At 35.2% G+C, this 115,343-nt stretch carries 118 protein-coding genes, 2 pseudogenes and 1 riboswitch; of the genes and pseudogenes, 30 read left to right on the top strand and 90 right to left on the bottom strand.

Annotation, left to right across the window (positions count from 1 at the left end):
- Positions 1 to 229 precede the first annotated feature (229 nt).
- Positions 230 to 898 (top strand): hypothetical protein, encoded by a 669-nt coding sequence (locus OCL94_RS00600; protein ID WP_262993508.1) that lies wholly within the window; start codon positions 230 to 232, stop codon positions 896 to 898.
- The gene (locus tag OCL94_RS00595; RefSeq protein WP_262993506.1) at positions 885 to 1,346 is read left to right on the top strand and encodes a YaiI/YqxD family protein; all 462 of its coding nucleotides are present in this window, start codon (positions 885 to 887) and stop codon (positions 1,344 to 1,346) included. The genes OCL94_RS00600 and OCL94_RS00595 overlap by 14 nt, the downstream gene beginning before the upstream one ends.
- On the opposite strand, the gene OCL94_RS00590 is transcribed toward OCL94_RS00595, so the two are convergent.
- A complete protein-coding gene (locus OCL94_RS00590; RefSeq protein ID WP_262993504.1) occupies positions 1,343 to 1,810 on the bottom strand; it encodes a GNAT family N-acetyltransferase in 468 nt (155 codons plus the stop codon). The genes OCL94_RS00595 and OCL94_RS00590 overlap by 4 nt on opposite strands.
- A gap of 56 nt (positions 1,811 to 1,866) precedes the next feature.
- Here OCL94_RS00590 and OCL94_RS00585 point away from each other — a divergent pair, with 56 nt between their 5' ends.
- Positions 1,867 to 2,439: an LOG family protein gene (locus OCL94_RS00585; RefSeq protein ID WP_262993502.1), complete on the top strand. Its 573-nt coding sequence runs from the start codon at positions 1,867 to 1,869 to the stop codon at positions 2,437 to 2,439.
- Here the strand turns inward: OCL94_RS00585 and OCL94_RS00580 are convergent.
- The 7 genes from OCL94_RS00580 to OCL94_RS00550 all read right to left on the bottom strand — a co-directional run bounded on the left by OCL94_RS00580 (position 2,424) and on the right by OCL94_RS00550 (position 10,770).
- Positions 2,424 to 2,876 (bottom strand): 2-thiouracil desulfurase family protein, encoded by a 453-nt coding sequence (locus OCL94_RS00580; RefSeq protein ID WP_262993500.1) that lies wholly within the window; start codon positions 2,874 to 2,876, stop codon positions 2,424 to 2,426. The two genes, OCL94_RS00585 and OCL94_RS00580, sit on opposite strands and share 16 nt — an antisense overlap.
- Positions 2,863 to 3,429 (bottom strand): GNAT family N-acetyltransferase, encoded by a 567-nt coding sequence (locus OCL94_RS00575; RefSeq protein ID WP_411268456.1) that lies wholly within the window; start codon positions 3,427 to 3,429, stop codon positions 2,863 to 2,865. The genes OCL94_RS00580 and OCL94_RS00575 overlap by 14 nt, the downstream gene beginning before the upstream one ends.
- Before the next feature lie 176 nt (positions 3,430 to 3,605).
- Positions 3,606 to 5,984 (bottom strand): immune inhibitor A, encoded by a 2,379-nt coding sequence (locus OCL94_RS00570; RefSeq protein WP_262993497.1) that lies wholly within the window; start codon positions 5,982 to 5,984, stop codon positions 3,606 to 3,608.
- A gap of 222 nt (positions 5,985 to 6,206) precedes the next feature.
- Complete coding sequence (locus OCL94_RS00565) at positions 6,207 to 7,910, bottom strand: immune inhibitor A (RefSeq protein ID WP_262993495.1); 1,704 nt, start codon at positions 7,908 to 7,910, stop codon at positions 6,207 to 6,209.
- 5 nt (positions 7,911 to 7,915) lie between these two features.
- Complete coding sequence (locus OCL94_RS00560) at positions 7,916 to 9,466, bottom strand: DNA-binding protein (protein ID WP_262993493.1); 1,551 nt, start codon at positions 9,464 to 9,466, stop codon at positions 7,916 to 7,918.
- A 68-nt stretch (positions 9,467 to 9,534) separates the two neighbouring features.
- Positions 9,535 to 9,828: a hypothetical protein gene (locus OCL94_RS00555; protein ID WP_262993491.1), complete on the bottom strand. Its 294-nt coding sequence runs from the start codon at positions 9,826 to 9,828 to the stop codon at positions 9,535 to 9,537.
- Between the two features lie 57 nt (positions 9,829 to 9,885).
- Positions 9,886 to 10,770, bottom strand: coding sequence for a DUF5068 domain-containing protein (locus OCL94_RS00550; RefSeq protein WP_262993489.1), 885 nt, complete (start codon positions 10,768 to 10,770; stop codon positions 9,886 to 9,888).
- A 164-nt stretch (positions 10,771 to 10,934) separates the two neighbouring features.
- On the opposite strand from OCL94_RS00550, the gene OCL94_RS00545 reads away from it, so the two are divergent.
- On the top strand, positions 10,935 to 11,441 hold the full coding sequence (locus OCL94_RS00545; RefSeq protein WP_262993488.1) for a cupin domain-containing protein: 507 nt from the start codon (positions 10,935 to 10,937) through the stop codon (positions 11,439 to 11,441).
- A gap of 54 nt (positions 11,442 to 11,495) precedes the next feature.
- Here OCL94_RS00545 and corA read toward each other — a convergent pair whose 3' ends face one another.
- Positions 11,496 to 12,443 (bottom strand): magnesium/cobalt transporter CorA, encoded by a 948-nt coding sequence (gene corA, locus OCL94_RS00540; RefSeq protein ID WP_262993486.1) that lies wholly within the window; start codon positions 12,441 to 12,443, stop codon positions 11,496 to 11,498.
- A 1-nt stretch (position 12,444) separates the two neighbouring features.
- Positions 12,445 to 12,885 (bottom strand): GNAT family N-acetyltransferase, encoded by a 441-nt coding sequence (locus OCL94_RS00535; protein ID WP_262993484.1) that lies wholly within the window; start codon positions 12,883 to 12,885, stop codon positions 12,445 to 12,447.
- A gap of 263 nt (positions 12,886 to 13,148) precedes the next feature.
- On the opposite strand from OCL94_RS00535, the gene pflB reads away from it, so the two are divergent.
- Complete coding sequence (pflB, locus tag OCL94_RS00530) at positions 13,149 to 15,398, top strand: formate C-acetyltransferase (protein ID WP_262993482.1); 2,250 nt, start codon at positions 13,149 to 13,151, stop codon at positions 15,396 to 15,398.
- Positions 15,399 to 15,420: 22 nt separating this feature from the next.
- A complete protein-coding gene (gene pflA / locus OCL94_RS00525) occupies positions 15,421 to 16,173 on the top strand; it encodes a pyruvate formate-lyase-activating protein (RefSeq protein WP_262993480.1) in 753 nt (250 codons plus the stop codon).
- A gap of 43 nt (positions 16,174 to 16,216) precedes the next feature.
- Here pflA and OCL94_RS00520 read toward each other — a convergent pair whose 3' ends face one another.
- Positions 16,217 to 18,259, bottom strand: a complete 2,043-nt coding sequence (locus tag OCL94_RS00520) for a cation:proton antiporter (protein ID WP_262993478.1) — start codon at positions 18,257 to 18,259, stop codon at positions 16,217 to 16,219.
- A 124-nt stretch (positions 18,260 to 18,383) separates the two neighbouring features.
- On the bottom strand, positions 18,384 to 18,857 hold the full coding sequence (locus OCL94_RS00515; RefSeq protein ID WP_262993476.1) for a DinB family protein: 474 nt from the start codon (positions 18,855 to 18,857) through the stop codon (positions 18,384 to 18,386).
- Positions 18,858 to 19,180: 323 nt separating this feature from the next.
- On the opposite strand from OCL94_RS00515, the gene rsgA reads away from it, so the two are divergent.
- From rsgA to OCL94_RS00495, 4 genes are all read left to right on the top strand, one after another.
- Complete coding sequence (gene rsgA, locus OCL94_RS00510) at positions 19,181 to 20,272, top strand: ribosome small subunit-dependent GTPase A (protein ID WP_262993474.1); 1,092 nt, start codon at positions 19,181 to 19,183, stop codon at positions 20,270 to 20,272.
- A gap of 186 nt (positions 20,273 to 20,458) precedes the next feature.
- Positions 20,459 to 20,794 carry a PadR family transcriptional regulator gene (locus OCL94_RS00505; RefSeq protein ID WP_262993472.1) on the top strand — a complete coding sequence of 112 codons (336 nt, stop codon included), beginning with the start codon at positions 20,459 to 20,461 and terminating at the stop codon, positions 20,792 to 20,794.
- Positions 20,787 to 21,452: a DUF1129 domain-containing protein gene (locus OCL94_RS00500; RefSeq protein ID WP_262993470.1), complete on the top strand. Its 666-nt coding sequence runs from the start codon at positions 20,787 to 20,789 to the stop codon at positions 21,450 to 21,452. Before OCL94_RS00505 ends, OCL94_RS00500 begins: the two co-directional genes overlap by 8 nt.
- 16 nt (positions 21,453 to 21,468) lie before the next feature.
- Complete coding sequence (locus tag OCL94_RS00495) at positions 21,469 to 22,179, top strand: DUF1129 domain-containing protein (protein WP_262993468.1); 711 nt, start codon at positions 21,469 to 21,471, stop codon at positions 22,177 to 22,179.
- A gap of 39 nt (positions 22,180 to 22,218) precedes the next feature.
- Here the strand turns inward: OCL94_RS00495 and OCL94_RS00490 are convergent, their stop codons facing one another.
- From OCL94_RS00490 to OCL94_RS00445, 10 genes are all read right to left on the bottom strand, one after another.
- Positions 22,219 to 22,701 (bottom strand): DUF456 domain-containing protein, encoded by a 483-nt coding sequence (locus OCL94_RS00490; protein ID WP_262993466.1) that lies wholly within the window; start codon positions 22,699 to 22,701, stop codon positions 22,219 to 22,221.
- Complete coding sequence (locus OCL94_RS00485) at positions 22,698 to 23,900, bottom strand: sugar efflux transporter (RefSeq protein ID WP_262993464.1); 1,203 nt, start codon at positions 23,898 to 23,900, stop codon at positions 22,698 to 22,700. The genes OCL94_RS00490 and OCL94_RS00485 overlap by 4 nt, the downstream gene beginning before the upstream one ends.
- A gap of 74 nt (positions 23,901 to 23,974) precedes the next feature.
- Complete coding sequence (locus OCL94_RS00480; protein ID WP_262993462.1) at positions 23,975 to 24,790, bottom strand: hypothetical protein; 816 nt, start codon at positions 24,788 to 24,790, stop codon at positions 23,975 to 23,977.
- Positions 24,791 to 24,798: 8 nt separating this feature from the next.
- Entirely contained in the window at positions 24,799 to 25,455 is a 657-nt protein-coding gene (locus OCL94_RS00475; protein ID WP_262993460.1) for a GTP pyrophosphokinase, read from the bottom strand.
- Between the two features lie 73 nt (positions 25,456 to 25,528).
- A complete protein-coding gene (locus OCL94_RS00470) occupies positions 25,529 to 26,419 on the bottom strand; it encodes a LysR family transcriptional regulator (RefSeq protein ID WP_262993458.1) in 891 nt (296 codons plus the stop codon).
- Between the two features lie 16 nt (positions 26,420 to 26,435).
- Positions 26,436 to 27,179, bottom strand: coding sequence for a TatD family hydrolase (locus tag OCL94_RS00465; protein ID WP_262993456.1), 744 nt, complete (start codon positions 27,177 to 27,179; stop codon positions 26,436 to 26,438).
- A 111-nt stretch (positions 27,180 to 27,290) separates the two neighbouring features.
- Entirely contained in the window at positions 27,291 to 28,289 is a 999-nt protein-coding gene (gene trpS / locus OCL94_RS00460; protein WP_262993454.1) for a tryptophan--tRNA ligase, read from the bottom strand.
- A gap of 453 nt (positions 28,290 to 28,742) precedes the next feature.
- The gene (locus OCL94_RS00455) at positions 28,743 to 29,273 is read right to left on the bottom strand and encodes a ribonuclease FAU-1 family protein (RefSeq protein WP_262993452.1); all 531 of its coding nucleotides are present in this window, start codon (positions 29,271 to 29,273) and stop codon (positions 28,743 to 28,745) included.
- Positions 29,274 to 29,357: 84 nt separating this feature from the next.
- Complete coding sequence (locus tag OCL94_RS00450) at positions 29,358 to 31,154, bottom strand: DHA2 family efflux MFS transporter permease subunit (RefSeq protein WP_262993450.1); 1,797 nt, start codon at positions 31,152 to 31,154, stop codon at positions 29,358 to 29,360.
- Positions 31,155 to 31,166: 12 nt separating this feature from the next.
- Positions 31,167 to 31,817, bottom strand: coding sequence for an HlyD family efflux transporter periplasmic adaptor subunit (locus OCL94_RS00445; RefSeq protein WP_262993448.1), 651 nt, complete (start codon positions 31,815 to 31,817; stop codon positions 31,167 to 31,169).
- Positions 31,818 to 31,969: 152 nt separating this feature from the next.
- Between OCL94_RS00445 and OCL94_RS00440 the strand changes: the two genes are divergently transcribed.
- Together OCL94_RS00440 and OCL94_RS00435 are read left to right on the top strand one after the other, a co-directional pair.
- Entirely contained in the window at positions 31,970 to 32,524 is a 555-nt protein-coding gene (locus OCL94_RS00440) for a TetR/AcrR family transcriptional regulator (protein WP_262993446.1), read from the top strand.
- 69 nt (positions 32,525 to 32,593) lie between these two features.
- Entirely contained in the window at positions 32,594 to 33,913 is a 1,320-nt protein-coding gene (locus OCL94_RS00435) for an N-acetylglucosaminidase (protein WP_262993444.1), read from the top strand.
- A gap of 263 nt (positions 33,914 to 34,176) precedes the next feature.
- Here the strand turns inward: OCL94_RS00435 and OCL94_RS00430 are convergent, their stop codons facing one another.
- From OCL94_RS00430 to OCL94_RS00395, 8 genes are all read right to left on the bottom strand, one after another.
- Complete coding sequence (locus OCL94_RS00430) at positions 34,177 to 35,019, bottom strand: MetQ/NlpA family ABC transporter substrate-binding protein (protein WP_262993442.1); 843 nt, start codon at positions 35,017 to 35,019, stop codon at positions 34,177 to 34,179.
- A gap of 15 nt (positions 35,020 to 35,034) precedes the next feature.
- A complete protein-coding gene (locus OCL94_RS00425; protein ID WP_411268459.1) occupies positions 35,035 to 35,637 on the bottom strand; it encodes a methionine ABC transporter permease in 603 nt (200 codons plus the stop codon).
- A 52-nt stretch (positions 35,638 to 35,689) separates the two neighbouring features.
- Positions 35,690 to 36,706: a methionine ABC transporter ATP-binding protein gene (locus OCL94_RS00420; RefSeq protein WP_411268458.1), complete on the bottom strand. Its 1,017-nt coding sequence runs from the start codon at positions 36,704 to 36,706 to the stop codon at positions 35,690 to 35,692.
- 71 nt (positions 36,707 to 36,777) lie between these two features.
- Positions 36,778 to 36,883, bottom strand: a riboswitch (SAM riboswitch).
- Between the two features lie 77 nt (positions 36,884 to 36,960).
- A complete protein-coding gene (locus OCL94_RS00415) occupies positions 36,961 to 38,451 on the bottom strand; it encodes a phospholipase D family protein (RefSeq protein WP_262993435.1) in 1,491 nt (496 codons plus the stop codon).
- A 54-nt stretch (positions 38,452 to 38,505) separates the two neighbouring features.
- Positions 38,506 to 40,398, bottom strand: coding sequence for a hypothetical protein (locus OCL94_RS00410; RefSeq protein WP_262993433.1), 1,893 nt, complete (start codon positions 40,396 to 40,398; stop codon positions 38,506 to 38,508).
- Entirely contained in the window at positions 40,370 to 41,272 is a 903-nt protein-coding gene (locus tag OCL94_RS00405; RefSeq protein ID WP_262993430.1) for an ABC transporter ATP-binding protein, read from the bottom strand. Before OCL94_RS00405 ends, OCL94_RS00410 begins: the two co-directional genes overlap by 29 nt.
- Entirely contained in the window at positions 41,259 to 41,639 is a 381-nt protein-coding gene (locus OCL94_RS00400; RefSeq protein ID WP_262993428.1) for a GntR family transcriptional regulator, read from the bottom strand. The genes OCL94_RS00405 and OCL94_RS00400 overlap by 14 nt, the downstream gene beginning before the upstream one ends.
- Before the next feature lie 130 nt (positions 41,640 to 41,769).
- Positions 41,770 to 42,549 (bottom strand): SDR family NAD(P)-dependent oxidoreductase, encoded by a 780-nt coding sequence (locus OCL94_RS00395; RefSeq protein WP_262993426.1) that lies wholly within the window; start codon positions 42,547 to 42,549, stop codon positions 41,770 to 41,772.
- A gap of 70 nt (positions 42,550 to 42,619) precedes the next feature.
- On the opposite strand from OCL94_RS00395, the gene OCL94_RS00390 reads away from it, so the two are divergent.
- Positions 42,620 to 43,135, top strand: a complete 516-nt coding sequence (locus tag OCL94_RS00390; protein ID WP_262993424.1) for a DUF1697 domain-containing protein — start codon at positions 42,620 to 42,622, stop codon at positions 43,133 to 43,135.
- A gap of 32 nt (positions 43,136 to 43,167) precedes the next feature.
- Here the strand turns inward: OCL94_RS00390 and OCL94_RS00385 are convergent, their stop codons facing one another.
- The 13 genes from OCL94_RS00385 to OCL94_RS00325 all read right to left on the bottom strand — a co-directional run bounded on the left by OCL94_RS00385 (position 43,168) and on the right by OCL94_RS00325 (position 56,240).
- Positions 43,168 to 43,545 carry a GNAT family N-acetyltransferase gene (locus OCL94_RS00385; protein WP_262993422.1) on the bottom strand — a complete coding sequence of 126 codons (378 nt, stop codon included), beginning with the start codon at positions 43,543 to 43,545 and terminating at the stop codon, positions 43,168 to 43,170.
- A gap of 50 nt (positions 43,546 to 43,595) precedes the next feature.
- A complete protein-coding gene (locus OCL94_RS00380) occupies positions 43,596 to 44,309 on the bottom strand; it encodes a YebC/PmpR family DNA-binding transcriptional regulator (RefSeq protein ID WP_262993420.1) in 714 nt (237 codons plus the stop codon).
- 113 nt (positions 44,310 to 44,422) lie between these two features.
- Positions 44,423 to 45,061: a Bax inhibitor-1/YccA family protein gene (locus tag OCL94_RS00375; RefSeq protein ID WP_262993417.1), complete on the bottom strand. Its 639-nt coding sequence runs from the start codon at positions 45,059 to 45,061 to the stop codon at positions 44,423 to 44,425.
- Between the two features lie 215 nt (positions 45,062 to 45,276).
- The gene (locus OCL94_RS00370; protein ID WP_262993415.1) at positions 45,277 to 46,644 is read right to left on the bottom strand and encodes a gluconate:H+ symporter; all 1,368 of its coding nucleotides are present in this window, start codon (positions 46,642 to 46,644) and stop codon (positions 45,277 to 45,279) included.
- The gene (gene gntK / locus OCL94_RS00365) at positions 46,645 to 48,189 is read right to left on the bottom strand and encodes a gluconokinase (protein ID WP_262993412.1); all 1,545 of its coding nucleotides are present in this window, start codon (positions 48,187 to 48,189) and stop codon (positions 46,645 to 46,647) included.
- Between the two features lie 3 nt (positions 48,190 to 48,192).
- Complete coding sequence (locus OCL94_RS00360) at positions 48,193 to 48,882, bottom strand: GntR family transcriptional regulator (protein WP_262993410.1); 690 nt, start codon at positions 48,880 to 48,882, stop codon at positions 48,193 to 48,195.
- A gap of 146 nt (positions 48,883 to 49,028) precedes the next feature.
- A complete protein-coding gene (locus tag OCL94_RS00355; protein WP_262993408.1) occupies positions 49,029 to 50,030 on the bottom strand; it encodes an inorganic phosphate transporter in 1,002 nt (333 codons plus the stop codon).
- 11 nt (positions 50,031 to 50,041) lie between these two features.
- The gene (locus OCL94_RS00350) at positions 50,042 to 50,659 is read right to left on the bottom strand and encodes a DUF47 domain-containing protein (RefSeq protein WP_262993406.1); all 618 of its coding nucleotides are present in this window, start codon (positions 50,657 to 50,659) and stop codon (positions 50,042 to 50,044) included.
- Between the two features lie 304 nt (positions 50,660 to 50,963).
- Positions 50,964 to 51,881, bottom strand: coding sequence for an NAD-dependent epimerase/dehydratase family protein (locus OCL94_RS00345; protein WP_262993403.1), 918 nt, complete (start codon positions 51,879 to 51,881; stop codon positions 50,964 to 50,966).
- Positions 51,882 to 51,966: 85 nt separating this feature from the next.
- Positions 51,967 to 52,941 (bottom strand): alpha/beta hydrolase, encoded by a 975-nt coding sequence (locus tag OCL94_RS00340; protein WP_411268457.1) that lies wholly within the window; start codon positions 52,939 to 52,941, stop codon positions 51,967 to 51,969.
- A gap of 133 nt (positions 52,942 to 53,074) precedes the next feature.
- Positions 53,075 to 54,175, bottom strand: a complete 1,101-nt coding sequence (locus OCL94_RS00335; protein ID WP_262993398.1) for a YkvI family membrane protein — start codon at positions 54,173 to 54,175, stop codon at positions 53,075 to 53,077.
- A gap of 83 nt (positions 54,176 to 54,258) precedes the next feature.
- Positions 54,259 to 55,698 (bottom strand): DHA2 family efflux MFS transporter permease subunit, encoded by a 1,440-nt coding sequence (locus OCL94_RS00330; protein WP_262993395.1) that lies wholly within the window; start codon positions 55,696 to 55,698, stop codon positions 54,259 to 54,261.
- A 44-nt stretch (positions 55,699 to 55,742) separates the two neighbouring features.
- Positions 55,743 to 56,240 carry an SRPBCC family protein gene (locus OCL94_RS00325; RefSeq protein ID WP_262993393.1) on the bottom strand — a complete coding sequence of 166 codons (498 nt, stop codon included), beginning with the start codon at positions 56,238 to 56,240 and terminating at the stop codon, positions 55,743 to 55,745.
- 200 nt (positions 56,241 to 56,440) lie between these two features.
- Between OCL94_RS00325 and OCL94_RS00320 the strand changes: the two genes are divergently transcribed.
- Entirely contained in the window at positions 56,441 to 56,818 is a 378-nt protein-coding gene (locus OCL94_RS00320; protein WP_262993391.1) for a hypothetical protein, read from the top strand.
- 420 nt (positions 56,819 to 57,238) lie between these two features.
- Here the strand turns inward: OCL94_RS00320 and OCL94_RS00315 are convergent, their stop codons facing one another.
- From OCL94_RS00315 to OCL94_RS00270, 10 genes are all read right to left on the bottom strand, one after another.
- Positions 57,239 to 57,742 (bottom strand): hypothetical protein, encoded by a 504-nt coding sequence (locus OCL94_RS00315; protein WP_262993388.1) that lies wholly within the window; start codon positions 57,740 to 57,742, stop codon positions 57,239 to 57,241.
- A gap of 89 nt (positions 57,743 to 57,831) precedes the next feature.
- A complete protein-coding gene (locus OCL94_RS00310) occupies positions 57,832 to 58,890 on the bottom strand; it encodes a DUF418 domain-containing protein (protein ID WP_262993385.1) in 1,059 nt (352 codons plus the stop codon).
- Positions 58,891 to 58,966: 76 nt separating this feature from the next.
- A complete protein-coding gene (locus tag OCL94_RS00305) occupies positions 58,967 to 59,308 on the bottom strand; it encodes a zinc ribbon domain-containing protein YjdM (RefSeq protein WP_262993382.1) in 342 nt (113 codons plus the stop codon).
- Between the two features lie 17 nt (positions 59,309 to 59,325).
- Positions 59,326 to 59,841, bottom strand: coding sequence for a methylated-DNA--[protein]-cysteine S-methyltransferase (locus OCL94_RS00300; RefSeq protein WP_262993378.1), 516 nt, complete (start codon positions 59,839 to 59,841; stop codon positions 59,326 to 59,328).
- Positions 59,842 to 59,844: 3 nt separating this feature from the next.
- A complete protein-coding gene (locus OCL94_RS00295) occupies positions 59,845 to 60,306 on the bottom strand; it encodes a GNAT family N-acetyltransferase (RefSeq protein WP_262993376.1) in 462 nt (153 codons plus the stop codon).
- 102 nt (positions 60,307 to 60,408) lie between these two features.
- Positions 60,409 to 60,828 (bottom strand): hypothetical protein, encoded by a 420-nt coding sequence (locus tag OCL94_RS00290; protein ID WP_262993373.1) that lies wholly within the window; start codon positions 60,826 to 60,828, stop codon positions 60,409 to 60,411.
- Between the two features lie 15 nt (positions 60,829 to 60,843).
- Complete coding sequence (locus tag OCL94_RS00285) at positions 60,844 to 61,272, bottom strand: hypothetical protein (protein ID WP_262993370.1); 429 nt, start codon at positions 61,270 to 61,272, stop codon at positions 60,844 to 60,846.
- A 1-nt stretch (position 61,273) separates the two neighbouring features.
- Positions 61,274 to 61,483, bottom strand: a complete 210-nt coding sequence (locus tag OCL94_RS00280) for a helix-turn-helix transcriptional regulator (RefSeq protein ID WP_411268455.1) — start codon at positions 61,481 to 61,483, stop codon at positions 61,274 to 61,276.
- 142 nt (positions 61,484 to 61,625) lie between these two features.
- Positions 61,626 to 62,252, bottom strand: a complete 627-nt coding sequence (locus tag OCL94_RS00275; protein ID WP_262993369.1) for a C40 family peptidase — start codon at positions 62,250 to 62,252, stop codon at positions 61,626 to 61,628.
- A gap of 394 nt (positions 62,253 to 62,646) precedes the next feature.
- Positions 62,647 to 63,204 carry a C40 family peptidase gene (locus tag OCL94_RS00270; RefSeq protein ID WP_262993367.1) on the bottom strand — a complete coding sequence of 186 codons (558 nt, stop codon included), beginning with the start codon at positions 63,202 to 63,204 and terminating at the stop codon, positions 62,647 to 62,649.
- Between the two features lie 271 nt (positions 63,205 to 63,475).
- Here OCL94_RS00270 and OCL94_RS00265 point away from each other — a divergent pair, with 271 nt between their 5' ends.
- The gene (locus tag OCL94_RS00265) at positions 63,476 to 64,951 is read left to right on the top strand and encodes an aldehyde dehydrogenase family protein (RefSeq protein WP_411268454.1); all 1,476 of its coding nucleotides are present in this window, start codon (positions 63,476 to 63,478) and stop codon (positions 64,949 to 64,951) included.
- A 375-nt stretch (positions 64,952 to 65,326) separates the two neighbouring features.
- Here OCL94_RS00265 and OCL94_RS00260 read toward each other — a convergent pair whose 3' ends face one another.
- Entirely contained in the window at positions 65,327 to 66,226 is a 900-nt protein-coding gene (locus OCL94_RS00260; protein WP_262993365.1) for a nuclease-related domain-containing protein, read from the bottom strand.
- Positions 66,227 to 66,501: 275 nt separating this feature from the next.
- On the opposite strand from OCL94_RS00260, the gene OCL94_RS00255 reads away from it, so the two are divergent.
- From OCL94_RS00255 to OCL94_RS00245, 3 genes are all read left to right on the top strand, one after another.
- Complete coding sequence (locus tag OCL94_RS00255) at positions 66,502 to 66,957, top strand: GNAT family N-acetyltransferase (RefSeq protein ID WP_262993363.1); 456 nt, start codon at positions 66,502 to 66,504, stop codon at positions 66,955 to 66,957.
- Positions 66,958 to 67,048: 91 nt separating this feature from the next.
- Positions 67,049 to 67,315, top strand: a complete 267-nt coding sequence (locus OCL94_RS00250; RefSeq protein WP_262993361.1) for a hypothetical protein — start codon at positions 67,049 to 67,051, stop codon at positions 67,313 to 67,315.
- Between the two features lie 11 nt (positions 67,316 to 67,326).
- The gene (locus tag OCL94_RS00245) at positions 67,327 to 67,515 is read left to right on the top strand and encodes a hypothetical protein (RefSeq protein WP_262993359.1); all 189 of its coding nucleotides are present in this window, start codon (positions 67,327 to 67,329) and stop codon (positions 67,513 to 67,515) included.
- 34 nt (positions 67,516 to 67,549) lie between these two features.
- Here the strand turns inward: OCL94_RS00245 and mqo are convergent, their stop codons facing one another.
- The gene (mqo, locus tag OCL94_RS00240; RefSeq protein WP_262993357.1) at positions 67,550 to 69,040 is read right to left on the bottom strand and encodes a malate dehydrogenase (quinone); all 1,491 of its coding nucleotides are present in this window, start codon (positions 69,038 to 69,040) and stop codon (positions 67,550 to 67,552) included.
- A gap of 132 nt (positions 69,041 to 69,172) precedes the next feature.
- Positions 69,173 to 70,564: an MFS transporter gene (locus OCL94_RS00235; RefSeq protein WP_262993355.1), complete on the bottom strand. Its 1,392-nt coding sequence runs from the start codon at positions 70,562 to 70,564 to the stop codon at positions 69,173 to 69,175.
- Positions 70,565 to 70,679: 115 nt separating this feature from the next.
- Between OCL94_RS00235 and OCL94_RS00230 the strand changes: the two genes are divergently transcribed.
- Entirely contained in the window at positions 70,680 to 71,102 is a 423-nt protein-coding gene (locus OCL94_RS00230; protein WP_262993353.1) for a 6-pyruvoyl trahydropterin synthase family protein, read from the top strand.
- Between the two features lie 39 nt (positions 71,103 to 71,141).
- Here the strand turns inward: OCL94_RS00230 and OCL94_RS00225 are convergent, their stop codons facing one another.
- Positions 71,142 to 72,578: a 6-phospho-beta-glucosidase gene (locus OCL94_RS00225; protein ID WP_262993351.1), complete on the bottom strand. Its 1,437-nt coding sequence runs from the start codon at positions 72,576 to 72,578 to the stop codon at positions 71,142 to 71,144.
- 160 nt (positions 72,579 to 72,738) lie between these two features.
- Between OCL94_RS00225 and OCL94_RS00220 the strand changes: the two genes are divergently transcribed.
- The 3 genes from OCL94_RS00220 to OCL94_RS00210 are packed head-to-tail and all read left to right on the top strand — an operon-like array spanning position 72,739 to position 73,861.
- A complete protein-coding gene (locus OCL94_RS00220; RefSeq protein WP_262993349.1) occupies positions 72,739 to 73,443 on the top strand; it encodes a GntR family transcriptional regulator in 705 nt (234 codons plus the stop codon).
- A 47-nt stretch (positions 73,444 to 73,490) separates the two neighbouring features.
- Positions 73,491 to 73,670 carry a hypothetical protein gene (locus OCL94_RS00215; protein ID WP_262993346.1) on the top strand — a complete coding sequence of 60 codons (180 nt, stop codon included), beginning with the start codon at positions 73,491 to 73,493 and terminating at the stop codon, positions 73,668 to 73,670.
- Positions 73,661 to 73,861 carry a hypothetical protein gene (locus OCL94_RS00210; RefSeq protein WP_262993343.1) on the top strand — a complete coding sequence of 67 codons (201 nt, stop codon included), beginning with the start codon at positions 73,661 to 73,663 and terminating at the stop codon, positions 73,859 to 73,861. The genes OCL94_RS00215 and OCL94_RS00210 overlap by 10 nt, the downstream gene beginning before the upstream one ends.
- Before the next feature lie 52 nt (positions 73,862 to 73,913).
- On the opposite strand, the gene OCL94_RS00205 is transcribed toward OCL94_RS00210, so the two are convergent.
- The 3 genes from OCL94_RS00205 to OCL94_RS00195 all read right to left on the bottom strand — a co-directional run bounded on the left by OCL94_RS00205 (position 73,914) and on the right by OCL94_RS00195 (position 75,683).
- On the bottom strand, positions 73,914 to 74,699 hold the full coding sequence (locus tag OCL94_RS00205) for a GNAT family N-acetyltransferase (RefSeq protein WP_262993340.1): 786 nt from the start codon (positions 74,697 to 74,699) through the stop codon (positions 73,914 to 73,916).
- Between the two features lie 50 nt (positions 74,700 to 74,749).
- Positions 74,750 to 75,427, bottom strand: coding sequence for a DUF805 domain-containing protein (locus tag OCL94_RS00200; RefSeq protein ID WP_262993337.1), 678 nt, complete (start codon positions 75,425 to 75,427; stop codon positions 74,750 to 74,752).
- A gap of 106 nt (positions 75,428 to 75,533) precedes the next feature.
- The gene (locus tag OCL94_RS00195) at positions 75,534 to 75,683 is read right to left on the bottom strand and encodes a hypothetical protein (protein ID WP_262993335.1); all 150 of its coding nucleotides are present in this window, start codon (positions 75,681 to 75,683) and stop codon (positions 75,534 to 75,536) included.
- A 158-nt stretch (positions 75,684 to 75,841) separates the two neighbouring features.
- Here OCL94_RS00195 and OCL94_RS00190 point away from each other — a divergent pair, with 158 nt between their 5' ends.
- Both OCL94_RS00190 and OCL94_RS00185 read left to right on the top strand, forming a co-directional pair.
- Positions 75,842 to 77,911 (top strand): RecQ family ATP-dependent DNA helicase, encoded by a 2,070-nt coding sequence (locus OCL94_RS00190; protein WP_262993333.1) that lies wholly within the window; start codon positions 75,842 to 75,844, stop codon positions 77,909 to 77,911.
- Positions 77,912 to 78,056: 145 nt separating this feature from the next.
- Entirely contained in the window at positions 78,057 to 78,485 is a 429-nt protein-coding gene (locus OCL94_RS00185) for a hypothetical protein (protein ID WP_262993331.1), read from the top strand.
- 79 nt (positions 78,486 to 78,564) lie between these two features.
- Here the strand turns inward: OCL94_RS00185 and OCL94_RS00180 are convergent, their stop codons facing one another.
- The 10 genes from OCL94_RS00180 to OCL94_RS00135 form a co-directional block, all read right to left on the bottom strand.
- Complete coding sequence (locus OCL94_RS00180) at positions 78,565 to 79,887, bottom strand: Nramp family divalent metal transporter (RefSeq protein ID WP_262993328.1); 1,323 nt, start codon at positions 79,885 to 79,887, stop codon at positions 78,565 to 78,567.
- A 314-nt stretch (positions 79,888 to 80,201) separates the two neighbouring features.
- Complete coding sequence (locus OCL94_RS00175; protein WP_262993325.1) at positions 80,202 to 81,806, bottom strand: ankyrin repeat domain-containing protein; 1,605 nt, start codon at positions 81,804 to 81,806, stop codon at positions 80,202 to 80,204.
- Positions 81,796 to 83,157 (bottom strand): polymorphic toxin-type HINT domain-containing protein, encoded by a 1,362-nt coding sequence (locus OCL94_RS00170; RefSeq protein WP_262993323.1) that lies wholly within the window; start codon positions 83,155 to 83,157, stop codon positions 81,796 to 81,798. Before OCL94_RS00170 ends, OCL94_RS00175 begins: the two co-directional genes overlap by 11 nt.
- A 379-nt stretch (positions 83,158 to 83,536) precedes the next feature.
- A complete protein-coding gene (locus OCL94_RS00165; protein WP_262993321.1) occupies positions 83,537 to 83,881 on the bottom strand; it encodes a hypothetical protein in 345 nt (114 codons plus the stop codon).
- On the bottom strand, positions 83,874 to 84,398 hold the full coding sequence (locus OCL94_RS00160) for an SMI1/KNR4 family protein (RefSeq protein WP_262993319.1): 525 nt from the start codon (positions 84,396 to 84,398) through the stop codon (positions 83,874 to 83,876). Before OCL94_RS00160 ends, OCL94_RS00165 begins: the two co-directional genes overlap by 8 nt.
- On the bottom strand, positions 84,382 to 84,540 hold the full coding sequence (locus tag OCL94_RS00155) for a hypothetical protein (RefSeq protein WP_262993318.1): 159 nt from the start codon (positions 84,538 to 84,540) through the stop codon (positions 84,382 to 84,384). Before OCL94_RS00155 ends, OCL94_RS00160 begins: the two co-directional genes overlap by 17 nt.
- Positions 84,541 to 84,629: 89 nt before the next feature.
- Entirely contained in the window at positions 84,630 to 86,237 is a 1,608-nt protein-coding gene (locus OCL94_RS00150) for a right-handed parallel beta-helix repeat-containing protein (RefSeq protein ID WP_262993315.1), read from the bottom strand.
- A 4-nt stretch (positions 86,238 to 86,241) separates the two neighbouring features.
- Positions 86,242 to 88,569, bottom strand: coding sequence for a polymorphic toxin-type HINT domain-containing protein (locus OCL94_RS00145; RefSeq protein WP_262993312.1), 2,328 nt, complete (start codon positions 88,567 to 88,569; stop codon positions 86,242 to 86,244).
- A 252-nt stretch (positions 88,570 to 88,821) separates the two neighbouring features.
- Entirely contained in the window at positions 88,822 to 89,376 is a 555-nt protein-coding gene (locus OCL94_RS00140) for a hypothetical protein (protein WP_262993311.1), read from the bottom strand.
- 89 nt (positions 89,377 to 89,465) lie between these two features.
- Complete coding sequence (locus OCL94_RS00135; RefSeq protein ID WP_262993308.1) at positions 89,466 to 89,990, bottom strand: ImmA/IrrE family metallo-endopeptidase; 525 nt, start codon at positions 89,988 to 89,990, stop codon at positions 89,466 to 89,468.
- 232 nt (positions 89,991 to 90,222) lie between these two features.
- Between OCL94_RS00135 and OCL94_RS00130 the strand changes: the two genes are divergently transcribed.
- Together OCL94_RS00130 and OCL94_RS00125 are read left to right on the top strand one after the other, a co-directional pair.
- On the top strand, positions 90,223 to 91,053 hold the full coding sequence (locus OCL94_RS00130) for a zinc ribbon domain-containing protein (protein WP_262993307.1): 831 nt from the start codon (positions 90,223 to 90,225) through the stop codon (positions 91,051 to 91,053).
- A 51-nt stretch (positions 91,054 to 91,104) separates the two neighbouring features.
- Positions 91,105 to 92,670 carry a TcaA second domain-containing protein gene (locus OCL94_RS00125; RefSeq protein ID WP_262993306.1) on the top strand — a complete coding sequence of 522 codons (1,566 nt, stop codon included), beginning with the start codon at positions 91,105 to 91,107 and terminating at the stop codon, positions 92,668 to 92,670.
- 202 nt (positions 92,671 to 92,872) lie between these two features.
- On the opposite strand, the gene OCL94_RS00120 is transcribed toward OCL94_RS00125, so the two are convergent.
- The 14 genes from OCL94_RS00120 to OCL94_RS00055 form a co-directional block, all read right to left on the bottom strand.
- Complete coding sequence (locus tag OCL94_RS00120) at positions 92,873 to 93,706, bottom strand: PhnE/PtxC family ABC transporter permease (RefSeq protein WP_262993304.1); 834 nt, start codon at positions 93,704 to 93,706, stop codon at positions 92,873 to 92,875.
- Positions 93,706 to 94,512: a PhnE/PtxC family ABC transporter permease gene (locus OCL94_RS00115; RefSeq protein ID WP_262993303.1), complete on the bottom strand. Its 807-nt coding sequence runs from the start codon at positions 94,510 to 94,512 to the stop codon at positions 93,706 to 93,708. Before OCL94_RS00115 ends, OCL94_RS00120 begins: the two co-directional genes overlap by 1 nt.
- Positions 94,513 to 94,520: 8 nt before the next feature.
- Complete coding sequence (gene phnC, locus OCL94_RS00110; RefSeq protein ID WP_262993300.1) at positions 94,521 to 95,399, bottom strand: phosphonate ABC transporter ATP-binding protein; 879 nt, start codon at positions 95,397 to 95,399, stop codon at positions 94,521 to 94,523.
- A 68-nt stretch (positions 95,400 to 95,467) separates the two neighbouring features.
- Positions 95,468 to 96,514, bottom strand: a complete 1,047-nt coding sequence (locus OCL94_RS00105) for a phosphate/phosphite/phosphonate ABC transporter substrate-binding protein (RefSeq protein WP_262993297.1) — start codon at positions 96,512 to 96,514, stop codon at positions 95,468 to 95,470.
- Positions 96,515 to 96,620: 106 nt separating this feature from the next.
- Positions 96,621 to 97,430, bottom strand: coding sequence for a PHP domain-containing protein (locus OCL94_RS00100; RefSeq protein ID WP_262993295.1), 810 nt, complete (start codon positions 97,428 to 97,430; stop codon positions 96,621 to 96,623).
- On the bottom strand, positions 97,423 to 98,121 hold the full coding sequence (locus OCL94_RS00095) for a phosphonate C-P lyase system protein PhnL (RefSeq protein ID WP_262993293.1): 699 nt from the start codon (positions 98,119 to 98,121) through the stop codon (positions 97,423 to 97,425). Before OCL94_RS00095 ends, OCL94_RS00100 begins: the two co-directional genes overlap by 8 nt.
- Positions 98,108 to 99,304, bottom strand: a complete 1,197-nt coding sequence (gene phnM / locus OCL94_RS00090) for a phosphonate metabolism protein PhnM (protein ID WP_262993291.1) — start codon at positions 99,302 to 99,304, stop codon at positions 98,108 to 98,110. The genes OCL94_RS00095 and phnM overlap by 14 nt, the downstream gene beginning before the upstream one ends.
- A 10-nt stretch (positions 99,305 to 99,314) precedes the next feature.
- On the bottom strand, positions 99,315 to 100,142 hold the full coding sequence (locus OCL94_RS00085; RefSeq protein ID WP_262993289.1) for an ATP-binding cassette domain-containing protein: 828 nt from the start codon (positions 100,140 to 100,142) through the stop codon (positions 99,315 to 99,317).
- Positions 100,135 to 100,986: an alpha-D-ribose 1-methylphosphonate 5-phosphate C-P-lyase PhnJ gene (locus tag OCL94_RS00080; RefSeq protein WP_262993287.1), complete on the bottom strand. Its 852-nt coding sequence runs from the start codon at positions 100,984 to 100,986 to the stop codon at positions 100,135 to 100,137. Before OCL94_RS00080 ends, OCL94_RS00085 begins: the two co-directional genes overlap by 8 nt.
- On the bottom strand, positions 100,976 to 102,070 hold the full coding sequence (locus OCL94_RS00075; RefSeq protein ID WP_262993286.1) for a carbon-phosphorus lyase complex subunit PhnI: 1,095 nt from the start codon (positions 102,068 to 102,070) through the stop codon (positions 100,976 to 100,978). Before OCL94_RS00075 ends, OCL94_RS00080 begins: the two co-directional genes overlap by 11 nt.
- A gap of 1 nt (position 102,071) precedes the next feature.
- Positions 102,072 to 102,635 (bottom strand): phosphonate C-P lyase system protein PhnH, encoded by a 564-nt coding sequence (gene phnH, locus OCL94_RS00070; protein WP_262993284.1) that lies wholly within the window; start codon positions 102,633 to 102,635, stop codon positions 102,072 to 102,074.
- Between the two features lie 3 nt (positions 102,636 to 102,638).
- Positions 102,639 to 103,058 carry a phosphonate C-P lyase system protein PhnG gene (gene phnG / locus OCL94_RS00065; RefSeq protein ID WP_262993282.1) on the bottom strand — a complete coding sequence of 140 codons (420 nt, stop codon included), beginning with the start codon at positions 103,056 to 103,058 and terminating at the stop codon, positions 102,639 to 102,641.
- 154 nt (positions 103,059 to 103,212) lie between these two features.
- Positions 103,213 to 103,902 (bottom strand): GntR family transcriptional regulator, encoded by a 690-nt coding sequence (locus OCL94_RS00060; protein ID WP_262993280.1) that lies wholly within the window; start codon positions 103,900 to 103,902, stop codon positions 103,213 to 103,215.
- A 19-nt stretch (positions 103,903 to 103,921) separates the two neighbouring features.
- The gene (locus tag OCL94_RS00055) at positions 103,922 to 104,245 is read right to left on the bottom strand and encodes a putative quinol monooxygenase (protein ID WP_262993279.1); all 324 of its coding nucleotides are present in this window, start codon (positions 104,243 to 104,245) and stop codon (positions 103,922 to 103,924) included.
- 148 nt (positions 104,246 to 104,393) lie between these two features.
- On the opposite strand from OCL94_RS00055, the pseudogene OCL94_RS00050 reads away from it, so the two are divergent.
- Positions 104,394 to 104,804: pseudogene (locus OCL94_RS00050) on the top strand (DUF2188 domain-containing protein).
- A 709-nt stretch (positions 104,805 to 105,513) separates the two neighbouring features.
- Here OCL94_RS00050 and OCL94_RS00045 read toward each other — a convergent pair.
- The 6 genes and pseudogenes from OCL94_RS00045 to OCL94_RS00020 all read right to left on the bottom strand — a co-directional run bounded on the left by OCL94_RS00045 (position 105,514) and on the right by OCL94_RS00020 (position 111,391).
- On the bottom strand, positions 105,514 to 106,662 hold the full coding sequence (locus tag OCL94_RS00045; protein ID WP_262993277.1) for a M20 metallopeptidase family protein: 1,149 nt from the start codon (positions 106,660 to 106,662) through the stop codon (positions 105,514 to 105,516).
- A 1-nt stretch (position 106,663) separates the two neighbouring features.
- A pseudogene (locus tag OCL94_RS00040) lies at positions 106,664 to 108,196 on the bottom strand (AbgT family transporter).
- 177 nt (positions 108,197 to 108,373) lie between these two features.
- Positions 108,374 to 108,640, bottom strand: a complete 267-nt coding sequence (locus OCL94_RS00035; protein WP_262993276.1) for a hypothetical protein — start codon at positions 108,638 to 108,640, stop codon at positions 108,374 to 108,376.
- Between the two features lie 36 nt (positions 108,641 to 108,676).
- A complete protein-coding gene (locus OCL94_RS00030; RefSeq protein WP_262993274.1) occupies positions 108,677 to 108,910 on the bottom strand; it encodes a hypothetical protein in 234 nt (77 codons plus the stop codon).
- A 286-nt stretch (positions 108,911 to 109,196) separates the two neighbouring features.
- A complete protein-coding gene (locus tag OCL94_RS00025; protein ID WP_262993272.1) occupies positions 109,197 to 110,354 on the bottom strand; it encodes an ROK family transcriptional regulator in 1,158 nt (385 codons plus the stop codon).
- 11 nt (positions 110,355 to 110,365) lie between these two features.
- A complete protein-coding gene (locus OCL94_RS00020; RefSeq protein ID WP_262993270.1) occupies positions 110,366 to 111,391 on the bottom strand; it encodes an aldose epimerase family protein in 1,026 nt (341 codons plus the stop codon).
- A gap of 279 nt (positions 111,392 to 111,670) precedes the next feature.
- On the opposite strand from OCL94_RS00020, the gene OCL94_RS00015 reads away from it, so the two are divergent.
- From OCL94_RS00015 to OCL94_RS00005, 3 genes are read left to right on the top strand one after another with little or no spacing between them, the layout of a single operon-like run.
- Entirely contained in the window at positions 111,671 to 112,858 is a 1,188-nt protein-coding gene (locus tag OCL94_RS00015; protein ID WP_262993268.1) for a galactokinase, read from the top strand.
- 1 nt (position 112,859) lies between these two features.
- A complete protein-coding gene (galE, locus tag OCL94_RS00010; protein WP_262993266.1) occupies positions 112,860 to 113,852 on the top strand; it encodes a UDP-glucose 4-epimerase GalE in 993 nt (330 codons plus the stop codon).
- Positions 113,852 to 115,312 carry a UDP-glucose--hexose-1-phosphate uridylyltransferase gene (locus OCL94_RS00005; RefSeq protein WP_262993264.1) on the top strand — a complete coding sequence of 487 codons (1,461 nt, stop codon included), beginning with the start codon at positions 113,852 to 113,854 and terminating at the stop codon, positions 115,310 to 115,312. Before galE ends, OCL94_RS00005 begins: the two co-directional genes overlap by 1 nt.
- The last annotated feature ends 31 nt before the right edge of the window (positions 115,313 to 115,343 follow it).

Genomic DNA, 115,343 nt, shown 5'->3' with positions numbered 1-115,343 from the left:
GAGGTGAGGCTATCGAATTTGCGGTTAGCCCTAAGTAAAAACAAAACTCAACCTAAATCAAAGAGCGATTTATGGTTGAGTTTTGTTTTTTTCGAAAGGGCTGCAAGAGATGGCCGTTTAGTCTGTCAATCGTAAGATGACAATATTTATCATATGCTTCGTTATTTTTTTATATAACCGGGTAAATAATATATAATAGTGACAATTAAGCATAAAAGGAGCGTTACTCATGAAAAAAGAAACGATTAAATCAGCTATCAATGTAGCTGCAGTCATTATCGTACCATTAATCAACGAACGCCATCGCATAAAAGAACACCCAGAAGTACAACGTGCAACAGATTTGTCAGTGAAAGCATATGATCAGACGAAGCACGTCGCGTTAAAAACAAAAGATAAAGCAGTCCATACGACGCAAAGTGCAATTTCTACTGCACATACTATTAAACAGACAACGGTTGGTACGGCTCAATTTGTATCTCAAAGTGTTAAATCTACTCAAAAGAAACGCAATTATGAACAACAAATGAAACAACATATTAAACAAGATAAACGCGCACAAAAACAAGCGAAATATTTACAAAAAGAAATTGATCAGCTTAATACTTTATTGACTAAGCAAATTGAACAACGTGAAAGTGAAGAAGTAGCTGCGAGACAAGCACAACAAAAAGCAATGATTAAAGAAATGAAACGTTATAAAAACTATAAATTCAAACAAAAACAAACGAAACGTAGCATTCTCCCTTTCAGTAAAAACAATAAAGTAACACAAGATGATGAAGTGCAACAAGTAACGATAAAAACACCATCATTAAAATATGAAGAACATTTCGACAATGCGAAGACTTTCGAACAACATCGTCAAATGATGGCCGAGCATATTGCCAATCGTTAATCGTATTATTGTTGATGCCGATAGTTCGCCAGTCATTCATGAGGTCATTGCTGTGGCGCAACAATACAACTTAAACGTATTACTCGTCAAAGATTTCTCTCATTATACGTTACAGGATTATCCTGCTTTTGTTGCAACACATTATGTAGATACCGGTAATGATAGTGCAGATTACGCTATAAAAAAGCACGCTACACCGAATGACATCATTATTACGGGGGATTATGGTTTAGCCAGTTTATTATTAGACCGTAGCATGGTCTTGCATCATAATGGTGAGCAATACACACAGGAAACGATTGAACTATTATTGATGACACGCTATCACAACCAAATGGAACGACAAGCGAAACGCCGAATTAAAGGCCCCCCGAAATTTACGCAGCAAGATCGGATTAAGTTTGTTCAAAGTTTAACAGCATGTATAGAAAAAAACTTAGCACACTAAATGCTAAGTTTTTTTGATAGTACTTTTAATTGTGATAAACCTTGGCGTATCGTACGCTTTTCATCTTTAAATCCGGATTTAATAAATGCATAATACGCATCATTCTTAACATTAACGCATAAGTAAAGCATCGTTACAGCAGGATAATGCGTTGCTAAATACTGTTCAACAGCAGAAAGTGTCGCTTTGAAATAACCTTTATTCTGTTCCGTATAATTAATAGATAAACCGCGTAAATAAATCGCATTGTGTGACGCACCAATTCTATTTAAGATGTCACCTTGCTCAAGTGCAAATACGCCAATTAACATATTGTTGTCTTCGATAATAAATGGTGTGTAGTGGGGTTTCTTTCGTGATAGTATAAATCTTGGGTGACCTGCATACACCATTTGCTTCGCCGGCAGTTCATAATGACTTAAATCAATGTCATTCACTGTGTCTACTGGTTTGATATTTATCAAGCTATTCACTCCATTCATTACTATTAATCATAACATAAAAGAAAGGATTTTTTTATATGAAAAATATTGCAGTTTATTGTGGTTCTAATAAAGGATCAAATCCAGCCTATACAACAGGGGCGACAGCATTAGGACAATCACTTGTCAAACATGACATCGCATTAATCTTCGGAGGCGGAAAAGCTGGATTAATGGGTGTCATCGCTGATAGTGTCATTCAAAATGGCGGTAGAACAATCGGGGTTATTACCCACTTCTTACATGAGAAAGAAATAGCGCATCCCAATCTTACCGAACTTTATACTGTTGATACGATGCATCAACGTAAAGATATGATGTCTTCACTTTGTGACGGCTATATTATGATGCCTGGTGGCGCAGGTACACTTGAAGAGTTCTTTGAAATATTTACGTGGGCTCAACTCGGACTTCATGAAAAGCCGATTGGAATATTAAATATTGATGGCTTTTATAACCCATTAATAGAAATGTTGAACAAAATGATCGCACAAGGATTTATTGGTGAACATTACCGTCATCTCGCGATTGTAGAAGAAAATCCAGATACGCTAATCGATAAAATGAAAAACGCTCAACCGGTTAAAGTTAAGCGTTATGATTCAGTATAATCTAATTCACTCAACACTTTAATATCATTTCGGATTAACAAGGCACTCGTTACCCCAACGCCTTGTTTTTTTGTGCCGGAAAATGTTCCGTCATATATGAATGCATTGCCACAACTCGGACTGTTGGCTTTCAAGATGACGGTATCAATTTGAGCATCCTGTAATATGTTTAATGTACGATATGCCCCTTTAATAAAAGCATCAGTTACATCTGCCCCTTGTGCAGTCTTTACTTTCGCACGACCATCCAGTACATCAAACCCATCTCCATCTACAATTTCAGCAGGATCTCTCGGTATCGGTAATCCACCAAGCACTTCCGGACAAGCATGTATCGCTTTACCTTCTTCAATAAGCTGTATCAATGAAGATTTGCCTTGCGTACCACCATCGTATCTAACATGTTCTCCAATTAAACAACTGCTAATGAGTATCATTTGACTGCCCTTTCACATTGAGTGCTTTATAGTAAAGGACGTGTTCTTTAAGTGGATGGTAATCTTTAATGAGTGGATGATGAAACGTCTTTACAAATTGCATATCCAGCTTTTCCATCACATGTATACTCGGTCGATTAAGCATGCTTGTAAAGCTATAAACTGACTGAATACCTTGTTGCTGTGCATATTGCAGTACTGCATTGGCACCTTCAGTCGCGTAGCCTTGATGCCAATATGCTTTTCGAAGCCGCCAGCCGATTTCATAACATGGCATAAAAGGTAAATCAAACTGTTGCGTCGGTATTAAATACTGCATACCGATAAACCCGATGAATTCTCCTGTGGATTTCAATGCCACTGCAAATAATCCTAATCCATGTTGCGTCATTTCACGCTGCATCATATAGAAAGCAAGTTCACTACGTGCACTGCTCATTACATCCGGAAAATAACGACGTACGTCGAAATCGCGATTCATTTCCTGAAACAATGGTAAGTCGCTTTCATGCCAATCTCTAAATATTAATCGCTCTGTTTCAAAATATATCATCATAGCCTCCTATTAATATAAATATATCAAATGAAGCGATGAAATGAAAAGCTGGATTGACTACGTGATAATCATTTACAACATAATAAACCTCACAATGACAAAAGAGCATCTTTGTGAGGTTTATTCGCATTATTAAAATAATTTATGAACTGTTATAAATGATGAATTGTTTACTATTTATACACAATCACTTTCGCTGCTGATTTATCTTTCGCTTCACCAACTACTTTAACTTTTAGACCATGTTTCGGTAAGATTTTACCGGCATGTGGTTGTGCTTTATTTGTATAATCTTTGCTGTCATCAAACAATGGATTTGCAACGATTGATTTATCAACGAGTGATGTGTTATCATCTAACGCAATCTTTAACGGCGCTTCGTTTGTTAAGCTAAATGCTGCATCATGCATTTGCCACTGTGTTGATGCAACACCTGCACCTTCTCCTTCCCATACAAGTGCATTCTGGTCAGCATCGACAACACCGACAAACCCTTCCCCAGGATGTTTACCGACGTGGTTGTCTGTGAATGATTCATCTACATATTCTACTACAAGTCCTGGATTAAAGTTTAAGAAACCATCTCCACGTTTAATATGTGCTAATCCACCGTCAATTTTATTATGACTTCTCCACTGTAATAAGTAATAATTTTTACTATATTTCTTACCATCTGATACTTTAAAGCCATTTAATTCAACTTTCGGTGTATCTTCTGCACCATCACTCAATACTTCTTTACCATCTGCAGTAACTTTTAAGTTATCTAAATATAATCCTGGAGCAATATAGCCACCATCTGTTTTATATAACACTCGCAAGTTAACTTTCTTACCGGCAAACTGATCAAGATTAAACTTCGCAGCAACGAAACCATTACTTTGACCATCAATACCATTGCCAATATTGGCACCACTATTTTCCGGATCATCATTATTCGTAATATTGCCTTCTAAATTTGTCCATTTTTCCCCATCAGTAGAAGCTTGAACATAGGCATAGTCAAACCCTTTTTCAATGTCGTACCATGCATCAAATGTTAATTCACCAGATTTAGCGTTTGTTAAGTCTACTGATGTTGATAAAGTATTTTCTAAATCGTTATCTGAACCACTATGATATAACTTACTACCTGATTTCGGTGTAACAACATTCGTCACTTTATCAGGTAATGATACTTTCACTGCATCATTATTCGTACCTTTTGAAGAAGCTTCATCTAACAAGAATTCTTGTGGTGTACTTGAAATATCTTTAATATCTACTTCACTACCTGTCTGCCAGTTACCACCATGGAAATCTTGAAGCATTTCTTTCATATATGGATCAAATCCTGAAGGTTCTGTTCCAGGAATTTTTCCGGCCCAGCTACCACTCGACATAATTGACCAGAATGACACAGGCTCACCTTTACCCGAATAAATTGTATCGTATTCATCTGGTAATCCTAAATCATGACCAAATTCATGTGAGAATACCCCTGCTGCACCATCTTCTGGCTGAATCGTATAATCAATAACTGCGAGTTTCCCGCCAAATTTATCTAAACCTGATTTCGTTCCTGGAATTGTGTACGGCTCACCCTTTTCATCGAAATCTAAACTCCAGCGGTGACTCCAAATTGCGTCGCTTCCTAAACGACCACCACCAGCATCTTCACCTGGAGATGCATGAATTATCATAACGTGGTCGACGATACCATCTTTCTCGTTATAAATACCGTCACCATCTAAATCATAACGATCCCATTGATCATACTCATCTAAGTTAACATTCGGATCTTTCGCTGCTGCTTCTAATGCTTCTTTCACTAATTCTTTCGGACGATGATCACTACCATCTGCGTCAGGGTAGTTACCACCATAATACGCCGCTTCATGTTTCGCTGTATACCAGCCATGTACTTTACCATCTAATCCGTAACTGCCACCTGACTGATTATTGTAGTATTGTTGCATACTAACTAAATTCTCACCATTTGGGCCTTCATATCCATTCGGATTAAATACCATGTCCTGATAATGACTCATTGGATAGTCCTCATAGAACATGTCTGACTCTTCTTTCGTAATTGTTGAATGTTTGTAATCCGGGAAATCAATCGCTAGCAATAATACTTTATCTGTACGTTTTTCACCAGTGAAAGACTCAGGCACAACAGGTTTAACATTTTTTGCGTGTCCTAGTTTTTTACCTTTCCCTTTTGTGTATTTATTTAACGCATTCTTTTTCTTTTTATCAGTGACTTTGTTGTATTTCTTATCGAATGCACCTTTGTTTTTTACTACTTTATTGGTCTGTTCATGTTTTTGTTTCAATAATTGTTGAACTGCTTTTTCAGCTTCTGCGCGTGTCGCAGTTTTAGAAAGTTTACCTTCTTTTTGTAACATTTTAATTAAGCGCTCTTCGTTCGCAACACCTGCATCGAAACCTGAACCTGAAGGAGAATGTACTTTGTGCACATCTGCATATGCTGCACCACTCGTTAAGCCAAGACTTGAAATACCTAGAGATAATGCTAATAGTGAAGAAAATAACTGTTTTTTTCTCATCGATTAACCTCCAAAAATTATATTTTTAATTCTTAAAATCATTATCTTCTAAATATTCAGAATTGTAAATAATATTTTGTTTGTTGAAATATTACATTTTCGTAACAAAGCGGAGGTGATAGAGATAAAATAGTTTTTTACACAATAAAAAAGCAAAATCTCTGTGTGTAACAGAAATTTTGCTTTTTAGATTACGTATAGCTAAACACGACGCATATAAACTTATTTATATATGCTTATTTTACCAACTGTTCCGTCTTTATTCTGGCCTTCAACTTTAATCTTAATCCCTAACTGCGGTAATATACGACTGCTATCCGGCACTTGTAATTTATTAAACGCTGCAACACTATAGTTAGCATCCGAGAATAATGGTACAGGCCTTGTCGATGGTTTCTTAAAGAAATAATTGCTGGCACGATTGTATTGCCCATAACTTACAGTATTAAATGCTGCATCATACATTTGTGTATCTGACATTGGAATTAAACCCGTCGATGTTGTAATATTCGCAGGATTCGCATCCACTACACCAACTAAACTCTTACCATAATGTTTCGCTAAGTTCGCATTATCGGCAAATGATTCATTAACATACCAAATAATTAATCCTTTACCGTACTGATTCATACCGAATGGATCTTTAATATGGCTTAGTCCTTTATCCACCCCATTATGAGAACGCCATTCTAATAAATAATATTGATGATAACTTCTAATTTTTCCACTTTTATTTTTTTGTCTTATCGGTGGTAAATTAATCTTCACAACATCATTGTTAACACCTTTTATACTTGCCTGATCCAGTAAATAATATTTCTTTTTAGATGAAATATCTTTATAATTCAATGCGCTACCAATCATCCAGTTACCGCCATATATTTGCTGTAAATCCGATTTCGCAAACGGGCTTAATCCAACGGGTTCCATCCCTGGAATCACCCCTGCATCCGCACCGTAGCTCATCAATGACCAGTAGCGAATCGGCTCACCAGAATGGTTCGCGGCACTTGGCGCTGTATCATATTCATCAATTAAACCTAGCATATGTCCAAACTCATGAGCAAATGTACCTACTGTACTGTCTTCAGCCAGCACACCATACTCAGCCACACCTAATCGTTTCTTGTAAAATTTAGACTGCTTACTAAATGTACCTGGTACTGTCTTTGGATTACCGTTCCTATCAAATGGCACTTCAGATACGTGTTCCCAAATTGAATTCTTTAAGAATTTGCCGCCGCCTTCACTTTCTCCAATACCACTAAACACCACGACAAGTTTATCGACAATACCATCAGGCTCATGAATGTTACCATCCTGATCTAAATCATAATAGTCATACTGATCAAATTTATTCATGTTAATATTTTTATCTTTCGCTGCATTTGCTGCCGCTTCCATGATCAATTCAGACACTTTTTCATCTTCATTATGTCCATAATAATTTAATGGATGTTTCGCACGATACCAACCCGATACTTTCCCTTGTAATAATAAACTATTCCCAGATACGTTTTGGTAATATTTTTTGATCGACATATAGTCTTTTTGATCTGGGCCTTTAAATGTATCACCAAAAAATAGTTTTTCGTAATATGCTTTATCGTATACTTTTCGATAATTTGCGGTTTCTGACTTTTTAATTGTAGATGCCGGACTATTACTAAAGTCCATCATGACGACTAATACATTCTCTTTCATCGGTTGGCCACGATAAACACGTGGTTTAAAGGCAGGCACTGTATTTGTCTTTGTCGTTTTAGATTGTAATACAGTTGCTTTTGTTTTTAATTTATCCGTATTATCAAGTTTCACCTGACTTGAAGTTTGCGTCGGTGGTCGCGTTGTCGCATTACCGATATTTGTCGGTAACAACAAAGCTGTCATTGTCATTAAAGACAATGTTTTGCATAATTTATTCATTATTACTACCTCACTTTCATGACTTGCTCATCAATCAATGCATTATTCGAATATATTTTTAAAGTGATTTCGTCAGTTGCTTCCCTCGCTATTTTACCATGAAAATAAACATGGTAACGACTTTCAAATTTTTTCGCATCATACGCACGTGATTTACCTGGTCGATTACCATCAAATAACCCGACTTTTTCCCCATCTGCATCAATTAATTCAATTGCAATATTGTCTAATTGATCTTGTGTATATATATCGATATTAAAGCGTTGTCCGACTGATACGGTTTTCGGATACTGTACTTCAATATTACTATGTTGTTCTGATGAAGATGGTGTATTCTTTTCATTGGACTGCTTACTTTCATGTGTTGAATTAGATGCACTCGTTGAAGACTGTGTCTTGCTACTTATCGTCGTATCATCTTTTCCGAAACTTCCTGCTGCAAATGTAGAAGGATCATACCACTTATAATGGTGACCAGGCGTGCCCCATGGCTCTGCTTTCGGTTCTGTAGATTGCGCTGGTTGTTCAAAGTCTAATACTTTCGTAGGTTCATCAAGTTTGAATTTCCCTTCAAACGAAGCATAATCTTCCTGTTGCATCATCCACTTTACGAGATTATCCATTAAACGCATATGATCCATTTCATGGATACCATCATACGTGCTCTTCTTTTGACCATTATCTTCACGCACATATTTCGGCGTACTATCTTCTACAATAGAAGAATCACCGATAAATACAGCTTTCCCTTTTCCTAATTTACTGATGGCGACAAATGCACCTTCGTCTTTATAACCCGCAGTATATACCCCTTGATCAACGGCATGGGGCCATTTATCTTTTTCTGATAATTGCTCAGGATAAAGCACTCCTTTCGCTTGCTTCGGATTCGTAATGAGTAGCGTACTGCCAGCATGCATATTTACTTTCTTGACGCCATCCAGCAATCCAAACACATTGTCTTCGTCCTTTGCTGATAACACAACATTATTTAGTGCATTATAACGAAAGCGCACACCAAATGTGTCACTTAAAAAGTCACTTGATTTCACATCTTTCATTCGATCCGATTGTATTTCATCTTGATGCATCCCTTTCGTAATTTCCTGAAATGCGCCTCGACGATAACCGTTAAAAATTTCAGAAGCATCAAATCGGTTCAAGTTTCGATCAGCATTATAGTGATCAGCTATCATCATTACACTTCCGCCACCTTCAACGTATGCTTTAATTGCTTGCTGTTCGCTCGTCTTAAGCGGAATATTGGGTTCCGGCATAATAAACGCTTTGTAGCGCTTTAATACATCGAGCGTAATCGTATCATGATAACCTGTTGAGGTCGTCGTTACACCTTGTTTATTAATCTCATCATTAAATGTTGAGAAGCCACCATTGATGACCCAATCTGCTTCCCCTGCTGTTACACCGTGCGCAGCGTCAAATAAGACATCTGCTTTACTGTTAGTTGATAACTGTTGCTTATTATTACTTTGTTGTGAAGCACCACATGCTGAGAGTAATAAACTTGTCGTGATTAATGTAATTATTTTTTTCATAAGCATCTCCAATAAAAAAGTGTATTAATATATATTAACTTACATATACATTAACACACTTTTAAACTTTATTTTGTTTTATATGATATTAATCTTACTTTCATTTGATCTGATTTAAAATTAATCGCCTCATCTTTCGGCGTTGTTACTATAACGTCCGTAAGGTCATTCGATTCATTATATTCATATGTTATTAAATACGATTCAAAGTCCTGGTCGAAATTTGGTTTTTGTGCAACGATGCGATTAACATCACCATAAGAGTCTTTAACAGTATAGCCTGTAATCGCTTCTAATTCACGCGCTATTTCAGCGAGCGTCAACGATTTGCCTTCTAACAATACAAACTTTTCTTCATGCATAATTACGCCTCCGTAGTCTTTTCAATCCTATTCCCGAATATTAATGTTTCAAACATATTACTGGATTAAATAGCCTGTCGAATTAACGTTTGTTTTATTTTCCATCGTCTTAGAAGCTGATACGCCGCCTTTGATCATTAACTTCGCTTTTCCGCTTGCTATCGCTTTATAATCTTCTTTACTAATGGCCATTGATTTATAACTCGTTGTCGACTCTTTCGGTGCGTATTCATTATAGTTGACTTTGCTCTTTTTCATCCCAGTCTCCTGGAAATCAGGTGGAATAAACGAAGCATATTCAGAGAATATTTTCTTCTGACCTAGATCCAGCATACCAACATTATTATAGTACAATGGTGCATTCGTTGTATTCTCCGTCGTTACCTCATACATTAAGACGTATCCTTCAGTATCACCATTAAATAATACAACTTGATCTTTAGGCATTTGCGTCACCTTAAAAATTTGAATACGGTGAATCGTCGTATCCATCCCCGCATCTTTTAAGTTAATATTGGCATCTTTTATCGACTTCACCACTTCTAACTTACCATTCGTACTCGCTTCGATTGTATTTGGCATGATTTCTTTCGTTCTTGCTGCTTTCATTTTATTTTCATTTTTCTGCTGTTCTTTTTTAGCTTGCTCGGCTTGTGCTTTTTCTTTCGCAGCCTGTTTCTTTTTCTCTTCTTCTTCACGTTTTAACTGTTCTTTTATTGCTTTCTCTTTTTCTGCCTTCATTTTATCGATGTCATCTTGCTTTTCTTTAATCGATTCATCAATTGATTTATTCTTTTCTTTTAAAGATTTATATTCTTTTTCAATTTTATCTTTTTGTTGTTTTAACTGTTCTACTTCTTTTTTGAGTTTATCAGTATTATCATTACTACAACCCGTTAAAAATAGAGCACCTGAAATTGCAATCATCGCAAATTTTTTCAAGTTAATCCCACCTTCATCATTCTAAATTCTATTTTATCATATTATCATGCAATCATATGTGAATTACATTTCAAAATACTTATTTATTGCAATATACGATGTTTTGATAAAAAATAATATCAACATCTAAAATATTTTTTATTTATATGAAAGGAGCGATGAATGTGCGCTATCAAATATTGCATAGTCCTGTGTCCCCAAGCACCCCGAATCATATGATATTGCCGGTAATCATCTATAAAGCCGTTGAAGAAGATTTTAAATCTTTATTCCAGCACAATCATTGGCATGGTTTATGGACAGGCAGTGTATTTAATGAGCAACACTTCCATCCTGATACGCATGAAGTATTAGGTGTCGTCTCTGGTCAAGCGACGCTAATGATTGGCGGAGAAAACGGCTCGACAATTGAAGTCGTTGCAGGTGATGCATTATTATTACCTGCGGGTTACGGCCACAAATGTATTACCGCAAGTAAAGACTTTACTGTCGTTGGTGCTTACCCTACAGACCAGCCATTTGAAACATGCACACAATATGATCAACTTCAATCAATTAATCAAACGATTAATAGTGTAATGTTGCCTGAATACGATCCAATAGAAGGTAACTCAGGTCTAATGTTTAAAGAATGGCATAACATTTATCACTGTGGCACTTATATAAAATAATAATAACCGGTCGTCCACTTAAGTGATTGACCGGTTATTATTTTATTAATTAAATTAAAACCACTTCTTCACTCTGAAATAGCCAATCATCCCTAATGAAATGGCAATCATGACGATCCATACTGCTAAATAACCATATTTCCAGTGTAACTCAGGCATTACATCGAAGTTCATACCATAAATCCCTGCAATTAATGTTAATGGCATGAAGATAACTGAATAAATCGTTAAGATTTTCATGATATTATTCATCCTAAATGAGTTAAGAGAAATATAATTATCTCGGATATCCGCTGTCATCTCACGCGATGATTCAATCATCTCAACTTGTTTAATTAAATGGTCATTAATATGATGCAAAAATATTTTCTGTTTCTTATTTAGTGCGAGTACTCGACCTTCAAGCAATCGGTAGACTAAGTCGCGCATCGGCAATACAGTTCGTCTGATCAGTAAAAGATCTTCTCTTAAATCAAACGTTTCATCAATTAAGTTCTCAGTAGAGATGTTGACTGAGTGACGATCTTCAAATGAGAATACTTTATCTTCTAAATCATATACAAACGGGAAATAGTTATCGACAATCGCATCAAGCGTTTTATACATGACTTCATTCGTTGTTACTTTTTCATTCGGCTTTTTATTGAGTAACATCTTCCATACTTTATCGACCTCTTCTGAAGCTTCTTTATGATACGTTACGATGAGCGAACTATTAATAAATATATCAATTTCTTCCGGCTTCATCGTGCGTAAATCAATAGCATGGAAGACGAAGAATAAATAATCATCGTACTCTTTATATTTAGGACGTTGATTCACTGTTGTTGCATCCTCAATAGACAATGGATGGAAGTGAAAAAATTGACTCAACAATAAATTTTCTTCTGTCGTCGGTTCACTCATATCTACCCATAACCATTTCGGTGTCACTTCTATTTCATACGGTGAGTTGCATACATGTAAAGTATTTAATTCATCAATATATAGCGTTCTAATCATGTTACACCTCTAATATCTTTATCATTTTATTTCCATTTAATGCACGTTGATATCCTAACTTATGGTTTAGCTTGTACATCGGAATATTATTAGGATCAACGTCGCACTGAATCATTGTAATGCCGTGTTGTCTAGCCAATGACGCGACGTATTGTTTTAATTGTGTCGCATAGCCCTGATGGCGATAATTCATACTAACAAATGTTGATTTTATATGGGCATATTCATTTAAATTAAACCATATAAATGCGCAAAGCTGTCCGTCTTCTATTACAACGATACGGTCGTTCCGATGTTTCATGAGCAATTGTATAGATTCATAGCGCAATTCAACATCTAAAGATGTGAAGTGGTACGCTTCATTATAATATGTCGGTATACTTTCGTGTAAATATGCGATTTGTTTAAGTAACGTTATTTCTGAATGATTGATTTCTCTCATAAGATTCACCTTTATCATTGTACATGGATATAACCGATATCTCCACAGTTTACGCATCAAGAAATACATCACATCATTTTCATTTTACACCTGTTATATATACAATAGAAGGTATAAGGTTCTGTACCATTACAGCAAACCCCTTTGTTTTCAACACTTTTAAAAAATTTAATCGTTTTCAAAAATAATGTGATTCAATTCACGAAAAGGTGTTATAATTAAATTGTGAAGTAATTAACAAAAAGAAATTTGGAGGGATTAATATGTTTAAAGAAGAGACGAAAAAAACAAATGCATGGGAAGGTTTTAAAACTGGTAAATGGAACAAAAGAATCGACGTTCGAGAATTTATCCAATTAAACTATTCTTTATATGAAGGCAATGATGAATTTTTAGCAGGTCCTACAGAAGCGACGAAACAATTATGGGATCAAGTAATGCAATTAACGAAAGAAGAACGTGACCGTGGCGGTATGTGGGATATGGATACGAAAGTCGTATCAACAATTACATCACATGATGCAGGTTATTTAAATAAAGATTTAGAAACAATTGTAGGGGTTCAAACAGAAAAACCATTCAAACGTTCAATGCAACCATTCGGTGGTATTCGTATGGCGAAAGCAGCTTGTGAATCTTACGGCTACGAATTAGATAAAGAAACTGAACGTATCTTTACTGACTACCGTAAAACGCACAACCAAGGTGTATTCGATGCTTACTCTAAAGAAATGTTAGCTTGTCGTAAAGCGGGTGTCATCACTGGTCTTCCAGATGCTTACGGTCGTGGACGTATTATCGGTGACTATCGCCGTGTTGCTTTATACGGTGTAGATTTCTTAATGAACGAAAAACAAAAAGACTTCAATAACTTATCTACTACAATGTCAGAAGATATCATTCGTTTACGTGAAGAAGTTTCTGAACAATATCGTGCGTTAAACGAATTAAAAGCATTAGGTAAAATTTACGGCTTCGACATTTCTCGTCCAGCTGAAAACTTCAAAGAAGCAGTACAATGGACTTACTTAGCTTACTTAGCAGCAATTAAAGAACAAAACGGTGCTGCAATGAGTTTAGGTCGTGTATCTACATTCTTAGATATTTATGCTGAACGTGACTTAAAAGCAGGAACAATTACTGAAATGGAAGTACAAGAAATCATCGACCACTTCATCATGAAATTACGTCTAGTGAAATTCGCTCGTACACCAGACTACAATGAATTATTCTCAGGCGATCCAACTTGGGTAACTGAGTCAATCGGTGGTGTTGGTATTGATGGCCGTCCATTAGTAACGAAAAACTCATTCCGTTTCTTACATTCATTAGATAACTTAGGTCCAGCGCCAGAACCAAACTTAACAGTATTATGGTCTACACGCTTACCTGAAAACTTCAAAAAATATTGTGCAAAAATGAGTATTCAAACAAGCTCAATTCAATATGAAAATGATGATTTAATGCGTGAAAGCTATGGTGATGACTACGGTATCGCTTGTTGTGTAAGTGCGATGAAAATTGGTAAACAAATGCAATTCTTCGGTGCGCGTGCAAACTTAGCGAAAACTTTATTATACGCAATCAACGGTGGTAAAGATGAAAAATCTGGTGCACAAGTTGGACCAAACTTCGCACCAATCACTGATGAAGTATTAGATTACGATACAGTATACAAACAATTGGATGCAATGATGGATTGGTTAGCTGGCGTTTATATCAACTCATTAAACGTGATTCACTATATGCATGACAAATATAGTTATGAAAGAATTGAAATGGCTTTACATGACACAGAAATTATTCGTACAATGGCTACAGGTATTGCAGGACTTTCAGTTGCTGCTGACTCATTATCAGCTATTAAATATGCTAAAGTTAAAACAATCCGTAACGAAGAAGGATTAGTTGTAGACTTCGAAACTGAAGGAGAATTCCCTCAATACGGAAATAATGATTCACGTGTAGACGATATTGCTGTACAATTAGTAGAATCATTCATGGGCAAATTACGTAAACATAAAACTTACCGTGATTCTGAACATACAATGTCAGTATTAACAATCACTTCAAACGTTGTTTATGGTAAGAAAACAGGTAACACACCTGACGGACGTAAAGCGGGTGAACCATTTGCTCCAGGTGCAAACCCAATGCACGGTCGCGATAAAAACGGTGCGTTAGCTTCTTTATCATCAGTTGCTAAATTACCTTACGACTGCTGTAAAGATGGTATTTCAAATACATTCTCTATCGTACCTAAATCATTAGGTAAAGAAGACGAAGCACAACAACAAAACTTAGTCGGTGTATTAGACGGATATGCAATGCAACATGGTCACCACTTAAATATTAACGTATTTAACCGTGAAACTTTACTTGATGCAATGGAACATCCAGAACAATACCCACAACTTACAATCCGTGTATCAGGTTATGCAGTAAACTTTATTAAATTAACAAGAGAACAACAATTAGATGTAATTTCAAGAACATTCCACGAAAAAATGTAATCAATAAAAGGACGGGGTATTAATGATCAAGGGACACATTCATTCAGTAGAAAGCTTAGGAACCGTAGATGGACCAGGACTACGCTATATATTATTTACACAAGGCTGCCTGTTACGTTGTCAGTTCTGCCATAACCCAGACACGTGGGAAATCGCCACACCTTCAAGAGAGGTTACAGCTGATGAGATTGTGGATGAAGTGTTACCTTATATCCCCTACTTTAATGCATCAGGTGGTGGTGTAACTGTCAGTGGCGGAGAGCCGCTACTGCAGTTACCATTTTTAGAAGCATTATTTGCTAAACTTAAGCAACACGGTATTTCAACATGTGTCGACACTTCAGCGGGTTGCTTTAATGAAACACCTGCATTTATGCACCACTTTGATAATATGCAGAAAAATACAGATTTATTCCTGTTAGATATTAAACATATCGATAACGATAAACATATTAAACTGACAGGGAAACCGAATGATCACATTCTGAAATTTGCGCGTTTGTTATCTGATAGAAAACAACCGGTATGGATTAGACACGTACTCGTTCCTGGTATTACAGATGACGAAGCTGATTTAATCAAACTTGGTGAATTTATTAATACATTAGATAACGTTGAGAAATTCGAAATATTACCATATCATCAATTAGGAGTGCATAAATGGGAAGCAATGAATTTACAATATCCATTAGCAGACGTTGAACCACCAAGTGATGAAGAAGTAAAACGTGCTTATGATTTAATTAACTTTAAAGGTAAAACACCTTTGAATTAAACATAAAAAAGCTTTCAGCCAAAAATTTTGGCTGAAAGCTTTTTTAATGTTCATCGTACGTATCAAGTAACATCATCTCATCATAATTGATAGACTGTCTGAGTTCTACAGCTAAATTCGTTGTGATCTTACCTTTTGCAAAGAGTCGGTTAATTAAATCTTTCTCAGCATTTAATACGTCTAATGCAAATAATGTTTCTTCGTCTTCTAATGATTCACTCGTCATATTACGTTTCAGTTGATTCACACGATTTAAGTAGTTGTCAGAAACGAGTGCCACTTCAACACGGTTATCAACGGTCATCTCATCTGCCAGGCGCTGAACTACATTGTAGTGCACACGCGCGGCAATCTTTTGAATTTCCTGTAAGTTATTCTTAATAGATAACGAGCTTGATTGATTAATACGATTCGCGAAAGCTTTTCGTTTACGATGCATCCTAAAGATAAATAACATTCTTCTAAAGAAATTAGTTGAATGAAAGATTTTCGAACGCTCAATATACTGTACATAGTTATTAAATGAACTTTGTGTTATTTCATTCGTACTAATCATTTCATCTAATGTCTTCATTTCAGTATTCATTGCAATTACATGTAAACGATCGATCTCTTTCGGACTGTGATTACGATCACTCACTTCACTATAGAAACCGACCTGCATCGTATATTGACGAATTAAATTGCCGGCAATAATGCTATTCTCTTTTGTCGTATTATCATGGATATACTTAATACCATATTCTTTTAATTTAATGCGTGCATCTTTAAAGCTGAGTAATGAATTGTCAACTTGTGGCGTAACTTTCGGTGTTAATATCGGCAACAGCATTTGCGCTACTATTAAACTGATGACAATCACACCAGCAGCGATGAATAATAAGTTATCTCTGTAGTTGAATATTTCGCCTTTAACAATTTCAATTGGAATTGTTAACGCAATCGCCATTGAAATCGTACCATGAACACCACAAACAGTTGCAATCATTGCGTATTTAAAGCGACTCGGACGAACTTCTTTCGTATCGATATTTTCACGATTTAATATACGTTCGAAACGACTTTCTCGTATATAGAACATATCGTATAGGATGAAGACCCAGATGAATCTAAATAAATAAACAAGTAACGCGATGATTACCATATAAATAAACGTCGATGTAATATCTTCGTTACCACTTTCAATTAATGACATCGTCACTTCCGGAATTAAATAACCGAGTAGTGTAAAGACGAAACCGTTTAATACAGTCGATAATAATCCCCACGTATTGTTATAACCGATTTGCAAACGTGTCGTTGCCTGACTCATTCTATCGCGTTCAATACCATGAACAATACCGCCAATTACAGCTGCGATTACACCCGAGGCATGGATTTGTTCTGCCAGTTCATAAATGACGAATGGCGTGAGTAACTGAATTAATATAAATACATATTCATTGTAAAATCCTTTACGGATCAATAGAATTCTAAGCTGTACAAATAATAAACCTACAAATAATCCAACGATTAATCCACCAAGTGTAGCTACCATAAATTGCGAAATTGATTCTGATACACTAAACACACCCGTTGTTAATGCAAGTAATGCAATCTTAAAGCTTAAAATACCTGCTGCGTCGTTTAGTAACGACTCCCCTTCTAAGATGGTCATTAACCCTTTCGGTAACTTCTTACCTTTTGCAATCGCTTGTACTGCAACAGCATCAGTTGGACAAATAATTGCAGCAAGTGCGAAACACGCAGCAAGGGGTAAGAACGGCATCATCCAGTGCGTAATATAACCTAAACCGATAACTGTCGTAAATACTAACCCCATAGCCATTAATATAATCGGCTTTAAATATTTTAAGAAGGTAATTCTTGAAACATGATATCCTTCTAAAAATAATAATGGTGCGATAATACCTAATAGAAATAGTTCAGGTTCAAATTCTACGTTTAACGGTACTGGTGTTAAGAAGATTAACATACCAATTGCAATTTGAATAAAAGCTAATGGTACTTTCGGTAAATAAAAATGTATAATCGTTGATAAAATAATTGCAAAAACAAGACTTAAAATAATAATAAAGCTTCCCATGCGTCACCTCGCGATATCTCTCTAGATAAATCATTATACCCGTTATGAGATAAATATTACATTAAATTAGCATTAAAATAAAAAAAGTAAGTAGTCTACAATAAAAGACTACTTACACAATAATTTATTGAGAATCACGAGATGGCCCGTAAATCGGTGGAACCCTTAAATCAGCCTGACGCATTAATACGGTCATTTGACCTCTATGATGTGTTTGATGTGTGATCATAGAAAATAATAAATGACCACGTGGCATAGTCGTTCCGAAGAAATCAACATCTTCTAATAATGACGCATCTGTTAATTCCGCTTCGTATACTGATAATGTATTGTTATAAATTGTTTCTGCTGCTGCAACGATTTCAGCAGTTGTTTCAGGTTGTGGTGAACCAAATGTTACACCTTCAACTTGTAGACCCGCTTGATGCGCAAATCCACCAACACTTGAAACAACGTGCCAAGCAATCTCACCTAACGTACGGTCTAATTCTGATACCGCTTGTTCTAACGATTCGTCTGTTAATTCTTTTAAGCAGGCAATCGTCGTATTCGCTTCCTGACGATAATGTGTTAAGAAATCTTGTTTTGTACGAAACATGGTATGTCCCCCTTAGTTGTTATATTAATAATATACCGGGATTATTGATTGAATGCTATGATTATGATTTCGGGAGTTTTTGAGGTGAGGTTTTTTTGGATGAGTGAGTGAAATTCTGGATTTTTGCTCACTAAGTTCTCATTGACAACATACCAAATATTATTTATGCTAATAAAAAAGAAAGGAGTGATGTCTTATGACGAAATTAAACTTGGTAACTGAATCACTTTGTTTCGTCATGGACATTACTTGCTAACTATTGCTCGTATACCCGTGACGAACATATCGTCACGGGTATTTTTATAAACTAAAGGAGCAATAAAATGGATATATTAACACAATTAGGTTACAACTCAGAAAGAATAGATCAAGCTAAAGCATTTGACGCAAACTTATTAAAAGGACGTATTTCAGTGCAACATAAAGGGATGTACCGTGCGATTACAGAAAATGGCGAGTATCTCGTTCAACTTTCAGGCAAAGATAAATTTACAAGTTACGATTTAATACAAACACCTGCTGTTGGCGATTTCGTATTGATCAAACCATTCCCGAACGAACATAAAGGTATCATTCAACACGTATTACCAAGAACGCAACAATATATTCGAAATGCAGCAGGGAATCAAACGAAACCACAACTCATCGCAACCAATATTGACTATGCGTTTCTTACGATGAGTTGTAATGATAACTTTAACACGAATCGATTAGAACGCTATTTGATCGCAACGTATGATTCAGGTGCTACGCCTATTATCGTTATGACAAAGTCAGATTTAATCACAGAATTAGAGAAAGAAATTATGATTGCAGAACTCAGTAATGTTGCACCTACTGTTCCTGTCTATTTCGTACAACACGATAGTGATGACAATATCGAAACATTAAAAAATTATTTAAAAGATCATAAAACAGGAACGCTACTTGGATCAAGCGGGGTCGGTAAATCGACTTTGATTAATCGTCTACTCGGTAAAGATGTAATGGACACAGGGGAAATCCGTTTAACCGATGACAAAGGAAAACATACAACGACACACCGTGAACTTCTATTGTTAGATGGCGGTGGGATATTAATTGATACACCCGGCATGCGTGAATTTCAATTATGGAGTACCGGTGAGAATCTAGGACTGATTACAGAATTTGAAGATGTGGAGAATATCATCGTTCAATGTAAGTTTAATGATTGTACGCATACAAATGAACCGGGATGTGCAATTAATGCTGCGATCGAAACCGGTGAATTATCTGAAGACCGATTCGAGCGTTATAATAAATATTTACGCGAACTTGAATTTGTGGAACGAAGAAATGATGAAGCAAAGATGAGTGCTGAACGAAACAAATGGAAGAAGTTAACTAAGATTGGCAAAGCGAATCGAAATGCGAAGATAAGGAAAAGAAAATAGTATATTTGGTGTGGCGAGTGGTCTGTAAATGTTGTTTACAGACCACTCATCTTAGTTTTTTATAAATTTTCATGTAAGATTTGACAATATACACCAACAGTATTATATTAAAGTTAAGCTACTTGGTAATACAAAGTAGCTTTTAAAAGATTAGCTATCTTGTATTACAAAATAGAGGTGAAGCCTATGAGTATGCGTACTCAGTTGTTGAAAGGTTTATTAGATGCATGCGTCCTTTCAATCATTAAAGAAAAAGAAGTGTATGGCTATGAACTCTCACAAAAGTTACTTGATTCCGGACTCGGTAATATTAGTGAAGGGACGATCTACCCCGTACTTCTACGATTACAGAAGAAAAATTTAATCACGAGTGAAATGCGAACAAGTGACGTCGGACCGAAACGAAAGTATTACTTCATTACATCAGATGGTGAAGAAGAATTGAAAAATATGGTTGAAGAATGGAATGAAATTGTAGGACCGATATCAGAATTGGTAAATAAGGAGACTATAAATGACTAACTTAAACGATTTAAATATTGAATACGTACGTAAAGTAAATCAATTACGACCTAAAAATAAAGAAGACTTTGAATATGTTGCTGCTCGTATTACGAATAATGTCACTTTATCTGAGGATGAAACAGATGAAATAATCCTTGAGATTTTAGAAGACTTACTCATTGCTCAAAGTAACGGTACTTCGGCAAAAGAATTTTTTGGTCATGATTTAGATCAATTTGTAAGTGAAATTACTACTGAACTCCCTAAGAAAACGATTCAATCCATTCTACTTTATGGCACATTTACATTCACAATGTTGTTTAGCATTATATTTGTCATTATAGGCTTTTCAGATTTTTTATTATGGATAAGTGATGGTAAACATATTGATATACCGATTAAGGCTGCATTGCTAATTACTATCGTCTTTCTAATTTTTAGTTTATTAAGTATATTTGTAGATTCCAATTCAAAAAATAGATCAAAAACCCAAAATGTTATTCAATCTTTATTTGGATTTCTTTCTTACTCTGTTTCCTATATTATTTTTAAGTTTGTTACACATGGACCAACATTTAATATTCCATTTTATATTTCAATAATAATTGCTACCTTTTTAATTTATTTGAGTGTTCATATTAAAAGAACCTATTTTCCTAAAAAACGATTTATTTAGAATGGAGTGAATGAAATTGAAAACAAAAGATATTATCGAACAAAATAATATAAAGCGTGAAGAACTTACACCTGAAAATTTAAAAGTTTATGAGGAAGTGTTAATGTATTTGCGCTGTGATTTGTCCCTATCAGAACGTGTTACTGAGGTCACGTTAATGGATTTGCTCGATCATTTACTTGAAGCTCAGATGCATGATGTAACAACTGAAGAATTTTTCGGTCCGGATCCAAAGCAATTTGCTAAAGATTTAGTCGAAGAGATTCCAAAAGAATCTAAACGTAATATATGGATGTTTACTGCCTCAATATTCTGTTTTCTACTTGCTTTATTCCGTGCAATCTCTGGTATAGCAGATTTAATTATCGTTTATATTCTAAAACGTAAAAATATCACTGATATCGGTGGTGAGTTTACCGGAAATTTACTTACATCAACTATTATCTGTCTCATCATCTTCGGCGTATTCAAGTATATGCAAAGTACTGCATTTATCGACCTTGAAAATGAAACCAAAGCAAAGAAATTTAAACTATTCATTATCATGTGGTTTGTAATGGTAATACCATTTCTAGTTTCTCTTTTTATTCATAGAATAATTCACATCGGTCCAATGGTTGAAATCCCGTGGTATATTAATTTTATTATCGCTCTAGTATTATACTTACTATATAAATTACTATTCAACGCTTCTCGAAACGATAAAGAAGTTGCTATTTTTAGATAAAAAAACGCCCGAAACTCCTATGAGCTTCGGGCGTTCCTCTTATATAATAATATCCAAAATAAACCACACAATCATAATAATCAATATCATAAACTTCGCAACAGTACTTGTTAAGAAGCCAAATAATGATCCAAGACTTGCATCAAATGCACGTTTAAAGTCTTGATGAATTAATAACTCTACAATAAACACAGCTGCAAATGGAATGACGATTATACCAAACGGTGGAAAGAAAAAGCTCCCAAGTATAATCGCAATCGCTGCGGTTAACTCCCCTGCTTTACTGCCACCATATTTCTTAACAAAGTGCGCACCAAATACACAATCGCTTAATAAAGAAATCATTGTGAGCGTCGCCATCGCAATCCAGAAAAACCATGATAATTCATTGTTATTAATCGCAAAATGGTAAATAAAAAATCCTATCCACATCATAAGGATGCCGGGAATCATTGGCATGATTAACCCCACAAATGCTGATAAAAATGCCAGTATCACTAATATCCAAAGTATCAAATTCATGCGATATCCTCCATTTTCACTTGTTTAGTGAAGATTAATAAGATAAATGCTAATAAAATAAAGCCTGATGAAACAAAGAATACATTGCCTAATCCAACGATATTACTCATCACACCACCGAGTAAATTTCCAACTAATTGTCCTACGATCATTGCATTCGAGAATAATGTTGATGCATACCCCGGAAAGTCCGGTAATATATCCTGAAAATAACTAATGCCAAGTCCAAGTAATATCGCTAAGAAGAATGCGAGTAACACTTGTCCAACGAGCATCGCTGTCACACTATCAAATACCCCGATTGAGAAATAATACGCTCCACCGAGTACGCCACCTATCATCAGCAGCGTTCTTGTCTGAAATCTACTTGCCAGTATACCTAAAATAATCATGAACGGTACTTCTAATCCAGCGCACAAACTCGCCAGATAGCCAACATTTGATTCATCTGCATTTAAGAATTCAGTCACAAATAATGGCATGTTCAACGTATACATCCACTGACCTACATGTAAGAACACAAATGCTAAAAATGGCACAAGTAAATACATATCTTTTGCAAGATTCGGTGCGACTGGTTCCACTCTATTTGAATTATAGACGATTTTTTCAGGTTTGACTTCATGGAAGAATATTAAGAAGGTAATAAACACAACCCAGTAAATCACGACTGTGCCACCAAAAATACCACTAAACCCAAAATGTTTAAGTAACACTGTTCCTACAAGTGGTCCAAATAAGAATCCAAAACTAAACATTGAACGTAAAACAGTATTTGCAAATACTGCATTTTTACTTGATGCAGAGGCATTAATACTTTCCCTCGCTGAGGCATACATTTGCGGCATCGCTGGCGCTGCCATTCCACCAAAGAATACATAGAGTGCGATAAATAAATATGGATTTGAAACGAAATAATACATGCTAAACGCGACTGAAGCCATCGCTAAACTGAACATAATCATGTACTTTCTGCTAAATCCAGCACGATCAGAAAATCTCGCAACAATTGTATTCACACCAAATCCTGCCAGCGCGAATAACGCCATCATCACACCATAAAGTCCACGTGTCATGCCAAGTTCTTGCGTAGCATATAACACAAAGAACGGCACAGTAATCGCAAGCGCCATTCCGAGTAACGTCATATTAATCAGAAATAGAACATAATTTTTAATACTTAAAAGGTTTTTAAACATATTTCCACATACTTTCTTTATATGAATACTGTTCTATTATATCGGAAACACAATATTTGTATAGTCACGTTTGCTTATAAAGTAATCATTACACATGCTTTATCGTCATGTAATTTCACGCGTGGATATTTCGTTTTATCTTGATCTTCCAGTTCTTTGTCAATCATATAGCTTAACATATGATCTAAACCTTCAGATTTAAATTTCGATACAAATGCTTCTAACCCTAAACTTTCAATATCATAAAAACCATCAGTCGTAAGAACAATATGTGATAAATTTGATGTATCAATTGTGCCTCTATTATAAGACTGATTAAATTGAACATCACCGTTCATGACTGAATACCCTCCAGGAATATTCGCTGTTGCCTTTGCTTTATTGATCGCATCAAGCATTTCATCGGGTAGCTTCCCAGAATCGTATACACCGGGATACTTCTCTTCCCAATGTTTTACCCGACTGCTTTCAACTTGCTTTACATACTTCGGCATAACCTGTGTTACATGATTCAACGTATCGATTGTATAAATCACACAATCTGCAGACGTCGTATAATCCGCATAATTATCGTTTAATTTAACAACCGCATGACAACACTGAAAACGATCTTTCGGATGATGAATTTCAATACCTAGCTGATCCATTTCGGTCTGAATACTCGCATTGGCAAACTCAGTTGCATTATTTAATGTGATATGTGAGTCTGCCTGTTCAAAAGAAGCTTTCACCGCTTCAGCAGCACGTTTACCGGGTGTAATCCCATCAATTAGTATTCCCTCTAAACTCGTTACACCGTCAATTACACCATAAATCTTAGCACGATCATTAATTACGACTGCATCTTCATTCATTTGACCGACACCTTGTGCTAGCACTGATTGAATCATAATGCCACCTACCCTAAAAGTATTGTATTACGTACTTCAGTCATCTTACGATCCAGTTCACTAGAAGCGTCTGCAACCGCGCGTAGCTCATTGCGAATCTCATCACTCAATTGTTTCGTATTATACTTATACTGTAATTTATGTTCAGTTGAAGCGAAGAAATCCATAGCGAGTGTTCTAATTTGTATTTCAGCAGGAATCCATTTCACGCCTTCAGATAACACGAGTTCTGTTTCAACGATTAAATGCAATGATTTATAACCACTTGGTTTCGGATGTTTTATATAGTCTTTCACACGAATAACACGCAAATCACTGCGACGACTTAATATTTCATATATTTTGTAAACATCTTCTTCAAAGGTCGTCACAATGCGCACACCTATAATATCGAATATATTCTCCCGTATGGCATCTAACGTGAAATCTATCCCTTTACGTTGTAACTTTTCACGCAGTGATAGTGGCGCTTTGATGCGTGTCTTAACATGTTCGAAAGGTGAATAGCCGTATCTGGCTTGCCACTCTAAATCAATGATGTCAATATCACTCGTTAATTCGAGCATCCCCATCTCGTATTCTTTAAAGAAATATTGAAACTCTTCAGCTACCTTTACAATTTCAGTCTGCTCTTCAATCTTATTAAATATTTGATTAATATCCATATCAATTCCCTCTCTTCAGAAATACTATAACAAATTTACACAGAAAAAAGTACGAATACACTTTGTACTCGTACTAATGAAGTGGTAAATATTGAGGAGCATTATTATATTCTTGTGCTACTTCTTTCATTAATTCTATATAGGCGCTTACTTGAGGCAAACTAAGTACATCTGTTTCATAACATAAATACGTTTCACGTAACAATGGATTGTTTGCTACCTCTAATAACTGAATTTCAAATAAATCATGATCGATATCTTTCATCACGATTTCTGGTAACACCGTCATCCCAACGCCATTCAGGAGTAATGATTTACATGTAGATATTTGATCTGTTTTTATTTGTGGTGCATATTCTTTGTTGAATTGCTCGGTATACCAATGTTCTATTTCCTTTAAATAAATCGGATCTGCCTGGAATTCAATCATAGGTAATTGATCAAGCTCATGGGCTTTATTTTTCGGATAAATAAAATAGTGCTTTTCGCTCATTAATAATTCATTATGTAAGTTCATTATTTTACTGCCACGAATGACAGAAACGTGGAAGTCATGTCGATTATTTGTAATACGTGTTGAAGAGCCGACTTGCAACTGAATCTTTACGTTAGGATATCGTTCGACGAAGCGACCTAATACGATGGGTAATATCGTATGACCAATTAATGAAGATACTCCGATTGAAAGTTTACCGTTCACGATACCATTTGACGATTGAATCATTTCTTTTAAGTTCGTTTCTTCTTTGAGCATCTTACGCGCGTGTTGAATAATGAGTTCACCATCAGTTGTGACAATGAGTTTCTTCTTCGTACGAATGAATATATCTGTTCCCCATTCCGTTTCGATAGACTTTAAACGCTGACTGACAGCTGGTTGTGAAATATATAATGTATCTGCTGCCTTACGTAGCGTTTCTTCGTCAGCTAAGGCAACTAATAATCTGTAATCATCAATTTTCATTATGTAATCCTCAGTTCTAAAGATTGTAGAATCGTTTCGTATTATATGTTACCGTTTGACGAACAGTTTCAAATGATAACGATTTAATTTGTGCAATTTCTTTTATTATAGCAGATAATTGCGCGTGAATGTGATGTGGTTCGAACCCATCATGAGGCCATGGACCATCCGTTTCAATCATGATGCGGTGAATCGGAAATGTTGATACGACTTTACGTGTCTTTGGATTCCATAATATATCTGGTGTGACGCTGACCATATAGTTCGTATTGAGCATGCGTTTCATTACAGCATCACTAGCCTTAAACCAGTGGAAGTGTGCTTTTTCTATTTGATGTTTTTCTAATAACCTTAAAACTATCAAAGTATCATCGTATACTGCATGTAATACGATAGGTAAAGCATATTGCTTCGCTTTGACGATAAATTGCTCAAGCGTGTCGATATAAGGTTGAATCGTTAGATTCGGTTGTTCACGCTTCATATAATGTGGAAGGCCGACCTCACCAATAGCGATAATATCGTTATGGTGTTGATCGATTAAATTTAGAATTTGCTTGATGTCATTTGGATGGATAGACTGTTCTGGATGAAATCCAAGCGCAATTTGCACATCGTCGTGTTGATTGAGTTCAAGCAATCGCTTTGAACCATCGAAATCCATAGCTACAGCAATATAACCATTGATTGCTTCATTGTTCATGATATGTAGTTGCGCTGATTCTGAATATTTATCGAGATGAATATGTGCGTCGATCATTTGGATAGCTCCTTTTTGAGGTTGGTGTGTTAAGATGTGCCACATGTCCATTAACTTATCGTTATTGGACATGTGAATACAATTAACCAGGTTTTATGTACACCACACTAATTAATGATTCAACATCTTATCTTTCAATAAATCTAATTTTGATTGTGCTTGATTTCGTACTATCTCTTTATTTTTTTCTAATATACTATCGATATAAGTTGGGTCTTCTAACAATTCAAAATACTTCAGGCGTTTATCATTTAAATCATTGTTAATCACTTCGTATAATAATTTCTTCAAGTTACCGTAGCCCACCCCCGCTGCAAACTGCTTCTTTACTTCTACCATATCATGTTCAGCTAAAAACGCTTTGAATAAAGTATAAACAACTGAGCCTTCTGTTGGAATTGGCTCTCCTAATGCAATTGAATCTGTTTTTATTTTCATGATGTTTTTATATAGCTGTTTTTCAGTAGAAAATAACGGTATCGTATTACCATAACTTTTACTCATCTTTCGTCCATCGTTACCCGGCAATACCATCGTAGTCTCATCAATACTTGCAACGGGTAGTTTAAATATTTCACCATATTGGCTATTGATACTTTGCGCAATATCACGTGTGATTTCAATATGTTGTAATTGGTCTTTTCCGACAGGCACAATGTCTGTATCCATAATAAGAATATCTGCTGCCATTAATACAGGATAATTAAACAACCCCATATTCACCCCTTTATCTGGATCAAAGTGATTAGCAACATTATCTTGAACTTTAGCTTTATAAGCATGTGCACGATTGAGTAATCCTTTTGACGTTTCATTCATTAAATACATGCTCATCTCTGTAATTTGCGGAATATCTGATTGTTTGTAGAATAAACAACGTTCTGTATCTAGGCCAAGTGCAAAGAATGCAGCAGCTATTTTCTTTGTTAATTCATTAATCGCTCCTTCTTTTCGAATGGCATCGTTATTAAGGGCATGAATATCCGCAACAAAATAAGCATATTTATTATTCTTATCATGTGATAAATCTATCGCCGGTTTAATTGCGCCTAAATAATTTCCTAAATGTAATTCTCCAGTTGGTTTAATGCCAGTTAATACTGTCTTCATTTCCATCACTCCTATTAATTTAATAAAAAAGAGACCCATCCCTAAATAAGGACGAGTCTCTCGCTATACCACCTAATCGCTACAATCATAACGTACATGTTGTATCGGTCATGTTTCCGCCTGACGTATGTATTAGTCAAGTTTCAAATAATGAGCCCATTCACATTTAATTTATACATGTTCGCACCTAACACATGTTCTCTAAAATAAATTAATATGCTACTATTCTCAATTGAAATAATATGAATTTACAGTTATTTTACTCTTTGAACAAAGAAATTACAACATATAATACGAATTTTATATTTAGGATGAACGCCACATGTCCATTAACTTGTCGTTATTGGACATGTGAATACGATTAACCTGGTGCTATGTAATCCATATCAACGGTGGCGACTTTATTGCCAGCTAAAAAAAAATGTGCTTATCTGATATTCAGATAGGCACTTTTTATTGTTCTATTTTATCTTTACAATATTCAGCAAGCTTCTGTAAATCGCCGAAATTAGTCTTTACACAATCCATTACTTTATGTGCTGTTGCATAAGCAAAGTCATATTGCGCTTTCGTAATCTCTTTCTTACTTAACGCACGTTTTGCATCCTGCTCATCCACGAGTTCATATCGACCATCCGGTAATACGAGCACATCTAAATATAAATCATGCGTTCTAGCTTCACCGAGCTCCGTAAAATTCTCTTCATTAATATCTATATAATACTGAATAGGTTGCTGTTCACGATTATACATCACTGTAATGCTATAATGTTTATCTTTCGGCAATATTTGCAACCAGCGATAACCGTCATCTGCTACAACGATATCTTCACCTATGATATTAACCACTAGTGGAGATTTCACTTTCTCCATTATAATCTCGCCAATAATTCCTTCAAACTGTTCATCTTTTACAGGAATTTCACGATACTCTTTTCGGATTAATCGGCGCCAGCTACGTTTATCAATATATTTGGTTTTCATACAACCCACTCCTTACAACCCATTATATAAAAATAAACAAGGATGATAAACGATTTTATCCCCTTGTTTATAAATTTCATTTAATTATACTTCATCTGTTTTATAATGGTCTTTTCCTTTTAAGAAGAATGCAAGGATGAATGCTAACATACTTAGTGCAGTCGCAACCCAGAATGCATCGTTAATACCATTAATCGTTGCCATTCTTTGAATTTGTCCCATGACAACTTGTGTGCCTAAATTACTATTACCAACTTGTTGACCAATTTGCGTCATAGAATTCATTAATGCTGGATTGGTCTTATCCAGTTGATTCGTAATATCGCCTAAATGCGCAGTTGTTTGTTGCGTCATGACCGTTACTAATATTGCTGTACCAATTGATCCAGCTAATTGACGGATTGTATTACTAATCGCATTTCCATGTGGAATCATACGTAACGGTAAAGCATTCATACCTGCTGTCATAATTGGCATCATGATAAAACTCATACCGAATGAACGTAAAATATAAATACTTAAAATATGACCATAACTTGTATCCATACTTAACTTCGTTAATTCCCAAGTTGCAAATGTCATGATGGCTAAACCAAAAATCGCAATCGGTTTAATCCCAATTTTATCAAGTAATTTACCTGATATTGGCCCCATCAGACCCATTAATAATGAACCTGGTAATAATAACAATCCTGAATCAAGTGGTGAGAATCCACGAATCGATTGTAAATATACAGGTAATAATAACATCCCACCGAATAAACTCATCGTAACAATAATATTAATCAGTAAAGTAAATGAGAAGCCTGTATATTTCAATACACGTAAATCCATCATCGGTACTTTCATCGACATCTCACGGTAAATAAATAATAGAATAAAGATGATACCAATAATCATCGTTGAAACAACAATGCCTGAGCCCCATCCTTTATTCCCCGCTTCTGAGAATCCATATAATAAACTACCAAATCCTAATGTACTAAATATCACCCCAGGTATATCTAATTTAACAGCTTTCGTCGGCTGATAAATCTTAAACCAGAAGAATCCGATGATTAATGAAATGGCACCTATGATACTCATACCATAGAACATTACATTCCAATGATAGTTCTGAATCACCCAACCTGTTAATGTTGGACCAATCGCTGGTGCTAAGATCATCGCAATCCCCATCATACCCATGGCAGCACCACGTTTATCTGGTGGGAATAATGTCATAAATACGTTTGTTCCTAATGGCATTAGTATCCCTGCACCGACCGCCTGAATAATACGACCTAACATCATTAACGGGAAGTTAAATGAAATCGCACAAATCACCGATCCGATTGTAAAGAATATCATCGCCGTTAAGAATAACTGACGATATGTAAATCGTTGAATCATATATGCACTAATCGGCACTAATATACCGTTGACTAACATGAACCCTGTCGTTAACCATTGTGCAGTCGATGTAGATATACTGAAATCATTAATTAATACTGGCAGTGCTACGTTAATTAATGTTTGATTTAATATCGCCACGAACATCCCAATCATCAGAGCCGTAATAACTTTAGCTAACGTAATCCCTTTACCATATTGAACAAGTGCTCCTTGTGGCTTTACTTGTTCATGGACAGGTTTGTTTACGTCGATTTCTTTTGCAGTATATGTTGTTTCTGTTGTTGTTTCTGTTGTTGTTTCATTTGGTGTTTCTACTTTAGTTTCTGGTGCAGTTGCTATTGGTGTAGCTTGTGTTGCAGTCGTTTCAGTTATTGGTTGTGTAGTAGTTGCTTGTTGCTTCTTACGATTCGCTTTTAACATAAAGCGATTGATCAGAAAGAAGATGCATAAGCTAAAAATCACATATAATATAATACTTGAGGTCATACAAAAACCTCCTTAGTTTTTATGAATGCGTACAGTTACATTCATTCCTGGAATAATGTCTAATGATTTACCTTTATCTAATTCAATTTTTACTGGTACAACTTGCGTCACTTTCGTGTAGTTCGCATTACCATTTGAAGAAGGTAACATTGAGAAGCTTGAAGCTGTTGCTAAACCGATTTCTTTCACTTTACCTGAAAGATCAGTATCTTTATAACCATCTACATAAACATCTACATCTTGACCAACTTTAATACCGTCGATTTGTGTTTCCTTAATATTTGCAGTTACAAATAATTTATTTAAATCATATGCGTAAGCGATTGGTGTCCCCGCACCAACAAAACCATTTTCAGTTGCTTGTGTTTTTACGATTGTTCCGTCTTGTGGCATTGTAATTTCAATTTTTTCAGGTTTGCCGTCTTGGCCCATACCCATAACAGTTCCAATTTTGTCGTCTTTAGAAATTTTGTCGCCTACGTTTTTATCTAATGCAGTTAATTTACCAGCAGTTGGACTTGCGATTACGATTTGTGTACCATCAATTTTCGCATTGTCTGTTTTTACATAGTTTGTTGCTTCATTATAAAAATGAAATGCAGTAAAGCCTCCAACAACTAAAATAATTAAAGTTAAAATGTTGATTAAAACAAGTTTTTTCATGTGTATTTCCTCCTATAATTTTTTTCACATAACCATTATTATAGTGCGTTTCAATTTACAATCAACCAACAATATTTGTCTAAATGTTGGATTTTGATTACAATAAAGTATTGGTAACGCTAACAATTTTATTTTTTAGAAAGAGTGACAATATGCCATACAAATTAGATAAAAAAGAACTTATAGAACAATCATTTCTACAACTCATGGAAGAATTTCGCTTTCGAGAAATTACAATCAAAATGATTTGTGAACAAAGTCAAATTAATCGCTCTACTTTCTATGCCTACTTCGAAGATAAATATGCCTTATTAGATGGTATGATTGATTTACATATTTCAAATATCGAACAAATCATGAATGATAATTTGCAAAACTTAAATTCTGAAACTGATAAACGCCCTTCTGTAGAAAAATATTTAAATCAAACGTTTCAATATATATATGAACATAAACAGTTTTTCAAAATATTAATTACGATGCATCCTGCACAAAACTTTACGCAAAAATTAATGGGTAGCTGGCGCAAAAATTTTCTGGCTGTATTAAATAGCACGGTAACGCTCAACTATCCGGATTACTTTGTCAGTTATACTGTCGGCGGTCAGTTCGGGGTATTATTCTTCTGGTTACAGAACGATTGCCCGGAAGATCCAACTATCATCAGCAAAATTATTTATAATAATATCCTTAAAATCAATCGATAATCGAAGTGTTTTATTTCACTAACGTAAAATTTCAAGTATAATAGTAAAAACGAAACATGGAGGTTATGCATGAGATTATTACAATCTATTACGGTCGGCACAGTTGCAGCGGCATCATTGCTATTATTTTCACATAATGCAAAAGCCGAACAACTAAAGATCGGTAAAATAAAAAACGAGAATGTCGTAATCATTACGAACAAATCCGCAATGACAAAAAAAGTAGCAGGTTCGTTCGCACAATATACGCTATATGTTAATGACATGCATACAATCAATGGTGAGAAATATTACCGTGTGCAAACATCGGATGATATTCAGCATGCTATTGGCTATGTGAAAGCAAGCGATTTACAAATTGAGCAAGTGAAATCTGTTTCATCACACGACAACACGTATACAGTAAAGTCATCTTCAGCGAAATTATATGAAATTCCTGAAGGCAGCGCTCGACAAGTAATCGATAGAATTAGAAAAAATGAAGTTATTCAAGTTGAGAAGACGCTTCGTGTTGGTGATCAGACTTATATATTAGGGACACTATCAAATGGTAATAAAGGCTGGCTCAATATTACAAATGATGTTGGCCGTAAAGAACAACAATCAAATGTACAGGACAGTCGTAAGCAACAACCTGAAATCAACATACACCAACAGCCACGCCCGACTGGAAATGGGATTCAACACATTGAAGTACCTGTCACTTTACAAGAAGCATTAAAAATTCAATTGTCGCTTATTCCGAAGCCGCAATATTCAAACGGATTAAAGTGGAAAGATGCGCATCGTAAAGATGTGCTGGAAGCAATGAATCCTGAAGATGCAATGATGGATCCCGTGCAGAAGTATCAGTTTTTAGTGTTAAATGCCTCACAACATTTAACTGTCGAACAATTGAATACACTGCTTGAAGGGAAAGGTATATTAGCTGGACAAGGTGAAGCATTTAAACAAGCAAGTGAAAAATATAATATCAATGAGATTTATTTAATCAGCCATGCGTTTTTAGAAACTGCTGAAGGTACAAGTACGTTAGCTAAAGGGGTTAAAATAAAAGGCGAAGATACACATCAACATTTCTACAATATGTACGGTGTTGGTGCTTACGATAAAGATGCTGTGAAATACGGTGCACAATTTGCTGCGAATGTCGGGTGGGACACACCTGAGAAAGCAATCATCGGTGGTGCTGAGTATATTTCAAAAGGCTTTGTATCCGATACTCAAAACACATTATATACGATGCGCTGGAATCCAATGTCTCCAGGCAACAGTCAATATGCAACGGATATATTATGGGCAAGTGCCAATGCAAATTATATGTATGCATATTACCAAAAGTTAGGTATATCTGGTGGTAAATTCAACTTTATTCATTATGCTAAGTAAATTTAGATCGTTTGGTTTGCTGATTTGATTGCCGGTATTTTTGATTTACCGGCAATGAATTGCTCAAATAGCAGAGATTTTCGAAATGTTTGCCGGTATTTTTGATTTACCGGCAATGACCATTATCTCATATATCAAACACAACAAAACACCTTATCCATTGTGGACAAGGTGTTTCGTTATGGGTTGGGGTATGGAGTAAAAAGGGGGTTGTTCACCTGGAGTCTCACCAGATGAACATCATTTCCTTAATAACATACCCCTTATTTCAAACCCTCTTCAATCTTCTTAATTTCATCTGGAGATAAGTTCTTCGCAATCTCTCCGTCTTTCGTATCTTCTTTTAACGCATCTTTCGCTAAGTCTGAATGATATAATTCAACAATTTTCTTATACGTTTTGTTATCTTTGTCTTCTGTCTTTGAAGCAATGACGTTAATATAAGGTGCCACATCTTTATTGTTTGAATCCTCTAAGAAGATTGGATCTTTCTTAGGAATTAAACCTGCACGTGCTGCCACACCATTATTAATAACTGAAACTGCAACATCTTCTAACACACGTGGTGTTTGTTGTGCATCAATCGGCTTGATCTTTAAATCTAATTTATTTTCCGTAATTTTATTTGGACCACCGAATAATCCGAAATCACTCGATAACTTAATTAATCCTGCTTGTTGTAACAACTTTAATGCACGTGCCTGATTCGTCACATCATCTGGAATTGCGATCGTATCGCCTTTCTTCACATCTTTAATATCTTTAATCTTTTTAGAATATGCCCCAAGTGGCGCGAATACTGTCGTACCAACTACTGATAACTTTAATTTATGGTCTTTCTTAAATTGGTCAAGGAACGCAAAGTGCTGGAATGCATTTAAATCAATTTCACCTTCAGCTAACGCATTGTTTGGCGCTGTGTAATCCTGGAATTCTACAAATTCAATCTTAATTCCATCTTTCGCCGCTTCTTTCTTAACAACTTCCCACACTTTAGAGTCAACGCCTGTTACGCCAATCTTTACTGTCTTATCATCTTTCTTATTCCCGCCACACGCTGCTAATACAAATACTAAACTTAAGAATAATACCAATAACTTTTTCATTTTTTCATGCTCCTTTTATAATCGATTCGTATATATACTTGCTAATTTGTTACCGATAAATTGCGTAATCTGTACTAATATAATTAATATCACTACGGTGATGAACATGACCGCCACATCAAATCTTTGATAACCATATGTAAATGCTAAATATCCAATCCCACCTGCGCCGACAAGTCCGGCAACAGCAGAGAATTCAATCAGGGACACTGTTGTAAATGTTAATCCTAATATTAATGCACCTGCTGCTTCAGGTATCAACACTTTAAACAAAATATCAAACTTACTTGAACCCATCGACTGTGCCGCTTCAATAACACCGCGGTCGACCGATACGATATTATTCTCGACGACACGCGCGATTGATAATGATGCTGCAAGCGTCATTGGGAATATTGCCGCCCATATCCCGATAGACGTGCCAACTAAAAAACGCGTTATCGGAATGAGTGCGACTAAGAAAATAATAAATGGAATAGGTCGAATCGTATTGATCAATGCATTTAATATTGTATTTAAAATTTTGTTCTCCAGAATATTCCCTTTCGCCGTTGCATACAATAGAATACCTAATGGTAAACCGAGCAATGTTGCGAGTACTAACGTAATGGCGACCATAATTAACGTACTAATCGTATGGTCTAATATGACGGGCCAGAATGTGCTTAAATCAGTTTTCAAATCCTTCTACCTCCCTTACATCCACTCCGTGCTGCTTAATTTCAAGTAATGCATTATAAATGTTATTTGGTTCTCCAACGGCTTCAATGAGCAAATTACCAAATAGCCTATCCGTTAACTCGGTTATACTGCCATATAAAATATTGAAATCAACGTTATTCGTACGGCCTGTCTGACTTAATATAGGTTCTAATATTTGCTGATGATTAAAAATAAAGCGATACAGTTTACGGTTCGCGATATTAATCTCTTTCGGAATATCATCGTTTAGCACACTATGTACAAATCGTTTTGTCGTTGGATGCTTTGGTGAAGTAAATAAATCAAACACATTATTTTGTTCTACGACGCGACCTTTTTCCATCACTGCCACTTCATCACATATAGATTTCACTACTTCCATCTCGTGGGTAATAATCACAATTGTAATATTCAACTTCTCATTAATATCTTTGAGTAACTTTAATATTTCATCCGTCGTTTCGGGATCAAGTGCACTCGTTGCTTCGTCACAGAGCAGAATATCTGGATTTGTTGCTAATGCACGTGCAATGCCGACACGTTGTTTCTGTCCGCCTGATAATTGATTCGGATAATCATCTTTCTTATCTGATAACCCAACAAAAGCCAGTAACTCATCAACACGACGCTCAATTTCAGCCTTGGAATACTGCTTCGTTAGCTTTAACGGGTAGCGAATATTATCACTGATGGTCTTTGCTTTAAACAAGTTAAACTGTTGAAATATCATGCCGATGTTTTGACGTTGTTGGCGTAAATCCTTTTCTTTAAGTGCACCTAAATTCTGCCCTTCGACAACGACTCTTCCGGATGATGGCGTTTCGAGTCGGTTAATTAACCTGAGTAACGTTGACTTACCTGCACCAGAATAACCGACTATCCCGTAAATCTGTCCTTTTTCAATAGATAAAGACACATCATCTAATGCATTGATTGGACCTTTCTTTGTTTGATACGTCTTTGTGACGTGATCAATTTCAATAATTCCCATTGTTTTTCCTCCCAAAATAAAAAACGTGTACTCAGCCGGTAGCTAAATACACGTTTACACGTTCGAATTTATCTGCCAAGCATGAGCTTGATGGAATTAGCACAGTGCTCTATATAGAGTCCGCTGCTGAGACGTCATCGGGCCATATCCCTCAGTCTCTCTTGATAAATATTTATTAAGTTGTTTATTATATTACAGTTAACTAAATAATCTGTCAATATGAATTTTGAAAAAATTAAAAAATGATATTAAAAGCTCGATAACCCACTAAACTCCTGCACACGATAGAGTACCGTCTTCCAGAATGATGGATCTTTCTTCACATCATAGTGATCTGTCACATGGGCATATGTGTTATTCCATTTTGCATCAAAATCTTTATCCATCTTCGTAAATACTGGTAAATCGGATTGACCTGAAATCATTACATCTGTTTCTAAGTTCAAATCCCCAACATTTCGTCGTGTTAAATTCGCACTGCCTAAAACAAGTGTTGATTCATGCTTATCTTTATCTTTGAACAACGTAAACTTCGCATGGTATTGCTCACCATGACTGACCGCCCATTTAACCTTAATATTGTCATCTGACTTTGCAATTAGTTCATGAGCTACCGGTTTATTCGGTATACCCGGTTTCTCTTTACCAAATGCTTCTTTGTTGACATCAAGTATCAGTTGAATATCCACACCACGTTTACTTGCGTTGATTAAGGCTTTCACGATATCACGATCCGATAAGTAGAACATCCCCATCTTAATAGAACCTTTACTGCCCATGCGTTCAATTTGCTGTAACAGCGCTGCTTTTATTTTGCCTTCTGTCATTAATGATGTCGTATAGTGCATGCTATTATTAAACGCACGTGACTTAATTTTAAAGTCACCTACTTTAAGATTTGCACCACTCATATTCATAGCATGAATCTCACTGTTTATTAAATCTTCCTGTATTTGTCCACTCACTTTCAGTGCGACATTTTGATGATGTGCACTTGGGTCATGTGGATTGCTTGAAGCGATAATCGCCGTTTGTTCTGTCACTAGCGTCTTACGATGATTGGCTTTCATATTGAGCAATCGACCAAATCCACGTACCGTAACATTCGGTTCATCTTTCGAGAATATATTCTTAATGAAACCATGTTCACTATTGCCAAACCAGCGCAATGTCGGACGCCATAATCCTGAATAAACTGGGTTGGAATCACGTAACGCGACAAGATTGGTTTCATATAAATTAATGCCGTTTGCACGCAATTGCTTATAATGGTCTGGTGTGTAACTGCCGTAAAATGAATTAATTGGATCTGTAAGCATATAGATCTTAATATTAGGGTTTGCTTGTTTCTTTGCAATTAATGCATTCGTTAATTGATTCGTAAGTTCAGGAAATTTAACTTCACCATCATACGCATTATTGAATAAGAACATGTCTAATATAATAAAGTCGTTAGCTTCTTCAATTGCTTTTAACTGATGATTAAATATTTCATGATCATAGTGCATCACTTTATCTTTCTCATATGTATTATCAATCAGTACTTCTGCGTCATTCGTCTTACTGGAATCAAACCATTTTGAGACCCCACCTGGCAATGGCTTATTCGCACCGTATATTGCGCAAACAACATACACACCGAAACAAATTAACGCTATATTTTTAAAACCTAATTTCTTTTTCTTACCCTTCTGTTTCTTTTTCGTTTGAGAAACAACGCTCTTCTTTTTAGCAGCCATAGTGACCCTCCTTATGGCTTATTATAACAAAAAACAAGGCCATATTTGACCTTGTTAATTGTTCATAAGTACAAAATTATAACTTTGCTCGAAAAAGTATAAATGATTTCCTGATGGATCCGCACCTTTTTCTTTAAATAATGATTTAAATTGATTTCTGCTTATTTTCTTAGCAAACTCAAGTTTTGTAATATCATCTTCATCTTTTATTTTCTTATAATTTGATTTGTCACCTAAATCATAGACATCACCAAGTGGTAATGCCGAACTCGCGTCTGTGATTAACTTTTCTTTAATTAAAAATTGTAGTATTTCTTTATCATAAATTGATATGCTCAAATTCTCTTCTGATATATTCGGATCATCGTTTGAGAAAGTGAAATGTAATGCTGATTCTTCATTTGGAATTCCATTTTTCGACACATAATTTTTATTATATTTATTAATGAGTAATTGTTTAAGAATATCTTTTTGTTTATTATTTAGTTCATTTCCTGCAAATGAACTATCTGCCGTTTCAATGTTTAAAGTTACATTACGTTTCAACAATTTGTCCCAATCAATATATTTCGTAATAATGGCAGCATTATTTTTTGTAGCTACTTTATTCATATATAGCTCGAAATCTTTTTGTCTAACATTATACGTACGATTAATCTTCTTTCCATTATTTAATACATATTTGATACTCACTGGAACTTGCTCTTCATTATATAAATCAGGTTTATCCGCTAATATTAACTGCTTATGACTATTCACTACATCTTGAATAAATTTTTTATCTGAAACTTTTACATCACTTAATATACCATTTTCCCACGCTTGTTCTTTTTCATCAAATGTTGTTGAAACATATTTGATTGCTTCAGCTTCGGGTACATATTTTTCTCTTGATTGACCCATTAAATACACCGCTACCAGCGCTACAGCAACAAGTGCTAATGTAATGCTATAAAGTTTACGATTAAATTGAATGCGTACTGATTTCTGCGCCATCATTTCCAGGAAGATATATATCAGTGTAAATGCAACAAAATATATGAATATCATAATCAGTTTCTGTTCATTAAATATAGAATTAAAGATGATACCACCGAGTAAAGTCGCGATTAACATTGAAACGTAAAATATTATAAAGTGTGCATAATGCGTTGCATATGCTTCATTAATTCGTTCGTTTTTTCTATTTTTATAAATCACAAACAATGATATGAACATGACTAAACTCACAACGAATATAACCAATAAATATTTAAAGTCCATTTGATCTGTTGTCAAATCTTCCAGAAATTTAATCGGTACTGTGAAGTGCTTCATAATACTATCCGGATAGCTTTGTAACCCTTTAAACATAAACATATGCGTCGTAAACACCATCGTCCCTAATATATACGGCGACACAATTAATATAATCGATGACACGATATGATTAAGCATATTATTAATAAATAAACCAAACAACATCGTAATCGTAAAGATAAAGAAATCAATGATTAAATTAATCAATATCCATAATACAATTTTCTCGCAATCAATCGTTGCATATTTAATACTTACAATCCATGTGATAAGACCATTGACAACAAGATTGATCATTAAATGCGAGAAGAATACAGCGTACACTGTCATCAGAATACGTTCACGTTTAATCGGTAAACTATGAATAAAGTCTGATGCTGCCTGTGACTTAAAGTAATATGTTAAGAAAGCCGCACATAACAAAGCATAAGCCATCGTCCCAAAGAAATATATCGGCATCGTCATTGTTTCACCGATTAAATATTTACTATGTTGATGTGCCACAGCACTCGAATCCATATGTGCGATGACATATGAAAACGGAACAAGGATAAATGTACAAATAACATTTATGATTGATAAAAAGATTATGGAACGTGATAAATTGCTGAACAATGCTTTATTCAACGATAATGTTTTCAATGGCATAACCGTGACCTCCTAATTCGTACGTAAATATTTCTTCAAGCGAAAGTGGCAAAATGTCATACATCAATGGATGTCCTGATGTAATATACTGTTCAATGTTGTTAAAGTTACCTTTAACGATACACGTCACAACACGCCCTTTTACTGTCTTCTCAACAAGGTTCATACCTTTAAAGAATGATTCATCTGGAATCGTTTCAAACGCCATCTGTATCTTCGCAACATTACCTTTTAAGTCATCTAAGTCACGTGCCATCAATATTTTCCCATCATGCATCAGCGTCACAGAATCACAGAAGTCTTCCATCTCACGTAAATTATGACTTGATACAAAGAGCGCCATCTCATGATTACTCACATCCTGAATTAAGATGTTCTTAATCGTATGTCTGACGATTGGGTCTAAACCATCAAACGGTTCATCGAGCAACATCACTTCTGGGCGTGCTGCAATCGCTAATATAAATGCACATTGACGTTGCATTCCTTTTGATAGTTTCGCAAGTTTTTTATCGGGCTTTAATTTAAGTAATTCTGATAGTTGATTAAAGCGTTCAACACTATAATTCGGATAGAGCTTCTGGTAGAAGTCACCCATTTCTTTTAAATTTGCATGTCCAAAGAAATAAGGAATATCAGAAATGAATATCATCTTAGATTTGTAATCTTCATTCTCAAATATATCTTGATGATTAAACGTAATTTGACCTGCATCAACTTTGTAAATACCCGCAATCATTTTAAGCAAGGTCGTCTTCCCGGCACCATTACTCCCTAATAAACCTTGTATACGTCCTGGTACAATATCGAGCGTTACATCGTTGACCGCTGTGAAATTACTGAAGCTTTTCGAAACTGCTTTAATTTGTATCATCGTGATCACCTCGCATGTCTTTGATTTTGTCGATAATGTCCTCTTTCGTTAAGCCTAGGAATAATAACTCCTGAACAATCTTTTCTAATGATTCGGTTAACATTTCGATGCGCTCCTTTTGCACAGTATCTTCTACTTTATTAACAAAACTCCCTTTACCAGGAACTGAATATGTAAAACCTAAACGCTCTAGTTCACGATACGCTTTCTGAATCGTATTCGGATTAATCGTCAGTTCTTGTGCGAGCTGACGTACAGATGGCAATTGCTCATCCGTTTGTAATACTCCATTCATGATTTGTAGTTTAAATGCACTGATTAACTGTTCGTATATCGGAACACGGCTGCGATTATCGATAGCAATCATCTTCTCACTCCGTTTCTACTGTATTAACTGTACTACTTATTATAATACACTTAGAACGGATAAATGCAAGTAAAATTTGTAAAAAGGTGCAAAAAAAGAACACACGTTATTGTGTGTTCGAAATTAATCTCTATAAACTTGGCGATTTACCACCATCGATATTCACTGCAACACCAGTCACATAACTAGCTGCAGGACTTACTAAAAATGAAATAACATTCGCTGCTTCACGTGTATCACCAATGCGACCTAGTGGAATATCAAACTTCGGATCTCTTGCGTACTCTTCCCAAGTTAATTCCGGCGCTTCTTCTTGCCAGCGTTTCTCAATTTGTCCACTGCGAATTAAACCGATACAAACTGCATTCACACGAATATTATACTGTGCTAAATCTTTACTCAGTGTCTTCGTCAATGCAAGACCCGCGGCACGCGTTACAGATGTCGGTGTCGTATTCGCCGGTGGATTTTTACCTGCAACGGCTGTTAAATTTAAAATTGCACCGCCATTTTTCTTAAGTTCAGGAATCGCGGCATGTAACATATGAATAGCGCCGAAGATTTTTAAATCTAAATCGTGTTGCCAATCTTCAAGTGATACATCTTCAAAGTTTTTCGCAAAAGCACTGCCTGCATTGTTGATTAATATATCCAGTTTGCCATATTTATCAATTGCCTTTTGAACAAACGCTTTACAATCAGCTTCATTCGTTACATCACATACGTGATAAGCTACATCTTTACCTGTCTGCTCTTTAATTTCCTTTACGACTTCAATTAAGTCTTCCTCATGACGACTCGCAATTACAACATGCGCACCTTCTTCAACAAGTACAGTTGCTGTTTCTTTACCAATTCCTTTACTAGACCCCGTAATTACTGCTACTTTACCTTGTAAACCTAAATCCATATTCTTCAGCTCCTTTTACATAAAATATATCAAATATCGTGATATGATAATAGAAAAAAGAGGTGATTTCATGTTTGTATGTTTATTACGTGGCATAAATGTGAACGGCATCAAAATTAAAAATCATGACTTAAAAATTGTATTTGAACAACTCGGATTTACTGACGTTATGCTCGTTTTACAAACGGGAAATGTGATCTATAATACGGATTTAGATTTAGCAGTACAAAAAGAAATGATAGAAAATGCGTTACGCGAAACGTTTAACTATGAAGCATTTGTCATCGTACGTGATGCACAAGAAATGCACTCGTTAATTGACGACTATCCATTCGACTTAAAGGATGACATGCAACCATATGTCATTTTTGTAAACAGTGATGTCGTCATGCAGGATTTATTACTGTTACCACGAGATCCAGACGAGTTCGTTCAACTTGGCAATAACGTTGTTTACTGGACTGTAAGAAAAGGTATGACGCTAGATTCTAAATTCGGTAACGCTTTAGGTAAAAAGATGTATAAAAGTGACACAACATCTCGTAATTTAAGGACGATAGAGAAAATTGTCGCAAAAATAAAATAACGTTACTGGTGAACATACCAGTAACGTTATTTTTATTCACCATACGTACGTCTAAAGCCATAAAATGGTCTAAAATCTCTTTCGTAATAGCTTTTAGAACTACTTGTTGCGAGTAATTCCATACGAGTCGTTGGATATTGTTCATGTAAATATTGCAGTAATGCTTTCGCATAACCATTGCCTCTATAGTTAGGATGCGTAATCAGCTCACAAATATAAAGCGAGACATGTCCATCCGTTATTCCGCGAATTGCCGATACAACTTGTCCGTTCAAATCATAAACATAACTTTCACTATTCATCCATGCTGCAAGTGTTTGTTCATGTCGAGCGACTAAATTATCCCAACCTTCATGCTTATTCATACTTTGTATTGCATATATATCTTGTGCGATAAATTTACGAATCATCATTTCACCTCAAAAAATAAAGTCAGGATTGCTCCTGACTTTATAATAAATTATAACTCAACATTATGATGCACCGTTTGTACATCTTCTAAATCTTCAATCGCATCGACTAACTTTTCAAACGTTTCTAAGTCCGCTTCTGATAACGTTAATTCATTTTGCGCTAACATTGAAAGTTCAGCAACTGTAAATTCTTCAACGCCCGCTTCTTTTAACGCATTTTGAACTGCAGCAAATTGATCCGGCTCAGCATAAACGACAACGTGCCCGTCTTCTTCCATTACGTCACGTACATCTAAATCCGCTTCCATTAATAATTCTAACGTCTCATCTGCAGTCTTACCGTCAAAGCCAAATACTGCTGTATTCTCAAACATATAACTTACAGAACCTGATACACCCATGTTCCCGCCGTTTTTACCAAACGCAGCACGAACATCACTTGCTGTACGGTTTACATTATTTGTTAATGCATCAACAATAAGCATTGAGCCGCCTGGCCCGAAACCTTCGTAACGTAACTCATCGTAGTTCTCTTCACCGCCGCCTTTTGCTTTTTCAATCGCACGGTCAATGATATGTTTCGGTACTGAATATGTTTTTGCACGTTCAAGTACGAACTTTAAATTTTGGTTTGATTCTGGATCTGGTTCACCAGACTTTGCAGCTACATAAATTTCACGACCAAATTTCGCATAAATACGACTTGTATTCTTATCTTTAGCAGCTTTCTTATCTTTAATATTGTTCCACTTACGACCCATAGTATACACGCTTCCTTCAAATTAATATGTCATTATTATACACTTATCTTCTCGTTTGCACAAAACAAAAAAAAGGAAACACAATTGAATGTGTCTCCTTAAATGAGATTGTATTAGTCTCTTAAAATACTTGCTAAACGTAATACATCCATAATGATGTTCAATAAGTTGATGAATAAGTTAAAGCCCATCTCTTGTGCTGAGAATTGACCACGCTTCATACGATTGAAATCATAAATCGTATATAAGAAGAAAATGGCTAATCCAGCAATCGTAATTACTAAATGAAGCATTGGAATGTGGATAAACATCCCTAAGAAACTTGCAATGACTAATGCGATTAACGCCGGGAATAATAATCGGCCTAAATTAGATGCATCGCCAACAACAAAGTAACCTACTGCACCAAATGCAAAGAATGCAACGATTGCCAGTCCAATGTTCTGATAAAATACTGTTTGTCCTAACACTCCTAAATAATACATAAACGATGTATAACTGACGATACCTAATGCAAAGGCCATAATATTTGAAATGACAAATCCAAATTTACGTGAAGCTTTTGCAAAGATTGAAATAAATACTAAAGCAAAGATTAATACGGATACCATCATGCGTAAGCCTGGTGGTACGAATTGTCCTAAAAATGTTCCTGCAGCAAAGATGACCCAAAAGTAAATAAAGTATAACCATGCGTTTCTTACTGCTGAACTATGTGATACAGGTTGTGATTGATAACTGTAATTGTTCATAAAATCCCTCATTTAAAATTTTGTATATATTTCTATATATACCATTGTACGTTGTTTTGAGATATTTCACAAATAAAGCGTATTTATTATGAGATAAATAATAACTTAATTACTCATTGTTTGCCTGTTTTTCTTAATTCCATGCCATTTTAAGAGATTTGGCATGCTTTCAACAAGTTTCGATCAAAAAAAAGACAACCCGCAGGCTGTCTCATTTAAACAAACATACTAAAGATTAATATAAAGATTAATCCACTTACAGAAATAATCGTCTCAAGCAATGTCCATGTCAATACAGTTTCCTTAACCGATAATCCGAAATATTCTTTAAACATCCAGAATCCTGCATCGTTCACGTGTGAGGCGATAACACTACCAGCACCAGTCGCAAGCACGACTAATGCTAAATTCACATCGCTCGTTTGTAACATCGGCAGTACAATGCCAGTCGTAGAAATTGCAGCAACTGTTGCAGAGCCTAAAGCAATACGTAATACTGCTGCGACTAACCATGCAAGTAAGATCGGCGAGAAGTCAGAGTTTGTAAATAACGTTTCAACGTGTTTCCCAACGCCACCGTCGATTAATACTTGTTTAAACGCACCTCCCGCACCGATAATTAAAATCATCATACCGATTGGATATATTGCGTCTGTTACAGATTGCATCACGTCTTTCATTTGTCTGCCACGATTTAGACCCATCGTGAAAATTGCTATAACGATTGAGATTAACATCGCTGTCGATGCATCACCAATTAAGTAAATCGATTTAATCAACGTATTGGGTTGTGTACCATTCGCTGCAACAATCAATTTCACAACTGTTGCAATTAACATTAATATTACCGGGAACAATGCTGTTAATGTACTCATAAAGAAACCCGGTGTATCTTCAATTTTGAAATGCACATTTTTACCCAGTGAAGAAATGTCACCTTCACGCGTAAATGCTGTTGGTGCGATACGTTTAGCGATTTTATTGAATACTGGTCCAGCAATAATCGCAACTGGAATGGCGATAATAAAGCCATATAATAATACTTCACCTAAATTCGCACCATATTCTTTCGCAATCATTACAGGTCCCGGATGTGGAGGTAAGAATCCATGTGTTACTGATAATGCAGCTGCCATCGGAATCCCTAAATGTAAAGCTGGTAATTTCGTTTCTTTCGCAATCGTATAAACGATTGGAATGAGTAATACTAAACCTACTTCAAAGAATAATGCAATACCAATGATAAATGATGCAACAACGACTGCCCACTGAATATGCTTTAAGCCGAACTTATCGATTAAAGTGTGTGCAATACGCGTTGCTCCACCGCCATCAGCGAGTAATTTTCCAAGCATAGCGCCGAGTCCAAAGATCAGTGCGATATGTCCGAGCGTCGCACCCATCCCGGCTTCGATTGTAGCCACGACTTTATCTAATGGCACTCCTAGTAATAATGCAGTCGTAAATGCCGTTACAATCAGTGAAATAAACGTATTTAACTTTAACCCCATAATTAAAAATAATAATAATAATATTGCAATGAATACCGTAATTAACGGCCATTGTTCAGTAAAAAAATTCATTTATTTATCATTCCCTTCATGATTTCTCTGGAAGTTCGCCATATCCAAGTAAACATCCATGAGTTGATTTGTAACTTTCATATAAATCGGTAATATTTCTCTGTAAATCTTCACATTGTCGTGAATCGGTTGATGAGGTTTCGTCGCACCAATCATGTCACTTATATGACTGAAATCAGGCTTCAACCCTAAAGCAACTTGTCCTAAAGTAACAGCTCCAAGACATGAACTTTCCACGCTCTCAGGCACAATTACTTCATGTTCGAAGATATCTGCCATCATTTGTCGCCATAATGCACTCTTCGCAAATCCACCGGTCGCTTTAAGTGTCTTCACTTCACCGTCCATCAGTACGCCAAGTGCGATAAACACAGTGTAAAGATTGAAAATCACGCCTTCTAATGCTGCACGAATCATATGCTCTTTCTTATGAGATAATGTTAAGCCGAAGAATGAACCACGAACGTTCGCATTCCAATACGGTGCACGTTCTCCCGCTAGAAATGGATGAAAGATTAAACCGTTACTTGCCGGTGGTACGCGCTCTGCAATCTTCGTTAATACTTCATAACTATCAATGCCGAGACGCTTCGCTGTCTCCACTTCACTTGATGCAAACTCATCACGTATCCATCTGAGTACGACACCACCATTATTCACCGGTCCACCGATTACCCATTTATCCTTCGTTAATGCGTAGCAGAACAGTCTACCATGCTCATCGGTCTTCGGCTGATCAATGACTGTTCGAATTGCACCACTTGTTCCGATTGTTACTGCAACTTCCCCCGGCTTAAATGCATCGACACCGAGATTACTTAACACCCCATCACTCGCACCAATGACAAATGGTGTATTTTCACTTATCCCCATTTGACGTGCATAGTTTGGTTGAATGCCTGTAATGACTTCTGTCGTATCGACAGCATCAGCAAACTGTTCCCGTGTTACCCCAAGCATCGCCAATACTTCAGCGTCATAATCAAGTGTCTTAATATTAAATAAACCTGTTGCACTTAATATTGAATAATCTTCTACGTAACGTTGAAACAATTGATAAAAGACATAGCCTTTTATCCCGATAAATTTATGCGTCTGAACAAATAATTGTGGTGCTTCGTGTTTGAACCACATTAATTTGCTTAATGGACTCATCGGATGTATCGGCGTTCCTGTACGCTTATAAATTTCTAAACCGTTATAGTCGCAGTTGAGCATTTCACTATACTGATAACTACGATTATCCGCCCACGTAATACTATTCGTTAATGGTTGATGATGTTCATCCATTAATATCAAACTATGCATTGCACTTGAAAAGCTCACGAAATCAATTGCGTCGTGATGTGCACCCGTCTTCTTCACAACAGTTGCGATTGTTTCAATTACCGCTTCAAATATTGCATTTGGCTCCTGTTCCGCAATATCACTGTGTGGCGTTAGCAGAGGATATTCTTTATGATGTACCGCTCGAATATTACCTGCTCGGTCGTACAGCACACTTTTCGTACTTGTCGTACCAATATCAACACCAATCATATACATGCACTATTCCTCCTTTGTCTGTGAATAATATAAGTCATCCACTTCATTATTTAAATCATCGAAGTTGATATGTAATACTTTTTTGTAGAGCTTTCTATCTTGATGGCGAATCGCTTCAATATACATTTCATGATTATTAAAGATACGTTCAAAATCTGATTTATCATGTTGCATACGTTGCTCCATTGCAATCAAATTTAGAATTAACATGTTCGTCTTAATTGAATGCCACAACTTTTCGAGCTGCTGATGATGGATGGATTCAATCACCGTTTGATGAAATAATATATCCTGCATTGCAAATTCTGCTGCATCATTAAATTTTACTGCAACGCGCATCATTTCAAGTTTCTTTTCAAGTTCCAGCACAAGTGCTGCAACGTCTTGCTGTTCAATCTTCTCAAATGCGAAACCTTCAATCATAATACGCATATCATACAGTTCATGAATATCCTCGTCGCTCAATCGTTTAATAACCGCACCCATACGTTCAAGCTGGATTAACTGATCAGTTGCTAATATTTTTAATGCATCTCGAATGGGTGAACGACTGACTTGATATACCGCAGCTAACTGGTTCTCAGATAACTTTTCACCGTCAGAATAGTCTCCGGCGATAATTTTATATCTTAAATCAAATGCGATGCGTTCCCCTGATGCTAAGTTTTCAGTCCATTGCTTTGGCAACATCATTTCTCACCCCGTCTACTTGTATACAAGTATGGTACATGAAGAATTTCATTTTGTAAACGATTTCTTTAAAGCGTTTACAATTTTGTTAATCAATTTAGACAAAAAAAGGTAAACCACATCGTGTAGTTTACCTTTTAACGTCTTACTTATAAAAATAAATGTAATACGAAATATACTAAAGCAGCAATAACCGCTGAAATTGGTAATGTGATGACCCAAGTAATGATCATACGTTGTGCCGTTGTCCATTTAACACCTTTCACACGGTGACTTGACCCTACACCTAAAATAGATGAAGATACTACGTGTGTTGTTGATACTGGTAAATGGATATATGTAGCGCCAAAAATAATTAAAGCTGATGACAAGTCGGCTGCAACACCATTAGCTGGTCTTATCTTCATAATGTTACCGCCAACTGTTTTAATAATTTTCCAGCCACCGACTGCTGTACCTAACCCCATTGCAGTCGCACATCCAAGCTGAACCCATAACATCGGTTCCGTATTACCTGTTTGAATACCTGCTGAAATTAATGCCATCGTAATAATTCCCATTGCTTTTTGCGCATCGTTTGAACCATGAGAGAATGCTTGCGCAGCAGCAGTAAAGATTTGTAAAAATCTAAAATTACGATTGGTCTTCGTTAAATTTGCATTTTTAAAGACAATTTTAATAATCGTGTAAATAATATATCCAATCACAAACGCAAGTAATGGCGAAATAATTAAAGCGACAATTATTTTTGTAAATCCTGCATACTGTAATACGCCAAATCCACCTGAAGCAACTGCTGCACCGGCAATAGAACCGATTAGTGTATGTGATGATGAACTTGGAATACCGTAATACCAAGTGATTAAATTCCACGCAATAGCAGAAATTAATGCTGCTAATATTACGACTGAACCATTTGGTAATGTAAACGGATCGACAATATCTTTACTTACCGTCTTTGCAACACCATGAAATAATACTGCACCGACAAAGTTCAATGCTGCTGCCATTAATATTGCTTGTCTTGGCTTTAATGCTTTCGTTGATACAGCTGTCGCAATTGCATTCGCCGTATCATGAAATCCATTAATGAAATCAAATACAAGTGCAAAGATGACAATTGCAAATGTAATAATTAATATCGGGTCCATAGTAACGCTCCTTAACTATTTTTCATAATGATAGATTCTAATACAATAGCAACTGTTTGACATTTATCAGCAATATCTTCTAATGATTGATAAATATCTTTAACTTTCATTACTGTTAAAGGATCCGTTTCTACAGATAAAATATGTTTAATCGATTGTCTTAAAATACCATCACAATTCGTTTCAAATTCTTTAATATTAATAGAGTGTACACGAACATGTGAGAATTTTTTCTCAGCAATTAATGACACTGCTGTCTTAATTTCTTGTGCACATGCTTGAATGTTACGTACAAACTCAGCCATGTATTCATCTGAATATTCAATAGTGTACATTTCAAACATACCCGCAGACTCTTCCATACCGTCCATTACGTCATCCATTGCATTACATAATGCTAATATATCTTCACGTTCAATCGGTGTGATAAATGTTTGATTTAAATCAGAGATCATCTGATGCATTAAATCGTCACCGTTTGTTTCAAATGATTTAATCGTATCTGAATACTTCTTTAAATCAAATGCAGATTGAAAATTCATCTCACCAAAAGCAACTGCTGCACGATTCAGATTTTCTGCCATCGCTTCTAATTGCACTGCAAACTTATCTTTCTTTCTGTTAAACATCGTAAATCCTCCTATTGATAAAAAGCTTATTTAACACTACAACGATATTTTAAAGTAAATTCTTTTGAAAGCATAGCCTTTTGTAAAAATAAAGTAAACTTTTTATAGAAAGCGTTTACTATGTTACGTCATTGTAAATTTAATGTGTCAGCATTGTAAATTTCAAAATTGTAAGATTATTAAATATCGATTATTACTACATTTGTAGTGCTCAAAAAAACAAAGACTCAACCTAAATCAAAGAGCGATTTACGGTTGAGTTTCTTATTTTGCTTAGGGCTAAACGCAAGTTCGACAGCCTCAATTACTTCGTATATTTTCTCTCAATTCCCTTTTCTTTCTCTTCCTGAAAGCGTTCGATACGCATTTCAACATCAAAGATTTTCATCGTTAAATGATGGATCGGTGCCTGCGTTAACATATACACTAACCACGGTAATGTCGGTTCATAATCGTGCAACGCGATAATTAACGTATCTGTATTTTTTAAACGTCGAAATTCCATACGGGCACGGCTTTCTTGATGGGCATGATGTAATACCCCGCCGATAATATTATAGACGATGCGATTCTCATCTGATTTATCGTCATCTTTCTCTAATGATAATATATGCTTCTTCATCGCATAAATATCATATCGACCTGCATGCGATTTCACTTCAACAAAGTCAAACGCCATATCACTTAACCAGGCGAAGTAATGTTGACTCACTCTTTCAACGGTCCAGCTCGTCGGCATTAATGTTCTTTGTATACTACGCACATCATTCGTTTTAGAATTTTGTGTTTGGGCCACAATACCTTTACGTTTCACGGGTGTCGTCGTTATTTGTACCGGTGTTTTATAACTTTTCATTATATTAATTGTCTCTTCATCATCAGTCGTTCCAGTAACATAAATAATCGCTTTTAAATTCGTCGCTTCAGCGGCACGGGCGAAATTATCTGCACTAATCGCATTAATATCCTGAAACGTCGCATCATTCAGTTTATTCGAGCGTTTCGTCGGATCCAGAAAATAAACCCCGAAATCAACGTGTTGCATCGCATCAATACAATCATTTAATGAGAACATATCACCTGTTATCCAATGAATATCCTGAGCGCTATCTTCAGAAGGATATTTACTCATCGCATATATTTCAAAGTCATCTTTTAAATAGTCATATAAATGTTTACCAATATACCCTGTAGCACCTGTTAATAATAAACGCGGTTTCATCGTTAACCCTCCATCGTTTGTTTCTTTTATTGTACATAATAAAGCGGCAACGTAAAAATAAAACGGTTATATTACATTATTTTATTTATTTTAATTTCGGCTTTTGTATTAATTCGTTCTTCTCTGTGTTAGAAGTATATGGCGATTGATTCGTGTAATTCCCGAGAAACATCATTAATTTACGATACGTCAGCTGTGCTTCAGGCAGATCCATATGAAATTGATACTGGTGTTTTAATCGATGTGTTCTATTAAAGAATGATGTTTCGTAATCTACATTATTATCCTGTAATACTTTCACTAACTCACGCGCCTGGCTATCAAATGGATCGGCATCACCGACTGTCAGAAACGTTGGTGGATAATGCTTTGTAACATTTTCTGTCGTACTCATTTGCTGAATGGGTTTAAACTTCTTCTCCCAGTATTTCTCTCCAGTATAACTTTCCATAAACGTTTCGATACGCGGAAAATGCGTCTTTCTTACCGTTTGCATATTATAAAGTCCACCAAACAATACAACAGCTTTCAGTTGTTCCGGATTGTAAACAGGTTTTAATTGCATATCTTCCATCAAGCTATGATTTGTATGCATCGCTGCAAACTGACTTGCAATTTGAGCACCCGCAGAATCGCCACCGATAATGATTTGCGTCTCGTCAATCGGTAAGTTTAATATATTACGCTTCAGAAACTTTGCTGCTTCAAGTTCTTGTAATATCGGCGTTGGGTATTTATTATTCGGTGCTAACGCATAATTGATGTTCGCTACAATAAATCCTTTCTCTGCAATTTGTGCAAGATAAGGATTTTTATGACGTTTATCCCCTGCAATATAGCCACCCCCATGCGTCCATAGTATGAGTGGCAATGCATCTCCGTTTCGAATATGTTTCGGTAATATAATATCCATTTGTGATGAAGGCGCAATATCGCTATATGTCACATTTGGAATCAGTTTAACATTTTGATTCTCTATCGCTTTATCACTTAACATCGCATTCCCAGCAATCCTTGGATTGTGATTTTCATTCCATCCCATCAATACACTGATGAGCATGACACATAACGCAATGATAATAATCCACACTAAATATCTTTTTTTCAATACAACCGTCCTCTCTATCTCTAGCTCTCTTTCATATTATCGATAAAAATGAAAAAATAAAATGGGAACTATCCCCATTTTATCTTTACACAATATGATCATTACCACGATTTTTACGTTTAAAGTATTTAAGTGCAATCCCAATACATAATACCAATCCGACATAACCGAGTAATGGATAAGCCGTTTGAACGAGTTTAGAGAACCCTACGAAACTTAAAACGTATGATAATGCCATTAAGCTAAATAGCATTAATTTATATTTTGTTGAATAAGGCTCTGAGAATCTTGCGATAAATGAATACATCAATCCTGCAATCGTATTATAAATCACCATTAACATAATCACACTTAATGCGATGCCGATGAATGGATGAATCGCCTTTCCTAAGATTAATGTCGGAATGGCTGAGTTATTAATTTGATCCAGTTCACTTAATAAGCCTGAATTGACCATCGCAAGTAAGACTAGTAACGTTATACCACCAATAGTTGCACCGCGGCCTGCAACTTTCATCTTACTTGCATCTCCACCAATAGCAGCTAAAATACTAAATCCACTCGCAAATGCTAATCCACCATAGTTTAATCCAGACCACCACCATAATGCACTTTCAGGTAAGAATGGTACTTTAAAAGGTTGTTTATCAACATTAATATGCGATTGTACTTCATTAAATGGAATTGATCCTTTAAAGAAATAATATACCGCAATCGTAGTCACAACAATTATTAAAAATGGTGTGACCATACCTAACGCGCCAACGATTTTATTAAAGTCTAACAATAATGTAATAATAATCGCAATGACCATTAAAAGTGACCCTAGCCATACAGGTATTCCGAAACTTTCATGTGCAGCACTCCCTGAACCGGCGACCATAATCGTAGATAACCCGTATAAGAAGAATACGAGTAGGTAGTCAATGAGTTTTCCAAATTTTTCACCAAAAAGGTATTGAATTGTTGACTCATGATTCTCAGCCTCTAAACCATATCCTAACTTTACAGTTTGACGACCGAAAAATGTCAACATTAATCCTGAAATAATGATAGCTAAGTAACTATACATACCATAGTTCGTGAAAAATGTTAAAACTTCCTGACCTGTTGAGAATCCTGCACCGACAATGACACCAACGTATGCGAATCCTATTTTTACTGCTTCCCAATTTGCTTTGCTCATCAAAACGCTCCTTTATCGTATTAAAAAAACATGCCTGTAAACACAGACATGTTGTTTATACCCTTATGAAAATGCATAAAACATTATTTTGTAATTTCTTCAGGAAGCCCAAATGTATCGCCTTCAGGAGCGACAGATTTCGTAACAAATAATGCAGTAATTAAACCAATGAGTGTTAATCCAATTGCAAACCAATACGCGTGATGTACACCACTCGTTAATGCTTCGTTCATTTGTGTCGCATTCGGATGTGCAATACCTTCAAGCGCTTTCTTCTGACCATGTGTCATTATACTTACAAAGATTGAAATTCCCATCGCACCGGCAATCGGCTGAATCATATTCCCGATAGCAGTACCATGTGGATATAACCGTTTCGGCAGCTGATTAATCGCATTCGTATGACTTGGCATCATAATCATTGAAATGCTGACCATTAACACCATATAGACAATAATAAAGACATAAACACTTATCCCTGGATGAATCGTTGAATAGAAGAGCATGACACACGCTAATACAAACATGCCTGGAATGATCATTTTTCGTGGGCCTAATTTATCGAATATACGGCCCATGACCGGACTCATCGCACCATTTAATAATGCCCCGGGTAATAATATCATACCAGCAACTTTAGCTGAGAACGCCATAGGTCCTTGTAAATACATTGGCATTACGATTTCAGAAGCGAACATCGCCATTACGACAACGACGAAGATAAACATCCCTCGTGCATAGTTATTATATTTAAATACTGATAAATCAAGTAGCGGTTCTTCGAGTTTGCGTTGACGTAAACCGAATATTAGCATCGCAATTAATCCTGATATGATAATCGTCAGGATCAACGGATTGCTAAATCCGCCCTCGGCCGTACTTACAGAACTAAAGCCATATATAATACAAGCCACACCCACAGTTGAAAGTCCAACCGATAATATATCAATCTTCGGCTTCGTGACTTCTCCAACATTCTCTAAATATTTATAAGCGAATAAGATTGAGAATAAGACAAACGGAACGACAGCAAAGAATAACCAGCGCCATCCTAGTACATCAACGATAACACCCGATAATGTCGGTCCAATGGCTGGTGCAAACATCATGACTAAACCGAAGTTCCCCATAACTTTACCACGTTCATGTGGTGGGAATAGATTAAGCATCGCATTCATAATTGTTGGAATGAGTAACCCCGTACCTGCCGCTTGAATCATACGTCCAGCGAGTATCATCGGGAAGTTTACAGCACAACCTGCAATAATTGTACCGACTAAAAAGATTGTCATTAAACCGATAAATAATTGGCGTGTCGTAAACCATTGAATAATTGAAGCGGATAACGGCATTAATATCCCCATAACAAGCATGAAACCTGTTGCCAACCATTGTACTGTCGGTGCGTCCACTTGAAACACACGCATAATTTCAGTTAAGGCAATATTCAATAACGTTTCATTTAAGAATGTAAAAAACGCACCTATTAAAAACGTAATCATAATAATTGTTGATTTTTTCATATTTCCTCCAAAAAAAATAATGAGCGTAAAGCTCACTATTTAAACTATTTTAATGTTGCTAAATATTGATCAAGGTGATGATATGTACCTTCAAAACCTTGTTTCATATTGTCATGCATTGCTGTGAAGAAATTCACTTCCGCTTCTGTACCGTTCAACGGTTTACCTTCTGTATGAAGACGTGAATGCGTGTCATCAATCGCTTCAATAACAACTAAATTGTGTAGCTCTTGAGGGAAGTCTGGATGGAAACCAGGTTTAACAAGGTTACCCGCTTCATCGGCGAAACCACTTGTGAATTCTAAACGATTCGGTTTGTCGATAGTGACATATTTAAATAATCCGATATTTTCGTTACCATCCTGATCTTTTTGTTTATAATGAAATACGCCGCCTGGCTTTAGATCGTAATTTAAGATTTCAGTTGTAAAGCCTGCAGGTGCCCACCAATTGGCTAAATGCTCAGGCTGCGTCCACATATCGAATAACGTTTCTGCACTGCAATTAAATTCGCGTTCGATTACTAAAGTTTCATTTGTCATCGTTATCACTTCTCCTTTTATTCGTCTATACATCGTACACTATATAATTATTTGAAGCAATATTAATACACAACTTAAGGGTAAAATTACATTACATACATTAAATTTTACAATCTCAAAAATAAATATACAATCAATTACTTTTGGAATAAATGAATAAATATTATAATGAAAGTAATTCAATTAAAGGAGCGATACATGTGGAATTAAATAAACAAGTCGTGCATATGTTTTTAAGAGAAGTACATGTAAGAGACTTTGATGGGACATCTGCAGAGCCGACATCAATGCACCGTTTAGATTATCAACAAAGCGAACAAGATCCAAACTTGTTTGAATTTAAATTAACGTTTATGTTTGGGCATTTCGGTACACAAGTCGACGGTGTATTAGAAGCCGCTATTCTAATTCAAAGTGAAGATGGCGCAGATGTGGATATCCTTGCTGAAATTAAAAAAGAAGAAGCATTGTTTGCTATTCCATTATTCGCTAAAGCTTCATCAATCATTACGAAATTATCTGAAGATCGTGGCCAATTCCCAATTATTGTACCGATTGAACTATGGCTAGAGCAATAAAATAGGCGTAAGACTAGGCGGTTAGGACCGAACAAATTGGATGCAGCACTAAGAAAGCGTTCTTTGATTTCGATGGTGCTGCTGAAATTTGACGAGGTCCTGCCTCGTCGTCGCCGTAAATAGGCGTAAGACAAGGCGGTTAGGACCGAACAAATTGGATGCAGGACTAAGAAAGCGTTCTTTGATTTCGATGGTGCTGCTGAAATTTGACGAGGTCTTGCCTCGTCGTCGCCGTAAATAGGCGTAAGACAAGGTGGTTAGGACCGAACAAATTGGATGCAGCACCAAGTAATCGCTCTTTGATTTCGATGGTGCTGCTGAAATTTGACGAGGTCCTGCCTCGTCGTCGCCGTAAATAGGCGTAAGACTAGGTGGTTAGGACCATCGTCACATTAAAAAAAAGCGTAGTGGCTCACACCATTACGCTTTCTTTGAAATTTGATTGAAATCTACAACGACTTTATCTAATTGTTTCGCTGCTTGTTTCAATATATTTCGTGCAACTTGATTTTTCGCATCAAGCTTTAATATTTGTTTTGCTGTATCGAACGCTTCTTTATCCGTAATCACAGGTTCTGGTACAGCATATAAGAATAATAATTGTAATAAGCTTTTCACTTCTTGATGTTCAGTCATTTCAACCGATCTCACAGCATGATAATACGCACTGTTAAATGCCCCATTCACTTCACTTAAAGGATAAACGAGCAGTAAAAATGCTAAATCGTGCAATTCTACCGTCTCAGCTTCTTTCATACATTCTAATATAAACGTATAATACATCACTGATTCACTATCGTGACATGCACTCACAAATGCTTCTTCAAACATCATGAAATCCGTAGCCTTCATTAATGCTTTCGCTGACTCAAAGTCGCCACTTAGCACGTAATATTCAATTTTTTCTTGTAATTCCGCGCGCATTAAAGGCACCTCCTCATGATCAATAGCTATGCTATTGTATCATAAATATGACTAAATTCCTATTCAAAAAATCAAATTGCGCGATTATTTTATTTCAAATAGGTAATTTTACGCCATACCCATTCAAGTGGTCCTTGTTTAAATTTGCTGAAATAAATTGTTGCAAACACGATTTGAAATAACACGATTATGATTGCAACACCATACACTTCTATCAATGTTAACTGACCGTATAAGCTAAAAACATAGAACACGATAAACATTAACACGCTTTGCATAATATATAACGTAAAGCTCATCTTTCCCATTAACTTAAAAGGATGCATGCCCCGCTTAATTATTGGATATTCGCATAACAACGTAACCCAGATAATATAACAAACAGAAAGTAACACACCACCATAATAAATAAAGCCGTCTGACGCAATCGGATTTAAACGATACGCGATTACTGAATATTTAATCATAATACCAAGTATTGCAAATACAATCGACAAAAAGAGCATCGTACCTTTATATTGCGTAATGGCTGACAGTATATTCGCACGCTTCACAAACATACCGAGTAGAACAAACGGCATAATAGATAATATATAACTTAATGTCGTATCAGGGTTGATCACAGCAAAGCCTTCATAAAAGAAACTTTGATTAAGATGTACTATCTTACTATAATCGCCACTCGTCATAATATGTAGCCATTCATTTTGTTTGCCTTCAAAGTTAAAGTTAATAGTATTGAAGTAATTCGGATGAAGCATTACCGCAAGTATCGTAGGTAATAACGTTAACAAATAAAGGAGTGCTAATCCTGCAGCAACAATAAGCGTTACTATGTTCGGTAACAATAACAAGAGGATCGCAAGTGCACCAAGTACTGCATAAACGTTTAGAATATCACCGTAAAATAAGAAAAAACCGTGGAGTAAACCAAATATGAGCATCGCAATCATACGTCGATATAATACCGGAATAAAGTTACCACCACGCGCAGCAATGTTCTCTGCCATTATCGCTAAACCAAAGCCGAATAAAAACGCAAATATCGGATAAAACGAATTATGAATAAATACAATATTAAGTTGATATGACCATTGTTCAAGCGGTGTTGAAAAATAATCAAGTGGGTCAGTATAAACTTCATTCATATGAAAACCAACAATATTCATAAAGAGTATCCCGATGATACTCAAGCCACGCAGCACATCAATACTCTCAATACGTTTAGTCATTTAATTTTTTAACAACTTCGCTTTTTAAATTTAGTTGGCCAAAGCCATCCACTTTACCATCGATATCATGACCGTTTTCAGGTTCGATAATACGAATACTTTTCACTTTCGTACCTTTCTTAATAACTGATGAAGTGCCTTTAACTTTTAAATCTTTAATAATTGTAACGCTATCGCCATCGTTTAATATATTACCGACGCTATCTTTAATGACTGCAACTTCTTCAACTTCAGGGTTAATTGGCCATTCATGCGCACACATCGGGCACACGTAGTTTAAACCATCCTCATAAGTATATTCTGAATTACATTGTGGACAATTTGGTAAAGTCATTTGTATATGCTCCTTTTTTAATTAACGTATTGTATGCCTTCTATCACAAGCAGTTCTATCTTCATATCTAAACCACCACGGAAACCTGTAAGTTTGCCGCTCTTACCGATAACGCGGTGACAAGGTACTACAATCATAACAGGATTTGCACCGATTGCACCACCTACAGCACGAATCGCTTTCGGATTATGAATCATTTCGCTAATATCACTATAGCTGCGTGACTCACCGAACGGTATTTGCAGTAATGCATCCCAGATTGATTTCTGGAAATCAGTGCCGTGTAAATCCAGTGGCCAATCAAATTGTTTAAGTTGACCTTTGAAATAGCATTCAATGTCTTTAATATAATCGCTATTTTGATCGTCTGCCGGATAACCTGTAATGCGTACTGCATCTGGAATGAAACGTTTAATATGATGATCTGCGTATTCTGTCGTATCATCATTACCGAAATAAACGACACCTTTATCGTTTGAAACGAGTACATACGCTCTTTCATTTATGTCAAATTGGCTTATATAAATATTCATATATTAAACTCCTTTTAACGGTGAATGCGTAGCAAAAGCAGGGCGTACCATATCGATATGTGGTATTAAATCGACGAAATACACATCAGAAACTGTATTAAATCCAAATCGACTATAAAAACTTTCTAAATGTGCCTGACCTTGTAAATGTATAGATAAATATTGATGATGCGTTTCGATATATTGTAACGCCTGCTCCATAAGTTCTTGTGCGAGACCAGTACTACGGAAATCAGGATGCACAATCACACGACCGATATGTATCGTATCTTCTTCTGGAATAAGACGAGCATACGCTGCTATTTTATCATCAATCTTTTTATACATATGGATACATACTAAATCCTTCTCATCAATTTCTTCATAGTAACATTGCTGTTCAACAACAAACGTATCTACGCGTAATTTAAAGATTTTAAAAATATCTAATGGATTCAGCGCTTCATATAACTTAAACTCCCACACCACTCTCAACCCCTTTATTTATTTGATTGTATTATATAGAAGCGAATTAATAAAGTTTAATTGAAAAAATCTATAGCGAAGGGCTATAGATGGGATTATTGATTATGACTTTATTTTTTTATATATTGCTAAACCTATAAAATAACTAAAAAAGAGAATAAATAGTATTAAATCAAAATAATGTGTAGGTATTTCTTTAGTTCTTGTCCATTTAAAAATCTCAAAAATCAGAAAAGAACTGGCACCTAAAAATAATAAATAATATTGACTGAATTCTAATGTAAGTTGTCTGCTAAATTCATCTTCAATTACAATTTCACCGGTATCATTCATTTTAACTAAGTCTCTCGAGTATGACAGATATATACCTATAGCTGCTCCTATCGAAGAAGAGATAATTTTTCCGTAGTCCAAAGGTTCATTCAGGAATATAGAGTCTAATATCTCAAAAAATAAATATAATATAGGTAAAATAATCAGCCATTTATAGTAATGATTTTTCGTTACTTTTTTAACGTACATAAATTCCTCCTAGAATTAAGACTTAGCATTCTTGTAAAACCAATGTCCAATCGAATATGCTGCCATCATTAATAGTAAAACTATCGAAAGATCACCTACAGAAACTGTTTTTATTTTTAAAGGAATTGAAATCAATAAAAAGATAGATGGAATATAAAATAATAAGAATGGCAATGCCAAAGAATTATATTTATTTGCTATCATCTCATCTCTTTCATCAGTAAGTTTTGTATCTAAATCTCCAGGATATTCTTTCTTTGAATTAAAATAAATAACAACAAATGCTGTGATTGCACCAATTAACATAGGTAAATAGCTATCCAAATTATATGCATTCTCTGGATCATTAAAATATTTTATATAGTATGTTGATAGGACCAGTACTGAACAATATACAAAAAAGTTCTTTAACATCTTTCTTCTTGTTAATCCTTTTTTAATCATCCTAATCCTCCTCCAGTTTAAATAGATCTTCGATAGGTACATCAAAGTACTGCATGAGTTTAAGCGCGAGTTCTAAACTTGGATTATACTTGTGACTCTCAATCGCATTGATCGTTTGTCGTGTAATCTCCAAATCCTTGGCCATTTGAACTTGAGAGATATTTCGCGCTGTTCTATGTTCCTTAATAAAATTGATAACGATGGTGTTCACCTTCTTAGTGTAAAGATATCTTTACAATTAATATACTACAACTCTAATTAGGTGTAAAGATATCTTTACACATAATTTTTACAAAAAAATCCCCTTCACCATATTCGATGAAGGGAATCTTGAAAATAATATTTAATTCTAATTAGAATCTGTAGTAACCATCAACGCTACCAGAGATGTATGATACTGGACGTTGTCCAACACCGTCAGCTGGGTTTAAAGCGTCAACCATTTGTCCGCCGCCAATGTAAACACCAACGTGGCTGAAGTTGTTAAAGAATACTAAATCCCCTGGTTGTGGGTTAGATACTGGCGTACCTGCTGCTGCTTGTGCATAAGTCGTACGTGGGATTGATTTACCCATCGCTGCTAATACTTGTTGTGCAAATGAAGAACAGTCAACTGCTGATGCAGAGTTTGCACCAAATACGTATGATTTACCAGCTGCGATTGATAAAGCTACTGAAGCTACGTCATTGTTAACTGCTACTGAAGTAGGCGCTTTTTGAACTGCTGGTGCAGCTGCTTCGTATGTAGAAGTAGCATCGTAAGCAACAGTTGTTGTTGGCGCTGTGTATGATGTATATGAATTGTTAGTTGCAGTTGTTGTTTGATTGTAGTTATAAGTTGGTGCTTGGTATGTGTTATGTGCTGAATAAGATGTTGGTTGAACATCTGTTCTTAAGTGCGCTGCTGCGTCTGCTGAATTTGTTGGTACTAAAGTAGCAACTGAAGCTACTGTTGTTAAAGTTAATAATGTTTTTTTCATAATGTTTAATTCCTCCAAGAATTGTTTATATAGTGAGTATAGTAATATTTTTTATAAGTGATTTCCTAATACGATCCGGTACATAATTTCAGTCCGTCGTAATCACATGTCCAACTATAACACGTTTAAACTTAAAAAAGTTACATGTAAATGTTTTGTTATGTAAGTGATATATTTTTTCAAGCGTTGTAACATTAGTAATGTTCGCTGAAATCCCGTAGCTATGGTCATGAAGCTGCTTATTCAAGCATGCATTATGTAAATATATGTCAGTAATATTACGAAACAAAAATTTAAAAAATCACACTGTAACATTGATTTTTTAATAATATTATTCAGATGGAACTAAAAAAGTACACCACAACTGTGATGTACTTCAATATCGTTTATATTATTAGAATCTATAATACCCATAAACACGACCATGAACAAAACTTACTGCACGTTCTTTAACGCCAAGACTTGGACTTAATGCATCAACCATACGACCATTTCCAATATATACACCAACATGGCTTCCACCATTAAAGTATACTAAATCTCCAGGTCTAGGATTATAAACACGTTTACCAGCTGCCATTTGCGCATAAGTTGTACGTGGAATTGATTTACCCATTGCACGCATTACTTGTTGAGCGAATGCTGAACAATCTACTGCATAGTTATTATTCGCGCCATATACATATACTCTTTTTTTAGCGATTGAACGTGCAACATTTGCTACATTGTTTGTGTAATATTTATTTTGTTTTTTAACAACTCTTACTTTTCTTACTGGTTTAACTCTTTTCACTGCTTTAGCTTTTCTAACTACTTTTGCTTTCTTAACTACTTTTGCTTTCGGAGCTTTTTTATATTGTGTCGTTGTTTTTACTGATGCGTCTGCTTCTTGTGTAGGAATTGATGTAAACACCAATGCTGATGTAACTGCTGCGAGTAATAATTTCTTCATTATATATGTTGCCTCCAAATATTTTTAGTCCGTTATTTGTCTTTGCGACTTGTTGCAATCATCATATCATCAAAAAGATGAAAAATTACTATTGTCATCGATTTGTTACATAACTAACTTGTTTAATGTTACATTGTTACATTACTGCAATATTAATAAGTATTTACAGTCGTAATATGTAATAAAATTGATATTTTGCATTTTTAAAATGATTTCGTATATAATTAAAATAATAAGAATATTAAGACAAATGTTGATAGGAGGAGTACAAATGAGTTTAATAAAAGATCAATACGGTTTATTTATTGAAGGTGAATTTGTTGCAGCCGAAAAACAAGAAACGATAGAAGTGAAAAACCCAGCAACGGGTGAAGTACTGTCTAAGATCGCTAAAGCTACAACAGGTGATGTAGACAAAGCAGTCAAAGTAGCAGGCGAAGCTTTTAAGACATGGCGATATTCTACAGAAACAGAACGTGCAACGCTTTTAAATAAAATTGCAGATATTATAGAAGACAATAAAGAAGATTTAGCAAAAATCGAATCAATGAATTCAGGAAAAGCTATTCGCGAATCATTAAATATTGATATTCCAATGGCAGCTGCTCATTTTAGATATTTTGCGGGTGTGATTACAGCAGATGAAGGTACAAGTAAAGATTTAGCAGCTAACACTTTAAGTATCATTCGTCATGAGCCTATTGGAGTTGTCGGCGCTGTTGTCGCATGGAACTTCCCAATGTTATTAGCTTCATGGAAATTAGCACCGGCATTAGCAGCGGGTAATGCTGTTGTCATTCAACCATCATCGTCTACACCACTATCTTTATTACATTTAGCGGAACTCATTAAAGACGTATTACCTAAAGGAGTGCTAAATGTCCTCACAGGTAAAGGTTCAGAATCAGGCGATGCTATTTTCAATCATGAAGATGTTGCGAAAGTATCATTTACAGGTTCAACTGAAGTTGGTTATAGTGTGGCAAAAGCTGCAGCAGAAAGATTAGTACCCGCAACTTTAGAGTTAGGTGGTAAATCAGCAAACATTATTTTTGATGATGCTAACCTTGAGCAAGCAGTTGAAGGTGCACAATTAGGTATTTTATTTAATCAGGGTGAAGTATGTTCAGCAGGTTCAAGATTATATGTTCAAGAAGGCATTTACGATGAATTTTTAAGTAAACTTAAAGATGCATTTGAGAAAGTAAATGTTGGTGATCCATTAGATGAGCGTAACCATTATGGTTCTCAAACAGGTCAAGCTCAAATAGATAAGATTGAAGAATATATTCAAATCGCTAAAGAAGAAGGATTAAACATCGTAACTGGCGGTGAACGTTTAATGGATAACGGTCGCGACAAAGGATTCTTCTTCCCACCAACAATTATTGAGTTCGAAGATAACAAATCTCGTTTAGTACAAGAAGAAATCTTCGGCCCAGTTGTTGTGATTTCTAAATTTAAGACACAAGAAGAAGTGATTGAGAAAGCGAACGATTCGATTTACGGTTTAGCCGGTGGTATCTTCACAGCAAATATTAACCGTGCGTTACAAGTTGCGAACCAATTAGATACTGGTCGTATCTGGATTAACACATACAATCAAATCCAGGCTGGTTCACCATTCGGCGGTTATAAGAAATCAGGTATAGGCCGCGAAACTTATAAAGAAACATTACGCCACTACCAACAAGTGAAAAATTTATATATCGACTACTCAGATACAGCGAAAGGTATTTATCAGTAGTTATTAGTATGAATCCCCCTACTTTTAATAGGGGGATTTTTCGTATGGATGGGGATGACTTCTAGGTTAGTTCGCATTTCTTGAGAGTATTGCGAACTAACCCTATACAACTTCTACTAAATTCATTTCTATAACTCTATATCTACTGTGTTAGTTCGCATTTCTTAGGAGTATTGCGAACTAACCCTATACAACTTCTACTAAATTCATTTCTATAACTCTATTCCTACTGTGTTAGTTCGCATTTCTTAGGAGTATTGCGAACTAACCCTATACAACTTCTACTAAATTCATTTCTCTGACTCTATTCCTACTGTGTTAGTTCGCATTTCTCGGGTATATTGCGAACTAACCCTCTAACTGTCTTTATAATCCTTATTTATTTTTTATATAATGTGTGGCTCTCGCTTTCCCCAATCTTTTATAGTATTTCTTCATAATTTTTTGGACGCATCTTATTTCTAATCCAGTCCAATCTACAATCATGGTCGCTGTCACTTTCTTTATCCCTAGGTTAAGCAACATATCATATGTTCTAAACACTATCTCTATATTTTCTTCTTTATAACCACAAGAACATAACATCTTTCTAGTACCTTTAATATGTTTCATCCCTATCCTTCTGCACTTTGGACATCTCACGCCTTTACGCATATCTTCTATAGCATAGTAGTGTATGCGTTCAAAATGATTTACCGGTTTATGATGATAAATTATATCATTCGCCAGGTTAATCATATTTTTTGTAATAGTCGTTCTACTTGCTAAATAGTCACGAATCTTATGAAGATCTTCAGCAAACAATACTAATTCACTACCTTCAAATCCTTTTAATTGAAATGAGTCATTAATAAAGACTACTCGACTGCGAAACGGAATATTAACGTTTACTTGGGCTAAAAATTGTTGCATCACTTGATGACCTCTGTTTAATCGTGATATGACATCACTACTCACGTATTGTTTACTACTTATGAAATTCCCATCACGATACGTATATTTCCCACTAAAATTTTTAATGTCAAAATGATAAACAATTTCATCTGTTATTACTATGAAATCGAACTGTGCACGTCCTGGCGTTTCTAAACTTATATCCCAAAGGACGATGCAACCTTTATAATCTTTTATTTTTTCAAAAAACAAGCATTCTCCATCCAGTCCTTGATGTAACCTTTTCAAATTCATTGCATCCAGATTATCTAATACAATTCTATCTTCTATATTTAATAAATAAGATTGATATTCGGTAGGTTCAAATTTTTTCATTATCATCTAACCCCCTCCTTTGCTTATATAATAGAAAGAGGATAAATTGTGTGCAAATTGTCACAATTCAATTTTGGGACAAATTATAGTGTTAAAATTGATAGATTGTGCAAATAACTAAAAAAACTGCAACAATTTCGTTGCAGTTTCGGAAATTTAGCATTTTAATAGAAATTTTAGTGTTGACATTGTTTATGCATGTCGATGACACTATGGACTGGATTTATCATCTATAACAAATTCAAATGTTATATGCTATTTTATATACAAGGAGTGATAGAATGTACACCATCCGACCGATGACAGCAGCAGATGCTGAACAAATATTAACTTGGCACTATGCACCACCCTATGATTTCTACAATATCGTCAATACAGAAGAGCATCCTGCTGACATACTCAATGCAACTATCCGCACAAATCATTTCTATAGTGTGTATCAAAATGAACTTATTGGCCTTATCGAATTACATTACAACAAACATATTTGTACACTCGGTCTTGGTCTTAAGCCAGAATACACTGGTAAAGGATACGGTGAATCTTTCATCAACTCAGCTATCCAGTTCATTCAAATGACATATCCCGAAACAAAGACGATAGCACTCGCTGTGGCCACTTTCAATGAGCGCGCCATCAAAGTTTATGAACGTTGTGGTTTCATAGAAGTTGACTATGAACTGATGGTCGCACACGGTGTGTTACATGAATTTTTAAAGATGCAACTGAAGTTATAAAAATAATTTTTATAAAGAGATTTATTATTATTTTTTAACGATTCACAGTATAATTAAAGTGTAATATCACATTACGAAAGAGGTGGAGGAAATGGATCTGAATCCCTTTATGTTTGATAATTTGTTTATGTTTGCACCATTTATCATCATATTTGTATTCATCCTTACGATCTTTAGTGGTATTGTCGGCAAAAGTTCGGGGTTAAATCACCATTTAGATAGTACGAATGATCCAACATATATCAATACACATTCGTCAAATGACACTAATGATTGCAACAATTATAGTAGCAGCTCAGATTTTAGCTGTGATTTCAGTGGCGGTAGCAGTGATAGCGGCAGCAGCAGTTTCGACTAAGGAGGCTTGTCATGGGATTAACACTTTTCATCATTTCAGCAATTACAATGATCCTCATCTTTATCATTTTCGCGATTGGAGTTATCTATGTCGGAATCAAACTGAATGGTAAACATAAGTACGAAACAAGTGACGGAACTCCAATTTTTACACCTGAAGAAATCGCAGAACATCTCTTTACTAAAAATAAGCAAAAATAAAGCAATGCCTATTTATTAAGGCATCGCTTTATTTTTATTTTTCTTTTAAACCTAATGCTTTAGCAGTATTCACATTAATTTCTTCAAATAATGCTTTATTTTCTGCTAATTTCACGCCATAAGATGGAATCATCTGCTTAATTTGTGGTTCCCATTCATCCATACGATCTTTAAAGCATTTATTAATCACTTCAAGCATCACATGTACTGCTGTAGACGCTCCCGGAGAAGCACCTAGCAACGCTGCGACACTACCGTCCTGCGCTGTAATCACTTCAGTACCAAATTGCAGCGTACCTTTACCGCCCGCTGCTGTTTCTTTAATGACTTGTACACGTTGACCTGCAACGACAATTTCCCAGTCTTTAGAATCAGCATTCGGTACAAATTCACGTAATTCTTCCATACGTTGCTCGTGTGATAACATGACTTGTGAAATTAAATATTGCGTTAATTTCATTTCTTTACCACCCGCTGCTAACATGTTCGCAACGTTTCCTGGTTTAACAGTAGCAAGTAAATCTGTATACTTTCCTGTCTTTAAGAATTTCGGGCTAAATCCTGCGAACGGTCCAAATAATAAACCACGTTCCCCATTAATGTAACGCGTATCTAAATGTGGTACAGACATTGGTGGTGCACCCACTTTTGCTTTACCATAAACTTTAGCTAAATGTTGTTCTACAACGGCTTTATTTTTACATACTAAGAACAATCCACTTACCGGGAAGCCACCGACACCGCGCGATTCAGGAATTCCTGTCTTTTGTAACAACGGTAATGAATAACCACCCGCTCCGATAAAGACGAACTTCGCATTATGCACTTCTGTCTGTTTACTATTCTGATCATACACTTTCACATTCCAGCTTCCATCTTCCGCACGTTTAATATCTTTAACCGTATGTTCATAATGCGTCACAGCACCATCATACGACTTCATTACTTCAAATAATTCACGTGTTAATTCACCGAAGTTTACATCTGTACCTGCTTCCATACGTGTTAATGCAATTTTCTCGTCTGGATTACGACCTTCCATCATTAACGGTACCCATTCACGCATTGTGTCGTGGTCTTCTGTTAACTCCATCCCCTGAAATAATGGATTATCTTTAAACGCTGCTAAACGATTCTTTAAGAAGCGAATATTATCTTCACCTTCAACGAAACTCATATGTGGTACTGGCATAATAAAATCTTGTGGACGCTTTAACTTCCCAGCGTTCACTAAATACGCCCATAACTGTTTAGATAACTGGAATTGTTCATTTACGTTTACCGCTTTTGAAATATCCATGTTGCCATCTTTATCTTCATTTGTATAATTTAATTCACACAAGGCCGAATGACCTGTACCTGCATTGTTCCACACATTCGAACTTTCAAGACCAGGTTCAGCTAACTTTTCAAATACTTTAATATTAATTGAAGGATCAAGTTCTTTAAGTAATACACCTAAAGTCGCACTCATAATCCCGCCACCGATTAATATAACGTCAGTCTGTTTAAATACTTTTTTCATGATTAAATCCCCCAGCAATCTAAATTATATTTCCATTATAGCCCTTTTTATATTATTTGTAATACTAGTATAATGAAAATCACAAAATAATGTAACCGTATTCAATAAATAAATGTAAATATAAAAAGAACCCTATGACGGGTTCTTCATTTGACGTGGATCATCTTTAGGTACTGTAATCATAATTGCTAAAAACGATAACACGGTCATTGCTGCGTTGGCAAGTAAAGCAATCATTGCACTTGTCGGTAAACCGACACGTTCTGAGAAGAAATGATAAATCGCTAAACTAATCGCGATACCAAATGCACCACCTAAAGCAGATGCCATCTTATAAATCCCTGATGCAACCCCAACTTTTTCTTCAGGAGAAGTCGCAATGGCTGTATCTGTAGAAGGTGTCGCATATAAACCTAAACCTAATCCGAATAAACCGAATCCGACTACACAACTGATAACGTATATATTTTCAGGTAAGAACGTTAAAGAAATCATAACAATCCCTACAAGAACGATTGATGAACCTAATAACATCGGCTTCTTGGCACCCATTTTCTGAAGGAGCTTTTCTCCGATAATAATCATCGACAATACTGTAATCACGTAAAATACAGATAACATCCCCGTCTTACTTTGTGAAAAGCCAAGACCTTCCTGAATATACGTGTTCGCAACGATTAAAGTCCCTGCCACTGCATTTAATAAATAATTTGAAATCACTGCACCTAAATACGGCTTATTGCTAAACAAACCAAAGTCAATTAATGGATTTGCTTGTCGTTTCTCAATCATAATGAACGCGATAAAGCTGACAATACTTAATACGACGAGTCCGATAAATATAGGTGACTTGACGCCTAATGAACCACCTTGTGTGATGGCAATATTTAAACTCAGTAATACTAAGATTAAAGTCATTAAACCGAAAATATCGAATTTCATTTCGTTTGGTTCGTCAGATTTCGTTTCAGGTGTGCCATGAATTAAAATCATAGCGATGACTGCTACGATAATAGAAATAATAAATATCCAGTGCCATCCAAAGTTTTTAGCAACGAGTCCTCCGAAAAGTGAACATAATCCAGAGCCACCCCATGAACCGAATGACCAGTAACTTAAAGCACGTTGTCGGTCTTTATCATCATAATAAGCTTTAATAATTGATAACGTTGCGGGCATTAAACTTGCTGCTGATATCCCTTGAATTGCACGACCAATAATTAATAAAATAGGATTATGAGAAATAATCATTAAGATTGAACCGATAATACTTAATATTAACCCGAATTGCGTCATCTTAACACGACCGATTTTATCAGCGAGACCGCCGGCACCGACGACGAGCATTCCTGAGAATAGTGCTGTTAAACTCACTGCGATGTTAATCATATCTAAACTCGTGTGAAAGTGTCGCTTTAAATCAAGTACTACGATGACTAGTGATTGGGCGAATAACCAATACGTTAATATTCCAAGAACAATACCAAATACTAATTTATTGCCGCCCTTATACGGTGTTTCCATGTAATAAATCCCTCTTCCATTATGCTGTAATAATATTCTATACCCAATAATCAGAAAATTTCAGCATAACTTAAAATTTTTTCTACAAATTAACTTAAAAAGTGAGGAAAAGCTTATGACGCAATTGCATCACATCAAGGCACCACAACATATGGCCTATTACGATGGCGATATCGCGATTAATTTAACATTTTCATTTACAACGAATAATCGTATCTTCTTCCCAAATGGACAACATCTTGATTTGCATCATCACACATATACATTTGATATCAGCATTCAATGCCCGGTAAATAAATACGGGCTTGGCATTGATTTCTACAAAATAGAACGCGATTACGCACAACATATTGCACCGCTGCTCAATGCCCCTATATTAAATGAAGCATTACCTGAAATGAACACAACAGTTGAGAATATCGCATATTTTATATGGCAGCAATTTGATCAAATAATCAATGAAGGCACAATAAAGAAGCTTACCGTATATGAAACGCACAATCATAGCGTCACGCTGACAGAAGATATGATCAAATAAAAAAAGCCTGTGAAAGGCTTTTTTTATTAATATATATGTTTACAACACTTCCCCATTCGTTGCAATTACTTTTTTATACCATTCAAATGACTTCTTCTTACTGCGCTTCATCGTACCGTTACCTTCATTATCGCGGTCGACGTAAATCATGCCATAACGTTTCTTCATTTCACCAGTTGTAAATGACACAACGTCGATAATCCCCCAAGGTGTGTAACCTAATAACTCCACACCATCTTCTAATACTGCATCTTTAACTGCTTCAATATGTGAACGGAAATAATCAATACGTGTATCATCGTTAATTGAACCGTCCGCTTCAACTTCATCAATGGCACCAAAGCCGTTCTCAACGATGAATAATGGTATCTGATATCTGTTGTAAAGAGTATTCAATACATATCTTAATCCAATCGGATCAATCGTCCAGCCCCAGTCAGATGATTTCAAATAAGGATTATCAATGCCACCCTTTAATCCTCCGTTTAAGATGCTCGTCGGGTCAGCAACTGCATCATGTTTCACAGCTGTGGACATATAATAACTAAATGCTAAATAATCTACTGTTCCTTTTTTAAGAATTGCTTCATCACCTGGTTCAATCGGTAACGTTACACCTAATCGTTCTAATTCTTTCAACGCATATGTTGGATACTTCCCACGTACTTGCACATCCGGGAAGAAGAATCTTTCACGGTTCGCAATTTCTGCTGCCATAATATCTTTAGGATCACATGAATATGGATACACAGGTACATGCGACACCATCGCACCAATCTTGAAGTCAGGATTGATTTGATGGCCGACTTGTACAGCTAAAGCACTAGCAAGTAACTGGTGATGAGCTGAAATATACATTACACTACGAGCATCTTCATCAGGTTGCACTTGAATACCTGCATTTGTCCATAAGAACAATGGATTACCGACGTCCATTTGGTTATTGATTTCATTGAATGTCATCCAATATTCTACTTTATCTTTGTAACGTTCAAAGACAACTTCAGCAAATCGAACAAAGCAATCGACAACTTTACGGCTTCTGAATCCACCGTAAGTACGTGCTAAATGAAGCGGCATCTCAAAGTGACTTAATGTAATCACCGGCTTAATATTATGCTTTAACAATTCGTCAAAGACATCATCATAGAATTGCAGCCCTGCTTCATTAGGTTCAGTTTCATCACCTTTAGGGAAAATGCGTGTCCATGCAATCGACGTACGTAACACTTTAAGACCCATCTCAGCGAATAATGCAATATCTTCTTTGTAATGTGAATAGAAATCAATAGCCTCATGGTTAGGATAAAACGCGTTCTCTTCAACTTTATCAGTAATTCTTCTAGGGACACCATGTGCTCCCGCTGTTAACACGTCAACGACAGAAGGCCCCTTTCCACCTTTGTTCCAACCACCTTCGAATTGATGCGCAGCAAGTGCGCCACCCCATAAGAAATCTTCGCTTAATTTAGTCATATTCTACGCCTACTCTCTTTATTATATACGTACATTATAATTGTACCGGTATAATTTATCAAGTGATATACAATATAAAAAGAGATATAATAGAAGGAACATATGATGATGCATTGATGGCCGATATTTATAATTTATCGGCCATGGAAAAGAGGACGCTATGAACAAATACGAAACAATCGCGAATGACATTACACAATACATACATGATCAACAACTTGAACAAGGTACTAAGTTACAAAGTCTCGATCAGCTTATGCAACAATATAATGTTTCAAAAAGTACGATTACAAAAGCACTGGATACGTTAGAAAAACGAGGCGTTATATTCCAGCAGCGTGGTAGCGGCATATTTGTACGTAGACAAAGACGAGAAGGCTATGTAAGTTTGTTGACGAATCGAGGGTTTACTTCAGATTTAAAAGAATTTGACATTACATCTGACGTATTAAAGTTAGAAAAAATCATACCTGACGACAATGTAAAATCTAATTTACATCTTAAAGACGGTGAAGCGGTTTATTATGTAGAACGATTACGTAAAGCGAACGACGAAATATTATGTATAGAAGCATCATACTTTCCGGTGAAACTTGTACCGTACTTAAATGTAGAAATTGCACAAGCATCGATATTCGATTACTTAACGAATGCATTAAAATTTAATATTAGCTTCGCTGATATTTATTTGCATATCGATGAGCTTAGTGAAAGTGACGCACAGTTACTGGCATTAAAGCCAGGTAACCCAGCGCTATACTTAGAACAAGTGATTTATTTAGCAACCGGCGAACCCTTTGATTACTCTACTATTACGTATCACTATAAACATTCTAAATTCTTTGTTCAGGCTACAAATTACTAAAAAGGTATATTGTGTTATAATGAGCAAAAAAGGAAAGTGGTGTTCATATGCCTTGGTTTGAAGCGTTAGTATCTTTAGTAATGGCTTTGTTACCAATTATCATCGTCTTTTTAATCTTAATGGATGGTTATCGAACGAAAGTTAATTCCGAGAAGATTATTAAGCAAAATGAAGAAATCATTGCTTTATTAAAAAGTAAAAATTCAGGAGATCACAAATGGAATTAATAACTGCTACTTTATTCTCAATTGTCGCTGCCCTTTTTTACATTGTACCGATTATATTAGTAATCTTTATTATTTCACAGCTGTATAACACCCGCCAAAATACAAAATATTTATTACAACAAAATCAGGAAATCATTCAACTCTTAAACGAAATTAAAAACGAACAGATGCAATTAAAAGAACATTCATAAACATGATTTACGCCCGGTTTGACATCAAACCGGGCGTCTTCCATCCAAACCTCTATTCCTTCCCCTCATCCGCTGACGGTACTCTCAACAGCTCATATCGCTCACTGACAAGCACGTACCCTTGCTTTTGATACATTTCCCTCGGTGAATCATTTCCATCTGCAATTAGAATGACTTGTTTGCCAACTTGCTGTGCATATTGCCAAATAGCTTGTTGTAAAGCTGTCCCGACGCCTTGCTTGCGCATTGCATCCAGCACATAAAAATCATCGAGTTCTACAAACTGTTCACTTTCTACCGCTTCCACTTTCCCTGCCGGAAAGCCGTGCTTATACCCTACAAACTGCAATATTTGTTCATTCTCCAAATCTCTGCGGTGCGTCGTTTCTTTTAAATCTGCGAATGCCTCACCATACTCCAGGTCTCCTTCACGACACACTTCTAGAAAATCAGTCAACACATCATCATCTGAAACAACTTGTACCACTTCGATGTCTGTTTCTTTTGACCCATGTATCGTCTTCAATAAATACAATTCCATCTTCTCTAAACTAAATCCTAGCGCTTTTGCTGTTTCAACCAACTGACAATCCAGCTGCACATTTTCAGGGAAAATAAACAATGCATGATGTTGATTATGTTTTTCGTGAAACTTTTTTTGCTCGTGATAATCTTTTAGAAACTGTGCTACATCCGGCACTTCTTTATATTCATAATAATTCGCATAATATTTAACGCGCTGACTCGGCGTATGATAGTGCTTATATCTCTCATTTTCAGTAAATAAGTCCGCATCAACATGCGTCTGCTTAAAACTAATATTTGATTGAAGGTCCATCCTTCTCACCTCACATAAATGATATAAAAATGTATGACAAAAGACCCGTATCAATAACGATACGGATCTTGTTGTTTCTGTTCATATTGTGGTGCTTGTGGGTTCTGATTAAATTGCGTTGATTGTGCTTGTTCTGGGTAAGACTGATAACCAACATGTGTGATCCCTTTAGGATTCTCACCCCATTGATTCGGTCCAGGTACTGAATCTTGTGCCAACCAGACAATACCCCAAATTGCTATACCTAAATTGATCAATCCTAACACCATTTCAATACTTAAAGCTACCATCGAAATGTTTTCCGGATCATTATTCAGCCCATTAATAATCATATTAATCCACGATAATATGACAGGCACACCATAAAATAAAATTGCCCATTTACCCGTTTTACCAATATCGTGAAAACGGCGTACCATCAAAGATAAGTTCGGAATAATTAATACGATACAAATTAACATAAGAAATAGACCGCTAATTATACCAAATACGCCTAATATTCCTAACGCCGTATTCGTCTCTTCTAAATTACCGGTTGTTGAAGATGTTGCAGCAACACCTAATAGAACAAGTAATACGAAAAACGAAATAAACGCAGCAATGATTAAGACTAATTGTGTGAAAAATGGTACCCAGTATTCTTTTCTTCTCGATCTTCCTTTAAAATCAAATGCTCTAGTCCAGAATAGCTTTGTTGCTTCCCAAAAAGACATTGGTCGTGGATACATAAATTACCTCCATAAAATTATTTTTCTAATTTTAGTATAATCAATGGATTCTATAATTGGAAGTAGTATCCTACTTTTAATAAAATCATTACAATTTATTGATATATTATTTCTTCTGATCTGCTTGACTTACTTTCTGTTCTCCTGGCTTGAGTGCTAACTGTTCTTTCACTTTCTCATTCATCTCACCGTCAATCACTGATTCCGGCATGAGTTCTCGACGATTACTTGTCGTATCTTTATCATTATGTGACATCACATTCGCCTCCTTCAAATTGAATAATTAGTTATACCCATTTATTTGTTTTATATACAGATTAAATGTGAATTCATACAGAAAATTTCATCCTATTGCTATAATGATATCAACAATATTCAAGTTAAATATACAAACATTTTACTGGAGGCGAATGCATGGACTTTAAATCCCGCGCACAACAAATATTACATGAAACATACGGTCCGGAAAGCAAATTTAGAGCAGGTCAATTAGAAGCGATCCTTGCAGTCGTTAATAAACAGAAGACGCTCGTTATACAGAAAACTGGATGGGGGAAATCGATTGTGTACTTCATAGCAACGAAATTACTCAGAGAAAATGGCAGTGGCCCTGCCGTCATTATTAGTCCGTTGCTCGCATTAATGCACAATCAAATCGATGCTGCGACTGGGCTCGGGTTAGATGTCATTACGATTAATAGTAATAACCGTGATGAATGGGATGATTTATACGCCCGACTTCATAACGTGGATGCAATAATTATTTCCCCGGAAAAGTTATCTGATCCTCGATTTATCGAAGCATTATCACAAGTGAATGATATTGAACTAATCGTAGTCGATGAAGCACACTCCATATCAGACTGGGGACATGACTTTAGACCTGACTACCAACGTATCGTCAACCTCGTAAAAGCATTACCTGATAACGTTGCAATTCTTGGAACGACGGCTACTGCGAATGACCGTGTCATTGAAGATATCAAGTCTCAATTAGGAAACGTGCAAGTATTCCGTGGTAATTTAATCCGTTCGAATATTTCCATACAAGTGAATCCGTCACAATCGAAAGCAGAGCGGCTTGCATTTTTAGCAGCGAACTTAATAGAACATCCATTCTTAAGTAAAGAGCAAGGTATTGTTTACTGTTTAACGAAGAAGGAATGTGAATCTGTTGCAAACTTCTTATGTGAACAAGGCATTTCAGCAGCGGCATATTATTCTGGTATGAAAGACGAATTCGGTGAAGACACATCCGTAACTACACTTGAGCAATTTCATGAAGGAAATATACGCGTCATCGTTGCAACCGTTAAACTTGGAATGGGCTATGATAAATCTAATATCGGCTTTGTTGTGCATTTCCAGTTACCACAGAACTTAATAGCTTACTATCAACAAATTGGCCGTGCCGGTCGAGATGGGAAACCCTCATTGGCACTGCTATTACACGGCGATGAAGATGATGCGATCATTCAATCATTCATTGATAGTGCTAATAAAGATCCAAAGTTACTTACTGAAATGCTTGATAAAATACGTTCAAATCCAGATGGCATGTCAAGAAATGATCTATTGCCCTATTTTAATTTAAACGTTACTAAATTAAGTGGCGTGTTGAAATACTTATTCGTGCATGAATACATCTTGTTAAACAAACGTAAATACGTCATTAATCCAGACAAACCATTTAATGCAGTTAGCAATGCAGCATTACAACATCAATTAAATCAAACGCGCCTTCAAGAACTGGATCATTTAAAGCGTTTCGTTAATTATGATGGCTGTTATATGAAATTTATCGCAGATGAACTAGATGCACCAGACGTTACAGAACGCTGTGGTATATGCGCACATTGCAGAAACCGTCAATTTATTTCACTATCACCAGACCATCCGATGATTCAAGTTGCTATGGATTATAAAAATAAACTACATGGCGAAATTACACCACGTAAACGTTGGTCCAACAATAAGAAGATTGATGAATCTTTACAATTTGAAAAGGGCTGGACATACACGTCGGATGCATACTCACCTGTTGGACGTAAGTTGATGTATGAACGCGATAATAATCATTATTCAGAACAAACGACATTGCAGATGAGTCAATTCTTAAAAGATATCATCACACAACATCATATAGATGCAGTCGTTGCGGTACCGAGTCTGCGTAGACCACACTTGACGACTAAACTTGCAAAAGCGATTGCAGCATACAATCATATTCAATTTATTGACGCTGTTATTAAGACAAGTGAGGGTAACCGCCAAAGTGATATGCACAACGCCATCATGCAGCAACAAAATATTGAAACGACAATTGCTCTGCAACATGAAGACCAATTAACTCAAAAAAATATATTGCTTATCGATGATACTGTAAATTCTAAATGGACGATGACTGTTATTGCTGCACAACTCCTTGAACACGCACAACACGTATATCCATTTGCACTGGTGAATACAGGGGCATCAGATTAATAACAATAAATTAGAAATATAATAAGTATTTTTTATAACATGATGCAATTTTAGATTAAATATTATTATTATATAAATATCCTAATTTCTTTAATACTACTAATTTATGGGTTACAATGTAAACAATGAGATTGGAGGTGATAGAATGATTTCGTGGTATATAAAATACAATACTAAGTTTTATCTCATCAGTATGACAAGTCTATTCCTTATCGGTATTATCATGTTGCTGATGTATATTTCAAGTTATACATTGTTTGCAATTTATGCTTTCACAATGATGATGATCATTACGTATGTTGATACGATTACTCAGATCAGAAGATATTTAGAAAGCAATCATGCGAAAGAATGGTATGTCGAGCAGTGGCATTTAAAAGATTGCGTCACTTATTCTTTATTTGTATTGATTATGTTGATATTAGGTACAATCGTTATTCATTTGTCACCTCCAAATATTCCCGGCAATCAAATGCATTATGCGACAGCATGCATGTTTGTCATCATGGCCATCATCAAATGGTTACGTTATATCGAATATAAAAATACGATGAAAGCTGGCAACATCAAATGACATGACATTTTTATTTGAATTTAGTTATATAATATAAACCCACCAGCTTGCTCATAAAGCAAAACGGTGGGTTTTCAATTTAATAAAATGTTGCGATCGTTTGATATATAAGAAATACATTTAACACACATAAAATAATTGTGAGCAGCCATGCTGTAATACTCACCCATTTCGGATTAATAAATGCGTCACCCATAATCGCTTTGTTATTCGTTGCCAATAAAAGCGGAATGATACTTAATGGTAATGCAATACTTAAAAACACTTGTGTGAATATTAATAATTCCTCAATTTGCATAGGGCTGGAGCGATATATCCATAAACAAATAAAGACCGGTGTTACCGCAATTAATCGCGTTACAAATCTTCTTATCCATGGTTTAACCTGTAAATGAATAAAACCTTCCATAACAATTTGCCCTGATAAAGTACCTGTTATTGTGGAATTTTGACCAGAAGCGAGTAATGCTACTGCAAACAATGTACTCATTACCGCGCCACCAACGATATGCCCAATTGGACTCGATTTAAGCGCATCGTATAATGCGTAGAAATGGCCTAATTCCTGATTGCTACCAAAGAAAAGTGCAGCCCCTAATATTAATAATAAACAGTTTACAAAGAATGCAATTGTTAACTGAATATTTGAATCTATCGTGGCGAAACGAATGGCTTCTCGTTTACTTTGCTCACTTGTTCTATCATATTGTCTCGACTGCACAATAGAAGAATGCAAATATAAATTATGTGGCATTATCGTTGCACCAATAATACCAAGCGCCATGTATAATACCCCACCATTTGTAATAATCGATTGATCAGGTATAAAGCCATGTGCAATATCACTGACGTTTGGCGATGCATTCAACACTTCAAATAAAAAGATAAAGAAGATTGTACTTATCAGAACACCGACAATCGCTTCAATCTTTCTGAAGCCATATTTCATGATTAATAACAGTAAAAAGACATCTAAAACGGTAATTGCTACACCTAGAAATAACGGTAATCCGAACAATAAATTTAAAGCAATTGCACTTCCTATTACTTCCGCAATATCCGTTGCCATAATCGCGAGTTCAACAATAATCCACGCGATAAATGCTTTCCTGCGAGACGTTAATTCACGGGTGATTTGTGCTAAATCTTTGCCACTAGCAATGCCTAGCCTGGCGCTCATACTTTGAAGTAACATCGCACTTAAACTTGAAATCAATATAACAAATAACAGCATATAGCCATACTTTGAACCACCACTCATTGATGTAATCCAGTTACCCGGATCCATATAGCCTACCGCAACGAGTAGCCCCGGTCCAAAGAACATGATGAGTTTCTTAAAGAAAGGTGCTTCACTATCAAAACTGACGGTATTATTAATCTCACTTAAACTTTTCTGCATAGCACATCCCCTTTCTATATGTTTTATATATATAGTATTTCGAGCGATTAGGCAAGGAGATATATATTCAAAAATATTTCGTGATAAAAGTACACCTGTAAACTTCATAGCAAATGCAACAAATTTTTCTTATTAGTTGGTAACTAACTGTGCTTAAAATTTTCAATATCTTTATTTTCGTTCTATTTTCATCAATTCTTATATGGTTTTCATCAATAAATTTAATAATAACCAACTTAAAAACGTACTTTTTACTCAAAATATAAAGAACAGGCTGCAAAATATCTATTTACAGCCTGTTTACTCATGATTAATTAAATTAAATCATCTATAGTCACTGGATTTGTAATTGCTACATTCTCCTGAACTAATTTCCTAGGTTTATCTACGATAATATCTGTTAAACTTGAATCAATTACGATATCCTTTAAAGAAATCATATCATTCTTCACGCCACGAATTGCCCCTTCTTCATCAATTTCCTTGAATTGTGTACGTTCAATATTCATCTTACCACCTTGCGTCACAATTCCAGCAATTGTAGTACGAATCTTACTGTCTTCGACATTTATTTCACTACCTTTAAGTCCTGAAACCGCAGCCATATTCGCATTGTCGAATGAGCATCGATTGACATGAATAACAGATTTTTGATCAATCGTGATATGGTTTTCATCTGTATGAGAAAACATGCATTCCTCAACTAATATCTTACTTTTTCTCCCTATTTGTAGATGTGAATTAGCTTTTCTAAATTTCGATTTATAAATATTAACTTCAACGTTATTCTCACAATATATCGTTTTATCAAATATTTCAAACTCTGAATTTTTCACATGAACTTTACTATTTGATTTAGCTTGAATTGCCACCTTTGCATGGTAGAGCTTAGAATTATTAATTGTTATATCCATTCTTTCAGTACTATAAAATATTGGATAATCAAGGTCACCTCTAATTTTTGAATCCTCAACATAAATTTTAGAATTCATATCAACTTTAGCAACTGCTAAGTTAACTTCAATATTTGAATTAATAATATATAAATCTGTCGTATTTATAGACATTACACTGTACACATTATTTGTCTGATAAGGTCTCATCATCTCACAATCAATCATTTGGATAGTACTATTTTCAGAAACAATTCCGATTTCATCAATAATGATCTTACAATTTTTTAACACTAGCCTGCCATTAAATAATGGTATTAGAAAACCTTGTTTTGTTTCAAGTATTAAATCTTCTAAAATCAATGTTTGACCATCAATCTGAAATATACCCTCTTGTTTAGAAGCTTTAAGTGTTGTATTACCACTTCCTTTTATATGCACATCTCTATTTATGATCGTACTGCATTTAAAATTACCATTGGGTAATTCCAATAATGATTCATTACTAGTTTTTAGAAAGTTTAATATCATTTCACTTGACTGAAATACTGTTGATTCTGACTCATTCATATATGAATGAGTCATCTTATTTAGCACATCTGTTCTTTTTAATTCTTCAGCATATTCTTGATAATAATGCATATATTCTTTCAGTGTATGACTCATCATAAATTCAATAAATTCAAAATCAAACTGATAGTAAAAAACTAATCGGATATTTTTTTTATCAATCTCAATATTATTTTTGATTAAAAATGCTGCAATTTCTTTATTTTTAGTTCTTATCGCTTTAGTCAATAAATTATCATCATTATTTTGTGGTTTATCATTAATATCAATTAATTGATTAGAAATTACATACTCAATGATATCAAGTCGATTACAAGAGATTGCATAATAAATAATTGTTTCATCCATAAATACATTGTGCAATATTTTAGGTTCTCTCTTTATTAATGAAGCAAACACATTTAATGACTCTTCTTTAACAATTCTGTAATGCTCTTTAATACTATTAATATCCATTTTTTTGCCCCCAATAATATGCTTTTTCCCCATGTTTGTTTAATATTGCTATAATTTCAGATTTATCTAAACCAGCATTATGAGCTTTCATTAAATCATTAACTAATGCTTCTAAATTTTCAGTACAATGTAATCCTTTTATATTTGGTGCCCAAACTAAATTCTCAATCCCTTTAATTGGATCAATATTATGGGCTCTTAAAATCGACTGTCCTTTATTAACCAATTCTTTTTGATAACTACCAAATCCTCTTTTAAAGAGAATATGATGAGCATGATACTTTTCCATCCAACTAGGAGGATTATCAGACTCCTTCCTTAAATATTTTCCGTAATTAAACTTCATATCCGCATCAGTACAATCATTATGCACCAGCACACTGTTTTGTCCAACGAAATAGGTATGATAATCCTCTACTTCAATGTTATATACATCAGTATTAATATCTTTTGTTTCTACATTGTTAACTTCTACTAATTGTTGTTCTGTTAATAATGTATCACCATGCAATAACTCTTCCGCTACTATAAACCCTCGGTTTGTTGTGAAATACAAATGGTGCGGTGTCGATTCAATAACTTCACCATTAGACAGCGTAACTTTAGTAATGACATCTGTCTGATGAGTAAATACTTCTGTAACAGGTTTATAACTTACATATCCTGTTTCCATGCATCGTGACAGTACTTCATCACCCGTCTGAATCACTTCAATCGGCTTTAACCCTTGTTTTGTCTTCACTAAAGTCCCGGCCACAAAACAGTTCTTAATCAGATTCATTTCGCATAATCTTGCTTTAACATCTGTCATTCTACTTCTTAGTATAATCCCTAATTCTTCACGTGTTAAACGAAATACTGGTTTATTAAACAGCTTCACATGTAAGTAATCACCGACCAATTTTGTGTACTCTAAGTTGTTAAACGCGCGCTTCGTCCCACTACTCACATTATCGATAAATCGGTTAAACACCGCCTCATGCTGTTTCCTAAACTGTTCAACCGGTCTTGCGATTGTCTTCTTCACATGCGATATATCATGCAACACACGATCTTTCACTACACGATAAGGAAATACTTTCTGACTCAGTACTGACGGTACTCGTTGTATATTCGTATTGTTAACAATCTGCCTCAATACGTGATCACCTGTCATCTTAGGTTTTAAGAAGCTATCTAACCCAAAGCTTTTGTCAAATGTATGCTCTACCGCTTGCTTAACAAATTGATTTGACTTGGATACCCATTCCCTGGATTGATTCACCACCGTATGCCCATTGATTTGATCGACTAATCCTTGAATTCTCGCTTGATTTAACCGTTCTGAGAAATTGGATTTCAATGTAATCAAATTAATTTAGAATTCTTTTTTAATTCTTCACTCAGGTAACTAATCGCTTCCTTAAATTGCTTTTCATCCTGTGCCACATGCAACTCAACAGGCAAATCCACTTCAAATACTTTCACTTCATCAAACTTTGGTAAGCCTAAATCATTAAATTCAACACCTGTTTTTGGATGCGGCTTTCCAGCCAGTTTCCCATTGATTATATATTTATTTCTTTTAAATAATATGTTCTTTAATGTGATAATATTATGAGAAAAATTTGCAATTTAAAAAAAAAGAGTTTGAGCACCATATGTCCCAAACTCTTTTCATTTAAAATATATTATTTGTCTTAATCTATTTTTTTCCAAACATTAATCTTGTTTGTTCATTTAAATATTTTTCACAACTTATTTTCTAAAAATTCCATCAAATCATTAAAAAATTTTTTTATTTCTTTAGTAATAATTATAAAATCTGAATCTTTTATCTTATCATTTTCTTTTAAAAATTCTATTGGTATATAAACAACATTTTGTTCATTTTGTAAATTTTTAATACCTATTATTACTCTAACATCTTCATCATCTTTTAATTTTGCAAATATTAAAGGCAAAAATTTTCTAGTTTTATGTAATCCACCTATTCTATTAAAAAAATTTAGCATATTTAATCTAGAATTTAAATCTGCATTTAAACACGATATTAAAATAATTCCCCCATTGATAGTCAATAAATATTCATTCATTCATTAATTCATTATTATATTTTTTTATAAATTTCTCTACAACTTCAGAAATTTCTATATCTAATTCTTTTTTTATTTCTATAATACAATTGTTTATATTTTTATTATTTTTTAATAATTTACTATTTATATCCTTAAACCGCAAATTATCTATAAATTCTTCGAATGAAGATGATATAATATGAATCGCCCATGGAAAATCTTCTAATTTTTCACTACTCATCATACTACCTAATTCCGCATCTGTATAATCATCTTCTACTTTTCCCTCCGGCAGTTCTATAAGACCTAGTTCTTCATGATCAATAAATACGACTGTGGGATTCAGCTCATCATTAGAATAATCAAACGCAATAAAGTTTCCTCCAGGATCTTCACCAAATAATACATATGGGCCAAAGTCATTGATTTCGTATACTTCATCAACATAAATCGATGAATAACCTTCTTTTGAAAACTTCAACATATTACTTATCATTGAGCCAGGTCTACCTTCCGAATCAAATTCGGCACTCATAGAAGCACCCTGGATACTTTAATGTGAATTCAACAAAATCTTTGGGTAGTTGATAGCCACGCCATGCTTCAAATTTTTTAATATCCTCAATAATTATTTTATCTCCATCAACGCTTATGTGGTTTTCAGCATTAAATTTCATATCATCCACCTCTAACACATGTATAATTACTGCTATTATAAAGAACAGGCTGCAAAATATCTATTTACAGCCTGTTTACTCATGAATAATTAAATTAAATCATCTATAGTCACTGGATTTGTAATTGCTACATTCTCCTGAACTAATTTCCTAGGTTTATCTACGATAATATCTGTTAAACTTGAATCAATTACGATATCCTTTAAAGAAATCATATCATTCTTCACGCCACGAATTGCCCCTTCTTCATCAATTTCCTTGAATTGTGTACGTTCAATATTCATCTTACCACCTTGCGTCACAATTCCAGCAATTGTAGTACGAATCTTACTGTCTTCGACATTTATTTCACTGCCTTTAAGTCCTGAAACCGCAGCCATATTCGCATTGTCGAATGAGCATCGATTGACATGAATAACAGATTTTTGATCAATCGTGATATGGTTTTCATCTGCAGATGAAAACTGACTATCTTCAACATTCACATCGCATCTTCTTCCGATTTGAATACAAGATCCCGCTAACTTCATTTCTGTATTATCAATTTGTATCTTGTTGTTATCTTTACAATAAATCATACGATCAAAATGTCTAAATAAAGTGTCAGTTATAGAAATATTACTATTATCCTTAACCATAATTCCTGCTTTAGCATTTAATAATGTAGAATCTTTAACTTCTATATCCATACTATTATTCGTATAGAATAGAACATGTTCCATATTGCCTCTGATTTCTGAGTTTTCAACGAAAACTTTACATCCTGTTTTCATTTGTGCCAATGCAATTTCTACTTCAATCTTAGAATTTGATACTATTAATTCACTACGATCAATCGTAATCACACTATGCGCCTCTGTCTTAGTTTCTTCTTGTATAATTTCACAATCAATAAGTTCAATTTTACTATTTTCTCCGTAAATTCCATAGGCTCCAATTGATAGTTTACAGTTTTTAAGTATTAATTTACCATTAGTCACTAGTATTAAAAATTTATCTGTTGATTCTAAAATCAATTGTTCTAACACTACATTAGCGTTATTGATTTGAAAGATCCCCTCATAGTATTCAGAAATCAATTTAGTATTTTGATGACCTTTAATATGGATATCTCGTTTTACTTCATGACTTAACACATAAGTTGCATCAGGTAATGTTAAAACAGTTTCTTCACTCTTATCTATAAAATCGATAATAACATCATTAGATTGGCGTTCAGCTTCTGGTGTTTTAGGTAGGTATTTTTCGTCTATCAAATTTACAATATCTATCCTGTTTTTTTCAATTGCAATTCTCCTTATATCTTTAAAGTTCCTTTTTTGATAATTTGCCAATAATTTTTCGATGATTAAATATGGTTGATTAAATGCTAGAGCAAAACTTATTGTTTTAGATTCAACTTCAACTTTATTCTTAAGTAAATAATTAATAACCTCTTCATTTTCTTCTTCCATTATTGCTTCAGTAAGTATGTTATAATCTTTATTTCCAGGAATATGATGTAATTTTTCACCATTAGTATTCGCAATATATTTTAATATATCAATACGTTTGTTTCCAGAAATATAATATAAAATATTGCCAAGTGCACTTTCATATTCTAAAATTTCAGGGTATTCTTTAATTAATTCTATAAATGAATTTAAATCTTCTCCTCTTATTATTTCATAAAATTTTTTAATTATTTTATCATCCATGATTTCAACTCCAATTCCCAGCTATTTCACCATATTTTTTCAATATCTTAGTTATATCCTTTTTAGTTGTTCCATTTTTATGTGCTACATCCAATTCTTCTACAATTTTCCTGAGGTTTTCCGCAGTATGTAGTCCTTTAATATTCGGTGCCCAAACAAGATTTTCAGGACCTTTTATTGGATCTATTCCATAATGTCTTAATATCTCCTGTCCTCTTTTTGATAACCTTCTTTGTTCTAAACCAAATCCACGCTTGTATATAATATGGTGTGCATGTGGTCTAATCATCCACTCAGGTGGATCACCAATATAACTGCGAAGTAATGCACCATAATCAAACTTCATCTCCGCATCAGTACAATCATTATGCACCAGCACACTGTTTTGTCCAACGAAATAGGTATGATAATCCTCTACTTCAATGTTATATACATCAGTATTAATATCTTTTGTTTCTACATTGTTAACTTCTACTAATTGTTGTTCTGTTAATAATGTATCACCATGCAATAACTCTTCCGCTACTATAAACCCTCGGTTTGTTGTGAAATACAAATGGTGCGGTGTCGATTCAATAACTTCACCATTAGACAGCGTAACTTTAGTAATGACATCTGTCTGATGAGTAAATACTTCCGTAACAGGCTTATAACTTACATATCCTGTTTCCATGCATCGTGACAGTACTTCATCACCCGTCTGAATCACTTCAATCGGCTTTAACCCATGTTTTGTCTTCACTAAAGTCCCGGCCACAAAACAGTTCTTAATCAGATTCATTTCGCATAATCTTGCTTTAACATCTGTCATTCTACTTCTTAGTATAATCCCTAATTCTTCTCGTGTTAAACGAAACACCGGTTTATTAAACAGCTTCACATGTAAGTAATCACCGACCAATTTTGTGTACTCTAAGTTGTTAAACGCACGCTTCGTCCCACTACTCACATTATCGATAAATCGGTTAAACACCGCTTCATGCTGTTTCCTAAACTGTTCAACTGGTCTTGCGATTGATTTCTTAACATGCGATATATCGAGCATCACGCGATCTTTCACTACACGGTATGGAATTACTTTCTGACTCAATACAGATGGTAGACGTTGTATGTTTGTATTTTTAACGATTTGGTTTAATACATGATCACCTGTCATCTTAGGTTTTAAGAAACTATCTAACCCAAAGCTTTTGTCAAACGTATGCTCTACCGCTTGTTTAACAAATTGATTTGACTTTGAAACCCATTCCCTGGATTGATTCACCACCGTATGTCCATTGATTTGATCGACTAATCCTTGAATTCTCGCTTGATTTAACCGTTCTGCGAAATTGGATTTCAATGTAATCAAATGTTCAGGCATTTTGAGATGACGTGTCATCCCACTCGTAATCACTTTCGTCGATGCCTTTAACCCCGTCTTCTCAATTGACTTCATTAATAATTTCTTTCCTGCGCCTTTCAGCGCCGGCGGAACAGGAATTAGTGACGCTGCTTCAACCCCTCGCTCAAGATTAGACAACTTTCTACCGGATACCAGATTCCTTCCAGACACCGCATTATGTACAGAATACGCTGAATATGCAGCAGCTGCCGCTGCACCTGCAAGGGGGTTGATAATAGAAAGCACAATTATCCCCGCCGTCGCTTTCATCTCAAACCAGAATTCTTTACTTTCCTGCGCTTCTCTCTTTAATTCCGCCTGCCTTTCGGCCTCAAGCCGTTTCGCTTCCTCTTCATAACTTTCATAATCAAAGCTTTGCCCTTTCAGCACCATATTTTGAAAGTCAGTTCGCTTTAAATCTTTATTTTCTTTCTGTTTTTTTATTTGTGCATAATTTTGATCAATAATCTTCTGAATATTTTTATCAGATTTAAGCAATTCCTCTAATGTATACACATCTTCTTTTTCAGCGTTTTTCACTTTCTCTTTAACAACATGTGCAGATGAACTGTGTAATGAAGGCGTATCTACACCATTCTTCTTTATATGAAATACATTGATATTTATATTTGAAATACTTTCCATCACTTGATCAAGCTTTGTTGTAAATGGATCATCCACCCGTTCTTTCAATCGATGATCGATTTGTGATACGTAATCCAGCATTTCATATTGATAGTAATCCATCACTTTCTTACCCGTTGGACCTATTTCTTTCGCTTCAACATGACATACACGATCGACGTCATATGCGTTAATCGCCGCCTGTATTTCTTGAATGGCGTCATCAATTTTTTGAAAGTCCGAACCCGATACTGCATCAAGTATACTTTGAATCTTCCGACGTTCATTATCATAATCGTGCGATAAGTAATCTATGGATTTCAAAATCACCATTCCTTATATTTTGATTAATAAAACTGTGCAACATATGATTTACTTAAAAATTATTTTCTACAATATGGATTAACTGAAATATTATTATAATTTGATTATATAAAAGCAGTCGAAATTTTTCCAACTAAAATATATAACGTATTAGAAATATTATTTCTAGTTAAAAATATAATATATTGTATCAATATAAAAAAAGACATGACCGATAAACGTAATATATCAGTCATGTCGCATCGTTATAAATTATTGATTTAAAGTCGTCCCATACGCTTGAGACCATGCATTATTCATCACTTGTGATGCTTCCTGTAATTTTTGATTATACTGTTCTTGTGTAATCGTTCCTGCATTAAACTCTGCCGATGCTTGTTGTTCAAGTTCTACCTTCTGTCTACCCGCTTCAGCAATCGCAAGTGTTATACAACCTTCCGGAATTTCACCACGAACATTTCTACAGAAGTCAACAAGTGATTGTTGCCCATTTTGACCTTCTTGTGTCGCAACTTCAGTCGTTTGAACCGGTGCTTCCGTTGTCACTTCTGTTGATGGGACCTCTGTCGTTGGCATTTCCGTTGTCGCCATTTCCGTCTGTGGTGCCTCAGTTGTCGGTGATTCCGTCGTGCTTTTTTCTTTTTTCATTTTGTTTTCTTTTATTTTTTTCTTTGCATCTTCTGATTTATGATTATCTTTTTTTGCTACTTCTTTTTTCAGTGTATCTTGCTCCTGCTTATCTTCTGCGCCGAAACATCCTGATAACAACACAGACAATATTGCAAATAACGCTATAAATTTCTTCATTATGTTTCCTCCAGGTTATCTAATAATCATCTTAATATTATCATATCATATTCACCTGGGAATGAAATTGTATTAATTAAACGTTTATACTAATACAGCAAACGTTCCTCTTCCATGCGTTGCATCACAATCTCCAACGGCACACATAAATCATCGGATAATTGCTCAAATATCTCTTGTCGTTCCATATCTGCCTGCTCTTTCGCGTACTTCGAAAGTAATACAAGCAGTAAGTTTCTTGGCATTAATATTTCTTTCGCAAATTTATTCGCAAGTATTTCCTGATTCTTCTTTAATATCCCGACTTGCGTCTTATCTTTCTTTATAATTGAAGGCGTAATATGACGTGTCAGAAAATAACCTAATCTTTTCGCCAAAGCATATCGCTGCTCTTTATCGTCTAATCCATCATTAATTCGAATCGTAAAGGTCAGCTGATCGAACTTTTCAGTTGGAGATGAGCCGTATGCAATATTAAATTGCTTCGCCTTGCATAACGATTCAATTTGAATATCATAACGATGATGGTGCGGTACAACATACGTCTTTAAATCGATAGAAGTAAAATAACTACGTACAAAATCATTAAATAATTCGTAATATGTATATTGCATCACAAAACCTCCAGGCTGAAAAAAATATATTTATATTACAATCATATTGTAATATAAATATCCATCTTATTCTATATTAATGATTGTTTTAATGCAAAATACATATTATTACTTTATCATTTATTTTTGTTGAATTTATGCGATATTTTCACCTATAGTATAGATTGTTACTGATTTTTATTATATAATTACCGAGTAATGAAAATATTGTTATATACCAGGAGGAAGTAGAATGAATTGTAAAAACTGTAATCACAAATTAGAACCGGGTGATTTATTTTGTGGCGAATGTGGTACGAAAGTAGAATCAAATGTTGAAGCCGTATCACCAAGAGTGAATATCGTAAATAACACGGATGAGGTACAGCAACAAACGACACAAAATGACAAAGCACAACAAGCTATCATTAACAAAGAGCTAGTGAATCAACAATCTAAAGAACTTGTTAATGAAGGTAAAGGATTTTTCGCAACTGCATTCAAAAATCATGATTTAGCATTTACGAATGGCGTTCATTTTTCGATTAAATTAACTGGCGCTTTAATCGGTATTGGTTTATTAATCATCGCATTATTATTAATGATTAAAATTCCAAGTGAAATTGCGATGTTCGGCATTTCAAAATCCAGCATTATCTTTAAATGTATTCTTTCTGCTCTCGTCTTCATCGCTTTAATTATTGGTGCAACATTTACAATCAGTAAGTTAATGATTAATCCCGCTTTAAAATTCACTAAAGTTGTATCAGATTTCGTATTAATTAATGTCTTTTCATTCATCTTCATCTTAGTTGGATTTCTCTTAATTATGATCAACACATTATCGTTTGGTACTGGTGTCCTAGTATTAGGTATCATGTTATTAGCGATTTCACCAATTTATTTAATCGGTAAATACTCTCAATTAACACAACCAAAAATCGCAAGTTTTTATGGTGTTATTATTTATATGATTATATTAGCAATCGTGCTAAGAATCTTTGGAGAGTCTATGATTGGTATGTTACAAGGTGTATTTACGCAATCTGTCAACAGTGCAGTAAATGGATTATTCAATAACTAATCATATGCGTATTTTTATCCTTAACGAATATTAATAACAGTGGAGGTAAATATGAAATACTGTAAAAACTGCGGTGCTGAAATAAAAAATAATCAAAAAGTATGTACGAAATGTGGTACAAAAATTGTACAAGATACAAGTGCATCTCAATCAAATACTACAACTATTCCAAATCAAAATACAGTTCAACAACCTATTCAAAATGAGCCAAAAATACCACGAGAACCAATGAGTAAAAAAACTAAAATTATTATTGGTAGTATCCTTGCTACGCTTGTCTTGCTCTTCATTTGCTTTAAGTTGATTGAATCAAGTTATCAACCAACAAAAGTTGGTGATAATATTGCAAGTGCAGTAAAAGACAAAAACTATAGTAAACTTGCTAAATTATTAACGAGTCACGACGAACCGATGACTGAGGATCAGGCAAAAGCTTATGTAAAGTACATCAATAATACAGAAGGCGCACAATCATTCTCTAATTTAATTAAAGATAGAACGAAAGAGTTAGAACAGTATGATAGTATGGAAACCGCGCTAGCTTTAGGAGAACACACAGTATTAAATATTTCAAAGAACGGCAAAGCCTTTGGCCTTTTTCAAAAGTATTCATTCCACGTTCCAACAGAAAAGCCATCACTTATTGCAATGGAAAATAGCGAATTAGAATACAAATATAAAGATAAAACAAAAAAAGCTGAACTTAAACAAAATGAAGTGACAAATTTAGAACCAATGCCAATTGGTGATTATGAAATGGATGCTACAAAAAAAGTAAACGATAAATCATTCAAAGGAAAAATACTAGTCAAAATGAGTGATAGTTTAAATGTTATGGAAAAGTTTGATTATGCGTATTTGCGTGTTATTTTAGATGGTACGTATGATATAGATTCAAGCAAAGTGCATTTAATCGTTAATGGCAAAAAGATAAAAAATGAATCAGGTGAATTTGTGGACCAAGTAGGACCATTCAAAGTCGGTGAAACAGTAAAAGTTAAAGCAGAAACTGATATCGATGGTAAAACTTTTGCAACGAAGGAAGTTGAAACAAAAGTTGAAAAACCTACTGACAGTTATCAAACTGTGAAATTATCGTTTGATGAAGATTTAATTAGTAAATATAAAGAAGATTTAGATGAGAAAGAAAGTAAGAAACGTGAAGAACAGTCTGACAGAACGACAATAAATTTATTAGATGAAGATTGGATAAACGATTACTTCTTCCATAACTATATTGCCGGCTATCACGATGTAAAAGTAGGTATGTCTAAAGATGAAGTTGAAGATTTACTAGGAAGCGAATCGGAATATATTGATTCATCTGATGATAAGTTTAAAGCTTATGGTAATATCGGCATTAAGTATAATAATGAAGACAAAGTAGAAACGATTGCCATTGTTCCAGATAGCTATTCTACCATTGATACTGAAGAAATTAAAGATAACTATGGTAATCATAAATATAAAGGAACGATTAAGAGCGGTGATACTGCATTATTCTTTGATGGAACACGTGGTAATTCATATGTTATCGTCGCAGTATTAGATGATAATGATGACTTAAAGTATATTTTCCAGAAGCCTGAAGAAGCAAGCGACCCTTGGGCGAAGTAATAAAATAGAGTAATCTTTATATAACAAATCCACCTCAATCTTGTCTTGATTGAAGGTGGATTTTTAACTCTAAAAATTAATTTTGGAGCAAACGAACAATCACATCATTCAAAAAAGCGATAGTACGCTTGCTATGAAATAAAATAAGAAAACGGCTGTATACTTCCAATACAGCCGCATCACTAAAATCTAAAAGTAATTTCTACCCTCTAATCATCCCAACGTTCTTCAATCTTGTAGAAATAAACTCAAGGATAAACGTTACGATTAGTACCATATACGTAATCATCCCAACTTCATTTAAATCGAAGTAGAACGCGCTTGCCATAAATAGTTCGTAACCAATTCCACCCGCTCCAGCTGCTGCACCCATCGCAACAGCTACACCAAAGTTGATTTCAAAGCGCAGGAACGTCCAGCTAATTAAATAACTCATCGTACTTGGTATCACAGCTGAGAACACGATATGCCACCAGTTCGCGCCACTTGCTTTCAGCGCTTCTATCGTATCGTTATCCACTTCTTCAAACGCTTCAGAATACGCCTTCACTAAATACGCAATACTATGGAACATCATACCAATTACAGCTGCAATCGATCCTAATCCTGCAGATATCGCAAAGATTAATACCCACAATACTGTCGGTACAGCACGAATCACCGCGATAAACACTTTAATGACATTCGATACCCATTGATTTGATAAATTCTTCGCCGCACCTAACGCTAGAAATAGTGATATCACTGCCCCTAATACCGTTGATAAAAAGGCTAACGATACCGTCTTCATCACCTGTATAAACGCCTCACCAAACGTTGTTGATGACAACGCTGGTAATAAAAACATTTGTTTCAAATTCTCAATCGTTGCGGGTATCGCTGTTTGAAAGTTCACACCTTTATAATCCAGCATTAAAAACCCGGCAATTGTAAACAACGTTAAAAATATGACCGCACCACGCGTCGATATATTTCTTCTGTTCAGCTTCGTAATCTTAATCTTTCCTTGTCCGTTCTTCTCAACAAATTGCGACATTATAACATCTCCCTTCTTAATGCGTTCGATATTAATTCAATCACAATAACCGTAATGACAATCGATAACGTAATCAATGTAATCATTTCATAATCCATTCGTTTATAGTACATATCAAATAAATAACCAATCCCTGACCCTGTTAAGATCCCAATCAATGTTGAACTTCTAATATTCGTTTCGATCATAAACAGAATCCAGCTCAACATTTGTGGTAAACTTTCCGGAATCACGGCTTTACTTACAATTTGAAAGTACGTTGCCCCTGTTGCCGTCAATGCTTCAACCGTATCTTTACTCGATTCATCAATCGTTTCAATAAACGCACGCACTAGAAATCCAAATGTCGCAAAAAATAACGCTAAATAACCTGTCACAGCATTCTGACCAAAGCTAATGACTAATACTAATGCCCATGCAACAATTGGAATATTACGAAATACAGAAGCAATCATACGTGCAATCACTGCAAGCACAGGATGAACTTGTGTCGCTTTTGAACCAAGCATCGCAAATAAACATGCAAAGACACTTGCAGTTGTCGTCGCAATAACTGATAAAATGATCGTCTCCCATAATACTTTCAGTACTTTCGGTAAATGCTCTAACGTTGAAGCACTAAAAAACATATGTTGAACCATCCACACTGCTGCAAGTGGTATCGTCTTAAATCCTGCAATATGATTATATTCACTAAATATACTCGCACCATATGTAAAGACTAATAGTACAATTATTAATAACGCAATCCTTAAATTTTTCTTTCTAAAATAATTCAACTGATTTAAATGCCCTGTACGATTCATTCCATCACCTACTCCGTAATTAAATCATCAGCTTCAGTGCCATAAATTTGTTGAATCACTAGATTATCCAGTCCGTCTGGTGCACCGTCATACACAATTTCACCAGCATTCAGACCGATAATGCGATCAGAGTATTTCTTCGCCACATCCACCTGGTGTAAGTTTACAATACACGTAATGCCCATCTCTTCAGTAATACGTTTTAAGTGATCCATAATCACTTTAGATGCGCCTGGATCAAGAGATGCAATTGGTTCGTCACATAATATTAATTTAGGTTCCTGAACTAATGCACGTGCAATACCGACACGTTGCTTCTGGCCACCTGAAAGCTCATCACAGCGTTTATAAATATGTTCACCAATCCCAAGTTGATTAATGACATCTACTGCATTTTGCTTTTCCGCTTCTGTGTATATATTAAACACACCTTGAAACGTCGACTTATGCCCGAAACGACCGTGTAATACGTTCTCAAATACCGATAAACGATTCACAAGATTATAATGTTGAAAGATCATACCAATTTGCGCACGTGCCGCTCTTAAATCTTTTTTATTTAACTTTTCAATCGCGACATCGTTAAATTGTATCGTCCCTTTATCAATTTCAATCATTCGATTAATTGTTCGTAGTAACGTTGATTTCCCGGCACCACTTGGTCCGATGATTGAAATAAATTCACCTTGTTTCACATTAAAGTTAATATCTTTTAAGATCATCTTTTGTTTATTGTACGATTTGAACACATGACTTAACGATAAGATTTGCTCACCAAACGTTTTAGCTGGTTGCGTTACTACAGTGTCATCTGTCCCTGATAAATCAAACACATACATTTCGTTAGTTGCACTTTGCACTGTATCATTACTCAATTTCGTAGTCATACTTTGCCTCCTAAAAGAAAATAGTGGGTCAGGACTTTCGTCACAATCCCACTATTAATAAGTTCATATTATTTCCCTAAATTTCTAATTTCATCGAACCATTTGTCATCTACTTCAACGAATCTTTCTTTACCTTTTTTCTTAAATAAACCAGCTTCTTTTGAATCCTCTGGTAAGAAGATTGTTTTGTCATTTGCAATTGCATCGCTCATTAATTCTTTTTTAATCTTGTTGATTTCATCTTCAGACATTGTTTCTTTATTCACTACGAATGGTGCATTTAATACTGGTGTAGATGATAATAAACCAAATTCTTTACCAGCATATTGTGTGAACGGCGCTTCAGCACCTTGTTTCACTTTGTAAATAGCACCTGCTTTGTTATCGTCACCTGATTTTAATTCTACATAGTTCGCTACACATGTATCACAGAATGCTGCAATATCAGCACGGCCTGCAAGTAAGTTAACTGCTGAACCTTGGTGTGAATCTCCAAATAATACTTCTTTGAATAATCCGCCACCTTCAGATAAATCTGTGTCTTTTAAGTCTTTGTATTTATCTTTTTCTTTAAAGTGTTTTACTAAGATTGATGATGGTACTTTAAATCCAGAAGTTGAAGATGGAGATACGAAACTCATTCTTTGTCCTTCAAATTTATCTAAGCTGTATTTCCCTTTACTTTCTTCGTATTTGCTCATATTTTCTGGTGTCACTGCGAACCAGCTGTTATACTTTGCATCGTCTTTTGTTCCTGATGGACCACTAGGTACTACTAATGGTTCAACATTTTTACTCTTATCTCTTGCTTGTATGTATCCTTCTGCTCCCATGAATGCTGCATTTGCTTTACCATTTGCAATCGTTTCAATCGCAATCGCATAATCAGTCGTTAATTTATGTTCTACTTTCTTACCTGTTGCTTTTTCGAAGATTTTACCGATTGCATCACGTGCACCCTTTAAATCTTTACCAGATTCATTTGGGTACCAAACAATAACAAACTTATCACTACCTGTTGATGAAGCTTTCTTGTCTCCTTTAGATGAATCGCCACATGCTGCAAGTGAAACCGTTAATAATAAAACTAAAAGTGATGCTAAAATTTTACGCATAAATATAAGCTCCTTTCGTGTTATACGTTTATTAAATCATATTTACACACGTAAAAAAGTCATTTTACAAACTATTAAGTAAAGATTTACAATCTATAAAATAAATTCATATCTGCTCAAAATTTCTTAATGTCGTCGTACAAAAACCTAACGGATAACTTGCACCAAACGTCCCGTGATAATCTGAACCACCTGTTTCAATTAAATCAAAATGTTTCACAAGTTCATGGCAGCGATAAATATCTTTCTCATTATGATCGTAGTGCCACGTCTCAATACCGTCGATACTACTGCGGTCTTCTGATAGTAAGTCATTAATTAAATCATACGAATTCAACTGTCCTGGATGGGCAATAACTACTTTTCCATTGTCTTGTTTAATTGCTCGAATCGCATCATATACGTCAACATAATTGATATCTTCTGCAGCGACGCCGTTGTTTTTGAACAGCTTCATGTACAGTGTTTGATAATCATGATGTGTATAAGGTACATTGATGAGCGCCTGCATAATATGTTGTTTATATAACGGATAGTGCTCTATGCGTTGTTGTATTAACGTTTCATTCACGCTATAGCCCGCTTGTCTAATTTGCTCAAGCTGCCACATTGAATGCGCATGACGTCGCTTTAACAACGGTCTCGTTAATGCATCAATATGTTCTGTTGTCGTATAGTTGTAACCTAATACATGCACTTTACGGTTGCGCTTAAAGTCATATGCTGAAATTTCAATGCCCGGAATAAGCGTTATGTTATAATCTTTCGCTGTCGGCAATGCGAGTGCATATGTTTCCGTCGTATCATGGTCGACAAATGACATCACTTTAATGCCCAACTGACTTGCCTGTTTCAAAATGTCTTCAATCGTATCTTTCCCGTCTGAAATATGACTATGCACATGTAGATCAATCATTAACCGCCACTCCTTTTAACGTCGCCATATCCAGCACCTCATCACATAATCCATCCATAAATTCCAGGTCATGAAATATACCGATTAACGTCGTACCGTTCTCCTTCAATCGTTCAATCGCTTCCCTCACCTTTAATTTCGACGCATGATCTAACGATGCTGTCGGTTCATCTAACAATAAAAGCGTTGGTGCTTTAACGACTGCTCTGGCAATATTAAGTCTTAATTTCTCACCGCCACTCATCGTGTTCGGATAGTTATCAAATAGTGTTTCATCAATACCAAAATGATGTAACGTCTTGATTGCTTCTGCCTTCGCAGTTTCGTAATCGATCCCCATTTCAAGTTGTGCATTGATGACAATATCTAATACACTCGTTCTCGGCATCACTTGCAAAAATTGTGACACATAACCGATATCATGTTTTCGAATATGCATCATTGTACGCTCATCACAAGTCGCTAAATCGACAGTTCCTAACGCCTTAGATTCAAATAGAATTTCACCTGCTGACGGCGTATACGTACGGTAAATACATTTGAGTATCGTCGACTTCCCACTACCACTTTTACCGATAATACCAAGAAACTTACCCGCTTCAACATGAAAATGAATATCGTGAATACCTGCAATTTGTTTATTCAGATGGTGAATTTGAAATGATTTGCTTAAATGATTAACGCTGAGCATAACGGGCACCTCGGTAATGATATTGATTGACGATTTTACCATCGATCATTGCGGTAGTAACAACCGGATATTGATCTTCCAGTCGTTCAATGATAATAATATCTGCAATTTTCCCTTGTTTAATTGAACCGAACTGATGATCAATGTTAACCGCTTCGGCCGGATTTAAAGTGACGAGCTGGAACATTTTGTGTAAATCATATCCGTATTGTTCGTGCAATTTAAAGACCGCATGCACTAACGCTGACGGATAGTAGTCCGAACACAACACAGTAATCGCATCTTCTCCGATGGCTTCTGCCGCTGATAAATTACCTGAGTGAGATCCACCAAGCATAACGTTCGGTGCACCAGCGACTGTGTGTAATCCTTCCTGACGCGCTTTTTTCGCAACGTCTAACGTAATCGGAAACTCAGAAATTGTCGTGCCTAATGATTTGGCGAAATCAATCTTTTCAATAGATTCATCATCATGACTCGCGATGGCAATGCCTTTATCTGTCGCGATTTGTGCTAAACGTTGCATATCGTCAAAGGTAATATGCGGGCGTGATTGATATTCCGTAATTAACGCATCGATTTCATCATCGTTTAAATCCTGATACCCTTTTATAGTGCGTCGATATTTCTCAATATCACGGTATTGACCTTGACCCGGCGTATGATCCATAAAGCTTAATAAATGAATTCTATCTGCTAACAGATGTTCTTCTAACATCGCAAGCTGTTCAACCGAATCAACTTCAAAACGTGCATGCATACGATGGCGCATTAAATGCTTTTCTGAATATGTGTTATCAATTTCACGGATTAATTTATCGACATTTTGCGGCTGACGAATCGGCTTATGACCGAATGCATCCTGTTTATAAATTGATAACGAATGATACATCGTCGTAATACCATGACTGAGTAATATACGCTCAGATTCACGAATACCAATATTAAAGTCCATTAATGCTGTCGGACGGGGAGCGATAATCCCTTCAATATAATCCGCATGAATATCGATGATTCCTGGTGCCACATACCCTCCGTTTGCATCGATAATTTCATAGTCATCACTAGCGACAACGTCTGATGCCGGAATCACTTGTTCAATCTTATTGTCTTTTATATAAAGTGCGTGGTCATGTAATAAGGTATCTTCTGCAACAATAATCCCATTCGTAATAATATACATTTACATCCTCCTATAATAGTGAATACACGAGTTGTTGTGTGTATTCGTGTTGTGGATCTTCTAATATCGCATCGGTTAAGCCACTTTCTATCACGCGACCATTCAGCATCACAAACGCTCGATCACTTAACATGCGAATGACCGCTAAATCATGACTGACAACAATCATGCTAATACCAAAGGTGCGCTGCAATACTTTAATTAAATCGAGTACATCCGCCTGTACTGATAAATCTAACCCCGTCGTAATTTCATCTAACAATAGTAATGGTGGATTGTTCGATAATGCCTTTGCAATTTGAACACGTTGCTGCATCCCACCTGAGAAATTTTTAGGTGATTCTTTCGCACGTCGGACTGGAATGTTAACTTTTTGCAGTAAATCATAACCTATATTACGCATCTTCTCGACGTTCATTTCTCCGCTGTCGATTAATTTCTCTGCAATGTTTGTAATGCTGGCAAAGTCCATGTTCAATCCTAATACAGGGTTTTGATACACCATGCCGAGCTGCGTGTTACGGATGGCACGTTTCTTTATCGATGGTAAAGTTAATAAATTATCACTTGAATATGACGGGATATAATATTCTCCTGACGTCGGCGTTTCATCAAAGTACAAACTTTTCATTAACGTACTTTTACCGCTGCCTGATTCGCCCACGATGCCGATAATTTCACCAGGATATAAATCAAATGACACGTCATTTAATGCATACACTGTATGACATTCCGGACAAATATTCTTCTCCAGATGAACGCCACCTTGACAATGTGAACATCCATCGCCGTATTGCTTAAATAAGTGCTTTACTGAAATTACAGGTGTTTCATTCATGCATCGCACCTCCGTTATTCATCGCCTGCAACATGTAACTTGTATCATTCGTTAAATAATACGTTTCACCTGTCACTTCGTCTTTTAATTCATCCATATATACGTTCGTTAAGCCAGATTTACGACACACTTTATTTGAGAAATCTTCAACTTCAAATGGATAATCTTCAAAGTGAAGACTTTCAACTTTCGTAAACGGTGGTACAGCATAAATCTTCTTTTCTCGACCTGCTCCGAGTAAGATGAGCGCTTCACTCATGTGCATCTTCTCATTATCAAATCGTGGGATTGGGCTCGGTGCCATCACATAACGATCATTCACCGTTACAGGGTAATCGGCATCAAGTGTGATATGGTTGTATTTCATAATTTGTTCGAACAGTCGAATATAGGCTCCGGAGTATGCCTGATCAGCGTGTAGTAATTTCGTTCGCTCTTCACTTGGCTCAATCATTCTTAACGGTTCAGGAATCGGCACTTGTAATACTAGCACTTGTTTGTCCTGTAATTTCACTTCAGGAATACGGTGGCGCGACTGAATGATTGTCGCTTCAGCCGTATTGATCGTTTCCTGCACACCTGTCGTCCCTACGACGAGTTTCTTAATGTTTACCGCGTTGACTGATTCGTCATTCCCCTGATCAATGACTTTCAATACGTCATTACGCTCGATGATAGACAATGTAATCTGGATACCACCCGTCCCCCAGCCACGTGCTATCGGTAATTCACGGGAAGCAAATGGTACTTGATAGCCTGGTATCGCGATTGCCTTTAAGATTGTGCGTCTAATTTCTTTCTTTGAATGTTCATCAAAGAATGCAAAGTGTCCCTCATAATGCATCGTTGTTCTCCTTCATCGTTTGACGTATACGGTCAAGCATCGATTGAAATGTGACGTAATGTGGCAGCTTCAAATGTGAAATGAAACCGGTCGATTCAACAGAATCAATATGAAGCAGTACAAATTCATCATCAGAAGTTGGTACATCAAAGTCCGGTTGATTTAAACTATGATCTAATATACTCATAGCAATTGTCTTCGTTTCATTTTGACCGAACGTAATACCGTAGCCGAGTTCAATCGTCATTTCATCGTGTTGTTCTTTCTGTTGTGATGGTTTATGTGAAGAATAGAAGCTCTCAACTTCTGTTAATTCAATATCCCCAATAAAATAACTGTCATCAGGGTTCTCTTCGTTCAGTACATATACCGGTTGCTCACCGACACGGAGTTCACCTATATTCGGGTGTGTTGAAAAGCCATAACCACGAATTTCTGCATAACCGAGTGCAGTGACTGCACCAGTTTGACCACGTGTTAATGACTGGAGAATTTGTGAGCGTGTTGCCGGGAACGTGATGGCTTTCTTCGTAATATCATCAGGTTGCGTGTTATTGATAGGCAACGCGTCATATAATCCAACAGAAGCTAAATAATCAATGACTTTCGGAAGTTGCGATAAATCGGCTGGAGTGTCTTCATTCATTAGCTTATTTTCTCGAGCTATTGGATTTACTTTCTCGTCTACTAAAGAAAAGTCTAACAATCGATGCGTAAAATCTGGTGAGGCACCAAGAATTTGTCCACCCGGAATATCTTTAAAACTTGCTGAAACACGACGTTCTACAAACATTGTTCTAGTATCCACTGTATTTGAATAATATAAACGTGGAAGTGTTGAACGATGGGCACGTAATAGAAAGACCGCTTCCTCCATATTGCCTTCAGATTGTTTGATTGCAAGTGCCGCTAAATCTCTATCGTAAAGTGATGCTTCAGACATAATTTGATTAATCATTTGTCGCATTGAAGCTTTAATGACTTGTATATCGGCAACGAGTGCTGAAGCAACTCTACGTTCATGTAATAACTGAATAGATGCTTCTATTGCTTCTGTGCCGCCTTTTACAGCAACGTAACCCATATTATTCAACCTCCTTAACGACTGTCGTACGTGGAATACACATCACTTGCGTATCGGTTACGAATATTAATTCAACACCGAGCGGGAACGACTGGCATAGTTGATGACGTACAGATAATAGTTCCTTTACACCTGGCAACGTAACATTTGTATGTGTTTGAATACCAGGACCCGTTAATTGATAAACATCACCTGACGTGAAATCATCAAGTTGAATAATCCATGTTGCACTCTGTTCCGGATCAGCATAAGTGCCGCAACGACTTGCGGTTAACCGTTCAGTATACTCAATTTCATGTTGTTTCATAATGATATAATCCGCTTCACCAATTGATGTATGACGGCAATTCATCAACATCTTTATTTCATCAATATCACCTTGCTGGCCATCCAGTAAATGAAACGTAACTTCATTATCGAGTAACGTCTGTAGTAACAAATACATTGTATTATGATAAGTCGTTTGATGCGCGATACCATCTACCGCATTGATTACACCCGGTTTACTTAATGCATCCATTACTTGTCTAAACATACGTGTCATTTCATGTACATACATTGTCATCCCTCACACATCCATCGTTTCAAAATCAACTTTAGTCTTCATAATTTCAGCTGTCTTATGTTTGATAACATCTTGTTCAGTCAATTCTAATCGCGCACACAGTTCATTTAATTCGTCTAAATAAATGCCCGCTTGATAACAACCATCAATAAACGCTAATGCTTCTGAAAGTTCATGACTACCATGTACAATACCAAGCCCTAACTTTCCATTGACGCGCATTTTCGTTTCACTAATCGTTACTTCACCCATATAGAATAAACTCTGTTGTGCAGTTTCTCGTACTTTCAGCATGACAACACCATCTGTCGGTTGAGAAACCATTTCGACATTTACCTGATCGCGAAACTTCTTGTAGAAATCAATCGCATCTTGATTACCGTAACGAATCAATAGTTCTGACCATCTTTTTCTGTTTAACATTATCATCCTCTCCTCATTAGCAATACTATCTTGTTGCCAAGTTGCTGTGTGTAAAGTTTCTGTAAAAATTATTAATACACAATAAAAAAGAAGATATGAATCACTTCATACCTTCTTGTATAATGGACCTTCAGTTATATCACCCTAAAATCCATCAACTCACTATAAATTTAAATAAATCCGTTCTATAAACCGTCTTAAAGCTATCTAAATAATGACCAGACGTATTCATCGTCATCGCTTCTAAAATTAACAATGGTACTAATGAATGACACTTTAAATGCTCTTGTTCTGACTTTAACGGGAAGCCAACACTACACTTTGTCTCAGTAGACTGGAGCCGATGATAACCTTGTGTCTGATAAAAGTGATACAACGAAGTAATCTCCTGCCCCATCTCACCAATAGATTTGAAACGCTCACCACTTACAATTGACGCATGCATTGCAACAGGAATCCCATGAACTAAACGTAAACGCTTGACCTCATAATAAGGACCATTCCCCAGAACTGATAATTCAGATGTCACCTCATCATCACGCAGGCATCTAAAACCAATATTCTCAGTTTTAAAATCATAACCCTGTTCAAGCATCTTATCCGTAAAACTTACCGTACCAGATAACGCTAACTCAATGACTGGCAACTTATCGCGATAGAATCTACCAATCCCTTGCTTCGAATGAATATACCCCATCTCTTCCAGCTGACTTAATACCTTTCTAACATCAACACGCGTCATACCATACTGCTCTGATAGTGTATGCTCACTCTCTAACTTCTTAGAATAATATTGCCCACTAATAACATTCTGTAACAAATCATTTAATAAATCATTTCCCACTTGAGCACCTCCGTTAGTACTAGTCTCGCACAAACGATGCATCATGAACACTCAACGTATCAGATACATAACGCTCTACTTTCATATGTAAATCATATTTCTCATGGAGAACAGAAATCTCATCCATCATCGGTGACGCATGATGCTTATCAATTGCAGATTGATCTGTCCAGCTATCAATTAATAACACCGTTTCACTATCATCTACAGAATAAAAATATTCATAACGTAAGTTCCCAGCCTGCGCTCTAATACGCTCCACAATACCCGATGAAACCATCTCGCGCATAAACGCACGCGCATTACCATGCTCACCAGTATAATAAATATTGACAGTAATCATATTAACCCACCTTCAAACGATTAAATTACCAAAATCAATTCACATCTATTATAGCATGGCTTATCTATTACACTAATGATGACATTTCAATGATTATCTTTTTATATTTAGGTTATATTAAAAGTAAATAAATCCAGGAGGTCATACAATGTGGACAATGAATGATTATCCGAATAGCTGGAGGAACTTCGATGAACTAGAACGCAAGAAAGCGATTGATATCGGCAATGCAATGCTCAAGCAAGGGTATAAAGAAGAAGATTTAATTCCAATCGCAACAAAGCAAGCACAGGATTGGTATAAAGATGCAAAGGACGAAGAACTTGAAACTTTAAAGCATTAGAAGATCACATTGCACAAAAAAGATGATTCAGTAAATACAGACTTAATCGACAATGATGTCGAAGTGTATTTCGAAGACGGTGTATGGAAAGTGAAAACTAAAAATGCAAAACGTGCAACAGGAACTTTCGATACAAAGAAAGAAGCTGTTGCACGTGCAAAAGAGATTGCTGATAACAGAGATTCAAAAGTGATTGAGTATAATAAGGGTGAGTAGATTAAATTCAATTTAATACATTAATGTTTACTAGGTAATGTCAAAAAATGAAACATGATTAAGATGAACACGATGTTCACACTCAATAACGATGGTATTAAAATATCAAAACGTGCTAATAGATAGATAAGTACAAAGACGACTATATTCGCTGGTAACCATGAGAGAAACAACAAAATGATTACAATAGGCGCCGTCTTTGTATCATTGATTCTTCTTACCATCAAAGCTAGCATGGCCAATCCATAAGGTATTTGGGTCAAAATAAAAGCAATCAACCAGGCCATTATTCCATCCGTTAATGGCTTCATCTTATATTTTACATCTGTATATCCTGGTAGACTGTCTGAATACCACACCGTGAAATAAAAGATAGTCGATCTTAAAATCATCAATATAACATAGATTAATATAAACACAAACAACTGTTTCAAGAAAGTTCTACGAGATATTTGGCCTTTGAAAGAAAAGATATTTTTAAGTGTTGTTCTCACAATTGCCTCCGATTAACAGTGAGTTATTTATTTTAATTATAGCGGCATTGAATGAACACATGCCACGCTTATGAGCAATATTAAATTGGGATGTTTATAGAAGAACTTGCGAATTATAAATAATAGATTTTTGTTTACACTTCCTAGAATATTAAAAAACTGAGAACCAGAGCATATCTCCCCTTTCTCTCAGTTTTTTTAAACGCCTTTTTATCTTATTTATATTCCTTCGCCACTTTAACAAACATTTCAAACCCTATACTAAACCCATCCTCGTTTAATCCAAATTTAGGATGGTGATGTGGATAATCAAAGTCTTCACTACCAGTTCCTATGAATATATACACACATGGTGCTACTTTGTTGTAGGCACTAAAGTCTTCTCCACCGAGCATTGGTGGTTCTGTTATGATATTATCGTAATCTCTTTTAGCAATATCCATAATAAATTGTGTATGCTCTGGATCATTATAGACTGCATCATATCCAATTGTATAATCAATCGTGTATGTAGCATCATTCGCAAGGGTTAGATATTCTAATAGTCTTTCAATATTCTCTTTTACAAATTGTCTATTCTCCTCAGTCGTCGTTCTTACTGATCCTCCAAGAAGAACTTTATCTGGTATGACATTTTCAGCACCTGTTGTTCCCGCCTGGAATACTGTATTAGAGACAACCACCGGGTCAAATGGATCTAATCTACGCGAAACGAGTGTCTGTAATTGCGTAACAAACTGACTTCCTATAACTACGGGATCAATACTTCTATGGGGCTGACTTGCATGTCCACCTTTTCCTTGAATCGTGATAGCATAAACATCCGAATTCGCACTTGCCGGTCCTGCTTTAATATCAATATGTCCCAATGGTAATGTTGCCCAAAGATGATGTCCATAAATAAAGTCAAAGTCTTTAAAGTAACCTGTTTCCACAAGTTCTCTTGCTCCGCCAGGTATCAGTTCTTCTGCATGCTGAAAGATACAGTGAATCTCATGATCTAATTCATCTATATGATCATTGAAATAAAATGCTGCGCCTAATAACAGCGCCGTATGTCCATCATGACCACAGGCATGCATCCATCCGTCTCTCTCTGATACAAAATCAATATCCGTTCTTTCTTCCTTGACAGGCAGTGCATCTATATCTGCACGTAATCCAATCTTTTTCTTACCGCCTTTATTGAATACCGCTACTGTACCCGTTTCAGTGAGTTCAATCACTTCACAATGCTCTAATTGATTTAAGTGTTCTCTAATATATTGTGCAGTTTCATATTCCTTAAATGCAGGTTCAGGATATTGATGTAGATAACGTCTTATCTTAATAATCTTGTCTTTATACTCATTATAATCACACATCCTACTTACCTCCTAAATGAATAGGACTACCAGGACCTACTGGAATACCTAAATAGAACCAAACTAAAAGTAATAACGTCCAGAAGATACCAAAAGCAATAGAGTAAGGCATAAGTGCTGCAATCATTGTACCGAGACCAATATTTTTATCATACTTTTGTGCATAAGACAGTAATAATGGTAAATAAGGCATCATTGGCGTGATTGGATTCGTAATAGAATCTCCTACACGATAAATGACTTGCGTAAACGCTGGATGAATCCCTAAAAGCATGAGCATCGGTACTAAAATAGGCGCTAGAATAGCCCATTTCGCTGAAGCACTTCCAATTAACATATTAATGAATGCTGATAAGATGAGTACACCTAAAATTAACACGACACCATTTTGCCCCTTTAATAGAGCCGCACCTTTAATCGCCACTATCGTACCTAAATTACTCCAAGTGAAAAAGGCTAACATCTGAGCTGCAAAGAAAACAATAACGATAAAACCACCCATAGAACTCATCGATTCAGCCAGCATCTCAGAGAACTTACGTGTCGAACGCATTGTTCCGGCCATATAACCATAGATTAATCCTGGTACTAAGAATAACAATGTAATAATGGGTACAATCCCGTTCATTAACGGAGAATCATCAATTAACGATCCTGTCTTAGCATTTCTTAGTAGCGCATGCTCTGGTACAGTAAGTAATATGAGTAATCCCATCAATAACAAGATACTAATATTCGCCCAAATCATCGCCTTACGTTCCTTTGGCGCAACATGCTCATTTGTTTCATCATTCGTGTATGTACCCTCATACTTTCCAAATCTCGGAATAACAATCTTACTTGTCACAAACCATGCAACGACAAGTAATAAAAACGTAGAAGCACATAAGAAATAATAGTTCATCGCCGCATTAACTTTAACACTACCATCAATTAACTTCGTCGCTGGTTCTGTGAATGATACTGCTAACGCATCTGTCATACCAATGACTAAACTCGCTGAGAATCCTCCTAGTGCTGCAGCATAAGCCATCGCAAGACCTGCAATCGGGTGATAACCTAGACGAATAAATACCATCGCAGCAATCGGGGGTAATACAATTGTCGCCGCATCTCCAGCTGCATTCCCTATAATACCAACAAAGATAATAATTGGAATGATAATCTTCTTCGGTGTCTTCTCAATCGTATATTTCATTAATGTTTCGAAATAACCGGTCTTTTCAGCAATACCGACACCAATCATTACAACAAGTACAAGCCCGAGTGGCGGGAATGCTGCAAAGTTTGGCACCGCTTCAGATATAATCTTTGCTATACCTTAAGGTGTCAGTAAATTGATTGCTTTAACTACTTTACCATCGGCAGGATTCTTTGCTTGTACTCCAAATAGACTTGCAATCCATGAAGTAATAAGTATTAAGCCACACAATGAAATAAAGATCACGACTGGATCTGGTAGCTTATTACCTGCACGTTCAATACCGTCCAGGAACTTATCCATAAACCCCTTTTTCTTTACGTTTTCATTCATTACATCTCCCCTTGTTTAATTAAGTGAAAATTCTGTTAAATAAATTTATAATACTATACTATCGATACTGTCTGGAGAATACAAATAATTATGTAAAGAAATATAAGGTAATATATACATTTTAATAGATTCAAATTAAAATAAGCTCATTCTCCAATTTAGAAAATGAGCTTACATTTATTGATTTAATTGTACTTTTACGCGTTCATCTTTCTTATGAAATTGCTGCTGAAGCATTATTTCAGAATAGGACAATTGAAAAGCAGTAAATAAAAATTTATTATAACGAATGACGTAACGCTTATAATCTTCATAATATGGATTTGATTTTGGACCGTTGGCTAACTTTTGTTTTGCATCTTTCGATAGTACAAACTTACTGTAATCTATTTTACCTGGTAAAGACTTAATAATTTTTATACCGGAATCATTTAAAGGAATCACATAGTTTCCTTTCAACACAAGATAATCATAACCATGTCATTGTTTACGTTCAACAACAGTTACTTTTTTACCTTTAGGTAAAGTGATCATTTTATCGCTTAACCTATTACCCGATAAAGCTTTTGTAGTTTTAGTAAGTACCGCTTCATAAGTTCTTGCACCGATTTTTAAATCACTTGGTTTCAAGGTAGCAGCATCAACATCATGAACTGTAATACCACTAATAACAAATGAACTAATTGCTAATACAGAAACGAATTTTTTCATCATAAACATCTCATATATTTTTTATTTACCTTCTTCTTTTACCATTTTTCCATTTACAATTTTATAAGTACCTTGAATTTCTAAATCTTGATTTCGGTATCAGATTTAGATTTTCCGTTTTCAAATAATCGTACCATTTGAAGTTTAAATTCTGGTGTAAATGTTCTTCTAGTTCTAGCCATAAATAAATCGTATAAAAAAGGAATGGATTTCTCCATTCCAAAAAAGTCTAACTTTTGGGGTTCACTTCAGTATTTATTAACAAACTTGTGCTTTTCACTTAAAATATTTATTTATATAATTCCTCTAAAAACAATGCACATGCACCTAGAGATGCTGCATTCTGTTTAAATGTGGAAACCTCAATTAATGTTTCTCCTACTTGAGATATCATTTCACTTCTATGAATAATCTCTTTTACTTTAGGCAGGAAGTATTCATTGGCATTTGAAATCCCGCCTGACAATATAATTTTGTCAGGATTTATTAAATGAATTAGATTTGTTATACCTATACCTAATACTAATCCAACTTCTTCAAATATTTGTTTTGCTTCTTTATTACCTTTGTCTGCAAGTTGTCTTAATTGTTTAGCAGACTCCTTTTCTTCAATTAGTTTTTTGGCTTTTGCTTTTTTTTCTATTGCCATTCCAGATATAAGTGTTTCTATACAACCATAATTTCCACAATCACACTTTATTCCTTCGTGGATATTAACAATCATATGTCCAAACTCTCCAGCTAGGCCTTGGCTTCCTCTAATCAATTTGCCATCCATAATAACACCAGATCCTACACCAGATCCTAAATTAATCAATACAAGATTTTGAAATGATTCATTACCATTAAACCAAACTTCACCTAGTACCATCGAACGAACATCATTTTCAACTTTTACTTTAACTTCGTATTTATCCTCTAAGATTTCTTTTAAAGGAATGTTTTTTAAGTTCAAATTAGGTGCAAATATTGCAACTCCATCTTCTGAATTAACAATACCATGCATTGCAATTCCAATACCTAAAACTTTATTTTTTTTAGAATAAGTAAATAATGTATCGATTATTTGCATCATACATTCTAAAAATTTTGTATTATCGATTGGCCTTGGTAATGTTATTTCTTCTTCAAATAGTATTTTACCATTCAAATCAGTAATAATTCCTAATACACGTTGTGATGATACGTCTAAACCAAAAATATGATGTCCACTATGATTTATCTTTAATAATTTCGGTTTACGCCCTCCTTGTGAGGCACCTAATTCTTCCGTTTCCATTACTAAATTTGATTCAATGAGCTCTTTAACGATTGCACTTACTGTAGGCGGTGTTAGAGATGTATCTTTTGCGATTTGAGCACGAGAAGTTACATCACATTGCCTAATATTATTAAGTATGAGGGATTTATTTGTTGATTTCATTTGTTTAAATGTTCCTCTATTCACTATTCTCCCCCTTAATTAATTATTTTATAGATTGTTTTAGAATAAAATTTTTCATCTTTCTTTAAAATTATATTCCCAAAATTACAATGGTTAATAGCATCAGGCAGCATTTGTGTTTCGAGTGTCACACCACCATATTGTACAAATTGAATTTTATCTTGTGTCGTATAATCTAGCATATTAGATGTGTACACCACAACACATTCTCTATCAGTAACCACTTCTACTTTAATGTTATTTAATTCATTTTCTAAAGTAAAGGTTTTTTCTTTTTTCTTTTCTAGGATGAATGGATGATCATAACCATTTACTAGTTTGTTATCTTGATCTTGATTATTGATGCCATTTGATAAAGAATTTTTATTTTTAAAATTGAAATTGTCACTTGTTTTTATCTTTCCTGTTGGAATCAATTGTTCATTTATTTCAGCAAACTCATTATGATTCAAAGTAAGATAATGATTATCAATTTTCTTAGTATAGTCTTGATTCAAATTAAAATAAACATGGTTGGTAGGATTGAACAAAGTATCTTTAGAAGATATTGCAAAATATTCAATCGTCCATGTATTGTCATTTGTTATTGTATGATGAACTTCAAATTGAATATCTCCAGGATAATGATCATCGGCTTCATATATATTTATGTTAAATTTTAATGTAATTGCATTCTCACGATGTATAATTTCTGTACTCCAGATTTTCTTGTCTATTGCATTTGTTCCACCATGTAAATGATTATTTCCATCATTACATTCAAGTTGATATGATTGATCATTAAGAACAAATTTACCTTTATCTATCCTACCAGCTACACGACCAACGGTTGCTCCAAAATAACCACCACTATTAATATAATCCTTTGCAGTATTAACAGATAGAATTATATTTGATTCTACATCCAATTTATTCGTTAATATTTTATGTACACGTGCACCAAAGTCAATAAAACTAAATATCATATTATCCGTTTCAATAATATATTCAGTTATTTTATTACCATGTAATTCATCAAATTTTTTCTCAGTTATATTCATCATTACACCTACTTAATTCTCATTTCAGTTTCTTTATCAAGGAAATGAAGTTTATTAATATCTAAGGCTAATTCGAAATATCCAAATTAAAGTCCTGTACTGCTTGGTACCCATCTTCATAAATCTTAAAAACATTTTCAAATTTAATGTTTGTCATTTTATTCACTCCTATTGATAATTTTTAGCTTTAGTTATATACTTAATTAAATTAATTAATTAAGTTTAATATAACATCTTTTTGAAAGAAATACAAAATAAATTTATAAGGAGAATATTGATATGACGGAAAATGTAATCGCTTTACTAAAATCTAGTTTTAATGATTTATTCAATGAGCAACCCGAGTTTTATTATTTTTCACCAGGTCGCATAAATTTAATTGGGGAACATTTAGATTATAACGGTGGACATGTTTTTCCAGCTGCTATTTCATTTGGAACTTATGCTGCTGTCTCAATTACTGATCATCCTATATTTAATTTCTACTCTCTTAATTTTAAAGAAGAACCAATTCATAGTATTCCAAATGAAGATTTAATATTTGATAAAAAACATAGTTGGACTAATTATGCTAAAGGTGTAATTAAATATATTGAGGAACAAACAAATACAACATTACCTAAAGGTTTAAATATTTGTGTTTATGGTAATATCCAAAATGGTGCCGGACTCTCTTCTTCCGCTTCATTAGAATTATTAATAGGTTATATCATTAATGATATATTCTCATTAAATCTTTCACAGCTCGATTTAATTAAAATTGGTCAACGTGTTGAAAATGAGTTTATTGGATTAAACAGCGGCATTATGGATCAATTTGCGATTGGTATGGGAAAAGAAAGCCATGCTATTTTATTAAATTGTAATGATTTGAGTTATGAATATGCTCCACTTCATTTAAAAAACTATTCACTTGTAATTATTAATAGTAATAAACGTCGTGAGCTATCAGATTCGAAATATAATGAACGTCGTGCAGAATGTGAATTGGCTTTACAAAAATTACAAACAAAACTTAATATCCAACATTTATGTGATTTAGATGTAAATACTTATGAACAAAATAAAAATCTCATTACAGATATAAATGCACAAAAACGTGCAAAACACGTAGTATATGAAAATACACGTACATTAGAAGCATTAAATGCATTACAAAATAATGATTTAACAGTTTTCGGAAAACTCATGAATGATAGTCACATTTCATTAAAAGAAGATTATGACGTAACAGGAAAAGAACTTGATACTATTTTTGAAAGTGCTATAGAACTTGACTATGTCTTAGGTTCAAGAATGACTGGCGCTGGATTTGGTGGTTGTGCAATTGCGCTTGTTCAATCTGATAAAATTAAAGACTTTAAAAATCATGTACACGCACAATATATGAAAGTTATTGGATATGAACCGGAATTTTATGAAGTAAATATTAGTGATGGTCCAAAAAAATTAAAGGAGTATAGATAATATGAAAATATTAGTATTAGGTGGCGCAGGTTATATCGGATCTCATGCAGTTTATAAATTAATCGAAAATAAATATGAAGTTGTTGTCGTTGATAATTTAATTACAGGACATAAGGCAGCAATTCACCCCGATGCATCATTTTATGAAGGTGACATACGCGATAAACTTTTCTTAAAATCAGTGTTTGAAAAAGAAAATATTAAAGGTGTTTTACACTTTGCAGCTTTCTCACTAGTTGGGGAATCTGTGAGTAATCCAATGAAATATTTCAACAATAATGTTTATGGTGCTCAAGTATTATTAGAACTTATGAATGAATACGATGTTAATTTTATTGTATTCAGTTCAACGGCAGCTACTTATGGAGAACCTAAAAATATTCCAATCACAGAAGAAGAACCAACTAGCCCTACTAATCCATATGGTGAATCAAAATTAATAATGGAGAAAATGATGAAGTGGAATGCAAATGCAACGGATTTAAACTTTGTAGCATTAAGATATTTTAACGTTGCAGGTGCTAAAGAATCAGGTGTTATTGGAGAAGATCACTCACCTGAAACACATTTGATTCCTATTGTTCTTGAAGCCGCCTTAGGTCAAAGACCACATGTGACAATCTTTGGTGATGATTATAAAACTCCTGATGGAACTTGTATTCGCGACTACATTCATGTCGAAGATTTAGTAGATGCACATATACTAGCACTAGAGTATTTATTTAATGGTGGTAAAAGTGATGTATTTAATTTAGGTAGCAGCCAAGGCTTCTCAGTTAAAGAAATCGTTGATTCCGTTGAGAAAGTCACAGGTATTGAGATTAATAAAGTGATAGGAGAACGTCGCGCTGGAGATCCAAGTACGCTTATTGCAAGTGCTGATAAAGCTAAGAATATTTTGAAATGGAATCCAACACGTACGCAAATTGACAAAATAATTACAGATGCATGGAACTGGCACTCAAATAATCCAAAAGGATGGGATGATAAATAATGATAGAACAACATATCAACACACTCATTCAATTAGTATCAAAAGAACTCAACTTAGACAAACGCAACTTCATCTATTATAAAAATAAAATAGCAGGCATTTGTAATATCAATCCAATAGGAATATCAAATACTTTATCTAATCAAAGTATCCCCGAAACAATTGATTCAATAATAGAACAACTTGTAAATGAAAATATCATTGAAAATCTATTTGATATTAAAGAAATGAAAGCTGCTGAAATTATGGATGTATTTATAGGGTTACCCACAGAAATAGAAAATACATTCTATACACTAAAAAAAGAAAATCCTTTAAAAGCTACAGACTATTTTTATCATTTAAGTCAAGTGAGTAATTATATTCAAACAAATCGTATTAAAAATAATATTCATTATAAATCATCAACAAAATACGGTGATTTAGACATAACAATTAACTTATCTAAACCAGAAAAAGATCCAAAAGAAATAAAAAGGCTTAAAGAATTAGCTGAAACTAGTACAGTAGTTACTGATTATCCGAAATGCATGTTATGTATTGAGAACGAAGGATTTTATGGAAGAATGAACTATCCAGCAAGAAGTAATCATCGCATTATTGAGTTGTCATTGAATAATGAATCTTGGTTTTTCCAATATTCTCCATATTCATACTACAACGAACATGCAATAGTTCTTTCCAAGTCACATACGCCAATGCAGATCAATAAAGATACATTTACGCGACTTATCGAATTTGTAGAGCAATTTCCTCATTATTTTATCGGTTCGAATGCAGACTTGCCTATTGTAGGAGGATCAATGCTAACACACGATCATTACCAGGCAGGACATTTCGAATTTGCCATGGATAAAGCAAAAGATATTTATTGTTTTAAATTAGAAAGTTATCCTGAAGTTCAATTTAGTATCATTGAATGGCCTCTATCCGTTATACGTTTAAAAGGCCAAGATAAAACATCAATTATTGAAGCTGCAAATCATATTTTAAATACTTGGAAAACTTATAGCGACGAGGATAATAATATTATCGCACATACAGATCAACCACATAATACGATTACACCGATTGCACGTATTAGAAATAATCAATTTGAATTAGATTTAGTTCTTAGAAACAATCGAACATCAGATGAATTTCCAATGGGAATATTCCATCCTCATGAAGAACATCATCATATAAAGAAAGAAAACATTGGTCTCATTGAAGTTATGGGATTAGCAGTATTACCTGCACGTTTAAAACAAGATATTCAGGATATTAAAGCACACTTGAAGAACAATGCATTACCTTATAATCCTATTCATCAAGAGTGGGTATCAACTTTCGATATAAAAGATGAAGACATCAATCAATATGTTGACAGAGCATTAGGCCATAAATTTGCTGAGATACTTCAGGATGCAGGTGTCTTTAAACATTTAGATGAATTTAAAAGATTCTTGTTACAACTTTAATACACAAAAAAGTGATGGCAAAGCCATCACT

Source organism: Macrococcus capreoli (assembly GCF_025628935.1).
Lineage (GTDB): Bacteria > Bacillota > Bacilli > Staphylococcales > Staphylococcaceae > Macrococcoides > Macrococcoides capreoli.
This window is presented reverse-complemented; position numbering and strand designations above follow the sequence as displayed.

Bases quoted from the DNA above. Each gene is read 5' to 3' on its own strand.
- OCL94_RS00600 (WP_262993508.1), top strand. From the start codon at position 230: ATGAAAAAAGAAACGATTAAATCAGCTATCAATGTAGCTGCAGTCATT.
- OCL94_RS00585 (WP_262993502.1), top strand. From the start codon at position 1,867: ATGAAAAATATTGCAGTTTATTGTGGTTCTAATAAAGGATCAAATCCA.
- OCL94_RS00580 (WP_262993500.1), bottom strand. From the start codon at position 2,876: ATGATACTCATTAGCAGTTGTTTAATTGGAGAACATGTTAGATACGAT.
- OCL94_RS00575 (WP_411268456.1), bottom strand. From the start codon at position 3,429: ATGATATATTTTGAAACAGAGCGATTAATATTTAGAGATTGGCATGAA.
- OCL94_RS00570 (WP_262993497.1), bottom strand. From the start codon at position 5,984: ATGAGAAAAAAACAGTTATTTTCTTCACTATTAGCATTATCTCTAGGT.
- OCL94_RS00565 (WP_262993495.1), bottom strand. From the start codon at position 7,910: ATGAATAAATTATGCAAAACATTGTCTTTAATGACAATGACAGCTTTG.
- OCL94_RS00560 (WP_262993493.1), bottom strand. From the start codon at position 9,466: ATGAAAAAAATAATTACATTAATCACGACAAGTTTATTACTCTCAGCA.
- OCL94_RS00555 (WP_262993491.1), bottom strand. From the start codon at position 9,828: ATGCATGAAGAAAAGTTTGTATTGTTAGAAGGCAAATCGTTGACGCTC.
- corA (WP_262993486.1), bottom strand. From the start codon at position 12,443: ATGATTAGAACGCTATATATTGATGAATTAAATACTTTACATGTATGC.
- OCL94_RS00535 (WP_262993484.1), bottom strand. From the start codon at position 12,885: ATGAGAGAAATCAATCATTCAGAAATAACGTTACTTAAACAAATCGCA.
- pflB (WP_262993482.1), top strand. From the start codon at position 13,149: ATGTTTAAAGAAGAGACGAAAAAAACAAATGCATGGGAAGGTTTTAAA.
- pflA (WP_262993480.1), top strand. From the start codon at position 15,421: ATGATCAAGGGACACATTCATTCAGTAGAAAGCTTAGGAACCGTAGAT.
- OCL94_RS00520 (WP_262993478.1), bottom strand. From the start codon at position 18,259: ATGGGAAGCTTTATTATTATTTTAAGTCTTGTTTTTGCAATTATTTTA.
- OCL94_RS00515 (WP_262993476.1), bottom strand. From the start codon at position 18,857: ATGTTTCGTACAAAACAAGATTTCTTAACACATTATCGTCAGGAAGCG.
- rsgA (WP_262993474.1), top strand. From the start codon at position 19,181: ATGGATATATTAACACAATTAGGTTACAACTCAGAAAGAATAGATCAA.
- OCL94_RS00505 (WP_262993472.1), top strand. From the start codon at position 20,459: ATGAGTATGCGTACTCAGTTGTTGAAAGGTTTATTAGATGCATGCGTC.
- OCL94_RS00500 (WP_262993470.1), top strand. From the start codon at position 20,787: ATGACTAACTTAAACGATTTAAATATTGAATACGTACGTAAAGTAAAT.
- OCL94_RS00490 (WP_262993466.1), bottom strand. From the start codon at position 22,701: ATGAATTTGATACTTTGGATATTAGTGATACTGGCATTTTTATCAGCA.
- OCL94_RS00485 (WP_262993464.1), bottom strand. From the start codon at position 23,900: ATGTTTAAAAACCTTTTAAGTATTAAAAATTATGTTCTATTTCTGATT.
- OCL94_RS00480 (WP_262993462.1), bottom strand. From the start codon at position 24,790: ATGATTCAATCAGTGCTAGCACAAGGTGTCGGTCAAATGAATGAAGAT.
- OCL94_RS00475 (WP_262993460.1), bottom strand. From the start codon at position 25,455: ATGGATATTAATCAAATATTTAATAAGATTGAAGAGCAGACTGAAATT.
- OCL94_RS00470 (WP_262993458.1), bottom strand. From the start codon at position 26,419: ATGAAAATTGATGATTACAGATTATTAGTTGCCTTAGCTGACGAAGAA.
- OCL94_RS00465 (WP_262993456.1), bottom strand. From the start codon at position 27,179: ATGATCGACGCACATATTCATCTCGATAAATATTCAGAATCAGCGCAA.
- trpS (WP_262993454.1), bottom strand. From the start codon at position 28,289: ATGAAGACAGTATTAACTGGCATTAAACCAACTGGAGAATTACATTTA.
- OCL94_RS00455 (WP_262993452.1), bottom strand. From the start codon at position 29,273: ATGAAAACCAAATATATTGATAAACGTAGCTGGCGCCGATTAATCCGA.
- OCL94_RS00450 (WP_262993450.1), bottom strand. From the start codon at position 31,154: ATGACCTCAAGTATTATATTATATGTGATTTTTAGCTTATGCATCTTC.
- OCL94_RS00445 (WP_262993448.1), bottom strand. From the start codon at position 31,817: ATGAAAAAACTTGTTTTAATCAACATTTTAACTTTAATTATTTTAGTT.
- OCL94_RS00440 (WP_262993446.1), top strand. From the start codon at position 31,970: ATGCCATACAAATTAGATAAAAAAGAACTTATAGAACAATCATTTCTA.
- OCL94_RS00435 (WP_262993444.1), top strand. From the start codon at position 32,594: ATGAGATTATTACAATCTATTACGGTCGGCACAGTTGCAGCGGCATCA.
- OCL94_RS00430 (WP_262993442.1), bottom strand. From the start codon at position 35,019: ATGAAAAAGTTATTGGTATTATTCTTAAGTTTAGTATTTGTATTAGCA.
- OCL94_RS00425 (WP_411268459.1), bottom strand. From the start codon at position 35,637: ATGGTCGCCATTACGTTAGTACTCGCAACATTGCTCGGTTTACCATTA.
- OCL94_RS00415 (WP_262993435.1), bottom strand. From the start codon at position 38,451: ATGGCTGCTAAAAAGAAGAGCGTTGTTTCTCAAACGAAAAAGAAACAG.
- OCL94_RS00410 (WP_262993433.1), bottom strand. From the start codon at position 40,398: ATGCCATTGAAAACATTATCGTTGAATAAAGCATTGTTCAGCAATTTA.
- OCL94_RS00405 (WP_262993430.1), bottom strand. From the start codon at position 41,272: ATGATACAAATTAAAGCAGTTTCGAAAAGCTTCAGTAATTTCACAGCG.
- OCL94_RS00400 (WP_262993428.1), bottom strand. From the start codon at position 41,639: ATGATTGCTATCGATAATCGCAGCCGTGTTCCGATATACGAACAGTTA.
- OCL94_RS00395 (WP_262993426.1), bottom strand. From the start codon at position 42,549: ATGGATTTAGGTTTACAAGGTAAAGTAGCAGTAATTACGGGGTCTAGT.
- OCL94_RS00390 (WP_262993424.1), top strand. From the start codon at position 42,620: ATGTTTGTATGTTTATTACGTGGCATAAATGTGAACGGCATCAAAATT.
- OCL94_RS00385 (WP_262993422.1), bottom strand. From the start codon at position 43,545: ATGATTCGTAAATTTATCGCACAAGATATATATGCAATACAAAGTATG.
- OCL94_RS00380 (WP_262993420.1), bottom strand. From the start codon at position 44,309: ATGGGTCGTAAGTGGAACAATATTAAAGATAAGAAAGCTGCTAAAGAT.
- OCL94_RS00375 (WP_262993417.1), bottom strand. From the start codon at position 45,061: ATGAACAATTACAGTTATCAATCACAACCTGTATCACATAGTTCAGCA.
- OCL94_RS00370 (WP_262993415.1), bottom strand. From the start codon at position 46,644: ATGAATTTTTTTACTGAACAATGGCCGTTAATTACGGTATTCATTGCA.
- gntK (WP_262993412.1), bottom strand. From the start codon at position 48,189: ATGTATATGATTGGTGTTGATATTGGTACGACAAGTACGAAAAGTGTG.
- OCL94_RS00360 (WP_262993410.1), bottom strand. From the start codon at position 48,882: ATGATGTTGCCAAAGCAATGGACTGAAAACTTAGCATCAGGGGAACGC.
- OCL94_RS00355 (WP_262993408.1), bottom strand. From the start codon at position 50,030: ATGGACCCGATATTAATTATTACATTTGCAATTGTCATCTTTGCACTT.
- OCL94_RS00350 (WP_262993406.1), bottom strand. From the start codon at position 50,659: ATGTTTAACAGAAAGAAAGATAAGTTTGCAGTGCAATTAGAAGCGATG.
- OCL94_RS00345 (WP_262993403.1), bottom strand. From the start codon at position 51,881: ATGAAACCGCGTTTATTATTAACAGGTGCTACAGGGTATATTGGTAAA.
- OCL94_RS00340 (WP_411268457.1), bottom strand. From the start codon at position 52,941: ATGCTCATCAGTGTATTGATGGGATGGAATGAAAATCACAATCCAAGG.
- OCL94_RS00335 (WP_262993398.1), bottom strand. From the start codon at position 54,175: ATGAGCAAAGCAAATTGGGAAGCAGTAAAAATAGGATTCGCATACGTT.
- OCL94_RS00330 (WP_262993395.1), bottom strand. From the start codon at position 55,698: ATGAAAAAATCAACAATTATTATGATTACGTTTTTAATAGGTGCGTTT.
- OCL94_RS00325 (WP_262993393.1), bottom strand. From the start codon at position 56,240: ATGACAAATGAAACTTTAGTAATCGAACGCGAATTTAATTGCAGTGCA.
- OCL94_RS00315 (WP_262993388.1), bottom strand. From the start codon at position 57,742: ATGCGCGCGGAATTACAAGAAAAAATTGAATATTACGTGCTAAGTGGC.
- OCL94_RS00310 (WP_262993385.1), bottom strand. From the start codon at position 58,890: ATGAATGAAGTTTATACTGACCCACTTGATTATTTTTCAACACCGCTT.
- OCL94_RS00305 (WP_262993382.1), bottom strand. From the start codon at position 59,308: ATGACTTTACCAAATTGTCCACAATGTAATTCAGAATATACTTATGAG.
- OCL94_RS00300 (WP_262993378.1), bottom strand. From the start codon at position 59,841: ATGAATATTTATATAAGCCAATTTGACATAAATGAAAGAGCGTATGTA.
- OCL94_RS00290 (WP_262993373.1), bottom strand. From the start codon at position 60,828: ATGTACGTTAAAAAAGTAACGAAAAATCATTACTATAAATGGCTGATT.
- OCL94_RS00285 (WP_262993370.1), bottom strand. From the start codon at position 61,272: ATGATTAAAAAAGGATTAACAAGAAGAAAGATGTTAAAGAACTTTTTT.
- OCL94_RS00275 (WP_262993369.1), bottom strand. From the start codon at position 62,252: ATGAAAAAAACATTATTAACTTTAACAACAGTAGCTTCAGTTGCTACT.
- OCL94_RS00270 (WP_262993367.1), bottom strand. From the start codon at position 63,204: ATGAAGAAATTATTACTCGCAGCAGTTACATCAGCATTGGTGTTTACA.
- OCL94_RS00265 (WP_411268454.1), top strand. From the start codon at position 63,476: ATGAGTTTAATAAAAGATCAATACGGTTTATTTATTGAAGGTGAATTT.
- OCL94_RS00260 (WP_262993365.1), bottom strand. From the start codon at position 66,226: ATGATAATGAAAAAATTTGAACCTACCGAATATCAATCTTATTTATTA.
- OCL94_RS00255 (WP_262993363.1), top strand. From the start codon at position 66,502: ATGTACACCATCCGACCGATGACAGCAGCAGATGCTGAACAAATATTA.
- OCL94_RS00250 (WP_262993361.1), top strand. From the start codon at position 67,049: ATGGATCTGAATCCCTTTATGTTTGATAATTTGTTTATGTTTGCACCA.
- OCL94_RS00245 (WP_262993359.1), top strand. From the start codon at position 67,327: ATGGGATTAACACTTTTCATCATTTCAGCAATTACAATGATCCTCATC.
- mqo (WP_262993357.1), bottom strand. From the start codon at position 69,040: ATGAAAAAAGTATTTAAACAGACTGACGTTATATTAATCGGTGGCGGG.
- OCL94_RS00235 (WP_262993355.1), bottom strand. From the start codon at position 70,564: ATGGAAACACCGTATAAGGGCGGCAATAAATTAGTATTTGGTATTGTT.
- OCL94_RS00230 (WP_262993353.1), top strand. From the start codon at position 70,680: ATGACGCAATTGCATCACATCAAGGCACCACAACATATGGCCTATTAC.
- OCL94_RS00225 (WP_262993351.1), bottom strand. From the start codon at position 72,578: ATGACTAAATTAAGCGAAGATTTCTTATGGGGTGGCGCACTTGCTGCG.
- OCL94_RS00220 (WP_262993349.1), top strand. From the start codon at position 72,739: ATGAACAAATACGAAACAATCGCGAATGACATTACACAATACATACAT.
- OCL94_RS00215 (WP_262993346.1), top strand. From the start codon at position 73,491: ATGCCTTGGTTTGAAGCGTTAGTATCTTTAGTAATGGCTTTGTTACCA.
- OCL94_RS00210 (WP_262993343.1), top strand. From the start codon at position 73,661: ATGGAATTAATAACTGCTACTTTATTCTCAATTGTCGCTGCCCTTTTT.
- OCL94_RS00205 (WP_262993340.1), bottom strand. From the start codon at position 74,699: ATGGACCTTCAATCAAATATTAGTTTTAAGCAGACGCATGTTGATGCG.
- OCL94_RS00200 (WP_262993337.1), bottom strand. From the start codon at position 75,427: ATGTATCCACGACCAATGTCTTTTTGGGAAGCAACAAAGCTATTCTGG.
- OCL94_RS00195 (WP_262993335.1), bottom strand. From the start codon at position 75,683: ATGTCACATAATGATAAAGATACGACAAGTAATCGTCGAGAACTCATG.
- OCL94_RS00190 (WP_262993333.1), top strand. From the start codon at position 75,842: ATGGACTTTAAATCCCGCGCACAACAAATATTACATGAAACATACGGT.
- OCL94_RS00185 (WP_262993331.1), top strand. From the start codon at position 78,057: ATGATTTCGTGGTATATAAAATACAATACTAAGTTTTATCTCATCAGT.
- OCL94_RS00180 (WP_262993328.1), bottom strand. From the start codon at position 79,887: ATGCAGAAAAGTTTAAGTGAGATTAATAATACCGTCAGTTTTGATAGT.
- OCL94_RS00175 (WP_262993325.1), bottom strand. From the start codon at position 81,806: ATGGATATTAATAGTATTAAAGAGCATTACAGAATTGTTAAAGAAGAG.
- OCL94_RS00165 (WP_262993321.1), bottom strand. From the start codon at position 83,881: ATGAATGAATATTTATTGACTATCAATGGGGGAATTATTTTAATATCG.
- OCL94_RS00160 (WP_262993319.1), bottom strand. From the start codon at position 84,398: ATGAGTGCCGAATTTGATTCGGAAGGTAGACCTGGCTCAATGATAAGT.
- OCL94_RS00155 (WP_262993318.1), bottom strand. From the start codon at position 84,540: ATGAAATTTAATGCTGAAAACCACATAAGCGTTGATGGAGATAAAATA.
- OCL94_RS00150 (WP_262993315.1), bottom strand. From the start codon at position 86,237: ATGGATGATAAAATAATTAAAAAATTTTATGAAATAATAAGAGGAGAA.
- OCL94_RS00140 (WP_262993311.1), bottom strand. From the start codon at position 89,376: ATGAAGAAATTTATAGCGTTATTTGCAATATTGTCTGTGTTGTTATCA.
- OCL94_RS00135 (WP_262993308.1), bottom strand. From the start codon at position 89,990: ATGCAATATACATATTACGAATTATTTAATGATTTTGTACGTAGTTAT.
- OCL94_RS00130 (WP_262993307.1), top strand. From the start codon at position 90,223: ATGAATTGTAAAAACTGTAATCACAAATTAGAACCGGGTGATTTATTT.
- OCL94_RS00125 (WP_262993306.1), top strand. From the start codon at position 91,105: ATGAAATACTGTAAAAACTGCGGTGCTGAAATAAAAAATAATCAAAAA.
- OCL94_RS00120 (WP_262993304.1), bottom strand. From the start codon at position 93,706: ATGTCGCAATTTGTTGAGAAGAACGGACAAGGAAAGATTAAGATTACG.
- OCL94_RS00115 (WP_262993303.1), bottom strand. From the start codon at position 94,512: ATGAATCGTACAGGGCATTTAAATCAGTTGAATTATTTTAGAAAGAAA.
- phnC (WP_262993300.1), bottom strand. From the start codon at position 95,399: ATGACTACGAAATTGAGTAATGATACAGTGCAAAGTGCAACTAACGAA.
- OCL94_RS00105 (WP_262993297.1), bottom strand. From the start codon at position 96,514: ATGCGTAAAATTTTAGCATCACTTTTAGTTTTATTATTAACGGTTTCA.
- OCL94_RS00100 (WP_262993295.1), bottom strand. From the start codon at position 97,430: ATGATTGATCTACATGTGCATAGTCATATTTCAGACGGGAAAGATACG.
- OCL94_RS00095 (WP_262993293.1), bottom strand. From the start codon at position 98,121: ATGCTCAGCGTTAATCATTTAAGCAAATCATTTCAAATTCACCATCTG.
- phnM (WP_262993291.1), bottom strand. From the start codon at position 99,304: ATGTATATTATTACGAATGGGATTATTGTTGCAGAAGATACCTTATTA.
- OCL94_RS00085 (WP_262993289.1), bottom strand. From the start codon at position 100,142: ATGAATGAAACACCTGTAATTTCAGTAAAGCACTTATTTAAGCAATAC.
- OCL94_RS00080 (WP_262993287.1), bottom strand. From the start codon at position 100,986: ATGCATTATGAGGGACACTTTGCATTCTTTGATGAACATTCAAAGAAA.
- OCL94_RS00075 (WP_262993286.1), bottom strand. From the start codon at position 102,070: ATGGGTTACGTTGCTGTAAAAGGCGGCACAGAAGCAATAGAAGCATCT.
- phnH (WP_262993284.1), bottom strand. From the start codon at position 102,635: ATGACAATGTATGTACATGAAATGACACGTATGTTTAGACAAGTAATG.
- phnG (WP_262993282.1), bottom strand. From the start codon at position 103,058: ATGTTAAACAGAAAAAGATGGTCAGAACTATTGATTCGTTACGGTAAT.
- OCL94_RS00055 (WP_262993279.1), bottom strand. From the start codon at position 104,245: ATGATTACTGTCAATATTTATTATACTGGTGAGCATGGTAATGCGCGT.
- OCL94_RS00045 (WP_262993277.1), bottom strand. From the start codon at position 106,662: ATGTGTGATTATAATGAGTATAAAGACAAGATTATTAAGATAAGACGT.
- OCL94_RS00030 (WP_262993274.1), bottom strand. From the start codon at position 108,910: ATGATGAAAAAATTCGTTTCTGTATTAGCAATTAGTTCATTTGTTATT.
- OCL94_RS00020 (WP_262993270.1), bottom strand. From the start codon at position 111,391: ATGAATATAACTGAGAAAAAATTTGATGAATTACATGGTAATAAAATA.
- OCL94_RS00015 (WP_262993268.1), top strand. From the start codon at position 111,671: ATGACGGAAAATGTAATCGCTTTACTAAAATCTAGTTTTAATGATTTA.
- galE (WP_262993266.1), top strand. From the start codon at position 112,860: ATGAAAATATTAGTATTAGGTGGCGCAGGTTATATCGGATCTCATGCA.
- OCL94_RS00005 (WP_262993264.1), top strand. From the start codon at position 113,852: ATGATAGAACAACATATCAACACACTCATTCAATTAGTATCAAAAGAA.